The organism is Citrobacter sp. RHBSTW-00017, assembly GCF_013797615.1.
GTDB lineage: Bacteria > Pseudomonadota > Gammaproteobacteria > Enterobacterales > Enterobacteriaceae > Citrobacter > Citrobacter braakii.
Genome location: NZ_CP056899.1, coordinates 4,661,912 through 4,777,254 on the forward strand (window position 1 = coordinate 4,661,912; position 115,343 = coordinate 4,777,254).

General features: G+C 53.0%; 90 protein-coding genes, 6 tRNA genes, 6 rRNA genes, 1 pseudogene and 2 riboswitches (2 of these 105 running past the window's edge). Of the genes and pseudogenes, 32 read left to right on the forward strand and 71 right to left on the reverse strand.

What is annotated here, in order from left to right; translation table 11 throughout:
* The 3 genes from HV037_RS22525 to ssb1 all read right to left on the reverse strand — a co-directional run.
* A protein-coding gene (locus HV037_RS22525) for a site-specific integrase (RefSeq protein WP_096150258.1) crosses the window boundary here: on the reverse strand, positions 1 to 1,549 show its 5' portion. 11 nt of this gene lie to the left of the window's left edge; 1,549 of the gene's 1,560 nt are visible here — the first part of the coding sequence; it begins with the start codon at positions 1,547 to 1,549; its stop codon lies beyond the left edge, outside the window.
* The gene (locus HV037_RS22530) at positions 1,539 to 2,786 is read right to left on the reverse strand and encodes a site-specific integrase (protein ID WP_048216965.1); all 1,248 of its coding nucleotides are present in this window, start codon (positions 2,784 to 2,786) and stop codon (positions 1,539 to 1,541) included. The genes HV037_RS22525 and HV037_RS22530 overlap by 11 nt, the downstream gene beginning before the upstream one ends.
* A 158-nt stretch (positions 2,787 to 2,944) precedes the next feature.
* Complete coding sequence (ssb1, locus tag HV037_RS22535) at positions 2,945 to 3,472, reverse strand: single-stranded DNA-binding protein SSB1 (RefSeq protein WP_016155359.1); 528 nt, start codon at positions 3,470 to 3,472, stop codon at positions 2,945 to 2,947.
* Positions 3,473 to 3,723: 251 nt separating this feature from the next.
* Between ssb1 and uvrA the strand changes: the two genes are divergently transcribed.
* A complete protein-coding gene (uvrA, locus tag HV037_RS22540; protein WP_016155358.1) occupies positions 3,724 to 6,546 on the forward strand; it encodes an excinuclease ABC subunit UvrA in 2,823 nt (940 codons plus the stop codon).
* Positions 6,547 to 6,640: 94 nt separating this feature from the next.
* Here the strand turns inward: uvrA and HV037_RS22545 are convergent, their stop codons facing one another.
* From HV037_RS22545 to dnaB, 5 genes are all read right to left on the reverse strand, one after another.
* The gene (locus tag HV037_RS22545; protein WP_016155357.1) at positions 6,641 to 6,997 is read right to left on the reverse strand and encodes an MmcQ/YjbR family DNA-binding protein; all 357 of its coding nucleotides are present in this window, start codon (positions 6,995 to 6,997) and stop codon (positions 6,641 to 6,643) included.
* 126 nt (positions 6,998 to 7,123) lie between these two features.
* Positions 7,124 to 7,837, reverse strand: coding sequence for an acid phosphatase AphA (gene aphA, locus HV037_RS22550; protein ID WP_003826615.1), 714 nt, complete (start codon positions 7,835 to 7,837; stop codon positions 7,124 to 7,126).
* A 249-nt stretch (positions 7,838 to 8,086) separates the two neighbouring features.
* Positions 8,087 to 9,280, reverse strand: a complete 1,194-nt coding sequence (gene tyrB / locus HV037_RS22555; protein ID WP_103284322.1) for an aromatic amino acid transaminase — start codon at positions 9,278 to 9,280, stop codon at positions 8,087 to 8,089.
* A gap of 129 nt (positions 9,281 to 9,409) precedes the next feature.
* Positions 9,410 to 10,489: an alanine racemase gene (gene alr / locus HV037_RS22560; protein ID WP_016155354.1), complete on the reverse strand. Its 1,080-nt coding sequence runs from the start codon at positions 10,487 to 10,489 to the stop codon at positions 9,410 to 9,412.
* A 47-nt stretch (positions 10,490 to 10,536) separates the two neighbouring features.
* The gene (gene dnaB, locus HV037_RS22565) at positions 10,537 to 11,952 is read right to left on the reverse strand and encodes a replicative DNA helicase (protein ID WP_003826610.1); all 1,416 of its coding nucleotides are present in this window, start codon (positions 11,950 to 11,952) and stop codon (positions 10,537 to 10,539) included.
* Positions 11,953 to 12,016: 64 nt separating this feature from the next.
* On the opposite strand from dnaB, the gene HV037_RS22570 reads away from it, so the two are divergent.
* A complete protein-coding gene (locus HV037_RS22570) occupies positions 12,017 to 13,000 on the forward strand; it encodes a quinone oxidoreductase (protein WP_016155445.1) in 984 nt (327 codons plus the stop codon).
* Between the two features lie 232 nt (positions 13,001 to 13,232).
* On the opposite strand, the gene pspG is transcribed toward HV037_RS22570, so the two are convergent.
* The 3 genes from pspG to HV037_RS22585 all read right to left on the reverse strand — a co-directional run bounded on the left by pspG (position 13,233) and on the right by HV037_RS22585 (position 15,203).
* Positions 13,233 to 13,475, reverse strand: coding sequence for an envelope stress response protein PspG (gene pspG, locus HV037_RS22575; RefSeq protein WP_016155352.1), 243 nt, complete (start codon positions 13,473 to 13,475; stop codon positions 13,233 to 13,235).
* Positions 13,476 to 13,608: 133 nt separating this feature from the next.
* Positions 13,609 to 14,607, reverse strand: coding sequence for a tRNA dihydrouridine(20/20a) synthase DusA (dusA, locus tag HV037_RS22580; RefSeq protein ID WP_016155444.1), 999 nt, complete (start codon positions 14,605 to 14,607; stop codon positions 13,609 to 13,611).
* Positions 14,608 to 14,714: 107 nt separating this feature from the next.
* Complete coding sequence (locus tag HV037_RS22585) at positions 14,715 to 15,203, reverse strand: cupin domain-containing protein (protein ID WP_046275040.1); 489 nt, start codon at positions 15,201 to 15,203, stop codon at positions 14,715 to 14,717.
* Between the two features lie 115 nt (positions 15,204 to 15,318).
* Between HV037_RS22585 and zur the strand changes: the two genes are divergently transcribed.
* Positions 15,319 to 15,837, forward strand: coding sequence for a zinc uptake transcriptional repressor Zur (gene zur / locus HV037_RS22590; protein ID WP_046275041.1), 519 nt, complete (start codon positions 15,319 to 15,321; stop codon positions 15,835 to 15,837).
* Between the two features lie 48 nt (positions 15,838 to 15,885).
* On the opposite strand, the gene HV037_RS22595 is transcribed toward zur, so the two are convergent.
* From HV037_RS22595 to HV037_RS22610, 4 genes are all read right to left on the reverse strand, one after another.
* A complete protein-coding gene (locus tag HV037_RS22595; RefSeq protein ID WP_019077869.1) occupies positions 15,886 to 16,095 on the reverse strand; it encodes a CsbD family protein in 210 nt (69 codons plus the stop codon).
* A gap of 135 nt (positions 16,096 to 16,230) precedes the next feature.
* Entirely contained in the window at positions 16,231 to 17,550 is a 1,320-nt protein-coding gene (gene dinF, locus HV037_RS22600; RefSeq protein WP_103284354.1) for an MATE family efflux transporter DinF, read from the reverse strand.
* Between the two features lie 134 nt (positions 17,551 to 17,684).
* A complete protein-coding gene (gene lexA / locus HV037_RS22605; RefSeq protein ID WP_003826596.1) occupies positions 17,685 to 18,293 on the reverse strand; it encodes a transcriptional repressor LexA in 609 nt (202 codons plus the stop codon).
* A gap of 109 nt (positions 18,294 to 18,402) precedes the next feature.
* The gene (locus HV037_RS22610; protein WP_003826594.1) at positions 18,403 to 18,771 is read right to left on the reverse strand and encodes a diacylglycerol kinase; all 369 of its coding nucleotides are present in this window, start codon (positions 18,769 to 18,771) and stop codon (positions 18,403 to 18,405) included.
* Positions 18,772 to 18,942: 171 nt separating this feature from the next.
* Between HV037_RS22610 and plsB the strand changes: the two genes are divergently transcribed.
* Complete coding sequence (plsB, locus tag HV037_RS22615; protein WP_103284355.1) at positions 18,943 to 21,363, forward strand: glycerol-3-phosphate 1-O-acyltransferase PlsB; 2,421 nt, start codon at positions 18,943 to 18,945, stop codon at positions 21,361 to 21,363.
* Positions 21,364 to 21,423: 60 nt separating this feature from the next.
* Here plsB and ubiA read toward each other — a convergent pair whose 3' ends face one another.
* The 5 genes from ubiA to malK all read right to left on the reverse strand — a co-directional run bounded on the left by ubiA (position 21,424) and on the right by malK (position 26,693).
* Positions 21,424 to 22,296, reverse strand: coding sequence for a 4-hydroxybenzoate octaprenyltransferase (gene ubiA / locus HV037_RS22620; RefSeq protein WP_003826589.1), 873 nt, complete (start codon positions 22,294 to 22,296; stop codon positions 21,424 to 21,426).
* Positions 22,297 to 22,309: 13 nt separating this feature from the next.
* Positions 22,310 to 22,807, reverse strand: a complete 498-nt coding sequence (gene ubiC / locus HV037_RS22625) for a chorismate lyase (protein WP_016155346.1) — start codon at positions 22,805 to 22,807, stop codon at positions 22,310 to 22,312.
* 180 nt (positions 22,808 to 22,987) lie between these two features.
* Positions 22,988 to 23,935: a maltose operon protein MalM gene (gene malM, locus HV037_RS22630; RefSeq protein ID WP_016155345.1), complete on the reverse strand. Its 948-nt coding sequence runs from the start codon at positions 23,933 to 23,935 to the stop codon at positions 22,988 to 22,990.
* A 113-nt stretch (positions 23,936 to 24,048) separates the two neighbouring features.
* Positions 24,049 to 25,407 carry a maltoporin gene (locus tag HV037_RS22635; RefSeq protein ID WP_016155344.1) on the reverse strand — a complete coding sequence of 453 codons (1,359 nt, stop codon included), beginning with the start codon at positions 25,405 to 25,407 and terminating at the stop codon, positions 24,049 to 24,051.
* Between the two features lie 176 nt (positions 25,408 to 25,583).
* Entirely contained in the window at positions 25,584 to 26,693 is a 1,110-nt protein-coding gene (gene malK, locus HV037_RS22640; protein WP_016155343.1) for a maltose/maltodextrin ABC transporter ATP-binding protein MalK, read from the reverse strand.
* Positions 26,694 to 27,052: 359 nt separating this feature from the next.
* Here malK and malE point away from each other — a divergent pair, with 359 nt between their 5' ends.
* From malE to malG, 3 genes are all read left to right on the forward strand, one after another.
* Positions 27,053 to 28,243 (forward strand): maltose/maltodextrin ABC transporter substrate-binding protein MalE, encoded by a 1,191-nt coding sequence (gene malE, locus HV037_RS22645; protein WP_016155342.1) that lies wholly within the window; start codon positions 27,053 to 27,055, stop codon positions 28,241 to 28,243.
* Positions 28,244 to 28,430: 187 nt separating this feature from the next.
* A complete protein-coding gene (gene malF / locus HV037_RS22650; RefSeq protein WP_016155440.1) occupies positions 28,431 to 29,975 on the forward strand; it encodes a maltose ABC transporter permease MalF in 1,545 nt (514 codons plus the stop codon).
* Between the two features lie 14 nt (positions 29,976 to 29,989).
* Entirely contained in the window at positions 29,990 to 30,880 is an 891-nt protein-coding gene (gene malG, locus HV037_RS22655; RefSeq protein ID WP_094761852.1) for a maltose ABC transporter permease MalG, read from the forward strand.
* Positions 30,881 to 31,263: 383 nt separating this feature from the next.
* Here the strand turns inward: malG and psiE are convergent, their stop codons facing one another.
* Positions 31,264 to 31,674, reverse strand: coding sequence for a phosphate-starvation-inducible protein PsiE (psiE, locus tag HV037_RS22660; RefSeq protein ID WP_003031674.1), 411 nt, complete (start codon positions 31,672 to 31,674; stop codon positions 31,264 to 31,266).
* Between the two features lie 135 nt (positions 31,675 to 31,809).
* Between psiE and HV037_RS22665 the strand changes: the two genes are divergently transcribed.
* Positions 31,810 to 32,265, forward strand: a complete 456-nt coding sequence (locus tag HV037_RS22665; RefSeq protein WP_161784581.1) for an acyltransferase — start codon at positions 31,810 to 31,812, stop codon at positions 32,263 to 32,265.
* A gap of 34 nt (positions 32,266 to 32,299) precedes the next feature.
* Here HV037_RS22665 and HV037_RS22670 read toward each other — a convergent pair whose 3' ends face one another.
* From HV037_RS22670 to pgi, 5 genes are all read right to left on the reverse strand, one after another.
* Positions 32,300 to 34,396: a YjbH domain-containing protein gene (locus tag HV037_RS22670; RefSeq protein WP_103284356.1), complete on the reverse strand. Its 2,097-nt coding sequence runs from the start codon at positions 34,394 to 34,396 to the stop codon at positions 32,300 to 32,302.
* Positions 34,396 to 35,133: a capsule biosynthesis GfcC family protein gene (locus HV037_RS22675; RefSeq protein WP_103284357.1), complete on the reverse strand. Its 738-nt coding sequence runs from the start codon at positions 35,131 to 35,133 to the stop codon at positions 34,396 to 34,398. The genes HV037_RS22670 and HV037_RS22675 overlap by 1 nt, the downstream gene beginning before the upstream one ends.
* Entirely contained in the window at positions 35,130 to 35,768 is a 639-nt protein-coding gene (locus HV037_RS22680; protein ID WP_046275310.1) for a YjbF family lipoprotein, read from the reverse strand. Before HV037_RS22680 ends, HV037_RS22675 begins: the two co-directional genes overlap by 4 nt.
* Before the next feature lie 63 nt (positions 35,769 to 35,831).
* Positions 35,832 to 36,074 carry an exopolysaccharide production protein YjbE gene (gene yjbE, locus HV037_RS22685; RefSeq protein ID WP_003826562.1) on the reverse strand — a complete coding sequence of 81 codons (243 nt, stop codon included), beginning with the start codon at positions 36,072 to 36,074 and terminating at the stop codon, positions 35,832 to 35,834.
* 470 nt (positions 36,075 to 36,544) lie between these two features.
* The gene (pgi, locus tag HV037_RS22690) at positions 36,545 to 38,191 is read right to left on the reverse strand and encodes a glucose-6-phosphate isomerase (protein ID WP_103284358.1); all 1,647 of its coding nucleotides are present in this window, start codon (positions 38,189 to 38,191) and stop codon (positions 36,545 to 36,547) included.
* Positions 38,192 to 38,493: 302 nt separating this feature from the next.
* Here pgi and lysC point away from each other — a divergent pair, with 302 nt between their 5' ends.
* From lysC to HV037_RS22705, 3 genes are all read left to right on the forward strand, one after another.
* Complete coding sequence (gene lysC / locus HV037_RS22695) at positions 38,494 to 39,843, forward strand: lysine-sensitive aspartokinase 3 (RefSeq protein ID WP_103284359.1); 1,350 nt, start codon at positions 38,494 to 38,496, stop codon at positions 39,841 to 39,843.
* 92 nt (positions 39,844 to 39,935) lie between these two features.
* Entirely contained in the window at positions 39,936 to 40,862 is a 927-nt protein-coding gene (gene panS / locus HV037_RS22700; protein WP_016155433.1) for a ketopantoate/pantoate/pantothenate transporter PanS, read from the forward strand.
* 101 nt (positions 40,863 to 40,963) lie between these two features.
* Positions 40,964 to 41,236 (forward strand): DUF3811 domain-containing protein, encoded by a 273-nt coding sequence (locus HV037_RS22705; RefSeq protein WP_003826541.1) that lies wholly within the window; start codon positions 40,964 to 40,966, stop codon positions 41,234 to 41,236.
* Here the strand turns inward: HV037_RS22705 and rluF are convergent.
* Together rluF and ftrA are read right to left on the reverse strand one after the other, a co-directional pair.
* Positions 41,233 to 42,108, reverse strand: coding sequence for a 23S rRNA pseudouridine(2604) synthase RluF (rluF, locus tag HV037_RS22710; protein WP_016155331.1), 876 nt, complete (start codon positions 42,106 to 42,108; stop codon positions 41,233 to 41,235). The genes HV037_RS22705 and rluF overlap by 4 nt on opposite strands.
* 68 nt (positions 42,109 to 42,176) lie before the next feature.
* Positions 42,177 to 43,157: a transcriptional regulator FtrA gene (gene ftrA, locus HV037_RS22715; protein WP_103284360.1), complete on the reverse strand. Its 981-nt coding sequence runs from the start codon at positions 43,155 to 43,157 to the stop codon at positions 42,177 to 42,179.
* Between the two features lie 84 nt (positions 43,158 to 43,241).
* On the opposite strand from ftrA, the gene HV037_RS22720 reads away from it, so the two are divergent.
* Both HV037_RS22720 and pepE read left to right on the forward strand, forming a co-directional pair.
* A complete protein-coding gene (locus HV037_RS22720; RefSeq protein ID WP_019077882.1) occupies positions 43,242 to 43,661 on the forward strand; it encodes a rhodanese-like domain-containing protein in 420 nt (139 codons plus the stop codon).
* A gap of 156 nt (positions 43,662 to 43,817) precedes the next feature.
* Positions 43,818 to 44,507: a dipeptidase PepE gene (gene pepE / locus HV037_RS22725; RefSeq protein ID WP_103284361.1), complete on the forward strand. Its 690-nt coding sequence runs from the start codon at positions 43,818 to 43,820 to the stop codon at positions 44,505 to 44,507.
* Positions 44,508 to 44,563: 56 nt separating this feature from the next.
* Here the strand turns inward: pepE and HV037_RS22730 are convergent, their stop codons facing one another.
* On the reverse strand, positions 44,564 to 46,195 hold the full coding sequence (locus HV037_RS22730) for a Na/Pi cotransporter family protein (RefSeq protein ID WP_103284362.1): 1,632 nt from the start codon (positions 46,193 to 46,195) through the stop codon (positions 44,564 to 44,566).
* Positions 46,196 to 46,408: 213 nt separating this feature from the next.
* Positions 46,409 to 50,092, reverse strand: a complete 3,684-nt coding sequence (metH, locus tag HV037_RS22735; protein ID WP_094761858.1) for a methionine synthase — start codon at positions 50,090 to 50,092, stop codon at positions 46,409 to 46,411.
* A gap of 195 nt (positions 50,093 to 50,287) precedes the next feature.
* On the opposite strand from metH, the gene iclR reads away from it, so the two are divergent.
* Positions 50,288 to 51,112 (forward strand): glyoxylate bypass operon transcriptional repressor IclR, encoded by an 825-nt coding sequence (gene iclR / locus HV037_RS22740; protein ID WP_047357748.1) that lies wholly within the window; start codon positions 50,288 to 50,290, stop codon positions 51,110 to 51,112.
* A 17-nt stretch (positions 51,113 to 51,129) separates the two neighbouring features.
* Here the strand turns inward: iclR and aceK are convergent, their stop codons facing one another.
* The 4 genes from aceK to metA all read right to left on the reverse strand — a co-directional run bounded on the left by aceK (position 51,130) and on the right by metA (position 57,099).
* The gene (gene aceK, locus HV037_RS22745; RefSeq protein WP_016155427.1) at positions 51,130 to 52,857 is read right to left on the reverse strand and encodes a bifunctional isocitrate dehydrogenase kinase/phosphatase; all 1,728 of its coding nucleotides are present in this window, start codon (positions 52,855 to 52,857) and stop codon (positions 51,130 to 51,132) included.
* Positions 52,858 to 52,959: 102 nt separating this feature from the next.
* Complete coding sequence (gene aceA, locus HV037_RS22750; protein WP_049268477.1) at positions 52,960 to 54,264, reverse strand: isocitrate lyase; 1,305 nt, start codon at positions 54,262 to 54,264, stop codon at positions 52,960 to 52,962.
* Between the two features lie 35 nt (positions 54,265 to 54,299).
* Positions 54,300 to 55,901, reverse strand: a complete 1,602-nt coding sequence (gene aceB / locus HV037_RS22755; RefSeq protein WP_103284363.1) for a malate synthase A — start codon at positions 55,899 to 55,901, stop codon at positions 54,300 to 54,302.
* A gap of 268 nt (positions 55,902 to 56,169) precedes the next feature.
* Positions 56,170 to 57,099: a homoserine O-succinyltransferase gene (metA, locus tag HV037_RS22760; RefSeq protein WP_016155321.1), complete on the reverse strand. Its 930-nt coding sequence runs from the start codon at positions 57,097 to 57,099 to the stop codon at positions 56,170 to 56,172.
* A gap of 152 nt (positions 57,100 to 57,251) precedes the next feature.
* Between metA and HV037_RS22765 the strand changes: the two genes are divergently transcribed.
* Entirely contained in the window at positions 57,252 to 57,563 is a 312-nt protein-coding gene (locus tag HV037_RS22765) for a hypothetical protein (protein ID WP_103284364.1), read from the forward strand.
* A gap of 46 nt (positions 57,564 to 57,609) precedes the next feature.
* On the opposite strand, the gene rrf (HV037_RS22770) is transcribed toward HV037_RS22765, so the two are convergent.
* From rrf (HV037_RS22770) to HV037_RS22780, 3 genes are all read right to left on the reverse strand, one after another.
* Positions 57,610 to 57,725 (reverse strand): 5S ribosomal RNA (rrf, locus tag HV037_RS22770).
* A 98-nt stretch (positions 57,726 to 57,823) separates the two neighbouring features.
* Positions 57,824 to 60,730, reverse strand: a 23S ribosomal RNA gene (locus tag HV037_RS22775).
* Between the two features lie 234 nt (positions 60,731 to 60,964).
* A 16S ribosomal RNA gene (locus HV037_RS22780) occupies positions 60,965 to 62,506 on the reverse strand.
* The 16S, 23S and 5S rRNA genes sit together here, the layout of an rRNA operon.
* A gap of 619 nt (positions 62,507 to 63,125) precedes the next feature.
* Here HV037_RS22780 and purH point away from each other — a divergent pair.
* Together purH and purD are read left to right on the forward strand one after the other, a co-directional pair.
* On the forward strand, positions 63,126 to 64,715 hold the full coding sequence (gene purH, locus HV037_RS22785) for a bifunctional phosphoribosylaminoimidazolecarboxamide formyltransferase/IMP cyclohydrolase (protein WP_016155320.1): 1,590 nt from the start codon (positions 63,126 to 63,128) through the stop codon (positions 64,713 to 64,715).
* 15 nt (positions 64,716 to 64,730) lie between these two features.
* Positions 64,731 to 66,020: a phosphoribosylamine--glycine ligase gene (gene purD, locus HV037_RS22790; RefSeq protein ID WP_016157951.1), complete on the forward strand. Its 1,290-nt coding sequence runs from the start codon at positions 64,731 to 64,733 to the stop codon at positions 66,018 to 66,020.
* Here purD and zraR read toward each other — a convergent pair.
* The gene (gene zraR / locus HV037_RS22795) at positions 66,017 to 67,342 is read right to left on the reverse strand and encodes a sigma-54-dependent response regulator transcription factor ZraR (RefSeq protein ID WP_049043230.1); all 1,326 of its coding nucleotides are present in this window, start codon (positions 67,340 to 67,342) and stop codon (positions 66,017 to 66,019) included. The two genes, purD and zraR, sit on opposite strands and share 4 nt — an antisense overlap.
* Positions 67,343 to 67,347: 5 nt before the next feature.
* The gene (zraS, locus tag HV037_RS22800; protein WP_019078472.1) at positions 67,348 to 68,733 is read right to left on the reverse strand and encodes a two-component system sensor histidine kinase ZraS; all 1,386 of its coding nucleotides are present in this window, start codon (positions 68,731 to 68,733) and stop codon (positions 67,348 to 67,350) included.
* Between the two features lie 265 nt (positions 68,734 to 68,998).
* On the opposite strand from zraS, the gene zraP reads away from it, so the two are divergent.
* Positions 68,999 to 69,439: a zinc resistance sensor/chaperone ZraP gene (gene zraP / locus HV037_RS22805; RefSeq protein ID WP_101701278.1), complete on the forward strand. Its 441-nt coding sequence runs from the start codon at positions 68,999 to 69,001 to the stop codon at positions 69,437 to 69,439.
* 59 nt (positions 69,440 to 69,498) lie between these two features.
* Here zraP and HV037_RS22810 read toward each other — a convergent pair whose 3' ends face one another.
* The 6 genes from HV037_RS22810 to nudC form a co-directional block, all read right to left on the reverse strand.
* Positions 69,499 to 70,191 (reverse strand): DUF1481 domain-containing protein, encoded by a 693-nt coding sequence (locus tag HV037_RS22810; RefSeq protein ID WP_103284481.1) that lies wholly within the window; start codon positions 70,189 to 70,191, stop codon positions 69,499 to 69,501.
* Positions 70,192 to 70,202: 11 nt separating this feature from the next.
* Positions 70,203 to 70,475 carry a nucleoid-associated protein HU-alpha gene (gene hupA, locus HV037_RS22815; RefSeq protein WP_001044509.1) on the reverse strand — a complete coding sequence of 91 codons (273 nt, stop codon included), beginning with the start codon at positions 70,473 to 70,475 and terminating at the stop codon, positions 70,203 to 70,205.
* Between the two features lie 186 nt (positions 70,476 to 70,661).
* Positions 70,662 to 71,252, reverse strand: a complete 591-nt coding sequence (locus HV037_RS22820; RefSeq protein WP_003842015.1) for a YjaG family protein — start codon at positions 71,250 to 71,252, stop codon at positions 70,662 to 70,664.
* A 33-nt stretch (positions 71,253 to 71,285) separates the two neighbouring features.
* The gene (gene nfi, locus HV037_RS22825) at positions 71,286 to 71,966 is read right to left on the reverse strand and encodes a deoxyribonuclease V (RefSeq protein ID WP_103284365.1); all 681 of its coding nucleotides are present in this window, start codon (positions 71,964 to 71,966) and stop codon (positions 71,286 to 71,288) included.
* Positions 71,967 to 71,975: 9 nt separating this feature from the next.
* Positions 71,976 to 73,040: a uroporphyrinogen decarboxylase gene (gene hemE, locus HV037_RS22830; protein ID WP_103284366.1), complete on the reverse strand. Its 1,065-nt coding sequence runs from the start codon at positions 73,038 to 73,040 to the stop codon at positions 71,976 to 71,978.
* Between the two features lie 43 nt (positions 73,041 to 73,083).
* A complete protein-coding gene (nudC, locus tag HV037_RS22835) occupies positions 73,084 to 73,857 on the reverse strand; it encodes an NAD(+) diphosphatase (protein WP_103284367.1) in 774 nt (257 codons plus the stop codon).
* Between the two features lie 96 nt (positions 73,858 to 73,953).
* Between nudC and HV037_RS22840 the strand changes: the two genes are divergently transcribed.
* The 7 genes from HV037_RS22840 to thiH all read left to right on the forward strand — a co-directional run bounded on the left by HV037_RS22840 (position 73,954) and on the right by thiH (position 80,065).
* Positions 73,954 to 74,442, forward strand: coding sequence for an Rsd/AlgQ family anti-sigma factor (locus tag HV037_RS22840; RefSeq protein WP_016155311.1), 489 nt, complete (start codon positions 73,954 to 73,956; stop codon positions 74,440 to 74,442).
* Between the two features lie 49 nt (positions 74,443 to 74,491).
* Positions 74,492 to 74,614: riboswitch (TPP riboswitch) on the forward strand.
* Positions 74,615 to 74,697: 83 nt separating this feature from the next.
* Positions 74,698 to 76,596, forward strand: coding sequence for a phosphomethylpyrimidine synthase ThiC (thiC, locus tag HV037_RS22845; RefSeq protein ID WP_181500159.1), 1,899 nt, complete (start codon positions 74,698 to 74,700; stop codon positions 76,594 to 76,596).
* Complete coding sequence (thiE, locus tag HV037_RS22850; protein WP_049270242.1) at positions 76,596 to 77,231, forward strand: thiamine phosphate synthase; 636 nt, start codon at positions 76,596 to 76,598, stop codon at positions 77,229 to 77,231. Before thiC ends, thiE begins: the two co-directional genes overlap by 1 nt.
* The gene (locus tag HV037_RS22855) at positions 77,224 to 77,982 is read left to right on the forward strand and encodes a HesA/MoeB/ThiF family protein (RefSeq protein ID WP_103284369.1); all 759 of its coding nucleotides are present in this window, start codon (positions 77,224 to 77,226) and stop codon (positions 77,980 to 77,982) included. The genes thiE and HV037_RS22855 overlap by 8 nt, the downstream gene beginning before the upstream one ends.
* The gene (gene thiS / locus HV037_RS22860; RefSeq protein ID WP_016155307.1) at positions 77,963 to 78,163 is read left to right on the forward strand and encodes a sulfur carrier protein ThiS; all 201 of its coding nucleotides are present in this window, start codon (positions 77,963 to 77,965) and stop codon (positions 78,161 to 78,163) included. The genes HV037_RS22855 and thiS overlap by 20 nt, the downstream gene beginning before the upstream one ends.
* Before the next feature lies 1 nt (position 78,164).
* A complete protein-coding gene (gene thiG, locus HV037_RS22865; RefSeq protein WP_047415991.1) occupies positions 78,165 to 78,935 on the forward strand; it encodes a thiazole synthase in 771 nt (256 codons plus the stop codon).
* Entirely contained in the window at positions 78,932 to 80,065 is a 1,134-nt protein-coding gene (thiH, locus tag HV037_RS22870) for a 2-iminoacetate synthase ThiH (RefSeq protein WP_016157943.1), read from the forward strand. Before thiG ends, thiH begins: the two co-directional genes overlap by 4 nt.
* 120 nt (positions 80,066 to 80,185) lie before the next feature.
* Here the strand turns inward: thiH and HV037_RS22875 are convergent, their stop codons facing one another.
* Complete coding sequence (locus HV037_RS22875) at positions 80,186 to 80,398, reverse strand: RNA chaperone/antiterminator CspA (RefSeq protein ID WP_016155304.1); 213 nt, start codon at positions 80,396 to 80,398, stop codon at positions 80,186 to 80,188.
* 1,090 nt (positions 80,399 to 81,488) lie between these two features.
* On the opposite strand from HV037_RS22875, the gene HV037_RS22880 reads away from it, so the two are divergent.
* On the forward strand, positions 81,489 to 81,794 hold the full coding sequence (locus HV037_RS22880; protein ID WP_016155303.1) for a PTS sugar transporter subunit IIB: 306 nt from the start codon (positions 81,489 to 81,491) through the stop codon (positions 81,792 to 81,794).
* Between the two features lie 4 nt (positions 81,795 to 81,798).
* Positions 81,799 to 82,116 (forward strand): PTS lactose/cellobiose transporter subunit IIA, encoded by a 318-nt coding sequence (locus HV037_RS22885; protein ID WP_047415986.1) that lies wholly within the window; start codon positions 81,799 to 81,801, stop codon positions 82,114 to 82,116.
* Positions 82,117 to 82,263: 147 nt separating this feature from the next.
* Here HV037_RS22885 and rpoC read toward each other — a convergent pair whose 3' ends face one another.
* The 13 genes from rpoC to HV037_RS22950 form a co-directional block, all read right to left on the reverse strand.
* A complete protein-coding gene (rpoC, locus tag HV037_RS22890) occupies positions 82,264 to 86,487 on the reverse strand; it encodes a DNA-directed RNA polymerase subunit beta' (RefSeq protein WP_016155301.1) in 4,224 nt (1,407 codons plus the stop codon).
* Between the two features lie 76 nt (positions 86,488 to 86,563).
* Positions 86,564 to 90,592: a DNA-directed RNA polymerase subunit beta gene (rpoB, locus tag HV037_RS22895; protein WP_003033111.1), complete on the reverse strand. Its 4,029-nt coding sequence runs from the start codon at positions 90,590 to 90,592 to the stop codon at positions 86,564 to 86,566.
* A 320-nt stretch (positions 90,593 to 90,912) separates the two neighbouring features.
* Positions 90,913 to 91,278, reverse strand: coding sequence for a 50S ribosomal protein L7/L12 (gene rplL / locus HV037_RS22900; protein WP_000028882.1), 366 nt, complete (start codon positions 91,276 to 91,278; stop codon positions 90,913 to 90,915).
* Positions 91,279 to 91,344: 66 nt separating this feature from the next.
* A complete protein-coding gene (gene rplJ / locus HV037_RS22905) occupies positions 91,345 to 91,842 on the reverse strand; it encodes a 50S ribosomal protein L10 (protein WP_005132895.1) in 498 nt (165 codons plus the stop codon).
* A gap of 358 nt (positions 91,843 to 92,200) precedes the next feature.
* Positions 92,201 to 92,908, reverse strand: coding sequence for a 50S ribosomal protein L1 (gene rplA / locus HV037_RS22910; RefSeq protein ID WP_016155300.1), 708 nt, complete (start codon positions 92,906 to 92,908; stop codon positions 92,201 to 92,203).
* A 3-nt stretch (positions 92,909 to 92,911) separates the two neighbouring features.
* Positions 92,912 to 93,340, reverse strand: coding sequence for a 50S ribosomal protein L11 (gene rplK, locus HV037_RS22915; protein ID WP_003033122.1), 429 nt, complete (start codon positions 93,338 to 93,340; stop codon positions 92,912 to 92,914).
* Positions 93,341 to 93,495: 155 nt separating this feature from the next.
* Positions 93,496 to 94,041, reverse strand: coding sequence for a transcription termination/antitermination protein NusG (gene nusG / locus HV037_RS22920; protein ID WP_003033125.1), 546 nt, complete (start codon positions 94,039 to 94,041; stop codon positions 93,496 to 93,498).
* A gap of 1 nt (position 94,042) precedes the next feature.
* Entirely contained in the window at positions 94,043 to 94,426 is a 384-nt protein-coding gene (gene secE, locus HV037_RS22925) for a preprotein translocase subunit SecE (RefSeq protein WP_003033128.1), read from the reverse strand.
* 230 nt (positions 94,427 to 94,656) lie between these two features.
* The gene (tuf, locus tag HV037_RS22930; RefSeq protein WP_003031109.1) at positions 94,657 to 95,841 is read right to left on the reverse strand and encodes an elongation factor Tu; all 1,185 of its coding nucleotides are present in this window, start codon (positions 95,839 to 95,841) and stop codon (positions 94,657 to 94,659) included.
* 118 nt (positions 95,842 to 95,959) lie between these two features.
* Positions 95,960 to 96,035, reverse strand: a tRNA-Thr gene (locus tag HV037_RS22935).
* A gap of 5 nt (positions 96,036 to 96,040) precedes the next feature.
* Positions 96,041 to 96,115, reverse strand: a tRNA-Gly gene (locus HV037_RS22940).
* 114 nt (positions 96,116 to 96,229) lie between these two features.
* A tRNA-Tyr gene (locus HV037_RS22945) sits at positions 96,230 to 96,314 on the reverse strand.
* Positions 96,315 to 96,322: 8 nt separating this feature from the next.
* A tRNA-Thr gene (locus HV037_RS22950) sits at positions 96,323 to 96,398 on the reverse strand.
* A gap of 19 nt (positions 96,399 to 96,417) precedes the next feature.
* Here HV037_RS22950 and HV037_RS24735 point away from each other — a divergent pair.
* Both HV037_RS24735 and coaA read left to right on the forward strand, forming a co-directional pair.
* Positions 96,418 to 96,486 (forward strand): annotated as a pseudogene (locus tag HV037_RS24735) (hypothetical protein); the annotation flags it as partial.
* A gap of 301 nt (positions 96,487 to 96,787) precedes the next feature.
* Positions 96,788 to 97,738, forward strand: a complete 951-nt coding sequence (coaA, locus tag HV037_RS22955; RefSeq protein WP_003031107.1) for a type I pantothenate kinase — start codon at positions 96,788 to 96,790, stop codon at positions 97,736 to 97,738.
* Positions 97,739 to 97,771: 33 nt separating this feature from the next.
* Here the strand turns inward: coaA and birA are convergent, their stop codons facing one another.
* From birA to btuB, 9 genes are all read right to left on the reverse strand, one after another.
* Entirely contained in the window at positions 97,772 to 98,734 is a 963-nt protein-coding gene (birA, locus tag HV037_RS22960) for a bifunctional biotin--[acetyl-CoA-carboxylase] ligase/biotin operon repressor BirA (RefSeq protein ID WP_047498825.1), read from the reverse strand.
* The gene (gene murB, locus HV037_RS22965) at positions 98,731 to 99,759 is read right to left on the reverse strand and encodes a UDP-N-acetylmuramate dehydrogenase (protein WP_047414898.1); all 1,029 of its coding nucleotides are present in this window, start codon (positions 99,757 to 99,759) and stop codon (positions 98,731 to 98,733) included. Before murB ends, birA begins: the two co-directional genes overlap by 4 nt.
* A gap of 251 nt (positions 99,760 to 100,010) precedes the next feature.
* Positions 100,011 to 100,126: ribosomal RNA gene (gene rrf, locus HV037_RS22970) — 5S ribosomal RNA — on the reverse strand.
* 94 nt (positions 100,127 to 100,220) lie between these two features.
* A 23S ribosomal RNA gene (locus HV037_RS22975) occupies positions 100,221 to 103,127 on the reverse strand.
* Between the two features lie 208 nt (positions 103,128 to 103,335).
* Positions 103,336 to 103,411 (reverse strand) — tRNA-Ala (locus HV037_RS22980).
* A 108-nt stretch (positions 103,412 to 103,519) separates the two neighbouring features.
* Positions 103,520 to 103,596: transfer RNA gene (locus tag HV037_RS22985), tRNA-Ile, on the reverse strand.
* Between the two features lie 71 nt (positions 103,597 to 103,667).
* Positions 103,668 to 105,209 (reverse strand): 16S ribosomal RNA (locus tag HV037_RS22990).
* A 375-nt stretch (positions 105,210 to 105,584) separates the two neighbouring features.
* Positions 105,585 to 106,436, reverse strand: a complete 852-nt coding sequence (murI, locus tag HV037_RS22995; RefSeq protein ID WP_016157938.1) for a glutamate racemase — start codon at positions 106,434 to 106,436, stop codon at positions 105,585 to 105,587.
* Complete coding sequence (btuB, locus tag HV037_RS23000) at positions 106,381 to 108,219, reverse strand: TonB-dependent vitamin B12 receptor BtuB (protein ID WP_016157937.1); 1,839 nt, start codon at positions 108,217 to 108,219, stop codon at positions 106,381 to 106,383. Before btuB ends, murI begins: the two co-directional genes overlap by 56 nt.
* A gap of 64 nt (positions 108,220 to 108,283) precedes the next feature.
* Positions 108,284 to 108,471, reverse strand: a riboswitch (cobalamin riboswitch).
* Positions 108,472 to 108,586: 115 nt separating this feature from the next.
* Here btuB and trmA point away from each other — a divergent pair.
* A complete protein-coding gene (trmA, locus tag HV037_RS23005) occupies positions 108,587 to 109,687 on the forward strand; it encodes a tRNA (uridine(54)-C5)-methyltransferase TrmA (RefSeq protein ID WP_103284371.1) in 1,101 nt (366 codons plus the stop codon).
* Positions 109,688 to 109,732: 45 nt separating this feature from the next.
* Here the strand turns inward: trmA and HV037_RS23010 are convergent, their stop codons facing one another.
* A complete protein-coding gene (locus HV037_RS23010) occupies positions 109,733 to 110,092 on the reverse strand; it encodes a YijD family membrane protein (RefSeq protein ID WP_016155292.1) in 360 nt (119 codons plus the stop codon).
* A gap of 15 nt (positions 110,093 to 110,107) precedes the next feature.
* A complete protein-coding gene (gene fabR, locus HV037_RS23015; RefSeq protein WP_003028862.1) occupies positions 110,108 to 110,743 on the reverse strand; it encodes an HTH-type transcriptional repressor FabR in 636 nt (211 codons plus the stop codon).
* 191 nt (positions 110,744 to 110,934) lie between these two features.
* Between fabR and sthA the strand changes: the two genes are divergently transcribed.
* Positions 110,935 to 112,335, forward strand: a complete 1,401-nt coding sequence (gene sthA / locus HV037_RS23020; protein ID WP_016155291.1) for a Si-specific NAD(P)(+) transhydrogenase — start codon at positions 110,935 to 110,937, stop codon at positions 112,333 to 112,335.
* Here sthA and oxyR read toward each other — a convergent pair.
* The gene (gene oxyR / locus HV037_RS23025) at positions 112,318 to 113,235 is read right to left on the reverse strand and encodes a DNA-binding transcriptional regulator OxyR (protein WP_003028858.1); all 918 of its coding nucleotides are present in this window, start codon (positions 113,233 to 113,235) and stop codon (positions 112,318 to 112,320) included. The two genes, sthA and oxyR, sit on opposite strands and share 18 nt — an antisense overlap.
* A gap of 482 nt (positions 113,236 to 113,717) precedes the next feature.
* On the opposite strand from oxyR, the gene HV037_RS23030 reads away from it, so the two are divergent.
* Positions 113,718 to 115,343: the 5' portion of a glycosyl hydrolase family 18 protein gene (locus tag HV037_RS23030; RefSeq protein ID WP_047415545.1), read on the forward strand. It continues 819 nt past the right edge of the window; 1,626 of the gene's 2,445 nt are visible here — the first part of the coding sequence; it begins with the start codon at positions 113,718 to 113,720; its stop codon lies off the right edge, out of view.

Genomic DNA, 115,343 nt, shown 5'->3' on the forward strand with positions numbered 1-115,343 from the left:
TTATTTCCCCCTGTGGACTAAGCTCTTCGCGACGTTTTACACAACGTATGATCACATCTGCCACAGCGATAATGCTGCGATCAAGTACGGCAGCAATCTGTATGTCGCCAGTTATCTCTTTCACCCGTTCACGCTCGTTGAGCAGACCCTCATAGACCTCCTCATGTGGGCCATCCAGCCAAGGCTGGAAATGCATGCAGGTGTAGCAAGGAATAGGAATATTGGCACCACAAAAGCCATGTTCTCCACAAGTACCAACACCCTGGCCCATCTCGGTCCGAATACGACTGGTAGGATCGTTACCTCGATGCGCGTCCCTCTCTGAATCGACAAGTACCCCGACAAAGGCCTGAGCGTATGGTGCCAACTGGAAGCCAACCGCCTCATCAAGCTTTTTCACATGTTCGGGGATATTCTTAATGTAAACGCCTGCGTTTTGGGTGTCCGTATGGTCAAGCAGTTCCGCAATCACCAACTCGCCAAAGCCTTCCCGGGCAGCTCGTGTGCCCGTGGTATAACGAAAACGACGAGCATTGATATGCAATAGCTCACCGGTTCGTTCCGACCGGATATCGGACTTTTCTACGATGTACTGAAGTGTGTAAGTTATCTCTGCTGCGGGGATGTGGAGTTTGTCGGTAGCAAGCAGTTGGCGGAATTCATAAGGAGATTGGACGGCAGCTAACACATTAAGATCCGGAAACAGAGGAATTTGCTGCCGATCATCTTCCTGCAATTCAAACCCCAGACGCTTCTCAACCAGTGCAATTGCATTCCTTGCCTGAGCATTCAGGATAGCCCATAGTTCAAGTGATATCGCGAAGGGCTTGAAGTTTGTTCGAAAAGTGCTGCTGCGCTGTTTAGCTCGCGGCACATTCAACACATAGAAGGGTTCTCCTTTACCATTTTTGCCACAAAGGACATCGACCACACGAAGTAACGATATTTGGATGGGACGACGTCCCGTATGACTGATACAAAGTGTCATAGCCAACTCAGCTATCGTAATTAAGCTCTTTTCATAAGCCCGAATAGCCCCCTCATTAACTGCTGTCAGCTCATTATCCGTCAGAGGCCCCTCTCGAGGATCCATGCGCTTAACCGCATCCCCCTTACGATTACCCTTTAGCGTCCAGCCATCTAGCAATCGGATCACCTCCTTACTGATGCCGGGATAGCCCAGTTCGTGCCAGGATCGAAGAAAGCCACGGATAGTTGCCAGATACCATTCTGTTGCAGGCGACAGCATCGACCGATAATTAATCAATACAATATCAGTAATTTCTCTCGCGCCAGTCTTTCGCAGCATGTGCTGAAACCGTTCAAAAATATTTTTTGTATGAGAAGAAGAACGATTGGAAGCATAAAACGCCAGTGTCCGCAGGCAGCCATCTAGCGACCCATCTGGCAAGTAATAGTGAATATCAGCAAGGTTAATAGTGATATTTCTATCCAATGTCCACGATGTGTCATACAGCAGAAAAGAGTAGCCATTGGCGCTAGCACGGATTTGCTCGGATGCTAATGCAGATAAGGAGTTATTCGTCATCATTCTTCATGTCCTCTGGCAAGCGGGTGCCGCTACCTTCTTGTAATGCCAGAGCGGCCTCAAAACCTTTTTGCCGAATGAAGCGTTTGTTGTAAGTCGCTGCGGTTCCTGAGCCATCCCTCCAGCCCATTAAATACGAACGGAGTTGTTCTTGGCGTTCCTCGCTGACTTGCTCATCCATGGCATCCATTCTTTCTGAAAACTTGCGATTCCAGGTGTGACGGAGCGAGTGCCCTGTCGCTGCATACAACTGCGGTGATACAGTCCTGACCACAGAAAAAATTTTGTGGTATCCCCCTTTGGAGATAGGATTTCCCACAGTTGGCCCTGGCTTGTAAGTTACAAACAGGTAGTCATTTTTCTTCGCATTTCGGACTTTCCGGCGGTCTTGAATGATATAACTATGCAGTTCTTGAACTAAGGATTCAGCCAACGGTAAGAGCCGTTCTCTGGTTTTAGCATTAGGCTGATTGGTTCTAGAGTCAACCCGCTCATCTGCTCGCCTAACGATACGGATCCTGTTAGTACTAAAATCAACATCCTGTATTCTGATATTCAATAATTCACCACCTCGAATACCAAGATAAAACAGAAGCAAGATCATCAGCCGATTCCGGCGCTGCACATCTATTGAGAAAGGATTTGACTCCGATCCAGGCTGGATGACTTCAAATAGCGAATCCAATTGAACATCACTCAATGACCTGTCTTGCAACTCACTGCTTCTGTGCTTTTTAGACGGTCGGCGCGTCTTTATTTGCTGCGCCATAGCATTGATCTGTTCGACAACTTCCAGTTCTGCCGTCTTTAAGATATGCATCGCATACCAGTGTAAATAGTTGGCAAACGTTGTCAGCCGGGAATGCTGTGTCCCGTTATCAACGGTATCGGTCATCACATCTGCCAACCAAGGGGTAGAGGACGCTATTAATGGCCTCTTTCCTTGTTTGCACTGAGCAAAATCTCGCAGATCGTCCAGCTCATGTGGTCTGAAGAAGTCCTTGGTCAAAAACCGCTGCTCAAGGTCAATGTCTCGACTCTCTACAAAGCTTAACAACATAACAAGGTTGCTAGCCGCCGCCAACATCGTTGAAAAAGCATCCCCTCTATTGCGGATTTGAGTTGTTAGAAACAGAGTGGGGTAATACAGGGGAAGGCCAGAAGAACGATCCACCACCATGCAGTAGCGCTCACCACTATCCATAACAAATTTTGTAACCCCGTAGAGTTTCTTCATGCGCACACAACCAACAAACTTTACATAATTGCAAGGTGAACGATGCACCAAAGATTGTCAATTAATGCTTGACGATTTTCCAAGCTCAATAAATAAAAAACCCCTGAATTAACAGGGGGCTGTGTATTTATTCTTTACAAATAACTCTCAGGTCAACTCTAGAACGGAATATCGTCGTCGAAATCCATCGGCGGCTCATTAGACGGCGCTGCCGGAGCCGACTGCTGCTGCGGGCGAGACTGCGCGCCGCCGCTGAACTGATTGCCACCTTGCGGCTGCTGAGGCTGACCCCAACCCCCCTGCTGCTGGCCGCCACCTGCCGGAGCCCCACCACCCTGACGACCGCCCAACATTTGCATGGTGCCGCCAACGTTAACCACAACTTCAGTGGTGTACTTTTCTACGCCGGATTGATCGGTCCATTTGCGGGTACGCAGCTGACCTTCGATATAGACCTGGGAACCTTTACGCAGATATTCGCTGGCAACTTCCGCCAGTTTGCCGAACAGCACCACACGGTGCCATTCAGTCTGCTCTTTCATTTCGCCGGTCGCTTTATCACGCCAGGATTCGGAAGTAGCCAGCGTAATGTTGGCAACTGCGCCACCATTCGGCATATAGCGTACTTCCGGGTCCTGGCCCAGATTACCGACGAGAATCACCTTGTTTACGCCTCTGCTGGCCATGATCGTGTCTCCTGAAAAACGTTACTGAATAAGTGTAAGCGCGGGATTGTAGCATTTCCAATAGCGCTTTTACTACGTTGCGAGATCGATTCCAGTAAACAACCCCAGACAGACATTGTTGCACAGGCATCTGCGTTTTGCATTCCAATACTGTATATCCATTCAGGTCAGGTTGTGTCATAATTAACCGTTTGTGATCGCCGGTAGCACCATGCAGCCAGGCAAAAAAGCGTTTAATCCGGGAAAGATGAATGGATAAGATCGAAGTTCGGGGCGCCCGCACCCATAATCTCAAAAACATCAACCTCGTCATCCCGCGCGACAAGCTGATTGTCGTCACCGGGCTTTCGGGCTCAGGCAAATCTTCGCTCGCTTTCGACACCTTGTATGCCGAAGGGCAGCGTCGTTACGTTGAATCCCTTTCCGCGTACGCGCGTCAGTTTCTGTCGCTGATGGAAAAGCCGGATGTCGACCACATTGAGGGGCTGTCTCCCGCCATCTCAATTGAACAAAAATCGACATCCCACAACCCGCGATCCACGGTAGGTACGATTACCGAAATTCACGACTATCTGCGTCTGCTGTTTGCCCGCGTTGGCGAACCGCGCTGCCCGGATCACGATGTTCCCCTGGCGGCCCAGACCGTTAGCCAGATGGTGGACAACGTTCTGTCGCAGCCGGAAGGCAAACGTCTGATGCTGCTGGCGCCGGTGATTAAAGAGCGTAAAGGCGAGCATACTAAAACGCTGGAAAACCTGGCAGGCCAGGGCTATATCCGCGCCCGTATCGACGGTGAAGTGTGCGACCTTTCCGATCCGCCCAAGCTTGAACTGCAAAAGAAACACACTATTGAAGTGGTGATTGACCGCTTTAAAGTACGCGACGATCTCACCCAGCGACTGGCTGAATCCTTTGAAACCGCGCTGGAACTGTCCGGTGGTACGGCGGTGGTCGCCGATATGGACGATCCGAAAGCGGAAGAGTTGCTGTTCTCCGCCAACTTCGCCTGTCCGATCTGCGGCTACAGCATGCGCGAGCTGGAACCACGTCTGTTCTCGTTCAATAACCCAGCGGGTGCATGCCCGACCTGTGACGGTCTCGGCGTGCAGCAGTATTTCGATCCTGACCGGGTGATCCAAAATCCGGAACTGTCGCTGGCCGGTGGTGCTATCCGCGGCTGGGATCGCCGTAACTTCTATTACTTCCAGATGCTTAAGTCACTGGCGGAACACTATAAATTCGACGTCGAAGCCCCATGGGCCAGCCTGAACCCTGCCGTGCATAAAGTGGTGCTGTACGGTTCCGGCAAAGAGAATATCGAATTTAAATACATGAACGATCGCGGCGATACATCCGTACGCCGCCATCCGTTCGAAGGCGTATTGCACAATATGGAGCGCCGTTATAAAGAGACGGAATCCAGCGCGGTACGTGAAGAATTAGCCAAGTTCATTAGCAACCGACCGTGCGCCAGCTGTGAGGGGACGCGTTTACGCCGGGAAGCCCGCCACGTATTTGTCGAAAATACGCCGCTGCCCGCGATTTCCGACATGAGCATCGGTCACGCCATGGATTTCTTCAACAACCTGAAGCTTGCGGGTCAGAGAGCGAAGATTGCAGAGAAAATTCTCAAAGAGATTGGCGATCGTCTGAAGTTCCTGGTCAACGTCGGCCTCAACTATCTGACGCTGTCGCGTTCAGCAGAAACGCTCTCCGGCGGCGAAGCCCAGCGTATTCGTCTGGCAAGCCAGATCGGCGCAGGTCTGGTCGGCGTAATGTACGTGCTGGATGAACCGTCTATCGGTCTGCATCAGCGCGATAACGAGCGTCTGTTGGGTACGCTTATCCACCTGCGTAATCTGGGCAATACCGTCATTGTGGTTGAGCACGATGAAGACGCGATTCGCGCCGCTGACCACGTCATCGACATCGGCCCCGGCGCGGGCGTTCACGGCGGCCAGGTGGTTGCCGAAGGTACGCTAAAAGATATCATGGCCGTGCCTGAGTCGCTGACCGGCCAGTACATGAGCGGTAAGCGCAAGATTGAAGTGCCGAAACAGCGCGTGGCGGCAGACCCGGAAAAAGTGTTGAAGCTGACCGGCGCGCGCGGTAACAACCTGAAAGATGTCACGCTGACGCTGCCGGTTGGTTTATTTACCTGCATTACCGGTGTTTCCGGTTCGGGTAAATCGACGCTAATTAACGACACGCTGTTCCCGATTGCGCAGACGGCGCTGAACGGCGCCACGCTGGCTGAACCCGCGCCATATCGTGATGTTCAGGGCTTGGAACATTTCGACAAAGTGATCGACATTGACCAAAGCCCGATTGGCCGTACGCCGCGCTCTAACCCGGCAACCTACACCGGCGTGTTTACGCCAGTGCGCGAACTGTTTGCCGGCGTGCCGGAGTCGCGTGCGCGCGGTTATACTCCGGGTCGTTTCAGCTTTAACGTCCGCGGCGGACGCTGTGAAGCTTGTCAGGGCGACGGCGTGATCAAAGTCGAAATGCACTTCTTACCGGATATCTACGTGCCGTGCGATCAGTGTAAAGGCAAACGCTATAACCGCGAAACACTGGAGATTAAGTACAAGGGCAAGACTATCCACGAAGTGCTGGATATGACGATTGAAGAGGCGCGTGAGTTCTTCGATGCCGTTCCGGCGCTGGCGCGTAAGCTGCAAACGCTGATGGACGTGGGTCTGACGTACATCCGACTGGGTCAGTCCGCCACCACGCTCTCGGGCGGTGAAGCGCAGCGCGTGAAGCTGGCGCGTGAACTGTCCAAACGCGGTACCGGGCAAACGCTGTATATTCTCGATGAACCGACCACCGGTCTGCATTTTGCGGATATTCAGCAACTGCTGGACGTGCTGCATCAACTCCGGGATCAGGGCAACACCATCGTAGTGATTGAGCACAATCTGGACGTGATAAAAACCGCTGACTGGATTGTCGATCTCGGTCCGGAAGGCGGCAGCGGCGGCGGGGAAATTCTGGTTTCAGGCACACCAGAAACAGTCGCTGAGTGTGAAGCCTCACACACGGCCCGTTTCCTCAAACCACTGTTGTAATCATGCCGATGGCGCTACGCTTATCAGGCCTACAAAATATGCATAATTGCTTGTAGGCCGGATAAGGCGCTGGCGCCTCATTGCGGAAAACAGATCAGGACTGCGCCAGTATCCGGCGTTTATCTTCCGGCAGCGTGTTTACGGCCTGCTGATAAGAGGCGTCTACCAGGTAGTAGATTTGCGAATCCGGCAGCGAGCCGTCCAGATACACCGTACTCCAGTGCGCCTTATTGAGATGCCGGCTTGGCCGTACATCGCTATGCTGCTGACGTAACAACTCTGCCAGTTCCGGGCTGGTTTTCAGTGACACCGCCGGGCGTTCTTCCACCTCTTTTACCATGGCAAAAAGCACATCTTCGACTTTGATTTGTGTGGCCTTCCAGTCACTGTGTACGCTCTGCTCGGCGCCCATTTTTGCCATGCAGTATTGCAGCAACTCCGAATTTGTCATCTTAATTCCCCTTACCAGCATATTGCCTAATGAGAACATCTTTTATTCAGTGTGCAGCAAGTCCGCAAAAGGTAAAAGCAGGTAACGCAAATTTGTTTAAAAAAACAACAACCGCAAGCAACATCCTCAATACTCCGAGTTGACGATCACCTCTTCACCAAACGCGCCGGCCTGTGGTAACGGTTTATAAGTGGAGTTAGAAGCGCGTAAAATACGAATACCGCGAATACCCACATCTCGGGCGGCGGTAATGTCATTATCAGAGTCGCCGTAGAACATGCGGATATTTTTATCCTGCAGCCACTGCGTTTTCGTATTCTGGCCCGGCTTATCACCGGCAAAAATGACCGGGTTCATATTGCCGGCCGGGATGTGAAAGTTATCGGACAGCGTTTTCGACACCGTTTCGGTCTTCGTCTGGCTACGCCCGGTTACGAAAAAGATGCTGTCGCCGCGACGCACATGCATATCAATCAACTGACGCGCCACTTCTTTCGGAATGCTGAATTCGTCCCAGCCATTGTTCATTTTTTCCCAGAAGGCCGGATTTTTCAGGTAATCCTCACTGTCCGGAGAATACGTTTTTTTTCCGCGCCAGAAGCCTGGGCTGGAAAAGAGGACGGTGTCATCGATATCAAACCCGACGGCCATCGGCGGGCGTCCGGTCAGGCTGTTTTCAATTTGTGCCACGGAGACCCAGTGAATGGGTGCCTGCTCAGCGAGTTTTGCAACGTTGGTGCCTGGATTAAGCTGAGAGGGAGAGGAAACTAACGCCTGGGCCGGCTGATTTAGCGTGAACAATAAACAAACGGCACTCAGTGCCAACGTAAACTTGCGCATATTTTTCCCTAAGTAGTCAGTTAGTTATCATTTTTTTATTAACAACTGGTCAAAAAACTATCTGACCTTACCCCTTAGGGGGAGGGAAAGGAAGGATTTTCTCTGGTTTTGTCCTGGAAAAAGAGCATGATCACATTGGAAAACAGACCAATAGCACGGTGAAAGAAAGTAGGCCGGATAAGGTGATTACACCGCCATCCGGCAATACAATGCCTGATGGCGCGACGCTTATCAGGCCTAAAAACCCGGTTACATGACGGCGGCAAATGCCTTCGCCACGCGTTGCACGTTACCGTGATTCAACCCGGCCACGCACATACGACCGCTGGCTATCAGGTACACACCGAACTCATCGCGCAGGCGATCGACCTGAGCAGCGCTGAGCCCGGTATAGCTGAACATCCCGCGCTGTTGCAGCAGGTAATCAAAGTTACGACCAGGGATCTCCGCATTCAATACGTTAACCAGCGCCTGGCGCATCGCCAGAATACGGGTACGCATCTCTTCGACTTCCGCCAGCCAACTGGCTTTCAGCGCGTCATCACCCAACACTGCGGCCACGACCTGCGCACCAAAGTTTGGCGGGCTGGAATAGTTACGACGCACCGTCGCTTTTAGCTGCCCCAGAACGCGGCTGGCGGCATCAGCGTCTTCACAGACCACTGAAAGTCCGCCGACACGCTCGCCGTACAAAGAGAAAATCTTCGAGAATGAATTGCTGACCAGTGCAGGCAATCCGGCGCTGGCAATGGCGCGGATCGCATAGGCATCGTCTTCCATTCCACCGCCGAAACCCTGGTAAGCAATATCCAGGAACGGGATCAGATCGCGAGCTTTCAGGATCTCAATGACACCATCCCACTGCGCGGGGGTTAAATCCGCACCCGTCGGGTTATGGCAGCATGGATGCAACAGTACGATGCTGCGCGCCGGTAAGGTGTTCAGCGTGGCCAGCAGGTCGTTGAAACGCACGCCATTGGTGGTGTTATCATACCAGGGGTAAGTACTTACTTCGAATCCAGCACCTTCAAAAATCGCGATGTGGTTTTCCCAGGTCGGATCGCTGACCCACACGCCAGAATCAGGGAAATAGCGTTTCAGGAAGTCTGCGCCAACCTTTAGCGCACCGGAGCCGCCCAGCGTCTGAATCGTTGCGACGCGCTGCTGCTGGAGAACCGGATGATCTGCGCCAAACAACAGCGGCGCAATAGTATGGCGATAAGTGTTCAGACCTTCCATCGGCAGATACAGCGAAGCGCCATGCGGTTTGGCATTCAGTCGGGCTTCCGCTTCTGCCACCGCTTTGAGCTGAGGAATAATGCCGTCTTCGTTGTAGTACAGACCGATGCTGAGGTTCACTTTGTCGCTACGTGCATCGTCTTTGAAACGCTCCATGAGCGATAAAATCGGGTCGCCAGCGTAGGCGTCAACTTTTTGAAACACGTGTGGTTCTCCAGGTTTACAGGCAGGGGTTAAGAACACAATAAACCGGAAGCGGGAGAAGATCGAGAGGATGTTGAGAGGAATATTGCCGGATGGCGGCGTAACCGCCTTATCCGGCACATCATGAACTTAATCGATGTACTTCATTGCCACCCTTGAGGTCAGGCGCGTGATAAGTTCGTAAGCACTTACTTTCGTCATTTCAGCAATGCGTTCAACGGGCAGGCCCTCACCCCACAGGATAACCGAATCGCCGGCTTTGTCCTGCGCCTCGGGACCTAAATCGACGCAAATCATATCCATCGCGACGCGACCGACGATCGGCACTTCACGGCCATTGACCAGTACCGGTGTCCCAGACGGCGCAGCGCGCGGATAACCATCGCCATAGCCCATCGCCACCACGCCCAGACGCGTGTCGCGCTCGCTCAGCCAGGTTCCACCATAGCCAACCGGCTCGCCCGCTTTGTGTTCACGCACCGCAATCAGGCTGGAAGTGAGCGACATCACCGGCTGGCAGCCAAAATCGGCACCGATAGAGTGGTTTTCCAACGGCGATACGCCATACAGAATCAGCCCCGGACGCGCCCAGTCGAAGTGAGACTGCGGCCACAGCAGAATACCTCCCGACGCGGCTATCGAACGCTGACCCGGTTTACCTGCGCAAAAGCTATTGAAGATATCGAGCTGCTTTTCGGTCGCGCCGCACTCAGGCTCGTCCGCGCGCGCAAAGTGGCTGACGATATTGACCGGCTGGCGCACGTTTTCACATTGCGTCAAGCGCTGATAAAACGCCTCGGCCTGCTCCGGACGCACGCCCAGGCGGTGCATTCCCGTGTCGAGCTTCATCCAGACGGTGACCGGTTCAGCCAGTACCGCGGCTTCCAGAGCTTCAAGCTGCTCCTGGTTGTGGACGGCAGTATGCAGACGCTGCGCGGAGATAGTCGGCAGATCGGAAGCATCAAAAAATCCTTCCAGCAGCAGGATGGGCTGCGTGATCCCTCCCGCTCGCAACCGCAGGGCTTCTTCAAGACGAGCGACACCAAAAGCGTCCGCATCGGGGAGCGTTCGCGCGGTCTCTAACAGACCATGGCCGTAAGCGTTCGCTTTCACGACCGCAACCAGTTTACTGGCTGGAGCCAGTTCACGCAGACGTTGCAGGTTGTGTCGCAGAGCGCGGCGGTTAATGACTACAGTTGCCGCTTGCATTTGTATTCCTTGATAAGTATTTGCTTGAGTAACCTGATTCAGTGTTGTTATTCGTCGTCGTACTGCGGGCCAGCATAGTTATCGAAGCGCGACCACTGACCGTTAAACGTCAGGCGCACCGTACCGATCGGGCCGTTACGCTGTTTACCGATAATGATCTCGGCGATGCCTTTCAGGTCGCTGTTTTCGTGATAAACCTCATCACGATAGATAAACATGATTAAATCGGCATCCTGCTCGATGGAGCCAGACTCACGCAGATCCGAGTTGACAGGACGCTTATCGGCGCGTTGTTCCAGAGAGCGGTTAAGCTGCGACAGCGCCACCACCGGCACATGCAGTTCTTTCGCTAACGCTTTCAGCGAGCGGGAAATTTCAGCAATTTCCAGCGTACGGTTGTCGGAGAGCGACGGCACGCGCATCAGCTGCAGGTAGTCGATCATGATAAGTCCGATACCACCGTGTTCGCGGGCGATACGACGGGCACGTGAGCGCACTTCCGTTGGCGTCAGGCCGGAGGAGTCATCAATATAGATGTTTCGTTTCTCCAGCAAAATACCCATTGTTCCGGAAATTCGCGCCCAGTCTTCATCATCCAGTTGACCGGTACGGATTTTGGTTTGGTCTACACGTGAGAGTGAGGCCAGGGAACGCATCATGATCTGTTCTGAGGGCATTTCAAGACTAAAGATAAGAACCGGCTTATCTTGCAGCATCGCCGCATTTTCGACGAGGTTCATTGCAAATGTCGTTTTACCCATCGACGGACGCGCGGCGACGATAATTAAGTCTGACGGCTGCAAACCAGCAGTCTTTTTATTGAGGTCGTCATAACCGGTGTTGACCCCGGTGACACCATCGTGGGGCTGCTGGAACAGCTGTTCGATACGCGCGACGGTAGCGTCGAGCACATCGGTAATATTTTTCGGACCTTCGTCTTTATTGGCGCGACTTTCAGCAATTTTAAAGACGCGGGATTCCGCGAGGTCCAGCAGATCTTCACTGGAACGGCCTTGCGGATCAAACCCGGCTTCCGCGATCTCGTTCGCCACCGAAATCATGTCACGAACAACGGCACGTTCGCGGACAATATCCGCATAGGCACTAATGTTCGCTGCACTTGGCGTATTTTTAGATAACTCAGCCAGGTAAGCAAAACCGCCGACGCTGTCCAGTTGCCCCTGAACTTCCAGCGATTCTGCAAGCGTGATCAGATCGATGGGTTTTCCCATCTCCTGCAGGCGATGCATTTCGGTGAAGATGTGCCGGTGCGGTCGGGTATAAAAATCTTCCGCCACCACACGCTCAGCCACATCGTCCCAGCGCTCGTTATCCAGCATTAAACCGCCCAACACCGACTGTTCCGCTTCAATCGAGTGCGGCGGTACTTTCAGCCCGGCGACCTGGGGATCGCGCTCACGAGCATCAGTCTGTTGTTTGTTGAAGGGTTTATTTCCTGCCATAGTGAATGGAGTTACCGAGATAATGATTGGGTCGAAAGATTACCACATTTCTTTTGGAGGAAGCATGGCAACACGTATTGAATTTCACAAGCATGGTGGCCCTGATGTACTCAAGGCTGTGGAGTTTACGCCTGTAGACCCGGCGGAAAATGAAATCCAGGTCGAGAACAAAGCGATTGGGATCAACTATATCGACACCTATATCCGCAGTGGTCTTTATCCGCCGCCTTCTCTGCCCAGCGGTCTGGGTACCGAAGCCGCAGGCGTGGTCAGTAAAGTCGGTAGCAAAGTGACGCACATTAAAGCCGGCGATCGCGTGGTTTACGCTCAGTCTCCCCTGGGCGCCTATAGCTCAGTGCATAACGTCCCGGCTGATAAAACCGCTATTTTGCCCAACGCTATCTCGTTTGAACAAGCTGCCGCCTCATTTCTTAAAGGACTCACCGTTTTTTATCTGTTGCGTAAGACCTATGAAATTCAGCCCGATGAACCGTTTTTGTTTCATGCGGCTGCAGGCGGCGTCGGTATGATTGCCTGCCAGTGGGCAAAAGCATTGGGTGCGAAGCTGATTGGCACCGTCGGTAATGCGCAAAAAGCGCAAATTGCGCTGCAGGCCGGCGCATGGCAGGTCATTAACTATCGTGAAGAGAGCATTGTAGAACGAGTAAAAGAGATCACTGGCGGTAAAAAAGTGCGGGTGGTGTATGACTCGGTGGGGAAAGATACCTGGGAAGCCTCACTGGATTGCCTGCAGCGCCGGGGGCTCATGGTCAGCTTTGGTAATGCTTCCGGACCGGTGACTGGCGTTAACTTAGGCATTCTGAATCAGAAAGGTTCGCTGTACGTGACTCGCCCTTCACTCCAGGGTTACATCACCAACCACCATGAATTAACCGAAGCCAGCAATGAGCTTTTCTCGCTGATTGCCAGCGGAGTGATCAAAGTGGATGTCGCACCGGGCCAGACGTTCGCACTGCACGACGCGCAGCGTGCTCATGAAGTGCTGGAAAGCCGGGCCACACAGGGGTCGAGTTTGCTGATCCCGTAACGCCCTCATTTCCGTTAAATAATTCAAGCCGCCAACAAACCTGCGGTTTGAATTATGAAGGGGGAAGAAAGAATTAGGGCTTCCCGTAGGAAGCCCTTTCTTTTTTTAGTTCGGCTGTATGTAGGGTACAGCTCGATGAATTCGTTAACCTGGCAATAGTGACAGATTTGATAATCAATTCCTATTTGCTTCTAAAGGCAATGTTGCAGGTTGTGACACACCGCTCAATACCTTAGTAAAATCGGCGGTTATTGCGCTGATACTGTGGGACTTTTGGCGCTTTTATCGCCTTGATAACCCACACCACGGCAACGGCCAATAACAGCCAGGGCAACAGTTTAATCATCAACGCAAATAGTCCGCCCAAAAACATCACCACAGTGGCTACCACCAATGCGGCCAGCACTCCCAGCAAAGATACGCCGGTGACCATCAGCATGATAAAAAATCCAATCACAAAAAGTAGTTCCAGCATGGCTCTCTCCCGAAATGAAATACTCTCCACAGCTTTACAAGAAACATGCCAAAATTAATATATTGATTTATAAAGCAAACGCCCCGCGACGAAGCGCAGGGCGTGGTGAAATTCACTAACTTTTGGCGAAAACTTAACGTTTGTCTGCCACCAGCTTCAGCGCATGTTCCAGAACCTCAATATCTGCCCCGGCTTTATGCGCATTTTCGCTCAGATAGCGACGCCACTGCCGTGCCCCTGGAATCCCCTGAAACAGTCCCAGCATATGGCGCGTGACATGCCCCAAATAGGTTCCTTTACTCAGTTCACGCTCAATATACGGATACATCGCACGCACTACGGCGACCGGATCGGCATCTTCGCTGGTGACAGCAAAAATCTCGCGGTCAACGGACGCCAGAATGCCTGGGTTTTGATAAGCTTCGCGCCCCACCATCACGCCATCCATATGTTGCAGATGGATTTTCGCTTCTTCCAGCGATTTTATGCCACCGTTGATCGACATTGTCAGATGCGGAAAATCGCGCTTTAGCTGATAAACACGGTCATAATCCAGCGGTGGGATTTCGCGGTTTTCTTTCGGGCTTAGCCCAGACAGCCAGGCCTTACGGGCGTGGATGATAAACATCTCACATTCACCATTACCGGAGACCGTGTTGATGAAATCGCACAGGAATTCGTAGCTGTCCTGGTCATCAATACCGATACGGGTTTTCACCGTTACCGGAATCGATACCACATCGCGCATCGCTTTGACGCAATCAGCGACCAGTTGCGCATTCCCCATCAGACAGGCACCAAACATTCCATTCTGTACACGATCGGAAGGGCAACCCACATTGAGGTTAATTTCGTCATAGCCCCGTTGTTCAGCAAGCTTTGCGCACTGCGCCAGCGCAGCCGGATCGCTCCCGCCCAGTTGCAAAGCGACCGGATGTTCTTCTTCGCTATACGCCAGATAATCGCCTTTACCATGAATGATCGCGCCGGTGGTTACCATCTCCGTGTAGAGCAGCGTCTGGCTGGACAGTAAGCGCAAAAAGTAGCGGCAATGTCTGTCCGTCCAGTCGAGCATCGGCGCGATAGAAAAACGATGGGCGGGAAAAGCGGTAGACTGAGATTCAGGCAGCATGGCGAATATTCAAGCATCCGGTTAAAAAAGGGGCGCTACTATAGCATAGACCGTTACGATAGTGAGCCACATCCTCGCAGTTCCCCCTCCCTGCTCCCCGACAAGCGCTATTTACGCCCCGGTTTTCCGTCGTGAGATCCAAAAAACTGCGGCGGATGGTCGACCCAACGATCCTCACGTGTGGCGGCATAAACCGGATTAAGCGGATAATAAATACGATTGTATTTTTTGTTCGCCTCACCCACGACCAGCAGACGTACCTCTTCACTGGTGTTATTGATAAAGGTGTGACACACGCCGGTGCCCGCCGGGAAACCGACGCTGTCGCCCGGTTCCAGCTTCCATAAATAACCGTTAATCCAGGCCTCAGGATATCCTTCCAGCACATAGATAAACTCTTCCTCATCGCTTTCAGCGTGCGGATACGAGGTGCGTCGGCCCGGCGGCAGGCGCTCATGATGAATGCCGAGTCGCCCTAACCCCAGCTTGCGGGCAAGCGGCGCACCTATGGAAAACAGCTCATCGCTGTCGGAATAGGTGGAGTCATCAGCCCCCTCAACTTCACGCCAGTGACGAATACAATCGGGTCTTTTCATGATTATTTTCCAGTATTGCGATGGGTCAGGTATAGCACACCGTGGTGGATCTCGGTGTTTTAAACAGAACATGTTAAAGTAAGGGATTAACCTTGCACGCAAATCGAGGCGCCAAATGGACAAAACCACCACGCAGGAGTTATTGACTCAAGCTGAAAAACTCTGTGCGCAACGCAACGTACGTCTTACGCCACAACGCCTCGAAGTGCTGCGCCTGATGAGCCTGCAGGAAGGCGCAATCAGCGCTTACGACCTACTTGACCTGTTGCGAGAAACCGAGCCGCAGGCCAAGCCGCCGACCGTGTATCGTGCGCTCGATTTTCTGCTAGAACAAGGGTTTGTGCACAAGGTGGAATCCACCAACAGCTATGTGCTTTGCCATCTGTTCGATCAGCCAACTCACAGTTCCGCAATGTTCATTTGCGATCGCTGTGGTGTGGTAAAAGAAGAGTGCGCGGAAGGCGTGGAAGACATCATGCATACGCTGGCAGCAAAAATGGGCTTTGCCCTGCGACATAACGTTATTGAAGCCCATGGACTGTGCCCGGCCTGTGTGGAGGTTGAGTCATGTCGTCACCCTGGCGAATGCCAGCATGACCATACGATTCAGGTGAAGAAGAAAGTTGGGCGTTAAGCGGGTGGGAGAGCGTACATCCTTGTACTCTCAGGAGGGAAGGGTTAATTACCAGCGGTAATCATTACGTTTTTCCCAATCGGTCACTTCTTTCTCCGCCTGATCTTTCGCGTAACCGTAACGCTCCTGGACTTTACCGACCAGTTGGTCACGTTTACCTTCAATGACCGTCATATCATCATCGGTCAGTTTGCCCCATTGCTCTTTCACTTTACCTTTAAACTGCTTCCAGTTACCGCCGACTTCGTCTTTATTCATCATCAAGTCCTCATCGTTAGGTTGTGAATAGCGAGAGTGCCATGTCCAGACACATGCTGTTTTTGCTGGACGTGAGAATAAGTGTAGTCAGGGATTCTGGGTTTTATTTACTATTCGGAATTTTTAACCATCCGCTCAGGCAAACCAGGTTCCATTACGCCAGTGACGCCGCCAGATAAAGGCCAGGGAAAGCCCACGCAGCGCGAGAAAAACGGTTAACGCCAGCCACAAACCATGATTTCCCAGCAACGGTAAAGCCAGTAGCGTTAATGCGAATCCTGCTGCGGCAACGGCCATACTGTTGCGCATTTCTGCAGCCCGTGTCGCTCCAATAAACATACCGTCGAGCAGATAACACCACACTCCCACTAGCGGCAAAACCACCTGCCAGAAAAGATAGCGATCGGCCAAAAGTTGGATTTGCGGCAGCGAGGTCAGCAGCGCAACGATCTGCTCGCCAAACAGGGCATAAACCAGCGAAAACAGAATAGCCACAATACCGGACTGTCGACAGGCCGCCCGCCAGACATCAAGCAACTGGCTGCCATCCCTTGCCCCATAGGCCTGACCCGAATGCGCTTCCACGGCATAGGCAAATCCATCCAGCGCGTAGGCGGTAAACGTCAGCAGAGTCATCAGAACGGCGTTTACCGCGATGATATCGCCTCCCAAACGCGCGCCCAGAACCGTAATGGCCCCAAAGCAGAGCTGTAACAGCAGCGAACGCAGCATGATGTCGCGGTTGAGCGCCAGCAAACGACGGAAGTTGCCACGCCACGCCAGCTTCAACATTGCCGGCGAAATTCCACGCATATGCAGGACTTTGCGTACCATCATCAGGCCAATCAGCAGCGTGGCATATTCGGCAATCACCGTCGCCAACGCCGCCCCCTGCACGTTCATATGCAGGCCCATAACCAACCATAAATCGAGCACAATGTTGAGAATATTTCCGACAATCAACAGGATAACTGGCGCGCGCGCATACTGAACGCCAAGCAACCAGCCGAGCAGCACCAGATTCGCCAGCGATGCGGGTGCGCTTAACCAGCGGATTTCCAGGAAACGTCGGGCCTGCTCCAGTACCGCCTCACTTCCGCCGACAATATGCAGAGCCAGATCGATAATCGGCGTACGAAACAGTGCGATAAGCAACCCCGCGCCCAGCGCCAGCAATAGCGGCTGCACCAACGCGCGCGCCAGCGCCTGCGGATTTTTCGCGCCAAATGCCTGCGCGGTAAGGCCGGTGGTACTCATGCGCAAAAAAAGCAGCAGCATAAAGAGAAAGCTGGTCGCCGTGGCGCCAACAGCAACGCCGCCAAGATAGACCGGACTGTCCAGATGACCAATCACCGCGGTGTCCACCAGTCCCAACAGGGGAACGGTGATATTGGAGAAGATCATCGGTAAGGCGAGGTGCCAGAGTGCTTTATCAGAAGAGGTAAAGAAAGGCATACATGAGAGCCTGAGAAGAAGTTAGATGTACTGAAAAAATATGCTGTGTAGGCCCGGTAAGCGTAGCGCCACCGGGCAAGTTGCCGGAAAGCGACATAAACGTCTTATCCGGGCTACAGGGAATCAACAGAAAATTACAGCCATTCACCGTTACGAATGACGCCTACCGCCAACCCTTCAATAGTGAAGTTTTGCTCGCGCAGGTCGACAACAATAGGTTTAAATTCGCTGTTTTCTGGCAGGAGTTCAACTTTGTTGCCCTGCTTTTTCAGGCGCTTGACGGTGACTTCGTCGTCGATACGGGCAACAACGACCTGACCGTTACGCACATCCTGAGTTTTATGCACAGCCAGTAAATCACCGTCCATAATACCGATGTCTTTCATCGACATACCGCTAACGCGCAGCAGAAAATCGGCGTTCGGTTTGAACAGTGAAGGATCGACCTGATAGTGGCCTTCGATGTGCTGCTGCGCCAGCAGTGGCTCGCCTGCAGCCACACGTCCGACAAGCGGTAACCCTTCTTCTTCTTCCTGCAGCAGTCGAATACCGCGCGATGCGCCGGATACAATTTCAAGGACGCCTTTACGCGCAAGCGCTTTCAGGTGTTCTTCAGCGGCGTTTGGGGAACGGAACCCCAAACGCTGCGCGATCTCCGCACGCGTCGGTGGCATACCTGTCTGGCTGATGTGATCCCTAATGAGATCAAACACCTCTTGCTGCCTGGCCGTTAACGCTTTCATTCCGCCCCCTGGGTGTATATACAGTTATGCTGTGAGTATATACAGCTAAAGGTGATTTTGGAACCGCAAACTGCACAAAAAACAGGAGATTTATGCAGTTGTGGAATCTTTATCGCAAATGCGACCACAACAGGATGCCCCAGGTGATCAGAGCGACAAAAATAGACAGCAATACCGCTGCCGAGCCCATATCTTTCGCCCGACCGGAAAGTTCGTGATACTCAGAGCCAATACGGTCAACCACCGCCTCAATCGCACTGTTGAGGATTTCAACGATCATCACCAGCATCACGGAACCAATCAACAGCACGCGGGTAATGGCGTCGACGTCCAGCCAGCAGGCGATGGCTACGCCCAACAGTACGGCAACGCTTTCCTGGCGGAATGCCGCCTCATTGATCCATGCGGCGCGAAAACCTTTCCAGGAATAGCCTGCAGCTTTGATAATTCGGGTGAATCCAGTGGTATTATTGGCCATCAAAAAGAACCTTTTTACATTATTAGCGTCAATGTCATTGTAACGTTACCCCGTTTGTTTCAGGGTGTGGCAAAGCAGCGCGAAGTATGACCGGATACACCAGAAATTCACTAAACTTTCTGATATCCTTGCAGCGCATTTGCATTATTAACCAGAGGCTTTACATCGTTTATGTCCGGCTGGCCACGAATTTACTACAAATTACTGAATTTACCATTAAGCGTCCTGGTAAAAAGCAAGTCTATTCCGGCAGAACCTGCCCCGGAATTGGGGCTCGATACTTCGCGTCCCATTATGTACGTCCTACCGTACAATTCAAAAGCAGACTTGCTGACGCTGCGTGCCCAATGTCTGGTGCACGATCTCCCGGATCCCCTGGAACCGTTGGAGATAGACGGAACTCTGCTGCCGCGCTACGTGTTTATTCACGGCGGCCCGCGCGTGTTCACCTATTACACGCCGAAAGAAGAGTCCATTAAGCTGTTCCATAACTATCTCGACTTGCATCGCAGCAATCCAGACCTGGATGTGCAAATGGTGCCAGTTTCGGTGATGTTTGGCCGTGCGCCTGGGCGTGAAAAAGGCGAGGTCAATCCGCCGCTGCGCATGCTGAACGGCGTACAGAAATTCTTTGCTGTGTCCTGGCTGGGTCGCGACAGTTTTGTCCGCTTCTCCCCGTCGGTCTCCCTGCGTCGCATGGCGGACGAACACGGTACGGATAAAATCATCGCTCAGAAGCTGGCTCGCGTGGCGCGCATGCACTTTGCTCGTCAGCGTCTGGCCGCAGTCGGCCCGCGCCTCCCTGCCCGCCAGGACCTGTTTAATAAGCTGCTGGCCTCAAAAGCTATCGCTCGCGCGGTAGAAGATGAAGCGCGCAGTAAAAAAATCTCCCACGAAAAAGCGCAGCAAAATGCCATTGCGCTGATGGAAGAGATTGCCGCCAACTTCTCCTACGAGATGATTCGTCTGACAGACCGTATTCTGGGCTTTACCTGGAACCGTCTGTATCAGGGGATTAACGTTCACAATGCGGAGCGTGTACGTCAGTTGGCGCACGATGGGCACGAAATCGTCTATGTTCCGTGCCACCGCAGCCATATGGACTATATGCTGCTGTCGTACGTTCTGTACCACCAGGGGCTGGTTCCGCCGCACATCGCTGCCGGTATCAACCTGAACTTCTGGCCAGCAGGTCCGATTTTCCGCCGTCTGGGCGCGTTCTTTATTCGTCGTACCTTCAAGGGCAACAAGCTCTATTCCACCGTTTTCCGCGAATACCTGGGCGAGCTGTTCAGCCGCGGCTACTCGGTTGAATACTTTGTCGAAGGAGGCCGTTCACGTACCGGGCGTCTGCTCGACCCGAAAACCGGCACGCTGTCGATGACCATTCAGGCGATGCTGCGCGGCGGTACGCGTCCGATTACCCTCGTACCCATCTACATCGGCTACGAGCACGTAATGGAAGTAGGCACGTACGCGAAAGAGCTGCGTGGCGCGACGAAAGAGAAAGAGAGTCTGCCGCAAATGCTGCGTGGCTTGAGCAAGCTGCGTAATCTGGGCCAGGGGTATGTCAACTTTGGCGAACCGATGCCATTGATGACTTACCTCAACCAGCATGTACCGGAGTGGCGTGAATCGATCGATCCTATCGAGTCCATCCGCCCGGCCTGGCTGACGCCGACGGTGAATAGCATTGCCGCCGATCTGATGGTACGCATTAACAATGCAGGCGCGGCCAATGCCATGAACCTGTGCTGTACCGCGCTGTTGGCCTCCCGCCAGCGCTCTCTGACCCGTGAGCAACTGACTGAACAGCTCGACTGCTATCTGAGTCTGCTGCGCAACGTGCCGTACGCGGCGGATGCTACGGTTCCTGCGCAGAGCGCCAGTGAATTGATCGACCATGCCTTACAGATGAATAAGTTTGAGGTCGAGAAAGACACCATCGGTGACATCATCATTCTGCCGCGCGAGCAGGCGGTATTGATGACGTATTACCGCAACAACATTGCGCATATGCTGGTTCTGCCTTCGTTAATGGCAGCCATTGTGACTCAGCATCGTCGTATTTCACGCGCCGCGCTACAGCAGCATATTGATGCGCTGTATCCGATGCTGAAAGCAGAGCTGTTCTTACGTTGGGAGCGTGATGAACTCACCGGAGTGATTGACGAACTGGCCAGCGAAATGCAGCGCCAGGGACTGATCACCCTGAACGATGACGAACTGCATATCAATCCGGCCCGCTCCCGTACGCTACAGCTGTTGGCGGCGGGTGCTCGCGAGACGTTGCAACGCTACGCCATTACCTTCTGGCTGCTGAGCGCGAACCCGTCTATCAACCGTGGCACGCTGGAGAAAGAGAGCCGCACCGTAGCGCAACGCCTCTCCGTACTGCACGGCATTAACGCGCCGGAATTCTTCGATAAAGCCGTGTTCAGCTCTCTGGTGCTGACGCTGCGTGACGAGGGATTCATCAGCGATACCGGAGATGCCGAACCGGAAGAGACGATGAAGATCTATCAGATGTTGGCCGAACTGGTCACGTCAGATGTACGTCTGACCATCGAGAGCGCCACACAGGGCGAGTAAGCATAAAAAAACCGGTCGAAATGAAATGACCGGTTTTTTATTTTGCAGGCTAAGCCAAACTCAAAAATGCCAGTAGCTCATCGCCAGCCCTAAGAACAGCACCAGACCGACGTAGTTATTGTTCATAAACGCTTTAAAACAGGCATCACGCTCGCGATTGACGATCAGTTTCTGCTGATATACAAACAGCGCGCCAGCCACCAGCAGAGACCAGTAATAACCCAGTCCCAGCCCGTTTAGCCAACCCACCAGCGCCATCAGCACCAGTACGCCCACCTGCAGGATACCAATGATCAGCTTGTCGTTTTGACCGAACAGAATCGCGGTCGATTTAATGCCGATCTTCAGGTCATCATCGCGGTCAACCATCGCATACTGCGTGTCGTAGGCCACCGCCCAGAGAATATTGGCGAGGAACATCAGCCAGCAGCTCAGCGGTACGGACTCGCTCACGGCGGCGAACGCCATCGGGATCGACCAGCCAAACGCCGCCCCCAGCACCACCTGCGGCAGGTGCGTATAGCGCTTCATGAACGGGTAAACCCACGCCAGCGCTAACGCCGCAACGGACAACAAAATGGTCATCGTGTTGAGCGTCAAAACCAGCAGGAAGGCCAGCAGTACCAATACGACGAACAGCGTTCGGGCCTCTTTTTCAGTGACGGCCCCGCTTGGCAGCGGTCGATTTGCGGTGCGTTTAACATGTCCGTCAAATTTCCTGTCGGCATAATCATTCACCACGCAGCCGGCGGCGCGCATTAACCAAACGCCAGCGACAAAAACCGCCAGGATCCACAATTGCGGCATGCCTGGGGTTGCCACCCACAATGCCCACAGCGTAGGCCAGAGCAGCAGTAAGGCACCGATTGGCTTATCCGTACGCATCAAGCGGTGAAATGCCAGCAGCTTATTCTGCGTCAGACTCCACTCCATCTTTATCTTCCTCTCAGTACAACGGCGATGCAGGTAGAAAAAGCTCGGTAAGCATCAGCGGCTTACCGCTCAGCCGCAGGCGGGAACGGCGCCCCCACAGCGCTGCATCGCGGCCAATCTCAATAAAATCTCGGGTCAATGTCGATGATGTAAACAGGTAACGTCCGAGCGGGGTTTTCCCCAGATTTTGTAAGGCCAGCTCAGGGCCGCACAAGGTTGATTCAGGCACCACGGTCCGCCCGGCAAGCCAGGGTTCACCATCCGCGCATAACAGGATCTCACGTAACCAATAACGGGACTCTTTAGGCAGCAGCGGCAGCTCTTCAGGCACCTCATTTTGCCCAACGAATGCTTCGCGAATCAACGTTACGGTGACCTGTTTTCCCTGCTGCTCAAAACGTTTAGTCATGGAATCTTCCAGTAACAACCAGTCGAGCAGTTGGGCGTCCAGCGCCGGGATCGCATCAAAATAACGCAGCGCACGCAGTTGCGTTAACGCAGGGTGTGGCATGCCTTACTCTCCGATTTATAACTTGAAGGCATTGTATCGCAGAAAATGCATTACGGGGTGAGCAAACACAATTAAGTGATCGCCAGAGCAACATAAGTGTAACAATTAGCACCGAAGGATAAAAAAAGGTGCGCCAGGAGACGCACCAGTTGTTGCAAAATCAACAATGCGGGGCGATGTTTACCCCTTGCCTTTTACACTGCTGATAAAGGTGGATCGGGCAGATTTGGATCCCAGACGCTCTGCTTCATCAAGCAGCTTCAGCGCTTTATCGACATCGCCTTTCGCAACGGCATCCTTAATGCCCTGGTTAAAATAACTTTCCGTGTCGTTCAGCATCGGCTCACTTTTCTTCACCGGTTGTGGCGCTGGAGCCGCAACGGCTGCTGCCGGAGCCGCATAGGTCACAGCTGGCGCGGCGGTATTGCCCACCGTGACAGGACCAGGGCCGGATGAGCCAAACAGCGGCCCGACCAAAACACTGGAGGAGGAGCTGGTTTTGACTTTCAGTTTCAGTAAACCGTCGGTGGTATGACGGGCGATCGGGTCTGGAATATCCGGAATAGCGTTACCTACGCCCTTGGCATAGGCTTTTGCCGGGTCAAGCAGGGTTGTGGTCTGCTGGAGATCTTTATCAGTGGTAAAGACCAAAACATAGAGTTTTTGCTGACCCAGCGCTGGCGTCAGACGCATTACCCCTTCCAGACGATCGGCACTCATCACGCCGGGCTCCTGGTAGGTAAAATAGCTGCTGGGGAAGAACGCAGATGGCGTCATGTTTTGGTCAAGAATTAATACGTTTGGCGCAAATACGCTGGTTTGTTTATTCACTTCACTGGACAGCGTCAGAGTGAGCTCGCCAATATTCGCCGGGACGCTATACGCAGCGACCGGGCCAGTAATACCGGCGACATCCAGACGCTGACCCGCTGTCGCAAGCGGCGAAGACTGGGTTTTGGATTGATCAACAGGCGTCCAGGTTAACTGCTGCAGCGCAGCAGTGGGAATAGATGGGGCCGCGGTGGTGTTCTGCGGAACAATATTCACATCGGCCAGGCTGATGCCAGGTGCGCTGGCAAATAACCCTGCAGATAAACAAAGGGCAACGAGACTTTTCTTCATTTTCATTGTTATCACCTCAGATAGCATGGGTTCAGCGGTGGCCAGGCAATAGCGCGCTAAACCGTAATCAAGAGGGGCTTGCGCCCCTCTTTCGGTCTTTACGTCAGGTTAGTGCTGAATTACCACCAGATTTCCATCTGGGCACCGAAGGACCACTCATCATTGTCGCCACGGCTGGTTGTGCTGAGACCAGAGTTCGTTGCCGCTGCGAATTTGGTTACGTCGTTACCATTTTTGATGTAACCCCACTCTTCATCCCATTTTGCATAGGTTGCGAAGACGCGGATTGCCGGACGAGACCAGATGCTGTCACCCGCCTGCCATTGTTGGGCCAGGGTGATTTTGTACTGGCTGTTGCGATCGCTGGTCTGCTGAGATTTGACGTTGTCGTAACCGACTTCCAGCAGGGTGCTCATGATTGGCGTCCATTTATACATCGGGCGAATACCGACGGTGTACCATTCGGTTCCCAGGTCGTTATCCATGTCGAGGTTCTGGTACATACCGACGTACATCAGGTCCCACTTGTCGCCCAGGGAGATTGCACCGTGGTCCAACACGCGGAACAGGCTACCGTTGTTATTCACAACATTGTTGGCATAGTTGGTTTTAACGCCAGTAACGGGATCTTCAATGGTCGTAGTGGAAGAACCATAAGAACCCTGGTTCAGGCCTTTGCCCTGGGTGGTCATGGAATCTGTGGCGTACTGAACGACAAACTTGTTGTAGCCCTTCAGCATGCTCTGGGTATGTTCAGCGGTGAACATCCAACCATCTTTAGATGCGCCGTCCGCCAGCCTGTAATCGTCGGTGGTATTCGCGCGACCATAGTCAACGCCCAGTTCCAACATCCCATCCGGGTTAGTTGCCAACTGCGCTAAACGAACGTCAAATACATCGTTCGCGGTGTCTTTGGTACGATCATAGATATTCTGGCTGCTGAAAGCGTATGAACCACCCGCTTCCTGTGAACGGCTCGCTGCCAAAGACAGTTTACCGAAGCCCAGATCGATGTTTTCAATACCGGCGCCAGGACCTGAAATATCCCAGTAGTAGAAGTCGATCATGTGTACGTCATGACGCTGGTAGAAGCGCTTACCGGCCCAGATAGTGGAGCCTGGCAGCCATTCGATCAGGTTTTTACCCTGCACGTTAGCTTCACGGAATGCCGGATCTGTGCCTTCCCAGTCATTCTGCTGTGCGACGGAGTAAGCAACGTTGGTGTCGAAGTAGAAGCTCTTATCGCCTTCTTTCCACACTTCCTGACCTAATTTGATTTCCGCATAGGTTTCACATTCGTTACCGAGACGGTATTTACTTTGTGCACCGGTTGCCTGGAAACACTGTTGTTCACCGCCACTCCCTGTCCAGCCAATACCGGAACGAGCGTAACCGTGGAAATCTACAGCCATTGCCTGAACAGACATAATGCCTGCTGCTACAGCAACCGCCAGAGGGAGTTTGCGCAGAGTAATCATCGTTCTATCTCCTGAGATCATTGCTTTTCTTTAAACGCGTCCCCCTTCGGGCTGCCTCTTTGTTGGCTGCGTTCTTTCACCCCAGTCGCGTACTCTTTGTACACTCCCGGGGATTCATTTACTTGCCGCCTCGATGTAGCTTCGAATGGCTTTGCGTTTCGTTTTTTATGGGGACCTTAAACGCCCGGCTCTTGATGCAACCGACGACATGCAGTGCCATCCTCACGGAACAGATGGCAACGCTCTGGCGGCAGGCCGATAGCGAATGTGGCACCCTCTTCTACCAACACCACGTCGTTCTGGCGGTAAACCAGGTTTTGACGGATGGCGGGGATCTGGATATGAATTTGAGTTTCGTGACCAAGCTGCTCGACCACCTGCACTTCACCTTCGAGGGTGACATCGGCGATATCGCTGGGCAGCAGATGTTCCGGGCGGATACCTAAAGACATGTTGGCACCAACCTGTACCGCATGGCTGTCCACTGGTAGCCATATTTGCTGGCGGTTGGGCAGTTCAACCTGCACCTGATCGATGGCCGTCCCGGTGACTTTCACCGGCAGGAAGTTCATCTTCGGCGAACCAATAAAGCCCGCCACAAAGCGGTCAGCCGGATAGTGGTATAGCTCCAGCGGTTTGCCGACCTGCGCCACGCGACCAGCATCCAGCACCACAATTTTGTCGGCCAGCGTCATCGCTTCGACCTGATCGTGGGTGACGTAAATCATCGTGCGGCCAAGACGTTTATGCAGGCGGGAGATTTCAATACGCATTTGCACACGCAGAGCGGCGTCGAGGTTCGACAGCGGTTCATCCAGCAGGAATACGCGCGGCTCGGCAACCAGCGTTCGGCCAATCGCCACACGCTGACGTTGTCCGCCGGAAAGCGCTTTCGGTTTACGCTCCAGCAGGTGCGCCAGTTGCAGAACTTCTGCGACCTGATTCACGCGCTGATTCATCACCTCTTTTTTTGCGCCAGCCAGTTTGAGGCCAAACGACATGTTTTCTGCGACGGATAAATGGGGATACAACGCGTAGGACTGAAAGACCATGCCCACGCCGCGTTCGGCGGGGGGAATGTCGTTCATCCGGGTCTCCCCGATAAACAGGTCGCCACTGGTGATGGTTTCAAGTCCGGCGATCATACGCAGCAAGGTCGACTTACCGCAGCCTGACGGTCCGACAAACACCACGAATTCCCCTTCGTGAATGTCGAGATTGATATCTTTCGATACCACCACGTCACCCCAGGCTTTCGTTACATTTCGCAGCTGTACGCTCGCCATGCCCTTCTCCCTTCGTTACAACCTGTCATCGACAGCAACATTCATGATGGGCTGACTATGCGTGATCCCTTGACTGCGTGAATCCTCCACCCCCGGCTTTTTTATGGGGGAGGAGGCGGGAGGATGAGAGAACAGCGTCTGAGACCCGGGCCGTACGCCGCGGAGGAATTTCGTGATGCAGCCTGCAAAAATCAGTGGGTTTTTATGTGCGCCAGTACGCAATACTCACATTTATGTAACACAGATCACATAAAGAGCGGGTGGGGCGTAGGGGTAAGGAGGATGGAAAGAGGTTGTCGTATAAAGAAACTAGTAACCGTTAAGCCACCTCTGCAAAATCACCAAACAGGATGGGAACTATGAAAATCAAAACTGGCGCACGCATCCTCGCATTGTCTGCATTAACGACGATGATGTTTTCCGCCTCGGCTCTCGCCAAGATTGAAGAAGGTAAGCTGGTTATCTGGATTAACGGCGACAAAGGCTATAACGGCCTCGCTGAAGTGGGCAAAAAATTCGAGAAAGACACCGGTATCAAAGTCACCATTGAGCACCCGGACAAACTGGAAGAGAAGTTCCCACAGGTTGCCGCGACTGGCGATGGCCCTGACATCATCTTCTGGGCACATGACCGTTTTGGCGGCTATGCTCAGTCTGGCCTGCTGGCTGAAATCACCCCAGATAAAGCGTTCCAGGACAAACTCTATCCGTTCACCTGGGATGCCGTACGCTATAACGGCAAACTGATTGCCTACCCGATCGCGGTTGAAGCGCTGTCGTTGATTTACAACAAAGACCTCGTTCCGAACCCGCCAAAAACCTGGGAAGAAATTCCTGCGCTGGATAAAGAGCTGAAGGCGAAAGGGAAATCCGCGCTGATGTTCAACCTGCAAGAACCGTACTTCACCTGGCCGTTGATTGCCGCCGACGGCGGTTACGCGTTCAAGTTTGAAAATGGCAAGTACGACGTGAAAGACGTGGGCGTGGACAACGCGGGCGCAAAAGCAGGTCTGACCTTCCTGGTTGATCTGATCAAGAACAAACACATGAACGCGGATACCGATTACTCCATCGCCGAAGCGGCCTTTAACAAAGGTGACACCGCGATGACCATCAACGGTCCGTGGGCGTGGTCCAACATCGATAAGAGCAAGGTGAATTACGGCGTTGCCCTGCTGCCAACCTTCAAGGGTAAACCGTCCAAACCGTTCGTGGGCGTTCTGAGCGCAGGTATCAACGCTGCCAGCCCGAACAAAGAACTGGCAAAAGAGTTCCTCGAAAACTACCTGCTGACCGATCAGGGTCTGGATGAAGTGAATAAGGACAAACCGCTGGGCGCGGTTGCGCTGAAATCCTTCCAGGATCAGTTAGCGAAAGACCCGCGTATCGCGGCCACCATGGATAACGCCCAGAAAGGCGAGATCATGCCGAACATCCCGCAGATGTCTGCATTCTGGTATGCCGTTCGTACCGCAGTGATCAACGCTGCCAGCGGCCGTCAGACCGTCGATGCCGCGCTGAAAGATGCACAAGGTCGTATCACCAAGTAATACGGTTTCCCTTATTTCTTAGGGAATCAGGTTTATTGAATACGTTGTTACGCGAAATCATTCGCGCTACATCGAGGCGGCAAGGAGGCAAATCCCCAGGAGCTTACATAAGTAAGTGACTGGGGTGAGCTTCCGCAGCCAACAAAGAGGTAGTGCGAAGGATAAAGCGTAAAGAGGATTGATCCCCATGGATGTCATTAAAAAGAAACACTGGTGGCAAAGCGACCGGCTGAAATGGTCAGTGATGGGTCTGCTTGGGCTGCTGGTCGGTTACCTTGTTGTTTTGATGTATGCTCAGGGGGAGTACCTGTTTGCCATCATGACGCTGATTTTAAGCTCTGCTGGCCTGTATATTTTTGCTAACCGTAAAGCCTACGCCTGGCGCTATGTTTACCCAGGCGTTGCAGGGATGGGGCTGTTTGTCCTGTTTCCGCTAATTTGTACTATCGCAATTGCCTTTACCAACTACAGCAGCACCAACCAACTGACCTTTGAACGTGCTCAGGAAGTCTTGATGGACCGTTCTTATCAGGCGGGGAAAACCTACAACTTCGGCCTGTATCCGGCGGGTACGGAGTGGCAACTGGCCCTCACCGACGGTGAAACTGGCAAGAATTATCTCTCCGACGCCTTTAAATTTGGCGGCGAACAGAAACTGCAGTTGAAAGAAGCCGAGGCGCTGCCAGCGGGCGAACGTGCGACGCTGCGTATCATCACGCAAAATCGCCAGGCGTTAACCCAACTCACCGCCATCCTGCCAGATGAAAGCAAAGTGATTATGAGTTCACTGCGCCAGTTTTCCGGCACGCAGCCACTCTATACGCTCGCTGATGACGGCACGCTCACCAACAGCCAAAGCGGCGTAAAATATCGCGCCAACAACGATATTGGTTATTATCAGGCAATTAACGCTGACGGTAGCTGGGGTAACGAAAAACTCAGCCCAGGCTATACCGTTGCCATCGGTTGGGACAACTTCGCCCGCGTATTTACCGACGAAGGCATTCAGAAACCGTTCTTCGCCATCTTTGTCTGGACGGTGGTCTTCTCCGTTCTGACCGTGATCCTCACCGTGGCCGTGGGGATGGTACTGGCCTGTCTCGTACAGTGGGAGTCTCTCAAAGGCAAAGCGATTTACCGTGTCCTGCTGATTCTGCCGTATGCCGTACCGTCGTTTATTTCGATTCTGATTTTCAAAGGGCTGTTCAACCAGAGCTTCGGTGAAATCAACATGATGCTGAGCGCACTGTTTGGCATCAAACCGGCCTGGTTCAGCGACCCAACCACCGCGCGTTCGATGATTATTATCGTCAACACCTGGCTTGGTTACCCGTACATGATGATCCTGTGCATGGGTCTGCTTAAAGCGATCCCTGACGACCTGTATGAAGCGTCGGCGATGGATGGTGCAGGTCCGTTCCAGAACTTCTTTAAGATTACGTTGCCGCTGCTGATTAAGCCGCTGACGCCGCTGATGATCGCCAGCTTCGCCTTTAACTTTAACAACTTCGTGCTGATTCAACTGTTGACCAACGGTGGTCCAGACCGTCTTGGTACCACCACGCCAGCAGGCTATACCGACCTGCTCGTGAGCTACACCTACCGTATCGCCTTCGAAGGCGGCGGTGGTCAGGACTTCGGTCTGGCGGCGGCGATTGCCACGCTGATCTTCCTGCTGGTCGGTGCGCTGGCCATCGTGAACCTGAAAGCCACGCGTATGAAGTTTGATTAAGGGAGACAACGAACATGGCTATGGTACAACCCAAATCTCAGAAACTGCGTCTCATAACAACGCACTTGCTGCTGCTGATTTTCATTGCAGCGATCATGTTCCCGCTGCTGATGGTTATCGCTATCTCGTTGCGTGAAGGGAACTTTGCCACCGGCAGCCTGATCCCGGAAAATATCTCCTGGGAACACTGGAAACTGGCGCTGGGCTTTAGCGTTGAACACGCGGATGGCCGCGTGACGCCGCCGCCGTTCCCGGTGCTGTTATGGCTGTGGAACTCGGTGAAAGTAGCCACCATTACCGCGATCGGTATCGTGACGCTTTCCACCACCTGCGCTTACGCCTTTGCCCGTATGCGCTTCCCGGGCAAAGCAACCCTGCTGAAAGGGATGCTGATATTCCAGATGTTCCCGGCGGTGCTGTCTCTGGTCGCGTTGTATGCTTTGTTTGACCGCCTGGGCCAGTACATTCCGTTTATTGGTCTGAACACTCACGGTGGCGTGATCTTCGCCTATCTTGGCGGTATTGCGCTGCATGTGTGGACGATTAAGGGCTATTTCGAAACCATCGACGGTTCGCTGGAAGAAGCGGCCGCGCTGGATGGCGCAACGCCATGGCAGGCATTCCGCCTAGTGTTGCTGCCGCTTTCCGTTCCGATTCTGGCGGTCGTGTTTATTCTGTCTTTCATTGCCGCAATTACCGAAGTACCGGTCGCATCACTGCTGCTGCGTGATGTGAACAGCTATACCCTTGCGGTAGGTATGCAGCAGTACCTCAATCCACAGAACTATTTGTGGGGCGACTTTGCCGCCGCAGCTGTACTTTCAGCCATTCCGATCACTCTGGTGTTCCTGCTGGCACAGCGCTGGCTGGTCAACGGACTGACGGCGGGTGGTGTGAAAGGTTAAGTTTTACCGAAGTAACTGCCCGGCAACGGGCAATGCCACTGCAACCCTCAACTTATGTTATCCCAACCTGTGACTGTTATTCGGCGCTCTACGGAGCGCCCTTTTTTTATGTTATTTTGCATTACGCTTACGATTATTTCCTTTCGTGCCCCCCATCACTGCAAATCAATTTTTCGCCTGAAACTCGACAAATTAAACAGAATTAGTTTGGCGCAGGCGTTATCGCCATCGGCGTGATCAACCTTAGCTTTACCGTATTGGCGATCATGACGGTGGATAAATTTGAAGAACTGTGGGAACCCGCGGCGGAGAAAACCCAGCCGGCCTCTGCGCAGTAATTTTTACCCAAAACACGCCGCAGCCCAATTGCGGCGTGTTGTCTTTTACTCTCGCTTCAGCCGTTTGGAATTACACAGCCACAGGGTGATCACCAGCAGCAGGATCGCCGCAGAATAGATCAGCACATCCATCGGCGCTTTATGATCGACAATGATCAGCCGCACAATCGCAGTGATCCCGATATAGACAAAGTAGCGCAGCGGAAAGTGAAAACCTGACTGAAAGTACTTCACAATCAGCGCGATAAATTCAAAGTAGAGAAAGTAAACCACCAGCCCTTCCACCAGTTCATACTTGCTGGTTTGTTCCGGCGCGAACAGCACATCCGCCAGATGCAGCGTTTCTTTCCCGAGGAATACGACCAGGATCAGGCCCAGACTCAGCAACCCCAGATTCAACACGGTCTGTAAAATAGTGGAGATAAACTCCACGCGCGGACGAGATAGCGATGTCATAACAGCACCTCTTACTCAGTGGCAAGGTTCCTGTATAACGCAAAAATGTGACAGAGATCTACATTTTTTGTTTATATTTTGTGCAAGAAAGGTCAGCAGGGAATGATGTATGTCACGACACATTTCACAGGATGAATTATGCAGCTCAGACAATCCGCTGTTCGCAACGTTACCTGCGGTGAGAACGTGGTGATCTATGAACCCGCAAATCTCTACGACTGCACATTAGGGGACAACGTTTTTGTCGGACCATTTGTTGAAATCCAGGGTAATACGCAGATTGGCGCAGACAGCAAAATTCAGTCGCACACCTTCATCTGCGAATATGTCACCCTCGGCGCTCGCTGTTTTATCGGTCACGGCGTGATGTTCGCCAACGATATGTTTCGCGAAGGAAAACCCAATGCCGACCGCAACAGTTGGGGACGTATTACGATTGGCGACGATGTCTCGATCGGCAGCGGAGCGACCATTCTGGCGGTCACTATCTGTGATGGCGTGGTCGTCGGCGCGGGGAGCGTGGTGACCAAATCGATCACCGAGAAAGGCGTGTATGCGGGAAATCCGGCAAAATTATTACGTCGTTTATAGAGCCGGATAAGCGCAGGTCTCATCCGGCCATCTATCAGCGGAAGTTTTCACTCCTGTCGCTGGTCATGTCGTACAGACCAAACTTACGTCCAAGCTGCTGACCGCCATCGCGTGTTAACGGCGTCCAGCCAATCGCCGCACGACTGCGGGTTGGGCCTGACGAGAACAGATCCAGCGGCACAGAAACGTACACCCCTTTGGTAAAATCACCCTCTCCGTACTCATCCGGCGAGGCGTCGGTGATGGTCGCATAGCCCCCCACCACTACGCCGCTGTCAAAGCGTTTCGCCACTTCCAGCGTTCCGCCCTTATCCCCCGCCAGATACTGCCCCACGCTGGCTTTCACCAGTACATCCTGGGCGAACGAAGGATTCCAGTAAGCCGTCAAATGCCCGGTCTTCACGCTGTAGTCGGTAAACTTCATCATGTCCTGCGCGCTACGCCAGTCACGCTGTTTCACGTAGTTGGCATCAACACCAAACGCCCAGTTGCTGTCCAGCGGGCGATACAGCACTTCTGCTCCCGCTCCGCCGTACATAGTTTCCAGGTAGCCACCGTAAACCTGTCCGTAGAACCCGTTTCCGAGTGACTGGAAGTAGTTGGCCTGCAGGTTATTCACGTAGACATCGTTTTGCACATACTCACGCACATGGGTACGCACGCGTGGTAAATGCGAATCCTGCGGCGGGTTGGTGTAGTTAAACTTGTCATAGTTATTGGCGAGGTTGGCGAACAAACTCCCGGTGGTCAGCAGATGATCGGTAACCCACAAATCCGCCGTTCCCATCACGCCCAACTGATACATATAGAAGTTTTCCGGGCCGCCCACCGACTGATTTAGCACCGGATCGATATGGAAATTGAAGCGTGACTTATCAATATACCAGCCCTGCTCGGTCGTTTTCGGTACCACGGGCTCGACGCGTTTTTGTGCCAGTTGAGTTTCATGGCCCAACGGCTCGCCTTCCAGATGGCGCTTGAGGCTGGAAACCTCCGTTTCGGTCGTCACCTGCGGCAAGTTAAGGCGGTTTTCCGTAATGCGGATCGTGCGGATCCCATCGGGAAGATCGTTCATCACGATCCGGTTAGCACGCTCGATCCCTTCGCGCGAATCACGGTATTTCACCTGTTCACCCGTTACATACAGCGTATCGCCCTGCACCTGAATTTTAGGATCCGCCAGCCCGGCATTATATTTCAGCAGCGTTAACTGATTCGCCACCACCGAATGTTGCAGGATGGCATCCTGCGGCTGTGGTTGATATTTCGGGCGGGTATTGTCGTTATAGTTTGGTCGCAGATCGTTAAAGTTAGTCCGCAGCGTGACCCCAAACATCAAGGTGTTCCCGCGCTCATAGCTGAGGTTAACGTCGGCCCAATCGGTGACGCGATAAATAGCGCCGACGTTAAACTTGCTCTTCTGATCCAACTTGCCGGCAAAATCCTGCTGGTAATTATTACCTTCATACTCCAGTTTCAGGCGCAGCGGCTGCCAGGGAGTCTGATACTCTACGCCGCCAAACAGCGACGCCGGGCCGTGGAACATCTGGCTACCGTCAACAGAACCGGCCTGCTTGTAGCTGTTATCGCGATGGCAGAATTTATCACTGTATGAGCAAAACGGATTGCTAACGTTGCCGCTGGTCCCGAGATATCCCCAGCCAAGGCCGAGAGAGAAATCAAACGGGCCCCAGGCTTTGTTCGCCACCACATACTCCGCATCAAACAGGCCGGTACCACCGATATCCCGCGCGCCAACCGCCACCTGCGGCATCCAGTAGCTCTCTTCCCACAGGCGAAGTTTGAGATCAAAAGCCTTATCTTTATAAGTCTGATCGCCAGAAAACGACTCCACGCCGCTGTATTTTTTGGTACGCACATCGGTATAGCGCAGGGTAGTTTCCAGCCAGGGGAAGAGTTGTACCGACGCAGAGTAGTAACGGTATTGATCGTTATCGCGGTAGTTAAGGCTCATTTCGCCTTCACGCGCCATGCGTGCGGTTGGGGTTTGCAGCAGTCCCACGCCGCCAAAATCGGACTGGGAAGGTCCAATGGGCGCGGGCCAGGTTTCACCATGGCAGGCAACGCTTACGCCCAGCGCCAGTAAGCTGAGCAGATAAGTTTTTCTCATTATTCGGGTATCCGCTGGGTCAGGGTGCGAAGAATGTCGGCATTGATTTCATCCGGGGTGCTGCGCCAGACAGCATCAGAGAGCCCGACAAAAATGATGCTGCCGGGCATCGGCTCAACGTGACGTTTGTTCCAGTAGGCGACCGGGACTTTTTGCGTGCGTCCGTCGGGATAGATGACCCAGGCGTAGCTACGATCTGCGCCGCTGAGCCGACGTTGCCCATCGAGATAGCTGGCGATATCGCGCCCGGGCATAAACGGTTGTTTACCCGGATGACTTAGCAGGCCAAACAGCGTTATATCCGTTGGCTGCGGCCCGACCCACAGCGTGTAATTGCCCTGCAACGGCGGGTTGCCTCGCTCACTGACGCGCACAACATCCGGGTCGAGATTAATCTTCTGTCTGCCGGTCACCTTCAGCGCCTGAATTTGCTGGCGCAATGCGTTGATAGCCGCGGCATCGTCACCGCTTTCTTCAGCGCTGAGCATCGCCAGACGAGCCAGTAATGCCTGCTGCTGACGCTCTGCTTCCGTCGTTGCCCGCTCTTCGCTGATAACCGCTCCTGGCCACCAGCTATTACTCAACCGCGACTGCCCAACCAGGTCGAGCAGATGTTCGGCCCCGGTCAGCGTCTTTGGCTCTTCGCTGGCGGAGGTAAAGACCTTAACGCTACCCGCAGCAAAAACTGACGCTGCGCTCAGGCTCAATAGCAGCGCCATAACGGCTCGTTTCATCATGATTTTGCCGCCTTAATCAGCGTGGTTTTCACCGGGAAGTAACGTGCGCCAAGATACTGTTCCGATTGGCGAATCTGCCCTTCGCTGTCGATCCAGTAGCGGTTATGCCAGCGAGTTTGATCGGTGGTGACTTCTTCATCAAGGATCCGTACTGGCGTATCTTCGCTACCCACCTTAATGGTGTCAGTGCCATCCCATTCGAAAACCGAGCGGGCGGTGGCATAGCGCACCTGCTGATGTTCGGTCCAGCCCATCGTGCGGGTCCACGTTGCCCCATCGACTATCTGGTTTGGTTTGATGAGTGGATCTGCCGCCAGATTATTCACCTCGATCAGGTTATCCCCGCCGAGATGCGTTTTCACCATGCGCCCAGACTGCGTGACGAGAATGGCCCGATCCTGAGTCACCCATTTCTGCTGTCCGTTTTCCGCGAACGCGAGTACCACAAATAGCTGAGGGCCGCCGTTGAGCTGCATGTACTGGCTGGCGTAGGGCATGTTTTTGATTTCATCGTCCGTCATCTGTACGCCGGGAGTACCAAACACGCTATCCCATAGCGAATGACCCAGCCCTTCGGTGGTGGCTGAGCACGCCTGCAATAACAGGCAAACCATTATCAGCGCTGGTCGCTTCACGACATTTCTCCGCAGCGGCAAAATAACCACACCGAAGTGTGGTTAGAATTAAACGTACCGGTATTACTGGGTACTGGTGGTTGTGGTGGTTGTGGTTCCGGTGTTAGAACCATCGCCGCCACCGGTTGCCGCAAGGGCAACCCCCACCGCAGAACTTACGGTGCTCACGCTGGTTGCGGAGGAACTTCCTGCCGAAACCGACGCGGCAGCCGACCCTGCTGCCTCACCCACCTGAACGGGGGCAGCATAGACAGAAGTCGCCGCAAGCGCAGATATAGCCCAAAGGCCATACAGAACTTTTTTCATCACAAATTCCCTTCATTGTATGAATGGAGATTTACCCAAAAGAATTTCGGGCGAGATCGAGTATACACAATCCAAAGTGTGCAAATTACGCCAGGCGGGAATTTAGGATAATTAGATAGCAAGAAATAAAATGATTAACGTCAGATAATTAAATCAATACAATCATAAAGTTAAAATATAAAAACAAAAACACAATATCCGGTAATTCTGAAAAAACCAGAAACACGATAACGTTGAATGAATTATTTTAGGATTAAGCTCAATAAAGGTGTAAAGCAAAAACGTAGATATTCGGGCGCCAGATTATAAAAAAAGCCGATATTAATATCGGCTTTTTTTATAAGTAATCTGCAAATTCATTCGAATTGCAACAAGGCGGCAAGATCGTTAATCCCCGGGAGCATAGATAGCTATGCGACCGGGGTTAACGAACGCAGCCAACAGCGCTGCGGCTCGAAGGAAGAAGCAGATTAACGCCAGGACTTATAACGGTTAATCAAACCGTTAGTTGAGCAATCATGGCTGGTGATTTCTTTATCATCATTCAGCTCTGGCAGAATGCGATTCGCCAGCTGTTTGCCCAGCTCAACGCCCCACTGGTCAAAGGTGAAGATATTCAGGATCGCGCCCTGAGTGAAGATTTTGTGCTCGTACAGCGCAATCAGCGCCCCCAGGCTGAACGGTGTAATTTCGCGCAGCAGGATGGAGTTAGTTGGACGGTTACCTTCGAACACTTTGAACGGCACAACGTGGTCAAGCGTTGCCGGATCTTTACCCTGGTCGCGGTATTCCTGCTCAACCACTTCACGAGATTTACCAAAAGCCAGCGCTTCGGTCTGGGCGAAGAAGTTAGACAGCAGTTTCGGATGGTGATCCGACAGCGGGTTGTGGGTGATTGCCGGAGCGATGAAATCGCACGGAACCATTTTGGTACCCTGATGAATCAGTTGGTAGAACGCATGCTGACCGTTAGTACCCGGCTCACCCCAGATGATTGGGCCTGTCTGGTAATCCACCGCATTGCCGTTACGGTCAACGTATTTACCATTGGATTCCATATTGCCCTGCTGGAAGTAGGCCGCGAAACGGTGCATATACTGGTCGTACGGCAGAATCGCTTCGGTTTCAGCACCGAAGAAATTGTTGTACCAGATACCGATCAGCGCCAGCAGCACCGGCAGGTTTTTCTCCGCCGGAGTGGTGGAGAAGTGTTTGTCCATGGCGTGCGCGCCAGAGAGCAGCTCAACAAAGTTGTCGAAGCCCACAGAAAGGATGATGGACAGACCGATTGCAGACCACAGGGAGTAACGACCGCCAACCCAGTCCCAGAACTCGAACATATTGGCGGTATCAATACCGAACTCGCCAACCGCTTTACCGTTAGTGGAGAGCGCTGCGAAGTGTTTGGCAACGTGCTTGTTGTCGCCAGCGGTCGCCAGGAACCAGTCGCGCGCGCTGTGGGCGTTAGTCATGGTTTCCTGAGTGGTGAAGGTTTTGGAAGCGACCAGGAACAGCGTAGTCTCCGGATTCACTTTCTTCAGCACTTCGGCAATGTGCGTACCATCGACGTTAGACACAAAATGCATGTTCAGGTGATTTTTGTACGGGCGCAGCGCTTCGGTCACCATGAACGGGCCGAGGTCTGAACCGCCGATACCGATGTTCACGACATCAGTAATGGCTTTACCGGTATAGCCTTTCCAGCTTCCGGAGATAATCGCTTCAGAGAAGGATTTCATCTTCTCCAGTACCGCGTTCACTTCCGGCATCACATCTTTGCCGTCAACGATGATTGGAGTGTTGCTACGGTTGCGCAGCGCCACGTGCAGCACGGCACGATCTTCAGTGCGGTTAATTTTCTCACCGGAGAACATGGACTTGATGGCGCCTGCCAAATCGGTCTCTTTCGCCAGATCCTGCAGTTTAGCCAGCGTCTCTTCAGTGATGCGGTTTTTGGAGAAATCCACCAGCATCAGATCGTCAAACATAGCGGAAAATTTAGCGAAACGATCACTATCTTTCGCGAACAGATCCGCGATAGTAACGTCTTTCATCTCTTCAAAGTGTTTTTGTAGTGCCTGCCAGGCTGAGGTCTGCGTTGGATTGATGTTTTTCATTAGCAATACTCTTCTGATTTTGAGAATTGTGACTGAGATCGATTGTAACGCCAGTCACAGAAAAGTGTGATTGTTTTAATGCCATCGCCCTTGTATCCATCGAACCAGGGTAAAAAGTATAGATGTTATAAGCGCTGTTACTGAACGGAAACGCAGCATGAAAAATCCGCATAATCCCAGCGTTGACAGTGCAAGCTACACATTTTATTTATAAATACGGTATTTGCATTTGCGCCTGCACCGGTTTTCGTTCTGCCTTATGTGCCATGGTCGCTCTATTCATTCCCTGACACGAGGTAGTTATGACTGATGTAGTTGTCTCCAAGTTTGGCGGTACCAGCGTGGCGGATTTTGATGCCATGAATCGCAGCGCTGATGTGGTACTTTCTGATGCTAACGTCCGTGTAGTGGTACTTTCCGCTTCCGCTGGAATTACCAACCTGCTGGTCGCACTGGCTGAAGGGCTGGAGCCAACCGAGCGCTTCGAAAAACTCGACGCCATTCGTCAAATTCAGTTCAATATTCTGGAACGCCTGCGTTATCCAAACGTAATTCGTGAAGAGATTGAACGTCTGCTGGAAAACATCACCACGCTGGCAGAAGCGGCTTCACTGGCGACCTCAACCGCCCTGACCGACGAACTGGTCAGCCACGGTGAACTGATGTCTACCCTGTTGTTCGTCGAGATCCTGCGTGAACGCAACGTGCAAGCGCAGTGGTTTGACGTGCGTAAAGTGATGCGCACCAACGATCGTTTTGGTCGCGCAGAACCCGACGTCGCGACGCTGGCTGAACTGGCAATGCTTCAGTTGGCCCCGCGTCTGAGCGAAGGTCTGGTAATCACTCAGGGTTTTATCGGCAGCGAAGGCAAAGGTCGCACCACCACGTTGGGGCGCGGCGGTAGCGATTATACAGCCGCCCTGCTGGCCGAAGCGCTGCACGCAACGCGCGTCGATATCTGGACCGATGTTCCTGGCATTTACACTACCGATCCGCGCGTTGTTCCTGCAGCGCAGCGTATTGATGAAATCGCCTTTGAAGAGGCCGCGGAAATGGCGACCTTTGGCGCGAAAGTGCTGCACCCGGCAACCCTGTTGCCGGCCGTACGTAGCGATATCCCGGTATTTGTTGGCTCCAGCAAGGATCCAAAAGCAGGCGGTACGCTGGTCTGCAATAAAACCGCGAATCCACCGCTGTTCCGTGCGCTGGCGCTACGCCGTAAGCAGACGCTGCTGACGCTGCATAGCCTGAATATGCTGCACTCTCGCGGCTTTTTAGCAGAAGTGTTCGGCATCCTTGCACGCCACAATATCTCGGTAGATTTAATTACCACATCTGAAGTCAGCGTAGCGCTGACGCTGGATACCACCGGCTCAACCTCCACCGGCGATACGCTGTTAACGCAGTCTCTGCTGATGGAACTGTCTGCCCTGTGCCGGGTTGAAGTCGAAGAAGGCCTGGCGCTGGTGGCGTTGATTGGCAACGACCTGTCCAAAGCCTGCGGCGTGGGTAAAGAGGTATTTGGTGTACTGGAGCCGTTCAACATCCGCATGATTTGCTACGGCGCGTCCAGCCATAACCTGTGCTTCCTGGTGCCCGGTAGCGAAGCCGAACAGGTGGTACAGAAGCTGCATCATAATTTGTTTGAATAATATTTCATCACGCGATAAACAATAACTATAGCCGGGCTCGAACCCGGCTTTTTTATAACAACACAACACATTTCAATCGCAAGGAAGATAACATGCTCGCTACTCTCACGCGGCTGTTCCCGTTATGGGCGCTGCTGCTCTCTGTTATTGCGTATTACACGCCCTCCACCTTTACGCCTGTCGGGCCATTCGTACCGTCGTTGCTGATGCTGATCATGTTCGGCATGGGCGTTCACCTGAAGGTGGACGACTTTAAACGCGTACTCTCACGCCCCGCACCTGTCGCGGCGGGTATTTTCCTGCACTATCTGGTGATGCCGCTCGCCGCATGGATTTTGGCGCTGGCATTTAATATGCCACCGGAACTGTCGGCAGGGATGGTGCTGGTCGGTAGCGTTGCCAGCGGAACCGCATCGAACGTCATGATCTATCTGGCAAAAGGTGATGTGGCGCTCTCCGTGACTATTTCATCGGTTTCAACGCTGGTCGGCGTTGTCGCCACGCCGCTGCTGACACGGCTGTATGTCGACGCGCATATCCAGGTGGATGTGATGGGTATGCTGCTGAGTATTCTGCAGATCGTGGTCATTCCGATTGCTTTGGGGCTGGTCATTCACCATCTGTTTCCACGCGTCGTAAAAGCCGTGGAACCGTATCTGCCGGCGTTTTCTATGGTGTGTATCCTGGCGATCATCAGCGCCGTCGTGGCGGGGTCCGCCTCGCACATTGCGTCTGTCGGCTTTGTGGTGATTATCGCCGTAATCCTGCATAACACCATTGGCTTGCTCGGCGGCTACTGGGGCGGAAAACTGTTTGGTTTCGACGAGTCAACCTGTCGTACGTTGGCTATTGAAGTGGGCATGCAGAATTCAGGCCTTGCCGCTGCGCTGGGCAAAATCTACTTTGGCCCGCTCGCGGCGCTGCCCGGCGCGTTGTTCTCCGTCTGGCATAACCTTTCCGGTTCGCTGCTGGCAGGTTACTGGTCCGGTAAACCGATTAAAGAAAAAGAACGCTGCTAATTGACGGCGGCAGGCCGGATAGCAGCTAACACCTTATCCGGCCTACCCAGCCTCTGCACTTTGCCGTACACTGCGGATATCGGCTAACAGAGGGCACCCTTATGGCACTCCCCCGCATTACCCAAAAAGAGATGACCGAGCGCGAACAGCGTGAACTGAAAACGCTGCTCGACCGCGCGCGCATTGCGCATGGTCGGCTGCTGACCAACGCTGAGACCAACAGCATCAAGAAAGAGTACATCGATAAACTGATGGCCTTGCGCGAAGCAGAAGCTAAAAAAGCCCGCCAGTTGAAGAAAAAGCAGGCTTATAAACCGGATGCGGAAGCATCATTTTCCTGGTCAGCGAATACGCCAACGCGCGGCAGACGTTAACGCCCTTTCTTCTTACGCCCCGGCGAGGTAAAACGCTTCCCGTTTGCCGCCGGGCGCGATTTCTCTTTCTCAGCCGATTTTTCGATTTTCACTACCGGGCGCTTAATGCCTGCGGTTTTTGGCTTCGCTTTCGCCTTCGGTTTGGCTTCTGAGGACGAGTTCTCAATCAGCTTGAACAGGTCGATCAGTTCGTCATCCGTCAGGTCGCGCCATTCACCCAGCGGCAGGCCGGACAGACCAACGTTCATGATACGTGTACGCTCAAGCTTAGTAACTTCATAGCCAAAGTGCTCGCACATACGACGGATCTGGCGGTTCAGCCCCTGAATCAGCGTGATGCGAAACACAAACGGCGCTTCTTTCTTGACCTTACATTTCTTGGTAACGGTGCCAAGGATTGGCACACCGGCACTCATCCCACGGATAAAGTCATCAGTGACCGGCTTATCTACCGTCACCAGATACTCTTTTTCGTGATCGTTACCGGCACGCAGGATTTTATTCACCAGGTCGCCGTGGTTGGTCAGAAAGATAAGCCCCTGGGAATCTTTGTCCAGACGACCGATTGGGAACACGCGCTTGCTGTGGTTAACAAAATCAACAATGTTGTCGCGTTCGCTGTCTTCAGTGGTGCTGACAATCCCTACCGGCTTGTTCAGCGCGATAAAAACCAGATCTTCCGCTTCACGCGGCTCAATCAACCGACCATTCACTTTTACGACGTCGCCAGGCATCACCTGATCGCCAATGGTGGCGCGTTTACCATTCAGGAAGACATTCCCTTGTTCGATAAAGCGATCCGCCTCGCGGCGCGAGCAGATTCCGCTTTCACTGATGTATTTATTTAATCGGATGGATGAGTCGGGCAGCATAATTTCTCCTTTGACAGCGAAATATACCCTACCTTGCGGGGGATAAAAAAGCAGAGCGTGAAAATGTGCTATCGCATCTGATTACGTAATGCCTGCGGGCTGATACCAAATCGTTTTTGAAAGTGGTAACGCAAAGAGTTTGCGCTGCCGAACCCGGTTTGCTGCGCGATCTGCTCAATACTGATATGGGATGTATTGAGCGCCTGCTGCGCACGGTTTAGCCGTTCATTCATCAGCCAACGTGCGGGAGTAAGCCCCGTTGACTCCTGAAATCGCCGCATCAACGTTCGGGGACTCATACCGACCTGGCTGGCCAGAGCGTCAAGAGTATGCTTCTGCGCGATATTGTTATGTAACCAGTCAAGCAAAAGACCAAAACGCTGGCTTTCCCGACTGCGGGCGACAGGACGCAGTTGCTGCTGAGTCTGGCTGCCATCCCTGTGGGGCTGCAGCACCAGGCGACGGGCCACGTTATTGGCAATCTCAAGTCCAAAATCAGTGCGCACCACATGCAAACATAAATCAATCCCTGCCGCACTACCTGCCGAAGTGAGCACGTCGTGGTGACCGACATACAGGACATCTTCCACAACGTTGATGGCGGGAAAGCGTCGCTGGAGTTCACTGACGTAACGCCAGTGCGTCGTCGCCTTACGGTCATCCAGCAAACCTGCCGCAGCCAGAACAAATACACCAGAACAGATAGAGATGATTCGACAACCGCGTTGATGTGCTTCACGAAGCGCATCGCATAATGCTTCCGGGACCGGTGAGCTCACGTCACGCCAGCCAGGAATGACAATAGTGTCTGCTTCCTGCAGCAATTCATATCCACCGTCCACCACGATACGAACCCCGCCAGTTGCCCTTAATTCACCTTGATCAACCGAAGCCACGGCAAAACGATACCAGCTCTCTCCCAGTTCAGGTCGCGGAAGCCCAAAAACTTCTACTGCGACGCCAAACTCGAAAGTACATAGCCCGTCATAAGCGAGTGCAACGACCAACGGGCGAGAAGATGTTGTCATGATCCTGGCGGAATCTGTCATGGTCAGAGGGTGTTTCGAGGTTAATTTTTTGATGAGATAAGAGGTAACACAACAGCTGATTTCACCACAAGAGAAAACAACAATATGAGTACCGTAACTGATATTCCAGCCGCTTCATCTGCACAAGCTATCGCCCATTTCCAGCAACGTCTGAATATGGAGACGGATTGTTCTGACGTTCATTCCGCGATGGCTGCTGACGACAAAGATTTTGTGCTTTTACATGTAGTGGGGAGTGCAGAGAGTTTTTCCCGTTGTCATATCCCTGGCGCGATTCATCTTCCCCATCGACTGATAAATACGGAATCCTTGAAAAAATGGCCACAGGACACACTGTTTGTCGTCTATTGCGCTGGCCCACACTGTAACGGGGCCGATCGCGCGGCGCTGAAGTTGGCGCAGCTAGGTCGACCGGTGAAAATAATGATTGGTGGTATTAAGGGCTGGGAGGACGAAGGCCTGGCGTTTGCCACTACGCAAAAGGACGCTGTTTCAATAGATTGATCGTTGTTAAGTCTGAACGGGCTTTTCCAACAGGAGGTTGTGGTTAACCCGTTCGGCTTTCCCCCCTTCCAACATCGTGAGCCATATCAGTAAGGCGCTACGCTGATAGTGGTAGCATTAGCGCGGTTTGTAATTTTCTGATTACATGGAGAAATGATGGAACTGCTTTTATTGAGTAACTCGACGCTGCCGGGCAAAGGCTGGATGGAACATGCGCTACCGCTGATTGCTGAGCAGCTGAATGGTCGCCGTACGGCGGTGTTTATTCCGTTCGCTGGCGTGACGCAAACCTGGGATGAATACACGGCGAAAACGGCAGCCATCTTTGCGCCAATGGGCGTCAACGTTACTGGCATTCATACCGTTGCCGATCCGATCGCTGCCATTGAAAACGCAGAGCTGGTGATTGTCGGCGGGGGTAACACCTTCCAGTTACTGAAAGAGAGCCGCGAGCGCGGACTGCTGGCGCCGATTGTGGATGTCGTCAAACGCGGTGCGCTGTACATCGGCTGGAGCGCAGGTTCTAACCTCGCCTGCCAGACCATCCGCACCACCAACGACATGCCGATTGTCGATCCAAAAGGTTTTGATGCCCTGGGTCTGTTCCCGCTGCAGATTAACCCACATTTCACCAATGCGCTTCCGGAAGGCCACAAAGGCGAAACGCGTGAACAGCGTATTCGCGAGCTGCTGGTTGTGGCACCAGAGCTGACGGTGATTGGTTTGCCGGAAGGAAACTGGATTAAGGTGAGTAACGGCCAGGCGATTCTTGGCGGTCCGAACACCACTTACGTCTTTAAAGCGGGGGAAGACGCGGTTGCCCTCGAAGCAGGTCACTGCTTCTAACCGACGTTGCCGGATAACGGCATAAATGCCTTATCCGGCCAACCGGTCCACCTCACTCAATAATCGTCGCGCTCATCGTCCTCATCCGGCTGTTCCAGCACGCTATAGGCCACGGAACAAAACAGCGAGTTCAGACGCTGCATATCGCCCAGCAGCGCCAGGTGCAAGGAGCTGGTCTCGATGCTCTGCACGTTCTGCTGATGCAGACGGTCAACGTGCGCATGCGAATAACGACGGTTGAGAATACGGAAACGATGCTTGCTACGGCGCAGACGTCGGGCGCTGGTCACGTCACCAGAGAAGAACACCGACATCGCCAGCTGCAGATTGCTGAGCAGCTGATCGAAGAGCGCATCCAGCTCTTTCAATCCTTCCACGGAGAATGCGCGACGGGCAGCCAGCGACTTATCCGCTATCTCACTGCCCATACGTTCGACAATATCGGAAGCCTGCTCGAGGTTAAGCGACATTTCGATAATCTCCGCCCAACGGCGTGATTCCTCTTCCGCCAGTTCATCCTTTGGCATCCGCGCCAGATAAAGCTTGATTGCCGTGTATAGCACGTTAATGTCGTCCGCCATCCTGCGCAGCTCTTTCTCTTCACGCGGCTCGCCGTGCATCACCTTCTTCAGCCCGTCCATCATCTGCTCCATCGCGTCGCCGATGCGCAGAGCTTCACGAGCGGCATTAGCCAGGGCCAGCGTCGGCGTATCCAGCGCACTGACGTCCAGATGCTTGGGCTTCAGATGCGTATCCAGCTCCGGCTCATCGCGGATGATGCGCTTACAAAAACGCGCCATCGGTTCTGCGAACGGCACCATCGCCACACAGCGCACCAGGTTGTAGAAGACATGGAAGTAAATAACCAGTTCAGATTTCGGCAGCGGCAGTTCATCCATCAGATTTGCCAGCGGATGAACAAACGGCAGGATAATCAGGCTACCCACCAGCTTAAACAGCAGGCTACCTAGCGCCACACGGCGGGCGGCGGCGTTAGCGGCGCTGTTATTAAGCATCGCCAGCAGGCCAGAGCCGAGGTTGGCGCCAATCACCAGACACAACGCCACCGGGAACGAGATAATGCCTGCCGCGGTCAGCGTTGCCGTCAGCAGCACCGCCGCAAGGCTGGAGTAACTGATAATCGCGAACATGGCGCCAATCAGCGCATCCAGCATGATATCGCCGGTGAGCGAGGCGAAAATAACCTGTACGCCGTTAGCCTGGGTGATCGGTGTTACTGCCTGCACAATCAGTTCCAGCGCCAGTAAAATCAACCCCAGTCCAATACCAACCCGCCCCAGTTGCCCCACACGGGACTGCTTACGTCCGAGAAAGAAGATCACGCCGATAAAAATCAGCAGTGGCGACAGCCAGGAGAGATCGAAGGTCAGGATACGCGCCATCAGCGCGGTCCCGACGTCAGCGCCGAGTACAATCACCAGCGCAGGGGTGAGCGCGACGAGGTCCTGCGCGACAAACGAGGTCACCAGCATGGTGGTGGCGTTGCTGCTTTGTACCAGCGCCGTCACGCCGATACCCGCACAAAAGGCGAGCGGCTTCTTTTCAACACTACGGCTGAGTACGGTACGCAAACGGGCGCCGAAGACGCGCATCACGCCGGTGCGCACAATATGAGTACCCCAAACCAGCATAGAGACAGCAGAAAGCAGGTGTAACAGAGTTAGCACGGAATCAGGTTCTCCTTATCGTTATATGTTCCTGAGGCTCATAGCGATGACATAACACCTGATGACGCCACGCTTATCAGGCCGACAAAAATGTGCCATCCGGCAAGCAGTACCGATGAACGTTCTTTCAGTATAAGGGTTTAAACGTAATAAAGAGACAAGGCACTCATTGAGTGCCCTGTTTGTTGTAAATAAAGATGACAGTTTTGTGAATCAGTCAGCGTCATAGCCCAGATTAGGCGCTAACCAACGTTCGACTTCCGCCACGCTCATGCCTTTACGGAAGGCGTAATCTTCAACCTGATCGCGCTGGATTTGCGCCACGGCGTAGTACTTGCTGTCTGGATGACTGAAATACCAGCCGGAAACCGACGCACCTGGCCACATCGCGAAGGATTCGGTGAGCTTCATCCCGGTGTGCGCTTCTACATCCAGCAGTTCCCAGATGGTGGCCTTTTCGGTGTGTTCCGGGCAAGCCGGATAGCCCGGTGCCGGGCGAATTCCCTGGTAGTTTTCGCGGATCAGTTCCTCGTTACTGAGGTTCTCATTCGCCGCATAGCCCCAGTAGACTTTACGCACGCGCTCGTGCAGATATTCCGCGAACGCTTCCGCCAGGCGGTCGGCGATCGCTTTCACCATGATCTTGTTGTAGTCGTCATGCTGGGCTTCGAAGGCGTCCGCCAGTGCATCTTCCTCCAGACCGCCGGTAACTGCGAAAGCACCGATGTAATCCGCTTTGCCACTCAGTTTCGGCGCAACAAAGTCAGACAGGCAGTAGTTGGCGAAACCGACTTTTTCCGTCTGCTGGCGCAGGTGATGACTGACGTTGATGACGTGCGTACGCGTCTCGTCACGGTAAATCTCGATGTCGTCCCCCACGCGGTTAGCCGGGAACAAGCCCACCACGCCGCGCGGATTCAGTGTCTTCTCAGCGCTGAGTTTATCCAGCATGTCATTGGCGTCTTTGAACAGACGTTTCGCCTCTTCTCCCACCACCTCATCTTCGAGGATGCGCGGGTATTTCCCGGCCAGCGACCAGGTCATAAAGAACGGCGTCCAGTCGATGTAGTTGCGCAGCGTTTCGATGCTGGCTTCAACGCTCTGTACGCCGAGGCGGTGCGCCACCGGCGGCGTGTAGTTTTCCCAGTCGAAGGCCAGATCGTTGTCGCGGGCAGCCTGTATCGTTACTGGTGGGGTCCGCGGTTTCTTACGCGCATGCTGGATACGCACGGTTTCGTACTCTTTACGCGTACGGGCGACAAAGTCATCGCGCTGAGTGTCAGAGAGGAGTGCGGCGACTACGCCAACGGTACGCGAGGCGTTCTGCACATAAACCGTCGGGCCACTGTAGTTCTGCTCGATTTTCACCGCCGTGTGCGCTTTTGAGGTGGTCGCGCCGCCAATCAGCAACGGAATAGTGAACCCCTGACGCTCCATCTCTTTCGCCACGTTGACCATTTCGTCCAGCGACGGGGTAATCAGCCCGGAAAGACCAATCAGATCGGCATTCACTTCACGTGCCGTTCTGAGGATTTTCTCCGCTGGCACCATCACGCCAAGATCGACGATTTCGTAGTTGTTACATTGCAGCACCACACCAACGATGTTTTTGCCGATATCGTGCACATCGCCTTTCACGGTAGCAATGACCATCTTGCCGTTGCTGGAGCCTTTCTCTTTGCTGGCCTCAATGTACGGTTCGAGGTAGGCCACCGCCTGCTTCATCACGCGGGCGGATTTCACCACCTGCGGCAGGAACATTTTGCCCTCGCCAAACAGATCGCCAACCACGTTCATCCCGTCCATCAGCGGCCCTTCAATCACCTCGATCGGACGCGCGGCCTGCTGGCGAGCTTCTTCAGTATCCTGCTCAATAAATTCGGTAATGCCTTTCACCAGCGAATATTCGAGGCGCTTTTTCACGTCCCAACTGCGCCATTCCGCCATCTGGGCATTGGCAGTGTCATCAGTTTTGCTACCGCGATATTTCTCAGCCAGCTCCAGCAGACGCTCGGTGCCATCGTCACGACGGTTGAGGATCACATCTTCAACCGCATCGCGCAGCTCGGCGGGCAGGTCGTCGTAAATCGCCAGTTGTCCGGCGTTGACGATCCCCATATCCATGCCGTTGCGAATGGCGTAGTAAAGGAATACCGCGTGAATGGCTTCACGAACCGGGTCGTTACCACGGAAGGAGAACGACACGTTGGAGACGCCGCCAGAGATCAGCGCGTGCGGTAGTTCGCGTTTGATGTCCTCACAGGCACCGATAAAGTCCTGGGCGTAGTTGTTGTGCTCATCAATCCCGGTCGCGACCGCAAAGATGTTCGGGTCGAAGATAATGTCTTCCGGCGGGAATCCTACCTCTTCGGTAAGAATGTTGTACGCCCGACGGCAAATCTCAATTTTACGCGCTCGGGTGTCGGCCTGCCCCTGCTCGTCAAAGGCCATCACCACCACTGCGGCACCGTAGCGTCGCAGCAACTTCGCGTGGTGGATAAAGGTCTCAACCCCCTCTTTCATCGAGATGGAGTTAACGATGCCTTTACCCTGAATGCACTTCAGCCCTTTTTCGATGACGTCCCATTTCGAGGAGTCGATCATAATCGGCACGCGGGCGATATCCGGCTCACCGGCGATAAGGTTGAGAAAACGCACCATCGCCGCTTCGGCGTCGAGCATCCCCTCATCCATGTTGATATCGATAATCTGTGCGCCACTTTCCACCTGCTGACGGGCGACATCCAGCGCTTCGTTGTATTTCTCTTCTTTGATCAGTCGCTTAAATTTCGCCGAACCGGTGACGTTGGTACGCTCGCCGACGTTCACAAACAGGCTATCGTCGCCAATATTCAACGGTTCAAGGCCAGACAGACGGCAGGCTACCGGGATTTCCGGCAAGCGGCGCGGCGGCAAGCCTTCCACTGCGCGGCTCATCGCGGCGATGTGTTCCGGCGTGGTGCCGCAGCAGCCGCCGACCACGTTGAGGAAGCCCGCTTGCGCCCACTCGCGTATTTGCGCCGCCATGGTGTCGGCATCGAGATCGTATTCGCCAAAGGCGTTCGGCAACCCGGCGTTCGGGTGCGCGGTAACGTAGCATTCGGCAATGCGCGACAGTTCCTGCACGTACTGGCGCAACTCGTCCGGGCCTAAGGCGCAGTTCAGACCGAAGGTTAGCGCATCGGCGTGGCGCAGTGAGTTATAGAACGCTTCAGTTGTCTGACCGGAGAGCGTACGCCCGGAAGCATCGGTGATGGTGCCGGAGAGCATAATCGGCAACTCAACGCCCAGCGCTTCAAATTCGGTTTTAACCGCGAAAATAGCGGCTTTGGCGTTCAGGGTATCGAAGACGGTTTCAATCAGGATCAGGTCGCTGCCACCTTCCACCAGCGCTTTGGTGGATTCACGGTAGGCGGCCACCAGCTGATCAAAGGTAATATTGCGGTAAGCTGGGTCGTTGACGTCAGGCGAGATAGACGCCGTACGGTTGGTTGGGCCGAGCACGCCCGCGACATAACGCGGTTTTTCCGGTGTGCGTGCCGTCCATTCGTCTGCCGCTGCGCGCGCCAGTTTGGCTGCCGCAAAGTTGATTTCCGCCGACAGGGATTCCATCTGGTAATCCGCCATGGCGATAGTCGTGGAGTTAAAGGTGTTGGTTTCGATGATATCCGCGCCCGCCTCAAAATAGGCGTTATGGATGGCGGCGATCACCTCAGGTTTGCTGAGCACCAACAGGTCGTTGTTGCCTTTCAGATCGCACGGCCAGTCGGCAAAGCGTTCGCCGCGGAAATCCTCTTCGCTCAGACGATATCCCTGGATCATGGTGCCCATACCGCCGTCCAGCACCAGAATACGTTCATTTAACTGCTGACGTAATTGTTCAACTTTGCTGCTCACACTCGCTCCCGACAACGCTCAACCAGACCGAAAAAAACTCAACAGACCATACTGGCACAAACCTGAGAGGTGGAAAAGAGAACAACGGCCAACATGAGACATGTTCAGCTTCACTCATCCGATCAGTACAGGAATTCTTGCATTATAATTGAATAAAACGAAAATGATTTCCACGATACAGAAAAGGAGTCCGCCATGGTTGCCACAATCCCCGCGAAACGCGGTAGAAAACCCGCCGCTGCTACCACGCCTGCAACCGGGCAGGTTCAGTCTCTGACCCGCGGCCTGAAGCTACTGGAGTGGATTGCGGAATCCAACGGCAGCGTGGCGCTAACCGAGCTGGCACAGCAGGCCGGCTTGCCAAACTCCACGACTCACCGTTTGTTGACCACCATGCAGCAGCAAGGATTTGTCCGTCAGGTGGGTGAATTAGGCCACTGGGCCGTGGGTGCGCATGCGTTTATCGTCGGCAGCAGCTTTTTGCAAAGCCGTAATTTGCTGGCGATTGTCCACCCGATCCTGCGCAAGCTGATGGAAGACTCCGGTGAGACGGTAAACCTGGCCGTGCTGGATCAAAGCGACCATCAGGCCATTATTATCGACCAGGTGCAGTGTACCCAGCTGATGCGCATGTCCGCGCCTATCGGCGGCAAACTGCCGATGCACGCCTCCGGTGCGGGTAAGGCGTTTTTATCCCAACTGAGTGAAGAACAGGTGACTGGCCTGCTGCACCGTAAAGGGCTGCACGCTTACACCCACGCCACGCTGGTGTCGCCGGTGCATCTGAAAGAGGATTTAGCCCAGACGCGCAAGCGCGGCTACTCCTTTGATGATGAGGAGCATGCGCTGGGTCTGCGCTGCGTGGCGTCGTGCATTTATGATGAACACCGCGAGCCGTTTGCCGCTATTTCCATCTCCGGACCCATTTCGCGCATTACCGACGATCGAGTGACCGAGTTTGGCGCCATGGCGATCAAAGCGGCGAAAGAAGTCACGCTGGCATACGGCGGATTTCGTTAAGAAAGGGTTGCCGGACATCAAGCCGCAAATCTGATGCAAAACCGCTGTTTGCGCCGGTAGGCGTAAACATCTTCCACGTGCCCTTCACGGATCCGCGTTTGCAGACCTCGCCAGTAGTCGGCGCTGAACAGGTCAGCATGCATCTCTTCAAATAGCGGCCCGATACGCGGGTCAGCGCATAGCCAGTGACGAAACTCTTCCGGGAAGACATCCCCCGGGGATACGCTATACCACGGTTCAGCGCTCATCTCATCTTCCGGGTAGCGCGGCGGCGGGATATGGCGGAAATTCACCTCAGTCATGTAGCAAATTTCATCGTAGTCGTAGAACACCACGCGCCCGTGGCGAGTCACGCCGAAGTTCTTAAACAGCATATCGCCGGGGAAAATATTGGCGGCGGCCAGCTGACGAATGGCATTGCCGTACTCTTCAATTGCATCGCGCAGTTGCTGGCCTTCGACCTGCTCCAGCCAGATATTCAGCGGCACCATCCGTCGTTCGATATACAAATGGCGAATGACAATCTGCTCGCCGAGATCGGTAATTTTTTCCGGGGCTTCCTGTAGCAACAGCGCCATCAGCGACGGATCGATTTGCCGTTTATCCAGCACAAAGTTCTCGAACTCCTGAGTATCAGCCATCCGCCCGACACGATCGTGCTCCTTGACCAGTTGATAACAGGCGCGGACGTGGGCGGCCGACATCTCTTTTTGCGGCGCAAATTTGTCTTTGATGACTTTAAAGACGCGGTCGAAGCCTGGCAGGGTAAATACCAGCATCACCATGCCGCGGATCCCCGGCGCTTCGATAAATTGCTCATCGCAATGGGCAAGATAGAGCAGATATTCGCGGTAACTTTCGGTCTTCGCGTGTTTCTGACAGCCGATCGCCATATACAATTCAGCGGTGGTTTTACCGGGCAGGATCTCGCGCAGCCACTCCACTAACGCGGCGGGCAGCGGGGCGTAAACCATAAAATACGAGCGGGCGAAGCCAAACACGATACTGGCTTCCGCCGTCGTGGTCAGGCAGGTATCGACAAACAGTTCGCCCTCGTCAGTACGGTGAATTGGCAGTAAAAACGGCAGCGTCCCGGAAGGGGTAATCAACTTACCGACCAGCCAGGCGGCCTTGTTGCGATAAAACAGTTCGTTCGCCACCTGCAAATGACTGCGCTGCAACACATCCGCCCCCAGCGTTTCGGTCAGGTGTTCGATGATGTAGTGGATATCCCGATGTCTGTTCTGCCACGGCAGACGCAAGGGCAGATCGCTGAGGACGCGCGTAAGCAGCCACTCCCAGCCGGTATCGGGAAAAAAGTCTTTCGCCAACGGGCGTGGGATCGTGCGAAAACGGCGCTCTGGCTGAGAGCTGAAAATAAACAGTCGCTCGGGAGTCAGCGAGCGGTGGTCAAATAACCGGCAATAGACGGAGTTAAAGAAACTCTCCGCAATCTCGAAGCGTGGGTAATCTGGCAATAGCCGGGTGTAATGCTCTTTCACGCGAAGTAAAAAATCCGCGTCGGTACTTTTGCCATCAGTAATGCAGCGCAGTTGCTCCACCACCAGACCCACATGATGATCGTAAAGGTGGATACGGCTTTTCATCGCCTGCTGAACCGCGTGCCAGTCGGCATGTTCAAAACGCTGCTGCGCGCCGGAGGTCACTTCCAGAAAACGCCCGTACTGGGCGTCGAAACCTTGCAAAATCGTCTGAGCAATCAGTAATTCCAGGCCACGCGTCATCAATTTCTCCCATCCGGCACAATGTCATGCCGGATGGCGCGTTCGCTTATCCGGCCTACATCCCTTCGTAGGCCCGGTAAGCGCAGTGCCACCGGGCATTGATCAAAACTGCGATTCTTCAGTCGAGCCGGTCAGCGCGGTCACTGAAGAAGTGCCGCCCTGAATGATGGTGGTTACTTTGTCGAAATAGCCTGTCCCTACTTCCTGCTGATGGGACACGAAGGTGTAACCATCTTTAGCCGCCGCAAATTCCGGCTGCTGAACCTTCTCAACGTAGTGGCGCATGCCTTCACCCTGCGCATAGGAATGCGCGAGGTCGAACATGTTGAACCACATGCTGTGAATACCCGCCAGCGTAATGAACTGGTATTTGTAACCCATATCGGACAGCTGTTGCTGGAAGCTGGCAATGGTTTTGTCATCCAGGTTTTTCTGCCAGTTAAACGATGGCGAACAGTTGTAGGCCAGCAGTTTGCCTGGGAATTTCGCATGAATAGCATCGGCAAAGCGCTTCGCCAGTTCGAGGTCCGGCGTGGAGGTTTCACACCACACCAGATCCGCATACGGTGCGTAAGCCAGGCCACGGCTGATCGCCTGCTCAATGCCCGCATGCGTACGGTAGAACCCTTCGCTGGTACGTTCGCCAGTGATGAACTCGCTATCGTATGGGTCGCAATCAGACGTAATCAGATCGGCTGCGTCAGCATCGGTACGCGCAATCACCAGCGTCGGAACGCCCATAACGTCTGCAGCCAGACGGGCTGCCACCAGTTTCTGGATAGCTTCCTGAGTCGGCACCAGGACTTTACCGCCCATGTGACCACATTTTTTCACCGATGCGAGCTGATCTTCGAAGTGAACGGCCGCTGCACCAGCCTCAATCATCGATTTCATCAGTTCAAACGCGTTCAGTACCCCGCCAAAACCCGCTTCCGCATCGGCAACGATCGGCAGGAAGTAATCCACATAGCGCGGATCGTTCGGCTCAATACCGGTTGACCATTGGATCTGATCGGCACGACGGAATGTGTTATTGATCCTGTCCACCACCGCCGGAACGGAGTTCGCTGGATACAACGATTGATCCGGATACATGCTGGACGCCAGGTTGGCATCTGCCGCCACCTGCCAGCCTGAAAGGTAGACCGCTTCAATACCAGCTTTCGCTTGCTGCAGCGCCTGACCACCAGTCAGCGCACCGAGGCTGTTGATATAACCTTTCTTCGATTCGCCGTGTAGCAGACGCCACATTTTCGCCGCGCCAAGCTGCGCCAGCGTGCATTCCGGGTTGACCGAGCCACGTAATTTCACCACTTCCTCCGCGCTGTAGGGGCGGGTGATTCCTTCCCAACGCGGTTGAGTCCATTCTTGCTGTAATTCTTCGATTTGTTGAGTACGGGTTTTCATGTGCAGATGCTCCATTAGGATAAATTGTGGGTAAATTAGGCCAACAGGCGGTAGCCCGGTAACGTCAGGAAGTCAATTAACTCGTCGGAAGTGGTGATTTGCTCCATCAGGCGCGCGGCATCGTCAAAACGCCCGCTGCTGTAGCGGTGTTCCCCCAGTTCGTCCTGAATCACCAACATCTCTTCGGCCAGCATCTGGCGGAACAACGGTTTGGTAACCGGTTTGCCGTTGCTGAGCGTTTTCTGGTGGTGGATCCACTGCCAGATGGAAGTACGAGAGATTTCGGCGGTGGCCGCATCTTCCATCAGACCATAAATCGGTACGCAGCCATTACCGGAGATCCACGCTTCGATGTACTGCACCGCGACACGAATGTTGGCACGCATACCTTCTTCAGTACGCTCACCTTCACAGGGTGCCAGCAATTGTTCTGCGGTAATCGGCGCATCTTCTTCACGGGTCACGAACAGCTGATTTTTGTTTTCACCGAGTACGTCGTTGAACACCGCCATTGCGGTATCTGCCAGTCCTGGATGGGCAATCCATGTGCCGTCATGACCGTTATTGGCTTCCAGCGCTTTGTCCGCTTTTACCTTGGTCAGAACCTGGTTGTTACGTTCCGCATCTTTGCTGGGAATGAACGCGGCCATGCCGCCCATCGCGAACGCGCCGCGTTTATGACAGGTTTTAATCAGCAGACGCGAATACGCACTGAGGAATGGCTTATCCATCGTCACCACCTGACGATCCGGCAACACGCGATCCGGGTGGTTCTTTAGGGTTTTGATATAGCTGAAAATGTAGTCCCAGCGACCGCAGTTCAGGCCCACAATGTGGTCACGCAGCGCGTGCAGAATTTCGTCCATCTGGAAAACGGCTGGCAGCGTTTCAATCAGCAGGGTCGCTTTAATTGTGCCGCGCGACAGATTAAAGCGATCCTCTGCATAGCTGAACACTTCGCTCCACCATGCCGCTTCTTGCCAGGCCTGCGTTTTGGGTAGATAGAAATAAGGGCCACTGCCTTTTGCTAGCAACGTTTTGTGGTTGTGGAAGAAATAGAGGGCGAAGTCGAACAGGCTGCCCGGGATCGATTCGCCACGCCAGGTGACGTGTTTTTCCGGCAGATGCAGACCGCGAACGCGGCACACTAACAGGGCCGGATTGGGTTTGAGTTGATAAATTTTACCGGCTTCGTTGGTGTAGCTAATGGTGCCATTGACTGCATCGCGCAAGTTGATCTGCCCGTCGATAACTTTGCTCCACTCAGGAGCCAGCGAATCTTCAAAATCAGCCATAAAGACTTTGACGTTCGCGTTCAGCGCGTTGATAACCATCTTGCGCTCAACCGGTCCGGTAATCTCTACACGGCGATCCAGTAAATCATCAGGAATACCGCGAACTTTCCAGTTACCTTCACGAATGGAAGCTGTTTCCGAAATAAAGTCAGGCAACTTACCGTCATCAATATCCTGCTGCTGCTGGATACGTGCAGCCAGAAGTTTATTCCGCTTTGGCGTAAATCTTGTCACCAGCTCGGTCAGAAACTCCACCGCTTCAGCGGTCAGAATCTGCTGTTCCTGTTCGCCACGCGGCCTGGTGAAGATCAGTTCATCGGTTGTCGTTGCCTGTTGATTCATTGCGTAGTTCCTCGTCATTGATCCAAACACATCCCCAATGCGAACGAAGGATCGTTGTGCGGTTTTCGTTCAGCACAACTAAGACTACTCATTTAAATTTCAAAATCAAAAACAATTTCCATTTTTAATTTAATTATCAATTAACCTATTGATAACAATATAAATAAAATTTAATTACACAGTGAGGTGCGTTTCGGAAATAAAAAAGGCACCCGAAGGTGCCTGATTCAACATGCTGAAACGCTTAAGGATCGTCTGTTACAGAAGATTAATCCAGCGTTGGATTCATGTGACGTAGATCATATGGCGTGATCTGGTAAACGTAATAGTTGAGCCAGTTGGTAAACAACAGATTGCCGTGGCTACGCCAGGTTGCCCGCGGTTTATTTTGCGGGTCATCTTTTGGGAAGTAGTTATAGGGCACTTCCGGCGTTAAGCCCGCTTCGACGTCACGAAAATATTCACTGCCGAGTGTATGGGCGTCATATTCAGGATGGCCCGTTACGAAGGCGATACGTTTATCTTTGCTGGCAAACAGGTAGGCATCTCCCTCTTCTGTTTCGGCAAAAATCTCGAGATCGGTGTAGTCCCTGATAAGGGCAGCAGGAAAATCGGCATAGCGCGAATGCGGGGCCAGGAACGCATCATCAAATCCACGCGTCAGCAGCGCATGAGGATGAAGAATATGGTGCTCATAGACGCCTGAGAGTTTATCCGTACGGGTTTGCTTGGGAATTCCGTACAAGATATTTAATGCAGCTTGCACCGCCCAACAGACAAAGAGCGTCGATGTAACATGATCTTTCGCCCATTCAAGCACTTGTTTAATCTGCGGCCAGTAAGCCACGTCATTAAATTCAACCAGACCCAACGGCGCGCCGGTCACGATTAGCCCATCAAAGTTCTGATCGCAGATATCCTCGAAATTACAGTAAAAGTTATTCAGATGCTCCGTAGGGGTGTTGCGTGACTCGCGGGCATCAATGCGCAATAGCTGAACATCTACCTGCAGCGGTGAGTTAGAGAGTAAACGCAGGAACTGGTTTTCCGTTTCAATCTTCTTGGGCATCAGGTTGAGGATGAGCACCTTCAGTGGACGAATTTCCTGACCAGAAGCGCGAGATGACGTCATCACAAAGACGTTTTCCTCACGCAAGAAATTGACGGCGGGTAGCTCGTCCTGCACGCGAATTGGCATAACCTGATAACCTCACTACATACGTTTAAACGTTTAGACATCCAGATAGCTGAAGATACCCAGGAATCATGCGAATGTCGAGCCTGCATCCTCAAGTTGAGAAAGTTTCACGGCTCCTTGCTGTAGATTAGTGCAGTAAAGAAAAAAGGAGAATGCTATTCGTCGTTCGCGCAACAGGCAATGTGCTGCCGGGAGAGCCTGGTGTGCTGCGCTTCTCAGGCCTGAACACCGGTTACAACATGATGGGCTGGATAAAATGGTACGCTGCATCCGGCAGTTCTCACTCCCTGCAGACGCAAAAAAAGCCCATCCGGCAGGATGGGCTTCTTCACTTGTTTGATGCCTGGCAGTTTATGGCGGGCGTCCTGCCCGCCACCCTCCGGGCCGTTGCTGCGCAACGTTCAAATCCGCTCCCGGCGGATTTGTCCTCCTCAGGAGAGCACTCACCGACAGACCACAGATAAAACAAAAGGCCCGGTCTTTCGACCGGGCCTTTCGCTTTTATTTGATGCCTGGCAGTTCCCTACTCTCGCATGGGGAGACCCCACACTACCATCGGCGCTACGGCGTTTCACTTCTGAGTTCGGCATGGGGTCAGGTGGGACCACCGCGCTACAGCCGCCAGGCAAATTCTGTTTATCAACACACCTCTCGGGTCTGTCGATGTCATCTGTAATCAAGCTGAATTTCGATGTCTCATCCGCCAAAACATCTTCGGCGTTGTAAGGTTAAGCCTCACGGTTCATTAGTATCGGTTAGCTCAACGTATCGCTACGCTTACACACCCGACCTATCAACGTCGTCGTCTTCAACGTTCCTTCAGGACCCTTAAAGGGTCAGGGAGAACTCATCTCGGGGCAAGTTTCGTGCTTAGATGCTTTCAGCACTTATCTCTTCCGCATTTAGCTACCGGGCAATGCCATTGGCATGACAACCCGAACACCAGTGATGCGTCCACTCCGGTCCTCTCGTACTAGGAGCAGCCCCCCTCAATTCTCCAGCGCCCACGGCAGATAGGGACCGAACTGTCTCACGACGTTCTAAACCCAGCTCGCGTACCACTTTAAATGGCGAACAGCCATACCCTTGGGACCTACTTCAGCCCCAGGATGTGATGAGCCGACATCGAGGTGCCAAACACCGCCGTCGATATGAACTCTTGGGCGGTATCAGCCTGTTATCCCCGGAGTACCTTTTATCCGTTGAGCGATGGCCCTTCCATTCAGAACCACCGGATCACTAAGACCTGCTTTCGCACCTGCTCGAGCCGTCACTCTCGCAGTCAAGCTAGCTTATGCCTTTGCACTAACCTCCTGATGTCCGACCAGGATTAGCTAACCTTCGTGCTCCTCCGTTACTCTTTAGGAGGAGACCGCCCCAGTCAAACTACCCACCAGACACTGTCCGCAACCCGGATCACGGGTCTACGTTAGAACACCAGCCATTAAAGGGTGGTATTTCAAGGTTGGCTCCATGCAGACTGGCGTCCACACTTCAAAGCCTCCCACCTATCCTACACATCAAGGACCAGTGTTCAGTGTCAAGCTATAGTAAAGGTTCACGGGGTCTTTCCGTCTTGCCGCGGGTACACTGCATCTTCACAGCGAGTTCAATTTCACTGAGTCTCGGGTGGAGACAGCCTGGCCATCATTACGCCATTCGTGCAGGTCGGAACTTACCCGACAAGGAATTTCGCTACCTTAGGACCGTTATAGTTACGGCCGCCGTTTACCGGGGCTTCGATCAAGAGCTTCTCCTTACGGATAACCCCATCAATTAACCTTCCGGCACCGGGCAGGCGTCACACCGTATACGTCCACTTTCGTGTTTGCACAGTGCTGTGTTTTTAATAAACAGTTGCAGCCAGCTGGTATCTTCGACTGATTTCAGCTCCATGAGTAAATCACTTCACCTACATATCAGCGTGCCTTCTCCCGAAGTTACGGCACCATTTTGCCTAGTTCCTTCACCCGAGTTCTCTCAAGCGCCTTGGTATTCTCTACCTGACCACCTGTGTCGGTTTGGGGTACGATTTTGTGTTACCTGATGCTTAGAGGCTTTTCCTGGAAGCAGGGCATTTGTTACTTCAGCACCGTAGTGCCTCGTCATCACACCTCAGCGTTAACAAGACTCCGGATTTACCTGGAATCTCCGCCTACATGCTTAAACCGGGACAACCGTCGCCCGGCTAACATAGCCTTCTCCGTCCCCCCTTCGCAGTAACACCAAGTACAGGAATATTAACCTGTTTCCCATCGACTACGCCTTTCGGCCTCGCCTTAGGGGTCGACTCACCCTGCCCCGATTAACGTTGGACAGGAACCCTTGGTCTTCCGGCGTGCGGGTTTTTCACCCGCATTATCGTTACTTATGTCAGCATTCGCACTTCTGATACCTCCAGCATGCCTCACAGCACACCTTCAACGGCTTACAGAACGCTCCCCTACCCAACAACACATAGTGTCGCTGCCGCAGCTTCGGTGCATGGTTTAGCCCCGTTACATCTTCCGCGCAGGCCGACTCGACCAGTGAGCTATTACGCTTTCTTTAAATGATGGCTGCTTCTAAGCCAACATCCTGGCTGTCTGTGCCTTCCCACATCGTTTCCCACTTAACCATGACTTTGGGACCTTAGCTGGCGGTCTGGGTTGTTTCCCTCTTCACGACGGACGTTAGCACCCGCCGTGTGTCTCCCGTGATAACATTCTTCGGTATTCGCAGTTTGCATCGGGTTGGTAAGTCGGGATGACCCCCTAGCCGAAACAGTGCTCTACCCCCGAAGATGAGTTCACGAGGCGCTACCTAAATAGCTTTCGGGGAGAACCAGCTATCTCCCGGTTTGATTGGCCTTTCACCCCCAGCCACAAGTCATCCGCTAATTTTTCAACATTAGTCGGTTCGGTCCTCCAGTTAGTGTTACCCAACCTTCAACCTGCCCATGGCTAGATCACCGGGTTTCGGGTCTATACCCTGCAACTTAACGCCCAGTTAAGACTCGGTTTCCCTTCGGCTCCCCTATTCGGTTAACCTTGCTACAGAATATAAGTCGCTGACCCATTATACAAAAGGTACGCAGTCACCCCATAAAGAGGCTCCCACTGCTTGTACGTACACGGTTTCAGGTTCTTTTTCACTCCCCTCGCCGGGGTTCTTTTCGCCTTTCCCTCACGGTACTGGTTCACTATCGGTCAGTCAGGAGTATTTAGCCTTGGAGGATGGTCCCCCCATATTCAGACAGGATACCACGTGTCCCGCCCTACTCTTCGAGTTCACAACACATGCACTTTTGTGTACGGGGCTGTCACCCTGTATCGCCGGACTTTCCAGACCGTTCCACTACCACACATGCTGATTCAGACTCTGGGCTGCTCCCCGTTCGCTCGCCGCTACTGGGGGAATCTCGGTTGATTTCTTTTCCTCGGGGTACTTAGATGTTTCAGTTCCCCCGGTTCGCTTCATTACGCTATGTATTCACGTAATGATAGTGTGACGAATCACACTGGGTTTCCCCATTCGGAAATCGCCGGTTATAACGGTTCATATCACCTTACCGACGCTTATCGCAGATTAGCACGTCCTTCATCGCCTCTGACTGCCAGGGCATCCACCGTGTACGCTTAGTCGCTTAACCTCACAACCCGAAGATGTTTCGTAAAACACTTCAGTGTTGCGAAAATTTGAGAGACTCGGACACACCGCTTTTCATTTCTTGTTTACGGAGAAATGAAACAGTGTGTCGTTTCAATTTTCAGCTTGATCCAGATTTTTAAAGAGCAAAACTTCTTAATGCACTCGAAAGTACATTCAGAAGTTCATCATTCATCAGACAATCTGTGTGAGCACTACAAAGAACGTTTCTTTAAGGTAAGGAGGTGATCCAACCGCAGGTTCCCCTACGGTTACCTTGTTACGACTTCACCCCAGTCATGAATCACAAAGTGGTAAGCGCCCTCCCGAAGGTTAAGCTACCTACTTCTTTTGCAACCCACTCCCATGGTGTGACGGGCGGTGTGTACAAGGCCCGGGAACGTATTCACCGTGGCATTCTGATCCACGATTACTAGCGATTCCGACTTCATGGAGTCGAGTTGCAGACTCCAATCCGGACTACGACATACTTTATGAGGTCCGCTTGCTCTCGCGAGGTCGCTTCTCTTTGTATATGCCATTGTAGCACGTGTGTAGCCCTACTCGTAAGGGCCATGATGACTTGACGTCATCCCCACCTTCCTCCAGTTTATCACTGGCAGTCTCCTTTGAGTTCCCGGCCGGACCGCTGGCAACAAAGGATAAGGGTTGCGCTCGTTGCGGGACTTAACCCAACATTTCACAACACGAGCTGACGACAGCCATGCAGCACCTGTCTCAGAGTTCCCGAAGGCACGTTCGCATCTCTGCAAACTTCTCTGGATGTCAAGAGTAGGTAAGGTTCTTCGCGTTGCATCGAATTAAACCACATGCTCCACCGCTTGTGCGGGCCCCCGTCAATTCATTTGAGTTTTAACCTTGCGGCCGTACTCCCCAGGCGGTCGACTTAACGCGTTAGCTCCGGAAGCCACGCCTCAAGGGCACAACCTCCAAGTCGACATCGTTTACGGCGTGGACTACCAGGGTATCTAATCCTGTTTGCTCCCCACGCTTTCGCACCTGAGCGTCAGTCTTTGTCCAGGGGGCCGCCTTCGCCACCGGTATTCCTCCAGATCTCTACGCATTTCACCGCTACACCTGGAATTCTACCCCCCTCTACAAGACTCTAGCCTGCCAGTTTCGGATGCAGTTCCCAGGTTGAGCCCGGGGATTTCACATCCGACTTGACAGACCGCCTGCGTGCGCTTTACGCCCAGTAATTCCGATTAACGCTTGCACCCTCCGTATTACCGCGGCTGCTGGCACGGAGTTAGCCGGTGCTTCTTCTGCGAGTAACGTCAATTGCTGCGGTTATTAACCTCAACACCTTCCTCCTCGCTGAAAGTACTTTACAACCCGAAGGCCTTCTTCATACACGCGGCATGGCTGCATCAGGCTTGCGCCCATTGTGCAATATTCCCCACTGCTGCCTCCCGTAGGAGTCTGGACCGTGTCTCAGTTCCAGTGTGGCTGGTCATCCTCTCAGACCAGCTAGGGATCGTCGCCTAGGTGAGCCGTTACCCCACCTACTAGCTAATCCCATCTGGGCACATCCGATGGCAAGAGGCCCGAAGGTCCCCCTCTTTGGTCTTGCGACGTTATGCGGTATTAGCTACCGTTTCCAGTAGTTATCCCCCTCCATCGGGCAGTTTCCCAGACATTACTCACCCGTCCGCCACTCGTCACCCAAGGAGCAAGCTCCTCTGTGCTACCGTTCGACTTGCATGTGTTAGGCCTGCCGCCAGCGTTCAATCTGAGCCATGATCAAACTCTTCAATTTAAGTTTGATGCTCGTGAATTAAACTTCGTAATGAATTACGTGTTCACTCAGAGACTTGGTATTCATTTTTCGTCTTGCGACGTTAAGAATCCGTATCTTCGAGTGCCCACACAGATTGTCTGATAAATTGTTAAAGAGCAGTTGCGACGCGCTTTAGCGCTCTGTCGCGAGGTGGCGTATATTACGCTTTCCTCTTTCAGAGTCAACCCTCATTTTCAGGTTTTTCTCTTCAACCGAACCGGCTGTTTGTGTGAAGTGATTCACATCCGCCGTGTCGATGGAGGCGCATTATAGGGAGTTTCCCGCGGCCCGCAACCCTTAAATTGCAGAAAAATGACTGACCGCTGCATTCCACAGCAAAACCCCGCCTTATACCCATTTACACACAGAGTTATCCACAAACCACACGATCGTTTGTGCACTTCTCTGTTTATATAAGCATCCTTCAACGGAAAAAGAAGAGGTCAAAATCGAAAATTAAAAATTCGCGAGCGTTGCGCAAACGTTTTCGTTACAATGCCCCCGCACAACAAGGATGCCCCGTAAGGGGCGTTAGCTGAGTTTTTAGCCAAGAATTCACCTAACGCTCTCTGTAATAGTCAAATCCAGGGGATTTACCATGCAACAACGTCGTCCAGTCCGCCGCGCTCTGCTCAGTGTTTCTGACAAGGCCGGTATCATCGAATTCGCTCAGGCACTTTCCGCACGCGGTGTGGAGCTGCTGTCTACAGGTGGCACTGCGCGCCTGTTGGCTGAGAAAGGCCTGCCAGTGACCGAAGTTTCCGATTACACCGGCTTCCCGGAAATGATGGATGGACGCGTAAAGACCCTGCATCCGAAAGTCCATGGCGGCATTCTTGGTCGTCGCGGTCAGGACGACGGGATTATGGAACAGCACGGCATCGCACCTATCGACATGGTGGTTGTTAACCTGTACCCGTTCGCCGAGACCGTTGCCCGTGAAGGCTGCTCGCTGGAAGATGCGGTAGAAAACATTGATATCGGCGGCCCGACGATGGTGCGTTCCGCTGCCAAGAACCATAAAGATGTGGCTATCGTTGTGAAGAGCAGCGACTACGCCGCCATTATTAAAGAGATGGATGCCAACGACGGTTCTCTGACCCTCGACACGCGTTTCGACCTCGCGATTAAAGCCTTCGAACACACCGCCGCTTACGACAGCATGATCGCCAACTACTTCGGTAGCATGGTTCCGGCCTACCACGGCGAAAGCAAAGAAGCCGCCGGTCGCTTTCCACGTACACTGAACCTGAACTTCATTAAGAAGCAGGATATGCGCTACGGCGAGAACAGCCACCAACAGGCTGCCTTCTATATAGAAGAGAATGTTAAAGAAGCGTCCGTTGCCACCGCGCAGCAGGTACAGGGCAAAGCACTTTCCTACAACAACATCGCCGATACCGATGCGGCGCTGGAGTGCGTAAAAGAATTCAACGAGCCAGCCTGTGTGATCGTCAAACACGCTAACCCGTGCGGCGTGGCAGTCAGTACCTCTATTCTCGATGCTTACGACCGCGCCTATAAAACCGACCCGACCTCCGCGTTCGGCGGCATCATCGCCTTCAACCGCGAACTGGATGCCGAAACTGCTCAAGCCATCATTTCCCGTCAGTTCGTGGAAGTGATCATCGCGCCATCCGCAACCGAAGACGCACTGAAAATCACCGCCGCCAAACAGAACGTCCGCGTGCTGACCTGCGGTCAGTGGGCACAACGTGTGCCGGGCCTGGACTTCAAACGCGTTAACGGCGGTCTGCTGGTTCAGGATCGTGACCTGGGTATGGTGAGCGAAGGTGAACTGCGCGTAGTTTCCAAACGTCAGCCGACCGAACAGGAACTGCGCGATGCGCTGTTCTGCTGGAAAGTAGCTAAGTTTGTAAAATCCAACGCCATTGTTTACGCCAAAGAGAACATGACTATCGGCATAGGAGCAGGCCAGATGAGCCGCGTATATTCCGCAAAAATCGCCGGAATTAAAGCCGCCGACGAAGGTCTGGAAGTTCAAGGTTCCTCTATGGCATCCGACGCCTTCTTCCCGTTCCGCGATGGGATTGATGCCGCCGCTGCCGCCGGTGTGACCTGCGTGATCCAGCCGGGCGGTTCTATCCGTGATGATGAAGTCATTGCTGCCGCCGACGAGCACGGCATAGCGATGGTGTTCACCGACATGCGCCACTTCCGCCATTAATCCACGGAGCAGACGATGAAAGTATTAGTGATTGGCAACGGCGGGCGCGAACACGCGCTGGCCTGGAAAGCGGCGCAGTCGCCAAAAGTCGAAACGGTATTTGTCGCACCAGGCAACGCGGGCACCGCGCTGGAACCTGCGCTGCAAAACGTGGCAATCGGCGTGACCGATATTCCGGCGCTGCTGAGCTTTGCCCAGAATGAGAAGATCGATCTGACCATCGTTGGCCCAGAAGCGCCTCTGGTAATTGGCGTGGTCGATGCGTTTCGCGCCGCCGGTCTGAAAATCTTCGGCCCAACCGAAGGTGCAGCGCAGTTGGAAGGCTCCAAAGCCTTCACCAAAGATTTCCTTGCCCGTCATAACATTCCAACGGCGGAGTATCAGAACTTCACCGAGATTGAGCCTGCGCTGGCCTATCTGCGTGAGAAAGGCGCGCCGATCGTTATCAAGGCCGATGGCCTGGCCGCCGGTAAAGGCGTTATCGTCGCGATGACGCTGGAGGAAGCCGAAGCCGCTGTTCATGACATGCTGGCAGGTAACGCTTTTGGCGATGCGGGCCACCGTATCGTTATCGAAGAGTTCCTCGACGGTGAAGAAGCGAGCTTTATCGTGATGGTTGACGGCGAGCACGTGCTGCCAATGGCCACCAGCCAGGACCACAAACGCGTAGGCAACGGCGATACCGGTCCGAATACCGGCGGTATGGGCGCTTACTCACCTGCACCGGTGGTGACTGACGACGTTCATCAGCGCACCATGGAACGCATCATCTGGCCAACCGTAAAAGGCATGGCAGCGGAAGGGAACACTTACACCGGTTTCCTGTACGCAGGTCTGATGATCGACAAACAGGGCAACCCGAAGGTTATCGAGTTCAACTGCCGCTTCGGCGATCCGGAAACCCAGCCGATTATGCTGCGTATGAAATCGGATCTGGTGGAGCTGTGCCTTGCCGCCTGTGATGGCAAGCTGGATGAGAAAACCTCTGAGTGGGACGAACGCGCCTCTTTGGGCGTAGTGATTGCCGCGGGCGGCTATCCGGGCAACTACAATACTGGCGATGAGATCCACGGCCTGCCGCTGGAAGAAGTCGCTGACGGTAAAGTGTTCCACGCGGGCACCAAACTGTCTGCTGACGATCGCGTGCTGACCAACGGCGGTCGCGTCCTGTGCGCCACCGCGCTGGGCAACACCGTTGCCGAGGCGCAGCAGCGTGCCTACGCCCTGATGACCGACATCCGTTGGGACGGCAGCTTCAGCCGTAACGACATCGGCTGGCGCGCCATCGAACGTGAGCAAAACTAACGGCTGAGCTTAGCCAGCAGCGTTTTGCGCGTAATACCTAACTGACGGGCGGCTTCGGTTTTATTGCCGCCCGTTTTTTCCAGCGCCGCCAGAATCACTTCTTTTTCGACATCCACCAGCGGTTGAATCTCGCCACTGTATTCCGTTTTTATCGGCGTCGCGGCAATCGCCATCGGCAGCTCGCGTTCGGAAATATATTCCCCCGTTAGCAGCACCACCGAACGCTCAATCGCATTTTCCAGCTCACGGATATTACCCGGCCAGTCATAGTGGATCAGCAGATCCATCGCCTGCGGAGTAAAGCCCTTCACCGCTTTTCGGTTACGTGTGGCAAAACGCTGGAGAAAATGTTCGGCCAGCAGCGGAATATCTTCCCGGCGCTGGCACAGCGCAGGCATTTCAATAGTGATGACGTTCAGGCGATAGTAGAGATCCTGACGAAAGCGCCCGGCGTTCACTTCCTCCGCCAGATCGCGATGTGTGGCGGCGATCAGCCGGACATCAACCGCAATAGTCTGGTTGCTGCCAACCCGTTGCACTTCCCGCTCCTGGATTGCCCGCAGCAGACGCACCTGCATTAGCGGTGAGATATCGCCAATTTCATCAAGAAATAACGTGCCGCCTTCGGCTTCCACAAAGCGCCCTTCCCGCCGCTTATCCGCACCGGTAAACGCGCCTTTCTCGTGACCAAAAAGTTCGGACTCCAGCAGCGATTCATTAAGCGATGCACAGTTCAGCGTCACCAGCGGTTTATCACAGCGGGCACTGCTGGCATGCAGCGCCCGGGCCACCAGCTCTTTCCCCGTACCGGAGTCTCCGTGAATGAGCACCGTTGCATCCGAGGGCGCAACCATCGCGATTTCATTGATCAACTGCCGCATCGCCGGACTGCTGCCAATCATGCCAAACTGCGCAGCCGACCCTGACGGCAGTTCAGCGCCCGTTTCCCGCGTATGCGCCAGCGCCTTTTCCAGCGTCTCCTGCAGGCGATCAAAATCCAGCGGCTTGATTAAGTAGTCCAGCGCCCCGGTTTTCAGCGCCTCAACGGCGGTCTCCACGCTGGAGAACGCCGTCATGATCAATACCGGAATCGCCGAATTCAGCGCTTTAATCTCTTTCAGCGTTGCGATGCCGTCCATCTCCGCCATACGCACATCGCACAGCACTAAATCAAATACGCGTTCACGCACCTGTTCCAGTGCCGCTTGCCCGCTATAGGCCAGCGCGACCTCATAACCCCAGCCGCGCAGCAGCGCCTGTAAAATGGTGCAGTGGCTGATATCGTCATCTACCACCAGAATATTGATTTTTCCGCGCGTCATCCTTGTTAATCCTGTTGTTTCGCGTTGGTTGGCAGCCAGAGGGTAAAGGTTGCGCCTTTGCCCTCAACGCTTGCCACATGAATGGTACCACCGTGCTGTTCAATTATGTTCTGCACTACCGCCAGCCCAAGGCCGGTTCCATCCGCTTTAGTCGTGAAGTAAGGCGTAAAAATGGCCTCCAGCTGTTCCGCGGCAATCCCTTTCCCGCTATCAATAACCACGATTTTAACGCGATCGCCGCTGCTTTCACTCGCTTCAACCGTAATCGTGCCCTGACGACCAATCGCATGAATGGCGTTCAGATACAGATTCAACAGAACCTGAGTCAGTCGGTCGGGATCGGCCTGAATAGCGGGCAGCGTGGAACTGGCCGAAAAACGTAGCTGGATTTCCCGGCTTGCCGCATCCTGACTCACCAGGTTTAATGAGTGGGTGATGACCTCATTGAGATCCACCTGTTGCAGCGTCAGATGCGCAGGTTTCACCAGCTCCAGCAGTTCGCTCACCACCCGATTTAAACGGTCCGCCTCTTTCGCCATCACCTGTGCCAGCTCATGCGACTCGCCACCAGCCGGAGTTCGTTCGGCAAAATACTTCGCTAAACCTTTGATCGATGAAAGCGGGTTTCGAATCTCATGCGCGACCCCGGCAGCCAGATGCCCGAGCGCCATCAGTTTTTCTTTACGCTTCATCGCATCCTGCAGTTCTTTGTACGAGCGCTGATAGCGCTGATACCAGAAGAACGTCAGCACAGTGGCCAGCAGCACGGCCGCCAGCGCAGACAGGACAATCAGGGTGTTACGCCACTCTCTTGCCTGAGTCGCAGCCAGATCGCTGGCATCAAAAGCGATAAATATGGTTTGTGCGGGGGTAATAAGCTGTCCGTCATTGCTGGCACAGCGCGCCATGCCATGACGTCCTGAACCATACATAGGCTGAAACTGACGATAAATTTCCAGGACCGGTGTTTTTTCACCGTCCCCCGTAGGCATGTCAATATTCCGCCAGCTTTCTTGTTCCCCGGGGCTTAATTGCCGCAGGACATCCGGTGAATAGAGCGTTTTACCGACCATCGCGGAATTGCTATGAGTAATAATGACGCCATGATCGTCAACGACGGCAAACCATAGCACGCCTGGTTGTACGGCCATTTCCTCCAGCAGCGTCTGCTGTTGAGCATGATGCATGCGCATCCCCATACCTACGCGCGTACCAGACTCCAGAGCGCGGATGAGCACGCTGCCTTTTTCCAGTAGCGTTTGCCGCGCGGCACCGCTTTCCCGCCCATAGTCCCGAATGGTCATAATCGAAAACCAACCGACCAAAATCAGGATTGCCGCCAGCAAGAGTCGGCTCAACCACTTGGCCGCCGTGTCCTTATAAAGACGCATACGCTCTCCCTTTATCCCACCTGTTCCTTTCATCGTTGCAGGTATACAGCAGAAATCATGCCATTTTTTCTCCGTGATAACCCTGCCCTCAGACACAATCCGCTGAAAGTAGCGGGTAAAAATGACCCGCCGGCGCGTTCTGGCGAGTCATTTTTACTCGTCGCCCTGTGAAGGCCACGACTACAACCGCGCGCGGGAGCGGGATTGCCGCTTTGGCACGGAAGATGCAATAGGAAATGTAATCTAACCAACAGGAGAACGACCCATGAAACGGAACAACAAACTGGCGCTGATTGCACTCTCTCTTATCGCGTTGGGCTCTACCCCGGCGCTGGCGCAGAATCACTGGGGATATGGTGATGGAATGCAGCAACGAGGCGGTACGCCAATGACCACTGAGCAGCAGGCTACCGCGCAGAAAATCTATGATGATTACTACTCGCAGACCAGCGCTTTGCGCCAACAGCTGACCTCTAAACGTTATGAGTACAACGCGTTGCTAACAGCCAGCTCGCCAGACACAGCAAAAATTAATGCCGTGGCAAAGGAGATGGAGGCGTTGAATCAGTCACTGGATGAGCAGCGCGTTAAACGCGATGTCGCAATGGCCCAGGCAGGCGTACCTCGCGGAGCGGGAATGGGCTACGGCGGGTGCGGCGGTGGCGGCAACCATCGCGGCGGCCATATGGGAATGGGCCACTGGTAAACGGTTTTTGCCGGATGGCGGCCTCACCTTATCTGGCCCGATGTCCTGGCATCAGGTTTTCAGAAGGTTTTGGCAGTAGGCTGCCAGTGACAAAAATCTTCATTAGCAACCAGCAGTAGCTGCGACCCTTCGGGCGCTTCCAGCCATGCCACACTCACTTCTACAGATGAATGGCTCTGGCGGCGCTCAATGTGGTTTATCGCCCACGATTCCAGATCGGGCTTCAGTGTTTCACCTTCACAGGTCGTGACTGTGTTATTCGCATGCCAGCGTCCCTGACGCAATATCACCCGTCCCTGACGCAACGCATCGCTGGTCTGGCGGATTTGATCGGCACGATAGCGGTAAAGCGCAATTTGATCGCTGGAAAGCTGCTGCTTTTGCCCATCGACTTCACGCTGCATGAAACTCAGTTCGCCCCGGTCATCGAAGCGTATACGGACATGTTCCGGTGGTTTACTGTAAGTGTTGAGTTCTATCAGCGAGAGCGAATCACCCTGCCAGCGGTATTCACTAGTGGCGGTATCGCCTTTACGCCACGGACTAAATACCGAGAGCAAGTGAACATCGTCGCTGGAATCTTTACGCCAAATGCGTACCGCCCCCTGATCGCCAACATAGCCGCTGGCCGTGAACGGAGGAAGCTCAGAGTGGCGACTACAGGCAGACAGTAACAGCACACCTGAAAGCCAAAGCGAATGACGCCAGATAGACAAAAGGGGCGAAACCGCCCCTTCGATAAAACTGTTCACTGCCACGCGAATTACTTAACCGCGTCTTTCAGTGCTTTACCAGAAACAAATGCCGGTACGTTAGCTGCGGCAATTTTGATTTCTTTACCGGTCTGCGGGTTGCGGCCAGTGCGCTCAGCACGGTGGTTCACTTTGAAGGTACCGAAACCAACCAGTTGTACAGCATCGCCTTCTTTCAGAGACTCAGTAATAGCAGCCAGAGTGGATTCCAGAGCAGCTTTAGCCTGTGTTTTAGACAGTTCTGCTTTGTCTGCAATTACATCAATCAGTTGAGTCTTGTTCATAAGTTATCCTTACAATGTGTTTATCGCTTGCTAAGCATCGAGTGCGACGGAAATGCCAGAAAAGCACTCTCCTGCATACACGCACCGATAGCCACTTTTTTTCGCCCCCCAAATGTAGACCAGACCGGGGGCGGATGGGAAGCCTTCAGGCACGACAAATCAGGCGTTAAATCACGTTTTATGGTGTCATTGCTGAAAATTTATACCAATATTGCTCTCGCCAGCCTCGCGCAGGTCTGCACGAAGCCCTTTTATCAGCTCAATATCGCGTTCTTCACAGTCGGCTAAAAGTCGGAAAATTTCCCACTGAATATCCCATTCTTGCTCAACGGCCGGGTTCTCTTTGAGCTCTTCATCGGTCATTTCGCGACCAGCCTGGGTCATTTCCAGCATCGCAACCGTCGTAATCGAAGCCTTACTAACCTCAATTGCATGTTCCAGCGTTTCACCGCTAAGACGCGAATGCATCAGTTCGCTTAATGCCACACAGGCATCAATCGCCGGATAAACGCCGTACAAATCGTAATCGTCTGCTGAAGGAATAGCCTCTTCAAATTTTTCCAACTGGCTATCGAAATTGATTTTCGCGTCTTTAACCGTCAGCGCTTCCCAAATCAAATCCAGAATTCGGCGGTAAATTTGTCCATCGCCAAATTCGGTTTGCTTACAGAACATGGCGTAGTTGGGGTACATGCGTTCGCACAGACAGGCCATAAACGTGACGTGCTGCCAGCTTTCCAGCTTCTCCAGACGCAGGTGAATCGGATTTTGTAACATGATGAGTTCTCAAATACGGAAATTAGCGGCAGTTTACCCGATATGGGGCGTTTTTGCTGCAAGCCGCGTAAAAGCAGGGCGTTCGGATGCCACCGCATCTGCCCAGCGTGTTGGTTCCGGCAGACGATAGCCGTTCATACAGCGTTGTACCCACGCTAACGCGCTGTCCTGGCTCACGCGATGACCCGTAGAGATAAACAGCGGGTTACAGCGTGCTTTGCTGCGCCAAACCCATGCCAGCTGTTCGCCTTTATCCAACAACGGCGCTAACGCTCCGGGTTCGGCGGCGAGCGGCTCAAACTTGCCGCACAACCGTTTTTTCGCCACGCCAATCGTCGGGACATCCACCAGCAGGCCAAAATGGCTGGCTACGCCCAGACGGCGAGGGTGAGAGATCCCGTGACCGTCAACGAACAGCAGATCAGGCTTGTGCGAAAGCTGCTGCCAGGCGGCCATCAGCGCGGGTGTTTCGCGAAAGGAGAGAAAGCCAGGAATGTAGGGCATGGTGGTGGCGATTCGCGCCACCGTGTATTCAACCAGTTCCAGCGAGGGGTACTTCAGTAAGACCATCGCGGCTCGCGTCACTTCGCCCCCCTGCTCGAACCCAACGTCCGCCCCGCCGATCAGATCCGGCGGATCGCTCCTCAGGCGATCCTCGCGGATCACTGAAGAGGCCAGTTCAAGCTGCTGCGCGCGTAATGACGCAAGATCCATAATGACTCCTTAGCGGTGATACTGTTCAGACAACCGATGTACCGCCTCCACAAAGACACCCGCATGCTCTGGCGGGACATCCTGATGAATGCCGTGGCCCAGGTTAAAGACATGGCCTTCACCCTGACCAAAACCGGCCAGAATCGTCGCCACCTCTTCTTCGATGCGGGCTGGCGGCGCATACAGCATGGACGGATCCATATTGCCCTGCAGTGCCACTTTATGACCTACACGACGACGCGCATCGGCAATGTCAGTGGTCCAGTCCAGACCTAACGCATCACAGCCGGTTTCCGCCATCGCTTCCAGCCACTGACCACCGCCTTTGGTGAACAGCGTCACCGGTACGCGACGACCTTCGTTCTCGTGCATCAGGCCGTCGACGATTTTGTGCATGTAGTACAGGGAGAACTGCTGATAGTCGCGACCGGTCAGCACACCGCCCCAGGTGTCGAAAATCATTACCGACTGCGCGCCCGCTTTGATCTGCGCGTTCAGGTACAGAGTGACGCTCTTCGCCAGCTTATCAAGCAGCAGATGCAGCGCCTTTGGATCGGCGTACATCATCTTTTTAATCACGGTGAAGGCCTTACTACTGCCGCCTTCGACCATATAGGTCGCCAGTGTCCACGGGCTACCGGAGAAGCCGATCAGCGGCACTTCGCCTTTCAGTTCACGGCGGATAGTGCGCACCGCATTCATCACATACCCCAACTCATCTTCCGGGTCCGGGATCGGCAGTTTGTCGACGTCAGCCTTGCTGGCGATCGGTGAGGTAAAGCGTGGGCCCTCTCCGGCTTCAAAATACAGCCCAAGTCCCATCGCATCGGGAATCGTCAGGATATCCGAAAAGAGGATCGCCGCATCAAGCTTATAGCGACGCAGCGGCTGCAGCGTGACTTCGCAGGCCAGCTCGGCATTTTTGCACAGCGCCATAAAATCGCCCGCTTCGGCACGCGTGGCTTTATATTCCGGTAGATAGCGGCCCGCCTGGCGCATCATCCATACCGGAGTGACATCAACGGGCTGGCGCAGCAGCGCACGCAGATAACGATCGTTCTTCAGTTCGGTCATTTTTCCATTCCTTGAGCTGTTTCACGCCAGTGTAACATGAGTGTCACTCATACTCTGCCCGACAGAGGGCGACAGTATCTTCAATCAATCGACGCGCGACGGTGCCCAGCGGGGGCAGGAGCGGTAAATCGTCGTAGCGATACCAGTTCGCTTCCAGCAGTTCTTTCGGGTCAATCACAATTTCGCCGCTATCATACTCCGCCATAAATGCGGTCATCAAAGACTGTGGGAACGGCCACGGCTGAGAAGTGACGTAGCGCAGGTTTTTCACCTTAATGCCGCTCTCTTCCATGACTTCGCGCGCCACCGCCTGCTCGAGGGTCTCGCCCACTTCGACAAAACCCGCCAGCACGGTATGCACGCCGTTACGATGGCGAACATGTTGGGCAAGCAGGATAGCGTCGTCACGGCGAATAGCGACGATAATGCAGGGGGCAATTTGCGGGTAGTAGCGTTCTCGACAGTGGCTACACAGCATCGCCCATTCCGTTTTACTCGGGTGCATGGGATGACCGCAGTAACCGCAGAATTTATGTGAGCGGTAGAACTCGGCCAGTTGTACACCGCGTCCGGCCAGTTGAAACAGGCCAACATCCTGGTCAATGACCTGGCGCACAGACCCCATATCGTGCCGACGCTGCTGCTGCACCAGCCAGACCGTCTCCCCTTCCCATTCGCCTATAGGAAGTGCGCGCTGCCCGGTCAGATCAAAACTTGCTGCGTCGCCGTAAGGCAGTTCGCCATGAGGCAACCATAACTTTTGCTCATGACTGACAATCCACCAGCCGCTATCTAATTTTTCAATTATACGATCCATATCTCTTGCGCAACCTTTGCTTCACAGGCATGTTGTTTACATTATTTTTACATTTACGGGTGAGCCGTTCCTAAACACCATCTTGCGGAGTCAATCATGCTAAACCAGCTGGAAAGCCTGACGGAGCACGTCGGAGGAAGTAACAAACTGGTTGATCGCTGGCTACATGTACGTAAGCACCTGCTCGTGGCTTACTACAATCTGGTTGGCATTAAGCCTGGCAAAGAATCGTACATGCGGCTCAATGAAAAGGCGCTGGATGATTTTTGCCAGAGCCTGGTCGATTACCTTTCCACCGGACACTTCAGTATTTATGAACGTATTCTCCATAAATTGGAAGGGAACGGGCAGCTTTTAAAAGCCACAAAAATTTGGCCGCTCCTGGAAGCCAATACGCAACTGATCATGGACTACTATGATTCCAGTCTGGAGACCGCCATTGATCACGATAACTTCCTTGAATTTCAACAGGCCTTATCGGATATCGGCGAGGCGCTGGAAGCCCGGTTCGTGCTGGAAGATAAGCTGATCATGCTGGTTTTTGATGCGATGCACGAGAGTGGCATGATCAAACGTCCTGCTTGAGATTTGCGACATTAACGCGTAATTTACATTCATTACCTCTTTTTGAGGTTACTTCTTGTCGGAGTGCTTATTTTCCACAGCAGCATGAGTGGAAAAGGCTGAGACCGTTAATTCGGGATCCGCGGAACCTGATCAGGTTAAAACCTGCGAAGGGAACAAGAGTCAATCTACAACCGTATCGCCCTTTGGCGTTCGTCTCTCTTGCTTCATCCGTCGTCTGACAAGCCATATCCTTACTTTTATTTGGAATGAGCTATGTCTGCCACTACTAAACCATCACGCCGCGAACAGCGCGCCCAAGCCCAACACTTTATCGACACGCTGGAAGGTACCGCCTTTCCTAACTCAAAACGCATCTACATCACCGGTTCGCAGGCGGATATTCGCATCCCGATGCGCGAAATCCAGCTAAGTCCTACGCTGATTGGTGGTACGAAAGACAACCCGCAGTTTGAAGAGAACGAAGCCGTGCCGGTGTACGACACCTCCGGGCCGTACGGCGATCCTGATGTGACGATTAACGTTCAGCAGGGTCTGGCGAAACTGCGCCAGCCGTGGATTGCGGCGCGTAATGATAGCGAAGAATTAGACGACCGTAGCTCCGCTTATACCAAACAACGTCTGGCCGACGATGGCCTGGACGAGCTGCGTTTCAGCGGCCTGCTGACGCCAAAACGCGCCAAAGCCGGCAAGCGCGTTACCCAGTTGCACTATGCCCGTCAGGGGATGGTTACCCCGGAGATGGAATTTATCGCCATCCGTGAAAACATGGGCCGCGAGCGCATTCGTAGTGAAGTGCTGCGCCATCAGCATCCAGGGATGAACTTTGGCGCTCGCCTGCCGGAAAACATCACCCCGGAATTTGTGCGTGATGAAGTCGCTGCGGGCCGCGCGATTATTCCTGCCAACATCAACCACCCGGAATCCGAGCCGATGATCATCGGCCGCAACTTCCTGGTGAAGGTGAACGCCAACATCGGTAACTCGGCGGTGACCTCCTCCATTGAAGAAGAGGTGGAGAAGCTGGTGTGGTCAACCCGCTGGGGCGCAGATACGGTGATGGACCTCTCTACCGGCCGCTATATTCACGAAACCCGCGAGTGGATCCTGCGTAACAGCCCGGTGCCGATCGGTACCGTACCGATCTACCAGGCGCTGGAGAAGGTTAACGGGTTCGCCGAAGATCTCACCTGGGAAGCCTTCCGCGACACGCTGCTCGAACAAGCCGAACAGGGCGTCGACTACTTCACCATTCACGCGGGCGTACTGCTGCGCTACGTGCCGATGACCGCCAAACGCCTGACAGGTATTGTCTCGCGCGGCGGTTCGATCATGGCGAAATGGTGTCTCTCTCATCACAAAGAGAACTTCCTGTTTGAACATTTCCGCGAGATTTGCGAAATCTGTGCCGCCTATGACGTTTCGCTCTCTCTCGGCGACGGCCTGCGTCCAGGCTCGATTCAGGATGCCAACGACGAGGCGCAGTTCTCCGAGCTGCATACGCTGGGCGAACTGACCAAAATCGCCTGGGAATACGACGTGCAGGTGATGATTGAAGGCCCGGGTCATGTGCCGATGCATATGATCCAGCGCAATATGACCGAAGAGCTGGAGCACTGCCATGAAGCGCCGTTCTACACCTTAGGGCCGTTGACGACAGATATCGCGCCGGGCTATGACCACTTCACCTCCGGCATTGGTGCGGCGATGATCGGCTGGTTTGGCTGTGCAATGCTGTGCTACGTCACGCCAAAAGAGCACCTTGGCCTGCCGAACAAAGAAGACGTGAAGCAAGGGCTGATTACCTACAAGATTGCCGCCCATGCCGCTGATTTAGCCAAAGGCCATCCGGGAGCGCAGATCCGCGATAACGCCATGTCGAAAGCGCGCTTCGAATTCCGCTGGGAAGACCAGTTTAACCTCGCACTCGACCCATTCACCGCCCGCGCCTATCACGATGAAACCCTGCCACAGGAGTCCGGCAAGGTTGCCCACTTCTGCTCCATGTGCGGGCCGAAGTTCTGCTCGATGAAAATCAGCCAGGAGGTCCGCGACTACGCCGCCGCACAAACCATTGAAATCGGAATGGCGGATATGTCGGAGAACTTCCGAGCCAAAGGCGGCGAAATCTACCTCAAAAAAGAGGAGGCGTGATGTACCAGCCTGATTTCCCGACCGTGCCGTTCCGCCTCGGGCTGTACCCGGTGGTAGACAGCGTTGAATGGATTGAACGCTTGCTGCAGGCAGGTGTGCGCACGATCCAACTGCGCATTAAAGATAAACGTGATGAAGAGGTCGAAGCCGACGTCATTGCCGCCATAGAGTTGGGGCGTCGCTATGATGCTCGCCTGTTTATCAACGATTACTGGAGTCTGGCAATTAAGCACAACGCGTACGGCGTGCATCTGGGCCAGGAAGACCTCGAAACCACCGACCTGAAGGCGATTCAGGCGGCGGGGCTACGCCTGGGTGTTTCCACTCACGATGATATGGAGATAGACGTAGCGCTGGCTGCTAAGCCTTCTTATATCGCGCTGGGTCATGTCTTCCCGACGCAAACCAAGCAGATGCCGTCGGCCCCGCAGGGTCTCACGCAGCTGGCAAGCCATAGTAAACGACTGGCGGATTACCCCACTGTCGCTATCGGCGGCATCAGCCTTGAGCGCGCCCCAGCGGTGCTGGCGACCGGCGTTGGCAGCATTGCCGTGGTCAGCGCCATAACCCACGCCGCAGACTGGCAGGCAGCCACGGCGCAGCTACTGGACATTGCGGGAGTCGGCGATGAATGACCGCGATTTTATGCGCTACAGCCGCCAGATCCTGCTCGGCGACATTGCCATTGAGGGCCAACAAAAGCTGCTCGATAGCCATGTGCTGATCGTCGGTTTAGGTGGACTCGGCTCGCCTGCGGCACTGTATCTGGCGGGAGCGGGCGTCGGCACGCTGACGTTGGCGGACGATGATGACGTTCACCTGAGCAACCTGCAACGGCAAATATTGTTCACCACCGATGATATCGCCCGCCCGAAAGCACAGGCGGCAAAGCGACATCTGGCACGCCTTAATCCGGACAGCGAGCTGGTCGCCCTTGAGCAGCGGCTGACCGGTGAGGCGCTCCGGCATGCGGTAGCGCGTGCCGACGTGGTGCTCGACTGTACCGACAACATGGCGACGCGCCAGGAAATTAACGCCGCCTGCGTGATGCTCAACACTCCGCTCATCACCGCCAGCGCTGTGGGCTTTGGCGGCCAGCTAATGGTACTGACGCCACCGTGGGAACAAGGCTGTTACCGTTGCCTGTGGCCGGATGATGTAGAGCCGGAACGCAACTGCCGCACCGCCGGTATCGTCGGCCCGGTTGTGGGCGTGATGGGCACCTTGCAGGCGCTGGAGGCAATTAAATTACTCAGCGGCATTGAAACTCCCAGTGGGGAGCTACGCCTGTTCGACGGTAAAACCAGCCAGTGGCGCAGCCTCGCGCTGCGTCGTGCCAGCGGCTGCCCGGTCTGCGGAGGACAACATGCAGATTCAGTTCAATGATGAGCCGATGCAGTGCGCCGAGGGACAAACCGTCAGCGGGCTGCTCACTGCGCTAAATCAACTTAAACCGGGAGCGGCGCTGGCGCTCAATCAGCAGATCCTGCCGCGCGAGCAGTGGGAGCAGCAAATCGTGCAGGAAGGCGACCAGATCCTGCTTTTTCAGGTTATTGCAGGGGGTTGATATGTTACGTATTGCCGACAAAACGTTTGATTCACATCTGTTCACCGGCACCGGAAAATTTGCTTCGTCGCAGCTGATGGTCGAGGCGATTCGCGCCTCCGGCAGCCAGTTGGTGACGCTGGCGATGAAGCGCGTGGATTTGCGCCAGCACAACGATGCCATTCTGGCCCCACTTATCGACGCGGGGGTGACGCTGCTGCCTAACACCTCCGGGGCGAAAACCGCGGAAGAGGCTATTTTCGCCGCCCAGCTGGCACGTGAAGCGCTGGGCACAAACTGGCTAAAATTAGAAATCCACCCGGACGCCCGCTGGCTATTGCCGGATCCGATTGAAACGTTAAAAGCCGCGGAAGCATTGGTGAAACTGGGCTTTGTGGTGCTGCCCTACTGCGGCGCGGATCCGGTGCTGTGTAAGCGGCTGGAAGAGGTCGGCTGCGCGGCGGTAATGCCGCTCGGCGCGCCCATCGGTTCTAATCAGGGACTGGAAACGAAAGCGATGCTGGAGATTATTATCCAACAGGCAACCGTACCGGTGGTGGTTGATGCGGGTATCGGCGTCCCCAGCCACGCCACACAGGCGCTGGAAATGGGTGCCGACGCAGTGCTGGTCAACACGGCAATCGCCGTGGCCGACTGCCCGGTCACGATGGCTACCGCCTTCCGTCTGGCGGTTGAAGCGGGCCTTCTGGCGCGCCAGGCGGTACCAGGAAGCAAAAGTTCGCAGGCAAGCGCCACCAGCCCGTTAACCGGATTCCTGGAGGCCTTCGTATGAAAACGTTCAGCGACCGCTGGCGCCAGCTTGACTGGGATGACATCCGCCTGCGTATCAACGGTAAAACCGCCGCTGATGTGGAGCACGCCCTCAACGCTTCACAGCTTAGTCGCGACGATCTGATGGCGTTGCTCTCCCCTGCCGCCGCCGACTTTCTGGAGCCGTTGGCACAGCGAGCGCAGCGCCTGACCCGGCAGCGCTTCGGCAACACGGTCAGCTTTTATGTTCCGCTGTATCTCTCGAATCTTTGCGCCAACGACTGCACCTACTGCGGCTTTTCCATGAGCAACCGTATCAAACGCAAAACGCTGGACGAAGATGAGATAAAACGAGAGTGTACCGCTATCCGTGAGCTGGGTTTTGAGCATCTGTTGTTGGTCACCGGTGAACATCAGGCAAAAGTCGGAATGGATTACTTTCGTCGCCATTTGCCCACCATTCGCCGCCAGTTTGCCTCGTTACAGATGGAAGTTCAGCCGCTGTCAGAAGCTGAATATGCGGAGCTGAAGACGCTGGGACTGGATGGCGTGATGGTGTATCAGGAGAGCTATCATGAGGCGATTTACGCTCGCCACCATCTGAAGGGGAAAAAGCAGGATTTCTTCTGGCGACTGGAAACGCCGGACAGGCTGGGCCGCGCAGGGATCGACAAAATCGGTCTTGGCGCGTTGATTGGTTTGTCCGACAGCTGGCGGGTCGATTGCTATATGGTGGCTGAACATCTGCTGTGGATGCAGCAGCATTACTGGCAGAGCCGCTACTCCATCTCCTTCCCTCGCCTGCGCCCATGCACCGGTGGCGTTGAACCCGCATCGATCATGGACGAGCGACAGTTGGTCCAAACCATTTGCGCGTTTCGTTTACTGGCGCCAGAAATTGAGCTGTCGCTCTCCACCCGCGAATCGCCATGGTTCCGTGATCATGTGATCCCGCTGGCGATCAACAACGTCAGCGCCTTCTCAAAAACACAGCCCGGCGGTTATGCCGATAACCATCCTGAACTGGAACAGTTCTCCCCACACGACGCCCGTCGCCCAGAAGCCGTTGCTGAAGCACTAATGGCGCAGGGGTTACAGCCCGTGTGGAAGGACTGGGACAGCTATCTGGGACGCGCTTCGCAGATGCCGTAAGTCCGGAGCAATCGCATAAAACGAAAAAACCCGCTTTCGCGGGTTTTTTCTTCACTGTCACTTAACTGCTCAGGCTCTGGCCTTCATCGCTATTGTAAGCATTAGTGAAATTATCGGCGATTACAGCGCGACAACGTTAACAGCAGACGGGCCTTTAGCGCCATTCTCCACAGAGAACTCCACTTTTTGACCTTCGTCTAATGTTTTAAAATCGTTACTCTGGATAGCAGAGAAATGCACAAACACGTCCTTGCTACCGTCCTGAGGAGTGATAAAGCCGAAGCCTTTCTCAGAGTTAAACCATTTTACTAAACCAGTCATTTTGTTAGACATAGATACTTCCTTTCATATTTTTGAGCCGCTTAAGCAGCGAAGATGGCCTGTTTTGCAGAAATTAACTTATGGGGCACTTAGGGAGGAGGCTCATGAAGAAGAGTATCTGAGGATAACGCTTGAACTGAGAACTGCTTTACTAAAACTGCTTTCATAAGGTCTGTGTATCAAACCGATGTCGCTATAGTAGACTTACTTCTAATCAATAAGCAAGCATTAATTTATTTAATAATCGATTAGCACCGAAATGTTACACCATCGCGGTTGAGCATTTCAGGTAACAACTTGATCTAAAATGAACAAAAGCCCTGACCATTGCAGTCAGGGCTTTAAGTTACTACACACTTCAAATTTAACATTAATAAACTTAACGATTTAATACTGCTGATGGTACTACTTTAAAATGTACACGTTTACTACAGATAATATTGGATATTGATACTAACTAAAACCGTCCTCTATTTACCGTTAAACACATTCCACCCGCTTGATAATAGAACTCAAGGCTGGTGACCTAAACAAGTACACTTCCCCTCGCGACATATACTCTTTGATGCGTTGCCTTATTTCCCTTGCGATAACCAGAAAACAGAAACCGCAAACATTTACTATTAAATCATGGCGTTACATCGTCGCGCTTTACTAACTATTTGCGATTAGATATATCAACTACGTGGCCTGAAAGCATTGTCGAGGTGAATAAATAGCGTTTTCAGCATCGACTATCCCATACAAAAATACTTCGTGGCCTTTATCGCAACCCCCAATCAAGCTCTACTAACACTTACTACGTTAACAGCAAACTACAATTTCTCCGCTGTTAAGTATTAACATACGGGTTTAAAAAACGCTGTCAATACTGTTTTTTATAACATGTCTTTATTAACAGTGATTATATATTCCTGCATATGATAAATGGGTCAACAATCGCCAAATCAGGGCCAGATCGTAGGGTTGAGCCTCTTTTTGTAACCGGTTTCAGAAAAAGTGACTTTCTTTGTGATGCCTTGCACACAATCGTTGCAAAGCAGTTGTTGCTGCGGCTGGCTCGCGATAATTATCAACCCACACATGTTGATCGAGACTGCTTATGAAAAACATCGTTTTATGCTGTGCCGCCGGAATGTCCACCAGCATGCTGGTGCAAAAGATGAAAGATGCCGCCCAGAAAAAAGGAGTCGACGTCACTATCAAAGCGGTCCCGGTGGCTGAGTTTGAAGAGAATATCGCCACTGCGGATATCGTATTGCTCGGCCCACAGGTTAAGTATGAACAGGCCAAGCTGCAGGCGCTCGCCGACCCGCTAGGAAAAAAAGTCGCCGTTATCGATATGATGGATTACGGCATGATGAAAGGCGATGCGGTACTGGACAAAGCGCTGAAACTACTGGAGTGATGGCATGGAAGAGTTAGAAACGATCATCATGGAATTATTGGTAAACGCCGGAGCTGCGCGCAGTCAAGCCCTGACGGCGTTGCAACTGGCGCGTAAAGGTGATTTCGCCGGGGCAGAACACGCGATGATAGAATCACGCGAGTATGTTAAACAAGCGCATAAAATCCAGACCCAACTGATCGGAATTGACGAAGGTACCGGCAAACTACCGGTTAATCTCATCACCGTCCATTCGCAGGACCACCTGATGAATGCCATGGTGATTCAGGATCTGGCAGGCGATATGATTGAACTGTATCGACGCTTACCACCAGTAAACTGATCGGATGGCGTAAGCCGTAGGCCTCATAAGCCTGGCGTCATCATGCCGGATGGCAGCTGCTGCCTTATCCGGCCAACATAATACATCTTAAATCCATCGACATAAAAAAACCCGCCGAAGCGGGTTTTTTATTAGCGTCAGCAACGATTAATCGTTGTCAGAACCACCCAGGCCTGCGTTCAGCAGTTCTGCCAGGCTGGCAGACGCATCTTCAGCAGTCACCTGCGGAGCAGCTGGCAGTTCGCCCGCTGCGCGGCGGCGCATACGATCCTGGTGGTACGCATAACCGGTACCCGCCGGGATCAGACGACCCACGATAACGTTCTCTTTCAGACCGCGCAGTTCATCACGTTTACCTGCAACAGCGGCTTCGGTCAGGACACGCGTGGTTTCCTGGAACGATGCTGCAGAGATGAAGGACTCGGTCGCCAGAGACGCTTTGGTGATACCCAGCAGATCGCGGGAGAATGTTGCACCCACTTTGCCGTTCGCTTCCAGATCGCGGTTAGCAATCTTGACGCGGGAGTATTCAACCTGCTCGCCTTCCAGGAAGTCGGAGCTACCAGCGCTTTCGATGGTGGCTTTACGCAGCATCTGACGAACGATAACTTCGATGTGCTTATCGTTAATCTTAACGCCCTGCAGACGGTATACGTCCTGAACTTCGTTAACGATATAACGAGTTACAGCATGCACACCACGCAGACGCAGGATGTCGTGCGGCGCTTCCGGACCGTCGGAAACAACGTCACCACGTTCTACACGTTCACCTTCGAACACGTTGAGCTGACGCCATTTCGGAATCATCTCTTCGTACGGCTCGCTACCGTCTACCGGGGTGATAACCAGACGACGTTTACCTTTGGTTTCTTTACCGAAGGAAATGATGCCGCTGATTTCAGCCAGGATTGCCGGCTCTTTCGGACGACGTGCTTCGAACAGGTCCGCAACGCGCGGCAGACCACCGGTGATATCCTTGGTACCGCCGGATTCCTGCGGAACACGCGCCAGGGTGTCACCAGAACTGATCTGTACGCCATCTTCCAACTGAACAATCGCTTTACCCGGCAGGAAGTACTGAGCAGGCATATCAGTGCCTGGGATCAGAACGTCGTTGCCCTGAGCATCAACAATTTTCAGTGCCGGACGCAGGTCTTTACCACCCGCAGTACGTTCTGCAGAATCCAGAACCACCAGAGAAGACAGACCGGTCAGCTCGTCGGTCTGACGAGTAATGGTCTGGCCGTCGATCATGTCAGTGAAGCGGACGAAACCACTCACTTCGGTGATAACCGGCATGGTGTGCGGATCCCAGTTCGCTACGGTTTCGCCGCCAGCAACCTGTTCGCCATCACCTTTCGCCATAACGGAGCCGTAAGGCACTTTATAGCTTTCTTTGGTACGGCCGAATTCGTCGATCAGTTTCAGTTCGGTGTTACGTGAGGTGATCACCAGTTTACCGCTGGAGTTAACAACCGACTTCGCATTGCTCAGACGGATGCTACCTTTGTTTTTCACCTGGATGCTGGATTCAGCAGCCGCACGAGATGCCGCACCACCGATGTGGAACGTACGCATCGTCAGCTGTGTACCCGGTTCACCGATGGACTGTGCCGCGATAACGCCGATTGCTTCACCTTTATTGATGATGTGGCCACGCGCCAGGTCACGACCGTAGCAGTGCGCACATACACCAAAGTCGGTGTCACAGGATACAACGGAACGGACTTTGACGGAGTCAACGGAGTTCTCTTCCAGCAGGTCACACCACTGTTCGTGCAGCAGCGTGTTGCGTGGAACCAGAATATCCGCCGTACCCGGCTTCAGAACGTCTTCAGCAGTCACACGACCCAGAACGCGATCGCGCAGCGGTTCTTTAACGTCACCACCCTCGATAACCGGGGTCATGGTGATGCCTTCCAGCGTGCCGCAATCGTCTTCAGTAACAACCAAGTCCTGCGCAACGTCAACCAGACGACGAGTCAGATAACCGGAGTTCGCTGTTTTCAGTGCGGTATCCGCCAGACCTTTACGAGCACCGTGAGTAGAGATGAAGTACTGGAGTACGTTCAGACCTTCACGGAAGTTCGCGGTGATTGGCGTTTCGATGATGGAGCCATCTGGCTTAGCCATCAGACCACGCATACCAGCCAGCTGACGAATCTGTGCTGCAGAACCACGCGCACCGGAGTCGGCCATCATGTAGATGCTGTTGAAGGAAACCTGCTGCTCTTCTACGCCGTCACGGTTAATCACGGTTTCGGTTTGCAGGTTATCCATCATCGCTTTGGATACACGATCGTTCGCCGCAGCCCAGATATCGATAACTTTGTTATAGCGTTCGCCCGCGGTTACCAGACCAGACTGGAACTGCTCCTGGATCTCAGCAACTTCAGCTTCCGCTTCAGAGATGATCTCGTGTTTCTTCTCTGGGATGACCATGTCATCAATACCAACAGATGCACCTGAACGCGCTGCATAAGCAAAGCCGGTGTACATTGTCTGGTCAGCGAAGATAACGGTCGGCTTCAGGCCCAGAATGCGGTAACAGGTGTTCAGCATTTTGGAGATTGCTTTCTTGCCCAGCGCCTGGTTGACGATGGAGAAAGGCAGACCTTTCGGTACGATCATCCACAGAATGGCGCGACCAACGGTCGTGTCTTTCAGGCTGGTGTGCGCAACGAATTCGCCGTTTTCATCTTTTTCGTATTCAGTGATACGCACTTTAACGCGCGCATGCAGAGAGGCCAGACCTGCGCGATAGATACGCTCAGCTTCTTTCGGGCCAGTCAGCACCATGCCTTCGCCTTTGGCGTTAACACAGTCACGGGTCATGTAGTACAGACCCAATACAACGTCCTGAGACGGAACGATGATAGGTTCGCCGTTCGCCGGAGACAGGATGTTGTTGGTAGACATCATCAGCGCACGCGCTTCGAGCTGGGCTTCCAGCGTCAGCGGTACGTGAACAGCCATCTGGTCACCATCGAAGTCGGCGTTATATGCCGCACAAACCAGCGGGTGCAGCTGGATAGCTTTACCTTCGATCAGTACCGGTTCAAATGCCTGGATACCCAGACGGTGCAGGGTTGGTGCACGGTTCAGCAGTACCGGGTGTTCGCGGATAACTTCGTCCAGGATATCCCAAACGACAGCTTCTTCACGCTCAACCATTTTCTTAGCGGCTTTGATGGTGGTGGCCAGGCCACGCAGTTCCAGCTTGCCGTAAATGAACGGTTTGAACAGTTCCAGTGCCATTTTCTTCGGCAGACCGCACTGATGCAGACGCAGGTATGGACCTACGGTGATTACAGAACGACCGGAGTAGTCAACACGCTTACCGAGCAGGTTCTGACGGAAACGACCCTGTTTACCTTTGATCATATCGGCCAAAGATTTCAGAGGACGTTTGTTAGAACCGGTGATCGCACGACCACGACGACCGTTATCCAGCAGGGCGTCAACCGCTTCCTGCAGCATACGTTTTTCGTTACGTACGATGATGTCCGGCGCAGCCAGATCCAGCAGACGTTTCAGACGGTTGTTACGGTTGATCACGCGACGGTACAGATCGTTCAGATCCGATGTTGCGAAACGACCACCATCCAGCGGAACCAGCGGACGCAGATCTGGCGGCAGAACCGGCAGAACGGTCAGGATCATCCACTCTGGCTTGTTGCCAGACTGTACGAATGCTTCCAGCAGTTTGATACGTTTGGTCAGCTTCTTACGCTTGGTTTCGGAGTTGGTTTCGTTCAGCTCTTCGCGCAGAGTTTCGCACTCTTGCTCCAGATCCATACTCTTCAGCAGGGCCTGGATTGCTTCCGCACCCATCTTCGCGTCGAATTCGTCACCGAACTCTTCCAGCGCGTCCAGATACTGCTCTTCAGTCAGGATCTGTTGACGTTCCAGGTTAGTCATACCGCCTTCGATAACCACATAAGATTCGAAGTACAGTACGCGTTCGATATCGCGCAGCGGCATATCGAGCAGCAGACCGATACGGGACGGCAGAGATTTCAGGAACCAGATGTGAGCGGTCGGAGACGCCAGCTCGATGTGGCCCATACGCTCACGGCGTACTTTAGTCTGGGTCACTTCAACGCCGCACTTCTCACAGATCACACCGCGGTGTTTCAGGCGCTTGTACTTACCGCACAGGCACTCATAGTCTTTTACCGGCCCAAAGATACGGGCGCAGAAAAGGCCGTCACGTTCAGGTTTGAACGTACGGTAGTTGATGGTTTCCGGCTTCTTAACTTCACCGAAAGACCATGAACGGATCATGTCTGGCGAGGCCAGAGCAATTTTGATCGCATCAAACTCTTCGGTTTTAGTCTGCGCTTTCAGAAACTTTAATAAATCTTTCACGGATTTGCTCCCGTCGGAGTTAGCACAATCTGGCGCTGGCTGTTACGCCAGCACCAGTGACCTGTTTGATCGAGAGTTACTCGTCTTCCAGCTCGATGTTGATACCCAGCGAACGAATCTCTTTCAACAGTACGTTGAAGGATTCCGGCATGCCTGGTTCCATCTGATGGTTGCCGTCCACGATGTTTTTATACATCTTAGTACGACCGTTCACGTCATCAGACTTAACGGTGAGCATTTCCTGCAGGGTGTATGCCGCGCCGTATGCTTCAAGCGCCCACACTTCCATCTCCCCGAAGCGCTGACCACCGAACTGAGCCTTACCACCCAGCGGCTGCTGAGTAACCAGGCTGTAAGAACCGGTAGAACGCGCATGCATCTTGTCATCAACCAGGTGGTTCAGTTTCAGCATGTACATGTAGCCAACGGTAACCTGGCGCTCGAACTGCTCACCGGTACGACCGTCGAACAGTGTGATCTGACCGGAAGTCGGCAGGCCACCCAGCTGTAACAGTTCCTTGATTTCAGACTCTTTCGCACCGTCGAACACCGGCGTTGCGATCGGCATACCTTTTTTCAGGTTTTCAGCCAGACGCAGAACTTCTTCATCGCTGAAGGTATTCAGGTCAACTTTCTGACGAACATCTGAACCCAGATCGTAAGCACGCTGGATGAATTCGCGCAGTTTCGCGACTTCCTGCTGCTGTTTCAGCATGGCGTTGATCTTATCGCCGATACCTTTCGCAGCCATACCCAGGTGGGTTTCAAGGATCTGACCGATGTTCATACGCGATGGTACGCCCAGCGGGTTCAGCACGATATCTACCGGCGTACCGTTAGCATCGTGTGGCATATCTTCGATCGGGTTGATCTTAGAGATTACACCTTTGTTACCGTGACGACCTGCCATCTTATCACCAGGCTGGATCCGACGTTTAACCGCCAGATAAACCTTAACAATCTTCAGCACGCCCGGTGCCAGATCGTCGCCCTGAGTGATTTTACGGCGTTTCGCTTCGAGTTTTTTCTCGAACTCGTGTTTCAGTTCGTCGTACTGCTCAGCCAGTTGTTCCAGCTGATTTTGTTTCTCTTCGTCGGTCAGGCCGAGTTCTAACCAGCGATCGCGCGGCAGTTTGTCGAGCTTCTCAGCTTCAACACCACCGGAAACCAGCACAGCGTAGATACGGCTGAACAGGCCAGCTTCGAGGATTTGCAGTTCTTCAGACAGGTCTTTTTTCGCCTGCTTCAGCTGCATCTCTTCGATTTCCAGCGCACGTTTGTCTTTTTCTACGCCATCGCGAGTAAAGACCTGAACGTCGATAATCGTACCGGAAACACCGTTTGGCACGCGCAGAGAAGAGTCTTTAACGTCAGACGCTTTCTCACCGAAGATCGCACGCAGCAGCTTCTCTTCTGGCGTCAGCTGGGTTTCACCTTTCGGCGTTACCTTACCAACCAGAATATCGCCACCGGTTACTTCCGCGCCGATATAAACGATACCGGATTCATCCAGTTTGGAGAGCGCAGCTTCACCCACGTTCGGGATGTCAGCGGTGATCTCTTCCGGCCCCAGCTTGGTGTCACGGGACACACATGCCAGTTCCTGAATGTGGATGGTGGTGAAACGGTCTTCCTGGACAACACGCTCAGATACGAGGATGGAGTCTTCGAAGTTGTAACCATTCCATGGCATGAATGCCACGCGCATGTTCTGACCGAGCGCCAGTTCACCGAGGTCGGTGGACGGACCGTCTGCCAGCACATCACCACGTTCAACCGGCTCGCCCAGAGATACGCAAGGCATCTGGTTGATACAGGTGTTCTGGTTAGAACGGGTGTATTTGGTCAGGTTATAAATGTCGATACCTGCTTCGCCCGGGTACATCTCGTCTTCGTTAACTTTGATAACGATACGGGAAGCATCCACGTACTGGACGGTACCGCCACGTTTAGCAACTGCGGTAACACCGGAGTCGACGGCAACAGCACGTTCCATACCGGTACCAACCAGCGGCTTATCAGCACGCAGAGTCGGAACCGCCTGACGTTGCATGTTCGCACCCATCAATGCACGGTTGGCGTCATCGTGTTCCAGGAACGGGATCAGGGACGCACCGACGGATACCACCTGCTGGGTGGATACGTCCATGTAGTCAACCTGGTCACGGCTGAACAAGCTGGATTCGCCTTTGCTACGGCAGGTAACCAGATCTTCTACAAAGTGGCCTTCGTCATCCAGGTTGGAGTTCGCCTGAGCGATAACGTAGTTGCCTTCTTCGATAGCAGACAGGTAATGAATTTCGTCAGTTACAACACCGTCGGTCACTTTACGGTACGGAGTCTCGAGGAAGCCGTATTCGTTAGTCTGTGCGTACACAGACAAGGAGTTGATCAGACCGATGTTCGGACCTTCAGGCGTTTCGATTGGACATACGCGACCGTAGTGAGTCGGGTGTACGTCTCGAACTTCGAAGCCTGCGCGTTCACGGGTCAAACCGCCTGGGCCGAGTGCAGAGATACGACGTTTGTGCGTAATCTCAGACAGCGGGTTGTTCTGGTCCATAAACTGAGACAGCTGGCTGGAACCAAAGAACTCTTTCACTGCTGCAGAAATCGGCTTAGCGTTGATCATATCCTGAGGCATCAGGGTATCCAGATCGCCCAGAGACAGACGCTCTTTCACCGCACGCTCAACACGTACCAGGCCAACGCGGAACTGGTTTTCCGCCATTTCGCCTACGGAACGGATACGACGGTTACCGAGGTGGTCGATATCATCGACTTCGCCTTTACCGTTACGGATATCGATGAGCTTCTTCATCACTTCGATGATGTCATCTTTGCTCAGGATACCGGAACCTTCGATTTCGTCGCGCAGCAGAGAACGGTTGAACTTCATACGACCAACCGCAGACAGGTCATAGCGGTCTTCGGAGAAGAACAGGTTCTCGAACAGGCTTTCAGCAGCTTCACGCGTCGGCGGCTCACCAGGGCGCATCATGCGGTAGATTTCTACCAGCGCGCTCAGACGATCGTTGGTTGGGTCGACGCGTACAGTTTCAGAAATGTACGGACCGTGGTCCAGATCGTTGGTGAACAGCGTTTCGATACGCTTGTGGCCAGACTGGCTCAGCTTAGCCAGCAGATCCAGACTCAGCTCCATGTTAGCTGCGCAGATCAGCTCGCCAGTAGATTCGTCAACGTAGTCTTTAGCCGCAACTTTACCAGCAATGTATTCAACCGGAACTTCGATATGTTTGATATCGTCTTTTTCCAGTTGGCGAATGTGGCGCGCAGTGATGCGACGGCCTTTTTCGACGTAGACTTTGCCGTTAGCTTCGATGTCAAAGGAGGCGGTTTCACCACGCAGGCGTTCCGGCACCAGTTCCATCTGCAGCTTGTTGTCACGAATTTCGAAAACAACTTTCTCAAAGAACAGGTCAAGGATCTGCTCAGTGGTGTAGTTCAGTGCACGCAGAATAATGGTCGCAGGCAGTTTACGGCGACGGTCAATACGTACGAACAGGTTGTCCTTCGGATCGAATTCGAAGTCCAGCCAGGAACCACGGTAAGGGATGATTCGCGCGTTATACAGCACTTTACCCGAAGAGTGGGTTTTACCTTTGTCGGAGTCAAAGAAGACGCCAGGACTACGGTGCAGCTGAGAAACGATAACACGCTCAGTACCGTTGATAACAAAGGTACCGTTGTCTGTCATGAGCGGAATTTCGCCCATGTAGACTTCTTGTTCTTTAATGTCTTTTACGGTGCCTTCCGGCGCTTCGCGCTCGTAGATCACCAGGCGCAGTTTTACGCGCAGCGGTGCGGAATAGGTCACGCCACGGATCTGACATTCCTGAACGTCAAACACCGGTTCGCCAAGGCGGTAGCTGACGTATTGCAGCTCGGAATTACCGCTGTAGCTCTGAATCGGGAAAACGGAACGGAAAGCTGCTTCCAGACCATACTGCCCTTCAGGATCTTGCTCGATGAACTTCTGAAACGAGTCAAGCTGGATAGAAAGGAGATAAGGTATGTCCAACACTTGCGGACGTTTACCAAAATCCTTACGAATACGTTTTTTCTCGGTATAGGAGTAAACCATTAGGGTTCCTCAGCTCGCTGACAAGTCGACCCATCTGTCCGACGAAGGGACAGTTTGTGCAACACTATTTTGTTGACCGGAAAATCGAATACTTTCCGCAATGCCTGTTGCTATCACGCTTAAACCATTTCATTGCGATTTACACAGAACTGACGTTCTGTCGCAGTATATTAAGACGTCGATAGAAACAAGCATTGAAAGGCACAGCAGTAGTCAAACAGTGTGAAATGCTACTGGCGCCTTACAGCGCAAAAAGGCTGGTGACTAAAAAGTCACCAGCCATCAGCCTAATTTCTTAGGCTGCAACCAGAAAAGTTGGCTTATTTAACTTCAACTTCAGCGCCAGCTTCTTCCAGAGATTTTTTCAGTGCTTCTGCGTCGTCTTTGCTCACGCCTTCTTTCAGCGCAGCCGGTGCAGATTCTACCAGGTCTTTAGCTTCTTTCAGACCCAGGCCAGTTGCGCCACGTACTGCTTTGATAACAGCAACTTTGTTAGCGCCAGCAGCTTTCAGAATTACGTCGAATTCAGTTTTTTCTTCAGCAGCTTCAGCCGGGCCAGCAGCTACAGCTACAGCAGCAGCAGCAGAAACACCGAATTTTTCTTCCATTGCAGAAATCAGTTCTACAACGTCCATTACGGACATAGCGGATACTGCTTCAATGATTTGATCTTTAGTGATAGACATTTAAATTGTTCCTGAAAATCAGAATAAGTTTATACGTAAGCAGATGCTTTACAAAGATAACTGCGATTAAGCAGCTTCTTTCGCATCGCGTACAGCAGCCAGAGTACGAACCAGTTTGCCAGCCGAAGCTTCTTTCATGGTTGCCATCAGGCGTGCAATTGCTTCTTCGTAGGTCGGCAGAGTTGCCAGGCGATCGATATTCGATGCCGTAATCAACTCACCTTCAAAGGCTGCGGCTTTGACCTCAAATTTTGCATTCGCTTTCGCGAACTCTTTGAACAGACGAGCAGCAGCGCCCGGGTGTTCCATAGAGTATGCAATCAGGGTCGGACCAACAAACGTGTCTTTCAGGCACTCGAACTGAGTACCTTCAACGACGCGGCGCAGCAGGGTGTTACGAACAACACGCATGTATACGCCAGCTTCACGACCTGCTTTACGCAGTTCAGTCATTTTATCTACAGTTACGCCACGGGAATCCGCAACTACTGCAGACAGCGCGCCTTTGGCTACTTCGCTGACTTCAGCAACAATCGCTTGTTTGTCTTGAAGATTTAAAGCCATTAGCTTTGCTCCTGGATGTTTGCCGGAACTCATGTTCCGGAACTCACTTCACTCCCCCCAACGGAGAGAGCGTCTAAATACGGTGAGCAGAAACAAGCCAGAGTATCAGAAATAATCTTAGCGTTCTGTCACCGTCTACGCAGGGCATTAAGTTTCTTACGAAACACCTGCGGTCTTCGACGGAGGCCTGGATTAGGCCAGGCTCCAACGAACAAATCTTTTCTATCTGTCGCTATTCAATCTGTCGTGGCGTTGACTGCCTTGCCACAGCCTGAATATCTCAGATATACGTCTGCAATTAGCAGAATACGTGGGGGTAAGATTGTAGACAAAATCACCGCCCACGTAAAGGCGAATATTAGTTCGCCACAGTCGCAGTCAGACCGGACTGATCAACGGCAACGCCAGCACCCATGGTGGTGGAGATGCTAACTTTCTTGATGTACACGCCTTTTGCCTGAGTCGGTTTTGCTTTTTTCAGCGCAACCAGCAGAGCTTCCAGGTTTTCTTTCAGTTTGTCAGCGTCAAAATCCACTTTACCGATGGTGGTGTGAATGATGCCGTTTTTGTCGTTACGGTAACGAACCTGACCAGCTTTAGCATTCTTAACAGCTTCAGCAACGTTAGGAGTTACAGTACCAACTTTCGGGTTTGGCATCAGGCCGCGCGGACCCAGAACCTGACCCAGTTGGCCAACAACGCGCATTGCATCCGGGGAAGCAATAACAACGTCAAAGTTCATTTCGCCTTTCTTGATCTGTTCAGCCAGATCTTCCATACCTACCAGCTCAGCGCCTGCAGCTTTAGCAGCTTCAGCGTTTGCACCCTGGGTAAATACGGCTACGCGAACGGAACGGCCAGTACCGTGCGGCAGTACAGTTGCACCACGTACGTTCTGGTCAGATTTACGAGCATCGATGCCGAGGTTAACAGCAACGTCCACGCTTTCTACGAATTTAGCAGTGGCCAACTCTTTCAGCAGAGCGATAGCTTCGTTGATGTCATACTGCTTAGTAGCATCAACTTTGTCACGGATCACGGACATGCGCTTGGTCAGTTTAGCCATTTCTTAGTCCTCCACTACCAGGCCCATGGAACGTGCAGTACCTTCAATGGAGCGAGTCATCGCTTCAATGTCGGAACCAGTCATGTCGGCAGCTTTGGTCTGCGCGATTTCCTGCAGCTGAGCGCGGGAAATTTTACCCACTTTGTCTTTGTTCGGCTTGCCAGAACCAGACTTGATACCAGCCGCTTTCTTCAGCAGAACTGCTGCCGGAGGCGTTTTGGTAACGAAAGTGAAAGAACGGTCAGCGTAAACGGTGATAACAACCGGGATTGGCAGACCTTTTTCCATGGAATCAGTTTTAGCGTTGAACGCTTTGCAGAATTCCATGATGTTCACGCCTTGTTGACCCAGTGCAGGACCTACCGGCGGACTCGGGTTAGCCATACCAGCTGCAACCTGCAGCTTGACATAGGCTTGGACTTTCTTAGCCATTCTAAATTCCTCTAGTTGGGTTATAACGCCTCAAGGAGGCTCCCCGTGATTAAATTCGTTTTACGGATAGGATCCATAAAAACAAAAGGCGCGAAATTGTATTCCAATCTCGCGCCTTGTGCAACGATTAAATCGTCGCTTTTTTGATCGGGGTGTTAGGCTTTTTCAACCTGAGCGAAGTCCAGTTCAACCGGAGTCGCACGACCGAAGATAGATACGGAAACTTTCAGACGAGACTTCTCGTAGTCCACTTCTTCAACCACGCCGTTAAAGTCAGCGAACGGACCGTCGCTAACGCGAACCATTTCACCAGGCTCAAACATCGTTTTCGGACGCGGCTTGTCGCCAACCTGCTGCAGACGGTTCATGATCGCATCAACTTCTTTGTCGCTGATCGGCGCCGGACGGTCAGATGTACCGCCGATAAAGCCCATCACACGCGGCACGCTGCGCACCAGGTGCCAGCTTGCGTCATTCATCACCATCTGGACCAATACATAGCCCGGGAAGAATTTACGTTCGCTCTTGCGACGCTGACCGCCACGGATTTCGACCACTTCTTCGGTCGGCACCATGACTTCGCCAAACAGCTCTTCCATATTTTGTAACTTGATATATTCGCGCAGCGATGTAGCTACGCGGCCTTCAAAACCGGAAAACGCCTGAACGACGTACCAGCGCTTTTTAGGGGCTTCAGACATCTTAGAACCTCAGGCCAGTGATAAAGGATACCAGGCGAACCAGAATACCATCCAGTCCCCACAGGATCAGTGACATTACTGCGGTAACCGCAGCCACAATTAATGTGGTGTGCAATGTTTCCTGGCGAGTTGGCCAAATGACCTTACGGACTTCGGTTCTCGCTTCACGGGCAAAAGCAACGGTCGCTTTACCTTTTGTTGTCAACAGCGCGACACCACCCGCTGCGGCAATCAGAATCACTACGGCCAGCGCACGCAGCGGCAGCATCATGTCACGATAGAGGTAGTTGCCAACGATAGCTACAAGCAGCAATACAGCGACAACAACCCACTTCATCGCTTCCAGGCCGCGCCCGCTTCCTTGAGCTTCGGTATTCGCACTCATAAACCAACCTGTCAGAAGTATTCTACAAACATTTTCACCCCGCGTAAGCGAGGCGATCCAAACCGAAATGCTCTGGTGCGTTTCGGACTAAACGCCCTCTTCAGAGCCTGTCTCAGCAATGATTATGACAAATAAAATCACTGATGAGCCAGGTTCTGGTGTGAAAGCGTGCAAAAAGGGCATCAAATGATGCCCTTTTATTGCGCATTGCGTCAAATGTTATTCGGCAATTAGCTCATTACTTTGGCAACAACGCCCGCACCAACAGTACGGCCGCCTTCACGGATTGCGAAACGCAGACCGTCGTCCATCGCGATTGGGTGGATCAGGGTAACAACCATTTTGATGTTGTCGCCCGGCATTACCATCTCAACGCCTTCCGGCAGTTCGATGGTACCAGTCACGTCAGTAGTACGGAAGTAGAACTGCGGACGGTAGCCTTTGAAGAACGGAGTATGACGGCCGCCTTCGTCTTTGGACAGAATGTACACTTCAGATTCGAACTTGGTGTGCGGCTTGATAGAGCCCGGCTTAGCCAGTACCTGACCACGTTCGATTTCTTCACGTTTGATACCACGCAGCAGAACACCAACGTTCTCACCAGCACGGCCTTCGTCCAGCAGTTTGCGGAACATTTCAACGCCAGTACAGGTAGACTTAGCAGTCTCTTTGATACCAACGATTTCAACTTCTTCACCAACTTTGATGATACCGCGCTCTACACGACCGGTAACAACGGTACCACGACCGGAGATGGAGAATACGTCTTCGATAGGCAGCAGGAACGGCTTGTCAATCGCACGCTCTGGTTCCGGGATGTAAGAATCCAGGAAGCCAGCCAGTTCGATGATTTTCGCTTCCCACTCTGCTTCGCCTTCCAGCGCTTTCAGAGCAGAACCACGAACGATCGGAGTGTCGTCGCCCGGGAAATCGTACTGAGACAGAAGTTCACGAACTTCCATTTCTACCAGTTCCAGCAGCTCTTCGTCATCAACCATGTCGCATTTGTTCAGGAACACGATGATGTACGGAACGCCTACCTGACGACCCAGCAGGATGTGCTCACGAGTCTGCGGCATCGGGCCGTCAGTCGCAGCAACAACCAGGATCGCGCCGTCCATCTGCGCAGCACCGGTGATCATGTTTTTAACATAGTCGGCGTGGCCCGGGCAGTCTACGTGTGCGTAGTGGCGAGTCGGGGTGTCATATTCAACGTGAGAAGTGTTGATGGTGATACCACGAGCTTTTTCTTCCGGCGCGTTATCGATCTGGTCGAATGCACGAGCAGCACCGCCGTAGGTTTTAGCCAGTACGGTAGTGATTGCAGCGGTCAGCGTTGTTTTACCATGGTCAACGTGGCCGATAGTACCGACGTTAACGTGCGGTTTTGTACGTTCAAATTTTTCTTTAGACATCGATTGTCCCTCTAAGACACGGATAAATCGGTGATATCACCACATCAACCAGGCCATATGCCTGAGCTGTTGAATGCTTTTAAAAGTAAACAGAGAGAAACGGGAAGGAGAAGTGAAGTGGTGCTGATACCCAGAGTCGAACTGGGGACCTCACCCTTACCAAGGGTGCGCTCTACCAACTGAGCCATATCAGCACGTCTGGAGCGGGCAGCGGGAATCGAACCCGCATCATCAGCTTGGAAGGCTGAGGTAATAGCCATTATACGATGCCCGCATCCTGAAACTCGGCTACCCAGTTCTTTCTGTAATAAAAAAGAGATTTCTCTCTTTTTTATTCGAGCTGATTAATTTTTTAACCAACTCAGGCGGCGATAACGCTGCCAGAAAGTGGTGGTGGGGGAAGGATTCGAACCTTCGAAGTCTGTGACGGCAGATTTACAGTCTGCTCCCTTTGGCCGCTCGGGAACCCCACCGGACTTGATGGTGCCGACTACCGGAATCGAACTGGTGACCTACTGATTACAAGTCAGTTGCTCTACCTACTGAGCTAAGTCGGCATCAAGTAGCGCGCATTTTATGGAGACATGCGCACTCATGCAACTAAAAAATTGCATAAAATGTTCTATCGCTCACATTTTGCGCTATACGACCGATAAATAATCTATTTCTTCTTCGAATTGAACAAATTTCCAACGTCAGCCGCGCTCCCAGAAGGCATTTTGCTCCAGCATGCCGTTATCAATAGAGAGAAAGTGCATCTTTATACATCTGGAATAGCCGTCACATTGCGCTTCAGGGGACGATTTTTTCTTATTATTCCCTCCCATCTGGTGTTACCCTCCTGCCCATTGTCCAAATTAACTGAAATGTGCGTGCCATTGCGTACCGGGGATGATTTCGTTTTTTACCGCAGACCTGATATAGCAATGACAGCCAGACCATGCGTATGAGTATAAAAGAGCAAGCGTTAACGTCGCCTTACCTACAGTTTGATCGCAACCAGTGGGCTGCGCTTCGTGATTCCGTGCCGATGACTCTGACCGAGGAAGAGATTGCTCGTCTGAAAGGCATTAACGAAGACTTATCGCTGGAAGAAGTTGCTGAGATTTATTTACCATTATCGCGTTTGCTAAATTTTTACATCAGTTCGAACCTGCGGCGTCAGGCTGTGCTGGAGCAATTTTTAGGCACCAACGGCGAGCGTATTCCTTATATTATTAGCATTGCTGGCAGCGTCGCCGTCGGCAAAAGTACGACTGCACGTGTGTTGCAAGCGTTACTGAGTCGCTGGCCCGAGCATCGTAAGGTTGAGCTGATCACTACTGACGGTTTTCTTCATCCTAACCAGGTGTTGAAAGATCGTGGGCTCATGAAGAAGAAAGGCTTTCCTCAGTCCTATGATATGCACCGTCTGGTTAAATTCGTTTCCGATCTAAAGTCTGGCGTCCCCAACGTTACGGCACCGGTCTATTCTCATCTGATTTATGATGTGATCCCTGATGGCGACAAAACCGTTGCCCAGCCCGACATATTAATCCTCGAAGGGCTCAATGTATTACAAAGCGGGATGGACTATCCTCACGATCCACATCATGTATTTGTTTCTGACTTTGTCGACTTTTCTATTTATGTGGATGCGCCAGAAGAATTACTCCAGACGTGGTATATCAACCGCTTCCTGAAATTCCGCGAAGGGGCATTTACCAACCCAGACTCTTATTTCCATAACTATGCGAAATTGTCGGAAGACGAGGCAATCAACACGGCCACATCGCTGTGGAAAGAAATCAACTGGTTGAATTTAAAACAGAATATTTTACCAACGCGTGAGCGAGCCAGCTTAATCATGACGAAAAGCGCTAATCATGCCGTTGAGCAAGTCAGATTACGAAAATAAAAAAATAAAGGGGAGCCATAGCTCCCCTTCTTATTATTCAGCGCTTCTAAGCGATATTTCCCCACCCATCCAGGGTTTTATCACGCCATTTTGTTCGAGTAGCAATGCACCTTGCGCATCTATTCCACGAGATACGCCAAATATTTCTTTATCACCAATAATGAGTTTAACAGGGCGGTCGATAAAGTTATCCAGCGCCCTCCAGCGGGACAAATACGGCGCCAGGCCCTCATGCTCAAACAGTACCAGGGCAGCGCGCAGCTCGCGGATAAGTCGGGCAGCCAGAGTATTGCGGTCAATGGTAATACCCGCTTCCTGCAGATTAATCCAGCCTTGATTAACCACATTCTCCTCAACCCGACGCATGGACATGTTTATACCCGCCCCAATAACAATCTGTGCGGCATCGCCCGTTTTTCCGGTGAGTTCAACCAGGATCCCTGCCAGTTTACGGTCGAGCAAATAGAGGTCGTTGGGCCATTTAACACGCACTTTATCCGCGCCCAGATCGCGTAAAACCTCAGCCATGACAATACCAATCACCAAGCTCAGGCCAATCGCGGCTGCCGGTCCTTGTTCCAGTCGCCAGAACATTGAAAGGTACAGATTGGCGCCAAAGGGAGAGAACCATTTACGTCCACGACGACCACGACCGGCCTGCTGATACTCAGCTACGCAGGCATCCCCTGACTCCAGTTGACCAATTCGATCCATAAGGTACTGATTGGTTGAGTCGATAACCGGCAGGACCGTTATATTCCCGCCATCCAGCTGAGAATAAATAAGTGATGAATCTAATAGCTGGATAGGTTCAGGTAAGCTGTATCCTTTACCAGGGACAGTAAATACATCAACACCCCAGTCACGTAGCGTCTGGACATGTTTATTGATTGCCGCACGGCTCATTCCCAGCTTTTCACCGAGTTGCTCACCAGAGTGAAATTCGCCATCGGCTAATAATGAAATAAGCGTCAGGGGGACGGTATTATCCTTCATGCAACGATCTCCACGGCATTCACTTCACCCAGTGGGCCAATAAACCGGACTTCCGGTTCAAGCCAGACATTGAATTTCTCACCGACTTTTTGGCGTACGTGATGCGCCAGTTGCACCACATCCTGACTCGTAGCATGGCCTGCATTGATCAGCACCAGTGCCTGCTGCTGATGTACCGCTGCGCCACCAATGCGCATGCCTTTTAGCTGACATTGATCGATAAGCCAGCCAGCAGCCAGTTTCACAGAGCCATCAGCCTGCGGGTAATGAGGTGCAGTCGGGAATTTCACCAGGAGCTCCTGCGCAATGTCCGCGGTGACAACCGGGTTTTTAAAGAAACTCCCCGCATTCCCGTTTACTTTTGGATCGGGCAGTTTTGTGGTGCGCATATGGCAAACAGAATCAAAAACCTGCCGAGGCGTTACCGTGGCAGGATCAAGACGCGTCAGGTCACCATAAGTGAGAACGGGTTGCCACTGTTTAGGTAAGCGCAGACCAACAGCTACAATCGCAAAACGATCCTGATACTCATGTTTGAAGATACTGTCACGGTAACCAAATCGGCATTCTGCGGCGCTAACGCGCAGATGTTTGCCGGTCGAAAGCTCTACGCAGTCCACATATTCACAGACGCGCCGCAGTTCTACGCCATAGGCACCAATATTCTGGATCGGCGATGAACCCACGCAGCCGGGGATCAGCGCCAGATTTTCCAGTCCGGGCATGCTTTGCTGCAGCGTATGCTCTACCAGATGATGCCAGTTTTCACCAGCGCCTACGTGCAAATGCCACGCATCAGGTTGTTCTGTAATCGCTATTCCCTTGATACGGTTGACGATCACCGTTCCATGGAAGGCATCAAGAAACAGGACGTTACTCCCTTCGCCCAGGATTAGCACTGGATGATGTGATGCATTGGCTGATTGCCAGGCATTTAGTAGTTGTTGCTCATTTTCGGCACAGACAAGCACATTAGCTTGTTGATCGATACCGAAGGTGTTCCAGGCTTTAAGGGAGTGATTCATAGACGCTTTCCTGATGCAAAATCGCACTTAGTTTACCGTATATGCAGCGGGATGGCTTGTGTTATGGAAGCTTAGGATGTTGCTTTGCAACCGATGAGGCTGCAATCACAGTAAGAATAAGGTTTACAGGCGCTGTATCCGGTAATAACAGACGCTGGCCGGATAAGGCGGCACGCCGCATCCGGCAGTTTTCACTCCCTGCAGACGCAAAAAAGCCCATCCGGCAGGATGGGCTTCTTCACTTATTTGATGCCTGGCAGTTCCCTACTCTCGCATGGGGAGACCCCACACTACCATCGGCGCTACGGCGTTTCACTTCTGAGTTCGGCATGGGGTCAGGTGGGACCACCGCGCTACAGCCGCCAGGCAAATTCTGTTATTAACCCGCTTTAGCCGGTTAATGTAATCTGTAATCAAGCTGAATATCGTGTCTGTCTTCGCCAAAACATCTTCGGCGTTGTAAGGTTAAGCCTCACGGTTCATTAGTATCGGTTAGCTCAACGTATCGCTACGCTTACACACCCGACCTATCAACGTCATCGTCTTTAACGTTCCTTCAGGACTCTCAAGGAGTCAGGGAGAACTCATCTCGGGGCAAGTTTCGTGCTTAGATGCTTTCAGCACTTATCTCTTCCGCATTTAGCTACCGGGCAATGCCATTGGCATGACAACCCGAACACCAGTGATGCGTCCACTCCGGTCCTCTCGTACTAGGAGCAGCCCCCCTCAATTCTCCAGCGCCCACGGCAGATAGGGACCGAACTGTCTCACGACGTTCTAAACCCAGCTCGCGTACCACTTTAAATGGCGAACAGCCATACCCTTGGGACCTACTTCAGCCCCAGGATGTGATGAGCCGACATCGAGGTGCCAAACACCGCCGTCGATATGAACTCTTGGGCGGTATCAGCCTGTTATCCCCGGAGTACCTTTTATCCGTTGAGCGATGGCCCTTCCATTCAGAACCACCGGATCACTAAGACCTGCTTTCGCACCTGCTCGAGCCGTCACTCTCGCAGTCAAGCTAGCTTATGCCTTTGCACTAACCTCCTGATGTCCGACCAGGATTAGCTAACCTTCGTGCTCCTCCGTTACTCTTTAGGAGGAGACCGCCCCAGTCAAACTACCCACCAGACACTGTCCGCAACCCGGATCACGGGTCTACGTTAGAACACCAGCCATTAAAGGGTGGTATTTCAAGGTTGGCTCCATGCAGACTGGCGTCCACACTTCAAAGCCTCCCACCTATCCTACACATCAAGGACCAGTGTTCAGTGTCAAGCTATAGTAAAGGTTCACGGGGTCTTTCCGTCTTGCCGCGGGTACACTGCATCTTCACAGCGAGTTCAATTTCACTGAGTCTCGGGTGGAGACAGCCTGGCCATCATTACGCCATTCGTGCAGGTCGGAACTTACCCGACAAGGAATTTCGCTACCTTAGGACCGTTATAGTTACGGCCGCCGTTTACCGGGGCTTCGATCAAGAGCTTCTCCTTACGGATAACCCCATCAATTAACCTTCCGGCACCGGGCAGGCGTCACACCGTATACGTCCACTTTCGTGTTTGCACAGTGCTGTGTTTTTAATAAACAGTTGCAGCCAGCTGGTATCTTCGACTGATTTCAGCTCCATGAGTAAATCACTTCACCTACATATCAGCGTGCCTTCTCCCGAAGTTACGGCACCATTTTGCCTAGTTCCTTCACCCGAGTTCTCTCAAGCGCCTTGGTATTCTCTACCTGACCACCTGTGTCGGTTTGGGGTACGATTTTGTGTTACCTGATGCTTAGAGGCTTTTCCTGGAAGCAGGGCATTTGTTACTTCAGCACCGTAGTGCCTCGTCATCACACCTCAGCGTTAACAAGACTCCGGATTTACCTGGAATCTCCGCCTACATGCTTAAACCGGGACAACCGTCGCCCGGCTAACATAGCCTTCTCCGTCCCCCCTTCGCAGTAACACCAAGTACAGGAATATTAACCTGTTTCCCATCGACTACGCCTTTCGGCCTCGCCTTAGGGGTCGACTCACCCTGCCCCGATTAACGTTGGACAGGAACCCTTGGTCTTCCGGCGTGCGGGTTTTTCACCCGCATTATCGTTACTTATGTCAGCATTCGCACTTCTGATACCTCCAGCATGCCTCACAGCACACCTTCAACGGCTTACAGAACGCTCCCCTACCCAACAACACATAGTGTCGCTGCCGCAGCTTCGGTGCATGGTTTAGCCCCGTTACATCTTCCGCGCAGGCCGACTCGACCAGTGAGCTATTACGCTTTCTTTAAATGATGGCTGCTTCTAAGCCAACATCCTGGCTGTCTGTGCCTTCCCACATCGTTTCCCACTTAACCATGACTTTGGGACCTTAGCTGGCGGTCTGGGTTGTTTCCCTCTTCACGACGGACGTTAGCACCCGCCGTGTGTCTCCCGTGATAACATTCTTCGGTATTCGCAGTTTGCATCGGGTTGGTAAGTCGGGATGACCCCCTAGCCGAAACAGTGCTCTACCCCCGAAGATGAGTTCACGAGGCGCTACCTAAATAGCTTTCGGGGAGAACCAGCTATCTCCCGGTTTGATTGGCCTTTCACCCCCAGCCACAAGTCATCCGCTAATTTTTCAACATTAGTCGGTTCGGTCCTCCAGTTAGTGTTACCCAACCTTCAACCTGCCCATGGCTAGATCACCGGGTTTCGGGTCTATACCCTGCAACTTAACGCCCAGTTAAGACTCGGTTTCCCTTCGGCTCCCCTATTCGGTTAACCTTGCTACAGAATATAAGTCGCTGACCCATTATACAAAAGGTACGCAGTCACCCCATAAAGAGGCTCCCACTGCTTGTACGTACACGGTTTCAGGTTCTTTTTCACTCCCCTCGCCGGGGTTCTTTTCGCCTTTCCCTCACGGTACTGGTTCACTATCGGTCAGTCAGGAGTATTTAGCCTTGGAGGATGGTCCCCCCATATTCAGACAGGATACCACGTGTCCCGCCCTACTCTTCGAGTTCACAACACATGCACTTTTGTGTACGGGGCTGTCACCCTGTATCGCCGGACTTTCCAGACCGTTCCACTACCACACATGCTGATTCAGACTCTGGGCTGCTCCCCGTTCGCTCGCCGCTACTGGGGGAATCTCGGTTGATTTCTTTTCCTCGGGGTACTTAGATGTTTCAGTTCCCCCGGTTCGCTTCATTACGCTATGTATTCACGTAATGATAGTGTGACGAATCACACTGGGTTTCCCCATTCGGAAATCGCCGGTTATAACGGTTCATATCACCTTACCGACGCTTATCGCAGATTAGCACGTCCTTCATCGCCTCTGACTGCCAGGGCATCCACCGTGTACGCTTAGTCGCTTAACCTCACAACCCGAAGATGTTTCGTAAAACACTTCAGTGTTGCGAAAATTTGAGAGACTCGGACACACCGCTTTTCATTTCTTGTTTACGGAGAAATGAAACAGTGTGTCGTTTCAATTTTCAGCTTGATCCAGATTTTTAAAGAGCAAAACTTCGCAGTGAACCTTTTCAGGTACACTCTGAAGTTTTCTTGTGTTTTTGCAGTAAAGGATGGTGGAGCTATGCGGGATCGAACCGCAGACCTCCTGCGTGCAAGGCAGGCGCTCTCCCAGCTGAGCTATAACCCCATCGTAAATGCTAATCTCTGTACCCTAATTCGTTTCCGGGCAAGGCGCGGTGGTGCTAAGCATACTGAAGTATGCGAGCATCGCCGTAACACAGCACGGAGGCGAATTTGGTAGGCCTGAGTGGACTTGAACCACCGACCTCACCCTTATCAGGGGTGCGCTCTAACCACCTGAGCTACAAGCCTGCAGAGATTTTCTTACTGCTAATTTTCATCAGACAATCTGTGTGAGCACTACAAAGAACGTTTCTTTAAGGTAAGGAGGTGATCCAACCGCAGGTTCCCCTACGGTTACCTTGTTACGACTTCACCCCAGTCATGAATCACAAAGTGGTAAGCGCCCTCCCGAAGGTTAAGCTACCTACTTCTTTTGCAACCCACTCCCATGGTGTGACGGGCGGTGTGTACAAGGCCCGGGAACGTATTCACCGTGGCATTCTGATCCACGATTACTAGCGATTCCGACTTCATGGAGTCGAGTTGCAGACTCCAATCCGGACTACGACATACTTTATGAGGTCCGCTTGCTCTCGCGAGGTCGCTTCTCTTTGTATATGCCATTGTAGCACGTGTGTAGCCCTACTCGTAAGGGCCATGATGACTTGACGTCATCCCCACCTTCCTCCAGTTTATCACTGGCAGTCTCCTTTGAGTTCCCGGCCGGACCGCTGGCAACAAAGGATAAGGGTTGCGCTCGTTGCGGGACTTAACCCAACATTTCACAACACGAGCTGACGACAGCCATGCAGCACCTGTCTCAGAGTTCCCGAAGGCACGTTCGCATCTCTGCAAACTTCTCTGGATGTCAAGAGTAGGTAAGGTTCTTCGCGTTGCATCGAATTAAACCACATGCTCCACCGCTTGTGCGGGCCCCCGTCAATTCATTTGAGTTTTAACCTTGCGGCCGTACTCCCCAGGCGGTCGACTTAACGCGTTAGCTCCGGAAGCCACGCCTCAAGGGCACAACCTCCAAGTCGACATCGTTTACGGCGTGGACTACCAGGGTATCTAATCCTGTTTGCTCCCCACGCTTTCGCACCTGAGCGTCAGTCTTTGTCCAGGGGGCCGCCTTCGCCACCGGTATTCCTCCAGATCTCTACGCATTTCACCGCTACACCTGGAATTCTACCCCCCTCTACAAGACTCTAGCCTGCCAGTTTCGGATGCAGTTCCCAGGTTGAGCCCGGGGATTTCACATCCGACTTGACAGACCGCCTGCGTGCGCTTTACGCCCAGTAATTCCGATTAACGCTTGCACCCTCCGTATTACCGCGGCTGCTGGCACGGAGTTAGCCGGTGCTTCTTCTGCGAGTAACGTCAATTGCTGTGGTTATTAACCACAACACCTTCCTCCTCGCTGAAAGTACTTTACAACCCGAAGGCCTTCTTCATACACGCGGCATGGCTGCATCAGGCTTGCGCCCATTGTGCAATATTCCCCACTGCTGCCTCCCGTAGGAGTCTGGACCGTGTCTCAGTTCCAGTGTGGCTGGTCATCCTCTCAGACCAGCTAGGGATCGTCGCCTAGGTGAGCCGTTACCCCACCTACTAGCTAATCCCATCTGGGCACATCCGATGGCAAGAGGCCCGAAGGTCCCCCTCTTTGGTCTTGCGACGTTATGCGGTATTAGCTACCGTTTCCAGTAGTTATCCCCCTCCATCGGGCAGTTTCCCAGACATTACTCACCCGTCCGCCACTCGTCACCCAAGGAGCAAGCTCCTCTGTGCTACCGTTCGACTTGCATGTGTTAGGCCTGCCGCCAGCGTTCAATCTGAGCCATGATCAAACTCTTCAATTTAAGTTTGATGCTCGTGAATTAAACTTCGTAATGAATTACGTGTTCACTCAGAGACTTGGTATTCATTTTTCGTCTTGCGACGTTAAGAATCCGTATCTTCAAGTGCCCACACAGATTGTCTGATAAATTGTTAAAGAGCAGGTGCGACGCGCTTTAGCGCTCTGTCGCGAGGTCCCGTATATTACGTTTTCCTCATTCAGAGTCAAGCATTTATTTTTGCTTTTCTCTGCGAGATTCTCAGTGGAACCCCGCTGACCCGGCGGTTTGTAATCCGTTGTTCCGTGTCAGTGGAGGCGCATTATAGGGAGTTATTTCAGGCTGACAAGGAGAAATTTAAAATAATCTTCCGAGTGCTTATTTTTCCACCAAAACAGTCTAAACAGCCAGTTTTTCGAGCGTCTTAAAGCCATAACGCTGCAGCACGGGCAATAATTGTTCGGCTTCTGCCGTCATTGCCATGCAGAATGCGACATTCTCATCAGTTGATTTCGCGTCTGGCGCTTCATGTTCTAATAACCAGGCCGTACGACGCGCAATCGCGGCACCAGAATCCACCAGCCGCGTCCCCTCAGGCAGGACCTGTAAAAGTTCTTCCCGTAATAGAGGGAAATGGGTGCATCCGAGCACCACCGTGTCAGGTGGTTCCGACATCCGCAGCCAAGGGCGCAGGACACGACGCAGTTCTTCCAGAGAAACGGTTTCACCGTGCAGCTTCGCTTCCGCCAGTTCCACCAGTTCAGCGGAACCCAGCATCGCTATCTGACATTCGTTAGCAAACCGTGCAATCAACTCATGGGTATATGAACGCTTCACCGTTGCACGCGTAGCCAGCAGTCCCACCACACCATTCGCCGTGAGTCGCGCCGCCGGTTTAATAGCAGGCACCACGCCCACAACCGGAAAGGCAAATTTCTCACGTAATGCAGGGAGCGATACCGTGCTTGCTGTATTACACGCGATGACCGCAAGAGAGAGGGGATAGCGCTGCTGGACCGCAGTCACAATCTCAACAACACGTTCGACGATAAACTCCTCGCTCTTCTCTCCATAAGGAAAGGCGACGTTGTCGAAAGCGTATATATAGTGGAGATCCGGCAGAAGACGCCGGATCTCGTCATAGACCGACAACCCACCGACGCCGGAATCAAACACCAGCACGGTGGGACGCGGATCAGAAAGTGTAGCTGCCAGACAAGGTGTATTCCCGTCCTGCAGTTGCGTAGCCATAAACTGTCTCGTAATCTTTATCGAACAGGTTGGCGATTTTACCACGAACTGTCAGCTGTGAGGTGATTGGATATGACACGCCAAGATCCCACAGGCTAACCCCACCCATTTTTACCGGCTGGTAGGTTACGTAGTCAGTGTCATAACGCGTTCCCAGGTAATGATACGTCAGGCCCCAGTCAAAATCATAAACCTGCCAGTCGAGCTGGTACTTCACCTGGTTCTTAGAACGCCGTGCGAGCGGCTTGTCCGTAATCGCATTGCGCGAATCGACATAATCGTAGCTCAGCGTATGTGCCAACGGCCCGGTATCAAAGTTTGCGGTCGCTTCCACACCTTTAATACGAACTTTACCTTCGTTAAAGTATTTCTCGGTATGCGGGTCGTAATCGATCATGTCGTCAATATCATTACGATATCCGGATACACGCCAGTTCACGCCCGCCGTTAAGCCTTCAAACGCCCCTTCCCATTGCTTACTTTGCTCAGGATCCAGGTTCGAATTACCGTAATAACCATGCAACTGTCCGAGATTAGGCGCTTTGTAAGATGTACCGTAGGACGCAATAAAACGATAGCCTTCAAAAAACTCCCATCCGGCACTGGTTTGCCATGTGCCATGACGACCAAATTCGGAGTTATCATCACTGCGCGCCGCACCTTCAAAGGTAAAGTCGCCCAGTTGCTGCAACCCGGTCAGGTAGAGACCCGTATTACGCTGATCGTAACCGTCCGTGACATACCCGGTGCCAGGCGTCGTGGTTTGCTTTTGCCAGTCAACGCCTGCGCCTACGTTACCGTGACCAAGCACCATACTGTTGGACCACTGAACATTATATTGCTTCATATCATCCAGTGTGGCCGAGGAGTCATAGCGGCCATAATCCGGATCATAGTTGTAATCTTTACTATGGCTATAGCTGGAAACCAGTTGTGACTGGATAAGTTCGCCATTAAAGCGCAGCCCGGCATCCCAGCTTTGGCTATAGAGCTGACGGGTATCCACTAACGGCGTCCCAGGATAATAATACGCGTCATAATCTGTTCGGTTATCATAGCCGTAGCCGCGAACAAACCCGCTCCATGTATCGGAAAAGTTATGTTCCAGCGCGCCATACAGCGTCTTACTTAAGAAACCGTCTTTGTCGGGCTGAGCCTGAGAGCCAGTGCTACCGTATGCGACAACATCAAAACCTTTGGTATAGGCATAATCGCCCATTAGTGTGACGCGCGTATTTTCGCCAAGCTGTTGTTGGGTTGAGACATCGTAATTCTGATACCCATTGCTCCCCACACCGGCAGTGAGTTCCGTCCCCGGCTTTTCACGCGTAGTAATGATATTCACCACACCGCCAATCGCATCAGAACCATAAACCGCCGAACGCGGCCCACGAATGTATTCGATACGTTGCACTAACGAGACGGGGAACTGGCTAAGATCGGCTGCGCCGCTAACCCCTGCCAGGTTCAGACGCACGCCGTCAATCAACACCAGCACATGGCTGGCGTTGGTACCGCGAATAGAAATAGACGAATTTTGTCCCATACCACCGTATTGGGCGATATCCACGCCCGGCAGGCGACGAAGCACATCATTGACGGAAGTGGATTGCCAGCGATCGATATCCTGACGCGTAACAACGGTGATAGGGGCAAGTACAGCGCTACGAGGCTGCTGAAAACGGTTGGCAGTGACGACGAGAGTATCTGGGCTAGTGTCCTGCGCCCAACCCGAAAATGCTGTGACGGACAGTGCCGTGCACAGCAACGATTTTTTAATCATTGTAAAGCATCCACAATATAAGAAGGATGCCGCAGGTCCCACCGATAGTACGCGATGATGAAAACCAGATGCGACGTTAGCCGGCAGGTCTTCGGGCTTGGAGGCAACTTAAAGAGATGATGACTTCCCACGGCAAGCCGCAGTGTCTGCACCAGGTGCGCTCATCTCCTACCTTCCTTACCGCTGCGCGTCAGCTCCAGATTCACACTGGATTCCCTTTTAACTCACAGGACCGGAAAACGGATGCTACAGTTTGTTACAACCTGGTGTCCAGACCGCGCATCACAATATCGGAAATCATCAATGACTGGACATCTGTTGAGCAATCCCTACAATCCCCGCGTACTTTTATTTTTCAGGACGCATCATGACCCCCGAACACCTTCCGACAGAACAGTACGACGCCCAGTTAGCTGAAAAAGTAGTGCGTCTGCAGAGCTTAATGACGCCATTTTATGCACAGGCTCCGGAAGTGTTTCGCTCGCCGGTCAGCCACTACCGTATGCGCGCGGAATTTCGTCTGTGGCATGACGGGGATGATCTGTACCACATCATGTTCGACAGCCAGACCAAAAGCCGTATCCGCGTCGACAGTTTCCCGACGGCCAGCGAGCTTATCAACACGCTGATGACGGCAATGATCGACGGCGTTCGCAACAACCACGTCCTGCGCCACAAACTGTTCCAGATTGATTACCTCACTACCCTGAGCGATCAGGCGGTGGTATCGATGCTGTACCATAAAAAACTGGATGATGAATGGCGTCAGGAAGCTGAAGCGCTACGGGATGCGTTACGGGCGCAAAACCTGAACGTGCATCTGATTGGCCGGGCAACCAAAACCAAAATCGAGCTGGACCAGGATTACATTGACGAACGCTTGCCGGTTGCGGGTAAAGAGATTATCTACCGCCAGGTTGAGAACAGCTTCACCCAGCCGAATGCCGCCATGAATATTCAGATGCTGGAATGGGCGATTGATGTCACCAGGGGATCAAAAGGCGACCTGCTTGAGCTGTACTGCGGCAATGGCAATTTCTCGTTAGCCCTCGCACAAAACTTCAACCGCGTGCTGGCCACTGAAATCGCTAAGCCATCCGTGGCTGCTGCGCAATACAACATAGCGGCTAACCATATTGATAACGTACAAATTATCCGCATGGCGGCCGAAGAGTTTACTCAGGCGATGAACGGGGTTCGTGAGTTCAACCGTTTGCAGGGAATCGATCTGAAGAGTTACCAGTGTGAAACCATTTTCGTTGACCCACCGCGCAGCGGTCTGGACAGCGAAACAGAGAAAATGGTGCAGGCGTACCCGCGAATTCTGTACATCTCCTGTAACCCGGAGACATTGTGTAAGAACCTGGAAACGTTAAGCCAGACGCACAATGTTTCACGCCTGGCTCTGTTCGATCAGTTCCCGTATACGCACCATATGGAGTGCGGAGTATTACTGACCGCCAAGTAAATGATGTCCTGGCCGGGGGCGCTTCGCTTGCCCGGCCTACAAATATTACTCCACGATTTCCTGTCTACGGTTACGCACTTTAAAGCCGATCCAGAACACCAGAATCACCGACAGAACCGCCGGGAAGAAGTTTGAGCCAATATCCGGATATTCAGCGCGTACCACAGTGCTGTACAACAGAACGCCGAGAATAAAACAGGCGGCGGCCAGGCCCGGTAACCCCACAGGCATGGTGCGGTTTTGATAGCGTTGATGCAGACAATAAACCGTCAGCACCAGCGAAATAATTGGGAAAACTGAGAATGGCACAATGGAGCTAAACAGCGCCGCAAATGTGCCATTGATCGATAAGCCAGCAACCAGCGCCAGCAGCAGCGTACCTTTATCTTGACCTGACTGTTTCATTGCTCGTCCTTCTCGTTACTCGGAGTGATGCGTCATCTTCTCTTGTTCACGGCGGTACCAATAAAATGCGCCCTTCGCGATCATGCGCAGTTGCAATACCAGCCGTTCTTCCAGTTGTCGACGCTGCTCGGCGCCAACATCCAGTGCTTCTGCCCCGGCGCTGAACACAATGGTGACCATGGCTTCGGCCTGCGCTTCAGTAAACGCACGAGGCATATGGTTTTCGAGTTCGAGATAGTCCGCAAGTTCCGCAATGAAGTGCTGAATTTCACGAGCGACCGCTGCGCGAAACGCTGCGGAGGTTCCCGAACGCTCGCGCAATAATAAACGGAAGGCGTTGGGATTGTTGCCGATGAACTCCATAAATGTTGAGACCGAGGTGCGGATCACACTCCCGCCCTTCGCGATACGCTGACGCGCCTGACGCATCAACTGACGCAGCATCAAACCACTCTCATCCACCATCGTCAGGCCGAGTTCATCCACATCGCGGAAATGGCGATAAAACGAGGTTGGCGCAATGCCCGCTTCACGAGCGACTTCGCGTAAACTGAGGCTGGCAAAACTACGCTCAGCGCTGAGTTGACTAAATGCGGCTTCTACCAGCGAACGCCGGGTTTTTTCTTTTTGTTGCGCTCTAACGCCCATCACGATGTCTGAATCCTTCCACATACCTTGCTGGCACTATACCAGAGATTAGGCGGTTGGCATGGCTTTGTGAATGATTGTTTACGCGCAGTTTGTGCTTCGGGTTCGCAAAAAAGCACAACGATAATTGGGTTATCCTGACAACGATGTTACTATTCTGTTGCTTTTATGTATAAGAACAGGTAAGCCTGACCATGTCACATTCCTACGATTACGATGCAATAGTAATAGGTTCCGGTCCCGGCGGCGAAGGCGCTGCAATGGGTCTGGTTAAGCAAGGAGCGCGCGTCGCGGTGATTGAGCGCTATCATAACGTCGGCGGAGGCTGTACCCACTGGGGGACCATCCCGTCGAAAGCCCTCCGCCACGCCGTCAGCCGTATTATTGAATTCAATCAGAACCCACTTTACAGCGACCACTCCCGACTCCTTCGTTCTTCTTTCGCCGATATTCTCAACCACGCTGATAACGTTATTAATCAGCAAACGCGTATGCGGCAAGGATTTTACGAGCGCAACCACTGTGAAATTTTGCAGGGAAATGCCCGTTTTGTTGATGAACACACACTCGCCCTTGAATGCCACGACGGCACGGTGGAAACGCTGACCGCGGATAAGTTCATCATCGCCTGTGGTTCACGCCCCTATCATCCGGTGGATGTCGACTTTTCCCATCCCCGGGTTTATGACAGCGACTCTATCCTGAGCCTGCACCATGAACCCCGCCATGTTTTGATTTATGGCGCGGGAGTAATTGGCTGCGAATATGCGTCGATCTTCCGTGGAATGGACGTCAAAGTCGATTTAATCAACACCCGCGATCGTCTGCTTGCGTTCCTCGATCAAGAGATGTCCGACTCGCTCTCTTACCACTTCTGGAACAGCGGTGTGGTCATTCGCCACAACGAAGAGTACGAGAAGATTGAAGGTTGCGATGACGGCGTCATCATGCATCTGAAATCCGGTAAGAAACTGAAAGCCGACTGCCTGTTGTACGCCAATGGCCGTACCGGTAATACCGATTCGCTGGCGCTGGAAAATATTGGGCTGAAAACCGACAGCCGCGGGCAGTTGAAGGTCAACAGCATGTACCAGACGGCGCTGCCGCACGTGTATGCCGTAGGAGATGTGATCGGCTATCCGAGTCTGGCATCGGCGGCCTACGATCAGGGACGCATTGCCGCCCAGGCATTGGTAAAAGGCGAAGCTACCGCGCATCTGATCGAAGATATCCCGACCGGGATTTATACCATTCCGGAAATTAGCTCCGTCGGGAAAACCGAGCAGCAGCTCACGGCCATGAAAGTTCCATACGAGGTTGGCCGCGCCCAGTTTAAACATCTGGCACGTGCGCAAATCGTGGGTATGAGTGTCGGAACGCTGAAGATCCTGTTCCATCGCGAAACGAAAGAGATTCTGGGGATCCACTGCTTTGGGGAACGCGCGGCCGAAATTATTCACATCGGTCAGGCGATAATGGAGCAAAAAGGTGGTGGTAACACCATCGAATACTTCGTTAACACCACCTTTAACTACCCAACCATGGCGGAAGCCTATCGGGTAGCAGCGCTAAATGGCTTAAACCGCCTGTTTTAACGCACTGTCGAAATGGCCATCCATTGACCCACGGATGGCCTCTGCCAGCTGTTCATAACGGCTGCGCAGCGGCGAACCTGGACGATACACCAGGCCAATCGTACGGCGCGGTTCAGGCTTGATGCAGGGCAGATAGACAACGCCATCACGCTTACGCTCCGGCGGCACGGCCAGCGCAGGCAGTAAGGTAATACCGCTGCCTGCCGCCACCATGTTACGCAGCGTTTCCAGACTGGTCGCCCGGAAATGGGTATCCTCATCAGCACCCGCTTCAAAGCAGAAGCCCATCGCCTGATCGCGCAGGCAGTGGCCATCCTCTAGCATCAGCAGTTTCTCACCCGCCAGATCGGACATCGGCACACAGTCGCGGTTTGCCCATGGGTGATCTTCATAGATCGCCAGCAGCATAGGCTCATCAAATAACGGTACTTCGATGAACGCCTCACTCTCTTTCACCAGCGCCAGAATGACGCAGTCGAGCTTACCGCTATCCAGTTGCGCCAACAGCTGATGCGTCTGCGCCTCATGGAGATACATTTCCAGTTTTGGGAAGGTCTGGTGCAACATAGGAATAATATGCGGCAGCAGGTATGGCCCCACCGTTGGGATCAAACCAATATGCAGCGGTCCAGACATTGTCTCGCCTTGTTGGCTTGCCATCTCCTTGAGCACTTTGACCTCGCGCAGCACGGTGCGCGCCTGATCCACCAGCAGTAAACCTGCCTGAGTGAACAGCACTTTGCGACTCGTACGCTCCAGCAGCATGACGCCAAGCTCATCTTCCAGCTTGCGGATCTGCCCGCTCAGCGTTGGCTGACTAACGTGACAGGAGTCTGCCGCTCGTCGGAAGTGACGATGTTCGGCTAGCGCCACCAGGTATTCAAGATCACGAATATTCATTATTCATCCTCCATCGCCACGATAGTTCGTAGCAATAGGTAGAATAGCAACGAACGATTATCCCTATCAAGCTTTCTGTTTAATAATGCACCACAGAAACGGAACGGTACCCCTTTAACCCTTGAAGCTACTGTCCGTTTTGAGAGTTTCTCTCATACTCGAAATAACTAAAGCCAACGTGAACTTTTGCGGACCTTGAGTCCGCATTTTTTTTGCGCCCGGCGCGAATACATTCAAAAAAATATATACAAAATATAAATTACATATTCTCATCCGATTATTTAAATTAAAACCATATTAAATTAAAATAATCAAAAACATTTTGTATCATTTATATATTTGACGCCCTGTCAGGTTCATAAATAATAACCGCGCGATATTCAATATATGGCAAATCGCAAGAACACTCGTTTCTTCGCCACTCTAATTATTTAGAGTACATTCACCCATATTTTTCTAATATTTATCGAATGGAATCTTTTATGAAACTCAATACTATTTCGCGATATTTTCTCGCGGCAGGCCTGATGTCGTGCGCCGCAAACGCATTCGCTCTGGAAGCCTGGAGCGGTCAGGCAGGTGGAAACACCATTGAAGTTATTTTTGACAGTAAAGTTTATAGTAACCGCTGGTATGTAAATGCCGATAATTGCCCACAGGGCGCGTCAGCTGAAAACTGGGATAATCCGTGGAGTTATGTGCGCGATGCCACAAAAGCGGAAATCGATCAATATGGCAACCCAACCACTTGTGAATCCGGGAGCGCCACGCCTGTTGCCCACGACGCATTCAGCGCCGAAAAAGATTATGCCAAAGATGATATTGTCGCTTATCAGGATGTGACATATGAAGCGTCCAGGCCCATTCCGGCTTATTCCTTCACCCCAGGTGCCGACAATCCGTGGAAACTCTATACGCCAGTACCCGACTGGCGTTCCAGCCAGGTTTACAACAAAGGGGACGAGGTCAAAGTTGACGGCCAGTCTTATGAAGCACTGTACTATACCGTTGGCGAAAACCCTTCTATTGCAGGTAACCAGAACCCGACCGGCACCAATGGCCGTCCGTGGAAACCGTTAGGCCCAACGGTCGAATTCACCCAGGAACAATTTAAGAATGCCCCACAGATCAATTCCATTGCGTTTTACGAACCCGGCAAACTGGCGGTGTACAAAGGAACGCCTTTTGTCGCTCAGACGAAAGTCAAAGGCGTTATGCCGTATGATAAAAACCCATGGGCAATTTATACCAACTGGACTGGCACCAAAGAGCGCGTAGGGACGCCGAAGAATCCGTGGCCTGCCCACGTTTATGCACCATACGTCGACTTTAGCCTGAACAGCATTCCGGATCTGGCGAAACTGGCGAAAGAGCAAAACATTACCCACTTCACCATGGCGTTTGTCGTCGCGAAAAGTGGCGAGCAGTGCATCCCAACCTGGGGTACGGCCTATAATCTGCAGGATTACTCACAGTACAGTAAAATAAAAGCGCTGCGTGAAGCCGGTGGCGATGTGATGGTTTCCATTGGCGGAGCGAATAACTCCCCGCTGGCGGCTGCCTGTAAGAATGTGAAAGATCTGCAAAAACTCTACTACGACATTGTTGATAACCTGAACCTGAACGTGCTGGATTTTGACATCGAAGGCACATGGGTGGCCGATCAGGATTCCATCGATCGCCGCAACCAGGCAGTAAAAGAGGTTCAGGCTCAGTGGAAAGAGGAAGGTCGCAAAGTCGGTATCTGGTACACCCTGCCGATTCTGCCGACCGGTCTGACGGCTGAAGGTCTGTATGTGCTGGAAAATGCGCGCCATGTCGGCGTTGAGCTGGCTGGTATTAACGTAATGACCATGGACTACGGTAATGCCGTCTGCCAGTCAGACGGTACCGAAGGGCAGAACATCCACGGTAAATGCGCCACGTCCGCCATCGACAACATGTTCACCCAGTTGAAGAAAATCTGGCCAGAGAAATCTGACAAAGAGATCAACGCCATGATGGGCACCACCCCGATGATCGGTTACAACGATGTACAGGGCGAAGTGTTCTATCTGTCCGATGCGAAACTGGTGATGGACGACGCGAAAAAACGCAACCTCGGCATG

Excerpts from the sequence above, each read along its gene's own strand:
- HV037_RS22530 (WP_048216965.1), bottom strand. The coding sequence starts at position 2,786 with ATGAAGAAACTCTACGGGGTTACAAAATTTGTTATGGATAGTGGTGAG.
- ssb1 (WP_016155359.1), bottom strand. The coding sequence starts at position 3,472 with ATGGCCAGCAGAGGCGTAAACAAGGTGATTCTCGTCGGTAATCTGGGC.
- uvrA (WP_016155358.1), top strand. The coding sequence starts at position 3,724 with ATGGATAAGATCGAAGTTCGGGGCGCCCGCACCCATAATCTCAAAAAC.
- HV037_RS22545 (WP_016155357.1), bottom strand. The coding sequence starts at position 6,997 with ATGACAAATTCGGAGTTGCTGCAATACTGCATGGCAAAAATGGGCGCC.
- aphA (WP_003826615.1), bottom strand. The coding sequence starts at position 7,837 with ATGCGCAAGTTTACGTTGGCACTGAGTGCCGTTTGTTTATTGTTCACG.
- alr (WP_016155354.1), bottom strand. The coding sequence starts at position 10,489 with ATGCAAGCGGCAACTGTAGTCATTAACCGCCGCGCTCTGCGACACAAC.
- dnaB (WP_003826610.1), bottom strand. The coding sequence starts at position 11,952 with ATGGCAGGAAATAAACCCTTCAACAAACAACAGACTGATGCTCGTGAG.
- HV037_RS22570 (WP_016155445.1), top strand. The coding sequence starts at position 12,017 with ATGGCAACACGTATTGAATTTCACAAGCATGGTGGCCCTGATGTACTC.
- pspG (WP_016155352.1), bottom strand. The coding sequence starts at position 13,475 with ATGCTGGAACTACTTTTTGTGATTGGATTTTTTATCATGCTGATGGTC.
- dusA (WP_016155444.1), bottom strand. The coding sequence starts at position 14,607 with ATGCTGCCTGAATCTCAGTCTACCGCTTTTCCCGCCCATCGTTTTTCT.
- HV037_RS22585 (WP_046275040.1), bottom strand. The coding sequence starts at position 15,203 with ATGAAAAGACCCGATTGTATTCGTCACTGGCGTGAAGTTGAGGGGGCT.
- zur (WP_046275041.1), top strand. The coding sequence starts at position 15,319 with ATGGACAAAACCACCACGCAGGAGTTATTGACTCAAGCTGAAAAACTC.
- HV037_RS22595 (WP_019077869.1), bottom strand. The coding sequence starts at position 16,095 with ATGAATAAAGACGAAGTCGGCGGTAACTGGAAGCAGTTTAAAGGTAAA.
- dinF (WP_103284354.1), bottom strand. The coding sequence starts at position 17,550 with ATGCCTTTCTTTACCTCTTCTGATAAAGCACTCTGGCACCTCGCCTTA.
- lexA (WP_003826596.1), bottom strand. The coding sequence starts at position 18,293 with ATGAAAGCGTTAACGGCCAGGCAGCAAGAGGTGTTTGATCTCATTAGG.
- HV037_RS22610 (WP_003826594.1), bottom strand. The coding sequence starts at position 18,771 with ATGGCCAATAATACCACTGGATTCACCCGAATTATCAAAGCTGCAGGC.
- plsB (WP_103284355.1), top strand. The coding sequence starts at position 18,943 with ATGTCCGGCTGGCCACGAATTTACTACAAATTACTGAATTTACCATTA.
- ubiA (WP_003826589.1), bottom strand. The coding sequence starts at position 22,296 with ATGGAGTGGAGTCTGACGCAGAATAAGCTGCTGGCATTTCACCGCTTG.
- ubiC (WP_016155346.1), bottom strand. The coding sequence starts at position 22,807 with ATGCCACACCCTGCGTTAACGCAACTGCGTGCGCTGCGTTATTTTGAT.
- malM (WP_016155345.1), bottom strand. The coding sequence starts at position 23,935 with ATGAAAATGAAGAAAAGTCTCGTTGCCCTTTGTTTATCTGCAGGGTTA.
- HV037_RS22635 (WP_016155344.1), bottom strand. The coding sequence starts at position 25,407 with ATGATTACTCTGCGCAAACTCCCTCTGGCGGTTGCTGTAGCAGCAGGC.
- malK (WP_016155343.1), bottom strand. The coding sequence starts at position 26,693 with ATGGCGAGCGTACAGCTGCGAAATGTAACGAAAGCCTGGGGTGACGTG.
- malE (WP_016155342.1), top strand. The coding sequence starts at position 27,053 with ATGAAAATCAAAACTGGCGCACGCATCCTCGCATTGTCTGCATTAACG.
- malF (WP_016155440.1), top strand. The coding sequence starts at position 28,431 with ATGGATGTCATTAAAAAGAAACACTGGTGGCAAAGCGACCGGCTGAAA.
- malG (WP_094761852.1), top strand. The coding sequence starts at position 29,990 with ATGGCTATGGTACAACCCAAATCTCAGAAACTGCGTCTCATAACAACG.
- psiE (WP_003031674.1), bottom strand. The coding sequence starts at position 31,674 with ATGACATCGCTATCTCGTCCGCGCGTGGAGTTTATCTCCACTATTTTA.
- HV037_RS22670 (WP_103284356.1), bottom strand. The coding sequence starts at position 34,396 with ATGAGAAAAACTTATCTGCTCAGCTTACTGGCGCTGGGCGTAAGCGTT.
- HV037_RS22675 (WP_103284357.1), bottom strand. The coding sequence starts at position 35,133 with ATGATGAAACGAGCCGTTATGGCGCTGCTATTGAGCCTGAGCGCAGCG.
- yjbE (WP_003826562.1), bottom strand. The coding sequence starts at position 36,074 with ATGAAAAAAGTTCTGTATGGCCTTTGGGCTATATCTGCGCTTGCGGCG.
- pgi (WP_103284358.1), bottom strand. The coding sequence starts at position 38,191 with ATGAAAAACATCAATCCAACGCAGACCTCAGCCTGGCAGGCACTACAA.
- lysC (WP_103284359.1), top strand. The coding sequence starts at position 38,494 with ATGACTGATGTAGTTGTCTCCAAGTTTGGCGGTACCAGCGTGGCGGAT.
- panS (WP_016155433.1), top strand. The coding sequence starts at position 39,936 with ATGCTCGCTACTCTCACGCGGCTGTTCCCGTTATGGGCGCTGCTGCTC.
- HV037_RS22705 (WP_003826541.1), top strand. The coding sequence starts at position 40,964 with ATGGCACTCCCCCGCATTACCCAAAAAGAGATGACCGAGCGCGAACAG.
- rluF (WP_016155331.1), bottom strand. The coding sequence starts at position 42,108 with ATGCTGCCCGACTCATCCATCCGATTAAATAAATACATCAGTGAAAGC.
- ftrA (WP_103284360.1), bottom strand. The coding sequence starts at position 43,157 with ATGACAGATTCCGCCAGGATCATGACAACATCTTCTCGCCCGTTGGTC.
- HV037_RS22720 (WP_019077882.1), top strand. The coding sequence starts at position 43,242 with ATGAGTACCGTAACTGATATTCCAGCCGCTTCATCTGCACAAGCTATC.
- pepE (WP_103284361.1), top strand. The coding sequence starts at position 43,818 with ATGGAACTGCTTTTATTGAGTAACTCGACGCTGCCGGGCAAAGGCTGG.
- iclR (WP_047357748.1), top strand. The coding sequence starts at position 50,288 with ATGGTTGCCACAATCCCCGCGAAACGCGGTAGAAAACCCGCCGCTGCT.
- aceK (WP_016155427.1), bottom strand. The coding sequence starts at position 52,857 with ATGACGCGTGGCCTGGAATTACTGATTGCTCAGACGATTTTGCAAGGT.
- aceA (WP_049268477.1), bottom strand. The coding sequence starts at position 54,264 with ATGAAAACCCGTACTCAACAAATCGAAGAATTACAGCAAGAATGGACT.
- aceB (WP_103284363.1), bottom strand. The coding sequence starts at position 55,901 with ATGAATCAACAGGCAACGACAACCGATGAACTGATCTTCACCAGGCCG.
- metA (WP_016155321.1), bottom strand. The coding sequence starts at position 57,099 with ATGCCAATTCGCGTGCAGGACGAGCTACCCGCCGTCAATTTCTTGCGT.
- HV037_RS22765 (WP_103284364.1), top strand. The coding sequence starts at position 57,252 with ATGCTATTCGTCGTTCGCGCAACAGGCAATGTGCTGCCGGGAGAGCCT.
- purH (WP_016155320.1), top strand. The coding sequence starts at position 63,126 with ATGCAACAACGTCGTCCAGTCCGCCGCGCTCTGCTCAGTGTTTCTGAC.
- purD (WP_016157951.1), top strand. The coding sequence starts at position 64,731 with ATGAAAGTATTAGTGATTGGCAACGGCGGGCGCGAACACGCGCTGGCC.
- zraR (WP_049043230.1), bottom strand. The coding sequence starts at position 67,342 with ATGACGCGCGGAAAAATCAATATTCTGGTGGTAGATGACGATATCAGC.
- zraS (WP_019078472.1), bottom strand. The coding sequence starts at position 68,733 with ATGCGTCTTTATAAGGACACGGCGGCCAAGTGGTTGAGCCGACTCTTG.
- zraP (WP_101701278.1), top strand. The coding sequence starts at position 68,999 with ATGAAACGGAACAACAAACTGGCGCTGATTGCACTCTCTCTTATCGCG.
- hupA (WP_001044509.1), bottom strand. The coding sequence starts at position 70,475 with ATGAACAAGACTCAACTGATTGATGTAATTGCAGACAAAGCAGAACTG.
- HV037_RS22820 (WP_003842015.1), bottom strand. The coding sequence starts at position 71,252 with ATGTTACAAAATCCGATTCACCTGCGTCTGGAGAAGCTGGAAAGCTGG.
- nfi (WP_103284365.1), bottom strand. The coding sequence starts at position 71,966 with ATGGATCTTGCGTCATTACGCGCGCAGCAGCTTGAACTGGCCTCTTCA.
- hemE (WP_103284366.1), bottom strand. The coding sequence starts at position 73,040 with ATGACCGAACTGAAGAACGATCGTTATCTGCGTGCGCTGCTGCGCCAG.
- nudC (WP_103284367.1), bottom strand. The coding sequence starts at position 73,857 with ATGGATCGTATAATTGAAAAATTAGATAGCGGCTGGTGGATTGTCAGT.
- HV037_RS22840 (WP_016155311.1), top strand. The coding sequence starts at position 73,954 with ATGCTAAACCAGCTGGAAAGCCTGACGGAGCACGTCGGAGGAAGTAAC.
- thiC (WP_181500159.1), top strand. The coding sequence starts at position 74,698 with ATGTCTGCCACTACTAAACCATCACGCCGCGAACAGCGCGCCCAAGCC.
- thiE (WP_049270242.1), top strand. The coding sequence starts at position 76,596 with ATGTACCAGCCTGATTTCCCGACCGTGCCGTTCCGCCTCGGGCTGTAC.
- HV037_RS22855 (WP_103284369.1), top strand. The coding sequence starts at position 77,224 with ATGAATGACCGCGATTTTATGCGCTACAGCCGCCAGATCCTGCTCGGC.
- thiS (WP_016155307.1), top strand. The coding sequence starts at position 77,963 with ATGCAGATTCAGTTCAATGATGAGCCGATGCAGTGCGCCGAGGGACAA.
- thiG (WP_047415991.1), top strand. The coding sequence starts at position 78,165 with ATGTTACGTATTGCCGACAAAACGTTTGATTCACATCTGTTCACCGGC.
- thiH (WP_016157943.1), top strand. The coding sequence starts at position 78,932 with ATGAAAACGTTCAGCGACCGCTGGCGCCAGCTTGACTGGGATGACATC.
- HV037_RS22875 (WP_016155304.1), bottom strand. The coding sequence starts at position 80,398 with ATGTCTAACAAAATGACTGGTTTAGTAAAATGGTTTAACTCTGAGAAA.
- HV037_RS22880 (WP_016155303.1), top strand. The coding sequence starts at position 81,489 with ATGAAAAACATCGTTTTATGCTGTGCCGCCGGAATGTCCACCAGCATG.
- HV037_RS22885 (WP_047415986.1), top strand. The coding sequence starts at position 81,799 with ATGGAAGAGTTAGAAACGATCATCATGGAATTATTGGTAAACGCCGGA.
- rpoB (WP_003033111.1), bottom strand. The coding sequence starts at position 90,592 with ATGGTTTACTCCTATACCGAGAAAAAACGTATTCGTAAGGATTTTGGT.
- rplL (WP_000028882.1), bottom strand. The coding sequence starts at position 91,278 with ATGTCTATCACTAAAGATCAAATCATTGAAGCAGTATCCGCTATGTCC.
- rplJ (WP_005132895.1), bottom strand. The coding sequence starts at position 91,842 with ATGGCTTTAAATCTTCAAGACAAACAAGCGATTGTTGCTGAAGTCAGC.
- rplA (WP_016155300.1), bottom strand. The coding sequence starts at position 92,908 with ATGGCTAAACTGACCAAGCGCATGTCCGTGATCCGTGACAAAGTTGAT.
- rplK (WP_003033122.1), bottom strand. The coding sequence starts at position 93,340 with ATGGCTAAGAAAGTCCAAGCCTATGTCAAGCTGCAGGTTGCAGCTGGT.
- nusG (WP_003033125.1), bottom strand. The coding sequence starts at position 94,041 with ATGTCTGAAGCCCCTAAAAAGCGCTGGTACGTCGTTCAGGCGTTTTCC.
- secE (WP_003033128.1), bottom strand. The coding sequence starts at position 94,426 with ATGAGTGCGAATACCGAAGCTCAAGGAAGCGGGCGCGGCCTGGAAGCG.
- tuf (WP_003031109.1), bottom strand. The coding sequence starts at position 95,841 with ATGTCTAAAGAAAAATTTGAACGTACAAAACCGCACGTTAACGTCGGT.
- coaA (WP_003031107.1), top strand. The coding sequence starts at position 96,788 with ATGAGTATAAAAGAGCAAGCGTTAACGTCGCCTTACCTACAGTTTGAT.
- birA (WP_047498825.1), bottom strand. The coding sequence starts at position 98,734 with ATGAAGGATAATACCGTCCCCCTGACGCTTATTTCATTATTAGCCGAT.
- murB (WP_047414898.1), bottom strand. The coding sequence starts at position 99,759 with ATGAATCACTCCCTTAAAGCCTGGAACACCTTCGGTATCGATCAACAA.
- murI (WP_016157938.1), bottom strand. The coding sequence starts at position 106,436 with ATGGCTACGCAACTGCAGGACGGGAATACACCTTGTCTGGCAGCTACA.
- btuB (WP_016157937.1), bottom strand. The coding sequence starts at position 108,219 with ATGATTAAAAAATCGTTGCTGTGCACGGCACTGTCCGTCACAGCATTT.
- trmA (WP_103284371.1), top strand. The coding sequence starts at position 108,587 with ATGACCCCCGAACACCTTCCGACAGAACAGTACGACGCCCAGTTAGCT.
- HV037_RS23010 (WP_016155292.1), bottom strand. The coding sequence starts at position 110,092 with ATGAAACAGTCAGGTCAAGATAAAGGTACGCTGCTGCTGGCGCTGGTT.
- sthA (WP_016155291.1), top strand. The coding sequence starts at position 110,935 with ATGTCACATTCCTACGATTACGATGCAATAGTAATAGGTTCCGGTCCC.
- oxyR (WP_003028858.1), bottom strand. The coding sequence starts at position 113,235 with ATGAATATTCGTGATCTTGAATACCTGGTGGCGCTAGCCGAACATCGT.